Annotated in this window: 103 protein-coding genes, 4 pseudogenes and 1 riboswitch (1 of these 108 only partly in view); of the genes and pseudogenes, 54 read left to right on the top strand and 53 right to left on the bottom strand. The window is 41.0% G+C overall.

From position 1 onward, the window contains the following. Position 1: 1 nt before the first annotated feature. Positions 2-784 carry an SDR family NAD(P)-dependent oxidoreductase gene (locus P4S60_RS20720; RefSeq protein WP_337117417.1) on the bottom strand — a complete coding sequence of 261 codons (783 nt, stop codon included), beginning with the start codon at positions 782-784 and terminating at the stop codon, positions 2-4. Positions 785-960: 176 nt separating this feature from the next. Between P4S60_RS20720 and P4S60_RS20715 the strand changes: the two genes are divergently transcribed. The 3 genes from P4S60_RS20715 (at position 961) to arsJ (ending at position 4026) form a co-directional block, all read left to right on the top strand. Next, positions 961-1725 carry a metalloregulator ArsR/SmtB family transcription factor gene (locus tag P4S60_RS20715; RefSeq protein ID WP_442961507.1) on the top strand — a complete coding sequence of 255 codons (765 nt, stop codon included), beginning with the start codon at positions 961-963 and terminating at the stop codon, positions 1723-1725. A gap of 76 nt (positions 1726-1801) precedes the next feature. Beyond that, complete coding sequence (locus P4S60_RS20710) at positions 1802-2812, top strand: ArsJ-associated glyceraldehyde-3-phosphate dehydrogenase (RefSeq protein ID WP_337117415.1); 1011 nt, start codon at positions 1802-1804, stop codon at positions 2810-2812. 5 nt (positions 2813-2817) lie between these two features. Then, a complete protein-coding gene (arsJ, locus tag P4S60_RS20705) occupies positions 2818-4026 on the top strand; it encodes an organoarsenical effux MFS transporter ArsJ (RefSeq protein ID WP_337117414.1) in 1209 nt (402 codons plus the stop codon). A gap of 80 nt (positions 4027-4106) precedes the next feature. Here the strand turns inward: arsJ and P4S60_RS20700 are convergent, their stop codons facing one another. After that, a complete protein-coding gene (locus tag P4S60_RS20700; RefSeq protein ID WP_337117413.1) occupies positions 4107-4865 on the bottom strand; it encodes an AAA family ATPase in 759 nt (252 codons plus the stop codon). Between the two features lie 270 nt (positions 4866-5135). Between P4S60_RS20700 and P4S60_RS20695 the strand changes: the two genes are divergently transcribed. The 4 genes from P4S60_RS20695 to P4S60_RS20680 all read left to right on the top strand — a co-directional run bounded on the left by P4S60_RS20695 (position 5136) and on the right by P4S60_RS20680 (position 8680). Then, entirely contained in the window at positions 5136-6056 is a 921-nt protein-coding gene (locus P4S60_RS20695) for a hypothetical protein (RefSeq protein ID WP_337117412.1), read from the top strand. 37 nt (positions 6057-6093) lie between these two features. After that, a complete protein-coding gene (locus P4S60_RS20690) occupies positions 6094-6501 on the top strand; it encodes a hypothetical protein (protein ID WP_337117411.1) in 408 nt (135 codons plus the stop codon). Positions 6502-6837: 336 nt separating this feature from the next. Continuing rightward, complete coding sequence (locus tag P4S60_RS20685; RefSeq protein ID WP_337117410.1) at positions 6838-7809, top strand: calcium/sodium antiporter; 972 nt, start codon at positions 6838-6840, stop codon at positions 7807-7809. Positions 7810-7843: 34 nt separating this feature from the next. Beyond that, on the top strand, positions 7844-8680 hold the full coding sequence (locus P4S60_RS20680; protein ID WP_337117409.1) for a mechanosensitive ion channel family protein: 837 nt from the start codon (positions 7844-7846) through the stop codon (positions 8678-8680). Between the two features lie 71 nt (positions 8681-8751). On the opposite strand, the gene P4S60_RS20675 is transcribed toward P4S60_RS20680, so the two are convergent. The 3 genes from P4S60_RS20675 to P4S60_RS20665 form a co-directional block, all read right to left on the bottom strand. Continuing rightward, a complete protein-coding gene (locus tag P4S60_RS20675) occupies positions 8752-9501 on the bottom strand; it encodes a hypothetical protein (protein ID WP_337117408.1) in 750 nt (249 codons plus the stop codon). A gap of 16 nt (positions 9502-9517) precedes the next feature. Then, positions 9518-9613, bottom strand: a riboswitch (cyclic di-GMP riboswitch). A gap of 400 nt (positions 9614-10013) precedes the next feature. Then, the gene (locus P4S60_RS20670; RefSeq protein WP_119853184.1) at positions 10014-10349 is read right to left on the bottom strand and encodes a zinc ribbon domain-containing protein YjdM; all 336 of its coding nucleotides are present in this window, start codon (positions 10347-10349) and stop codon (positions 10014-10016) included. A gap of 75 nt (positions 10350-10424) precedes the next feature. Next, a complete protein-coding gene (locus P4S60_RS20665) occupies positions 10425-10991 on the bottom strand; it encodes a Tll0287-like domain-containing protein (RefSeq protein WP_337117407.1) in 567 nt (188 codons plus the stop codon). Positions 10992-11185: 194 nt separating this feature from the next. On the opposite strand from P4S60_RS20665, the gene P4S60_RS20660 reads away from it, so the two are divergent. Further along, positions 11186-12772: an EAL domain-containing protein gene (locus P4S60_RS20660; RefSeq protein WP_337117406.1), complete on the top strand. Its 1587-nt coding sequence runs from the start codon at positions 11186-11188 to the stop codon at positions 12770-12772. Positions 12773-12814: 42 nt separating this feature from the next. Beyond that, a complete protein-coding gene (locus P4S60_RS20655; RefSeq protein WP_337117405.1) occupies positions 12815-13279 on the top strand; it encodes a TlpA family protein disulfide reductase in 465 nt (154 codons plus the stop codon). On the opposite strand, the gene P4S60_RS20650 is transcribed toward P4S60_RS20655, so the two are convergent. After that, complete coding sequence (locus tag P4S60_RS20650; protein WP_337117404.1) at positions 13254-15683, bottom strand: EAL domain-containing protein; 2430 nt, start codon at positions 15681-15683, stop codon at positions 13254-13256. The genes P4S60_RS20655 and P4S60_RS20650 overlap by 26 nt on opposite strands. Before the next feature lie 255 nt (positions 15684-15938). Between P4S60_RS20650 and P4S60_RS20645 the strand changes: the two genes are divergently transcribed. From P4S60_RS20645 to P4S60_RS20630, 3 genes are all read left to right on the top strand, one after another. After that, positions 15939-16526: a DUF4202 domain-containing protein gene (locus tag P4S60_RS20645; protein WP_337117403.1), complete on the top strand. Its 588-nt coding sequence runs from the start codon at positions 15939-15941 to the stop codon at positions 16524-16526. Between the two features lie 20 nt (positions 16527-16546). Continuing rightward, entirely contained in the window at positions 16547-17062 is a 516-nt protein-coding gene (locus tag P4S60_RS20640) for a TFIIB-type zinc ribbon-containing protein (RefSeq protein ID WP_337117402.1), read from the top strand. Between the two features lie 125 nt (positions 17063-17187). Next, positions 17188-17613 carry a MarR family winged helix-turn-helix transcriptional regulator gene (locus P4S60_RS20630; protein WP_337117401.1) on the top strand — a complete coding sequence of 142 codons (426 nt, stop codon included), beginning with the start codon at positions 17188-17190 and terminating at the stop codon, positions 17611-17613. Here P4S60_RS20630 and P4S60_RS20625 read toward each other — a convergent pair. The 10 genes from P4S60_RS20625 to ndk form a co-directional block, all read right to left on the bottom strand. Next, positions 17610-17990 carry a VOC family protein gene (locus tag P4S60_RS20625; protein WP_337117400.1) on the bottom strand — a complete coding sequence of 127 codons (381 nt, stop codon included), beginning with the start codon at positions 17988-17990 and terminating at the stop codon, positions 17610-17612. The genes P4S60_RS20630 and P4S60_RS20625 overlap by 4 nt on opposite strands. Positions 17991-18103: 113 nt before the next feature. Then, positions 18104-19573 (bottom strand): ribosome biogenesis GTPase Der, encoded by a 1470-nt coding sequence (gene der, locus P4S60_RS20620; protein ID WP_063704187.1) that lies wholly within the window; start codon positions 19571-19573, stop codon positions 18104-18106. Positions 19574-19649: 76 nt separating this feature from the next. After that, positions 19650-20828 (bottom strand): outer membrane protein assembly factor BamB, encoded by a 1179-nt coding sequence (gene bamB / locus P4S60_RS20615; RefSeq protein WP_188730142.1) that lies wholly within the window; start codon positions 20826-20828, stop codon positions 19650-19652. Between the two features lie 9 nt (positions 20829-20837). Continuing rightward, a complete protein-coding gene (locus P4S60_RS20610) occupies positions 20838-21458 on the bottom strand; it encodes a YfgM family protein (RefSeq protein ID WP_337117393.1) in 621 nt (206 codons plus the stop codon). Positions 21459-21482: 24 nt separating this feature from the next. Beyond that, positions 21483-22757, bottom strand: coding sequence for a histidine--tRNA ligase (hisS, locus tag P4S60_RS20605; protein WP_337117391.1), 1275 nt, complete (start codon positions 22755-22757; stop codon positions 21483-21485). 132 nt (positions 22758-22889) lie between these two features. After that, positions 22890-24008, bottom strand: a complete 1119-nt coding sequence (gene ispG, locus P4S60_RS20600) for a flavodoxin-dependent (E)-4-hydroxy-3-methylbut-2-enyl-diphosphate synthase (protein ID WP_337117389.1) — start codon at positions 24006-24008, stop codon at positions 22890-22892. Between the two features lie 5 nt (positions 24009-24013). Continuing rightward, on the bottom strand, positions 24014-24883 hold the full coding sequence (locus tag P4S60_RS20595) for a RodZ domain-containing protein (RefSeq protein ID WP_337117387.1): 870 nt from the start codon (positions 24881-24883) through the stop codon (positions 24014-24016). Continuing rightward, positions 24880-26688 carry a type IV pilus biogenesis/stability protein PilW gene (pilW, locus tag P4S60_RS20590; RefSeq protein ID WP_337117385.1) on the bottom strand — a complete coding sequence of 603 codons (1809 nt, stop codon included), beginning with the start codon at positions 26686-26688 and terminating at the stop codon, positions 24880-24882. Before pilW ends, P4S60_RS20595 begins: the two co-directional genes overlap by 4 nt. A 114-nt stretch (positions 26689-26802) precedes the next feature. Next, positions 26803-27933: a bifunctional tRNA (adenosine(37)-C2)-methyltransferase TrmG/ribosomal RNA large subunit methyltransferase RlmN gene (locus P4S60_RS20585; protein ID WP_063704202.1), complete on the bottom strand. Its 1131-nt coding sequence runs from the start codon at positions 27931-27933 to the stop codon at positions 26803-26805. A gap of 170 nt (positions 27934-28103) precedes the next feature. Beyond that, the gene (gene ndk / locus P4S60_RS20580; RefSeq protein WP_036972405.1) at positions 28104-28535 is read right to left on the bottom strand and encodes a nucleoside-diphosphate kinase; all 432 of its coding nucleotides are present in this window, start codon (positions 28533-28535) and stop codon (positions 28104-28106) included. 241 nt (positions 28536-28776) lie between these two features. Here ndk and P4S60_RS20575 point away from each other — a divergent pair, with 241 nt between their 5' ends. From P4S60_RS20575 to P4S60_RS20565, 3 genes are all read left to right on the top strand, one after another. Beyond that, the gene (locus P4S60_RS20575) at positions 28777-29367 is read left to right on the top strand and encodes a hypothetical protein (RefSeq protein WP_337117375.1); all 591 of its coding nucleotides are present in this window, start codon (positions 28777-28779) and stop codon (positions 29365-29367) included. 320 nt (positions 29368-29687) lie between these two features. Further along, a complete protein-coding gene (gene trhP, locus P4S60_RS20570; protein WP_337117373.1) occupies positions 29688-31073 on the top strand; it encodes a prephenate-dependent tRNA uridine(34) hydroxylase TrhP in 1386 nt (461 codons plus the stop codon). A gap of 125 nt (positions 31074-31198) precedes the next feature. Next, positions 31199-34507: a bifunctional diguanylate cyclase/phosphodiesterase gene (locus P4S60_RS20565; RefSeq protein WP_337117371.1), complete on the top strand. Its 3309-nt coding sequence runs from the start codon at positions 31199-31201 to the stop codon at positions 34505-34507. A 2-nt stretch (positions 34508-34509) separates the two neighbouring features. On the opposite strand, the gene P4S60_RS20560 is transcribed toward P4S60_RS20565, so the two are convergent. The 5 genes from P4S60_RS20560 to P4S60_RS20540 form a co-directional block, all read right to left on the bottom strand. Beyond that, entirely contained in the window at positions 34510-34923 is a 414-nt protein-coding gene (locus tag P4S60_RS20560; protein WP_337117369.1) for an RrF2 family transcriptional regulator, read from the bottom strand. Position 34924: 1 nt separating this feature from the next. Continuing rightward, positions 34925-35845, bottom strand: a complete 921-nt coding sequence (locus P4S60_RS20555; RefSeq protein ID WP_337117367.1) for a DMT family transporter — start codon at positions 35843-35845, stop codon at positions 34925-34927. 98 nt (positions 35846-35943) lie between these two features. Further along, complete coding sequence (locus tag P4S60_RS20550) at positions 35944-36654, bottom strand: AraC family transcriptional regulator (RefSeq protein WP_337117365.1); 711 nt, start codon at positions 36652-36654, stop codon at positions 35944-35946. 59 nt (positions 36655-36713) lie between these two features. After that, the gene (locus tag P4S60_RS20545) at positions 36714-37316 is read right to left on the bottom strand and encodes a LysE family translocator (protein ID WP_337117363.1); all 603 of its coding nucleotides are present in this window, start codon (positions 37314-37316) and stop codon (positions 36714-36716) included. Between the two features lie 26 nt (positions 37317-37342). Then, the gene (locus tag P4S60_RS20540; protein WP_337117361.1) at positions 37343-38173 is read right to left on the bottom strand and encodes an AraC family transcriptional regulator; all 831 of its coding nucleotides are present in this window, start codon (positions 38171-38173) and stop codon (positions 37343-37345) included. Positions 38174-38436: 263 nt separating this feature from the next. Here P4S60_RS20540 and P4S60_RS20535 point away from each other — a divergent pair, with 263 nt between their 5' ends. Continuing rightward, entirely contained in the window at positions 38437-39291 is an 855-nt protein-coding gene (locus P4S60_RS20535; RefSeq protein ID WP_337117359.1) for a DUF417 family protein, read from the top strand. Positions 39292-39329: 38 nt separating this feature from the next. Here P4S60_RS20535 and P4S60_RS20530 read toward each other — a convergent pair whose 3' ends face one another. The 7 genes and pseudogenes from P4S60_RS20530 to P4S60_RS20500 form a co-directional block, all read right to left on the bottom strand. After that, positions 39330-40214: an alcohol dehydrogenase catalytic domain-containing protein gene (locus P4S60_RS20530; protein ID WP_337117536.1), complete on the bottom strand. Its 885-nt coding sequence runs from the start codon at positions 40212-40214 to the stop codon at positions 39330-39332. Positions 40215-40274: 60 nt separating this feature from the next. Then, positions 40275-41081: pseudogene (gene dkgB, locus P4S60_RS20525) on the bottom strand (2,5-didehydrogluconate reductase DkgB); the annotation flags it as partial. A gap of 9 nt (positions 41082-41090) precedes the next feature. Then, positions 41091-41993 (bottom strand): TIGR03571 family LLM class oxidoreductase, encoded by a 903-nt coding sequence (locus tag P4S60_RS20520; RefSeq protein WP_337117357.1) that lies wholly within the window; start codon positions 41991-41993, stop codon positions 41091-41093. A gap of 172 nt (positions 41994-42165) precedes the next feature. After that, the gene (locus P4S60_RS20515; protein ID WP_337117354.1) at positions 42166-43365 is read right to left on the bottom strand and encodes a low temperature requirement protein A; all 1200 of its coding nucleotides are present in this window, start codon (positions 43363-43365) and stop codon (positions 42166-42168) included. Positions 43366-43377: 12 nt separating this feature from the next. Continuing rightward, a complete protein-coding gene (locus tag P4S60_RS20510; RefSeq protein WP_337117352.1) occupies positions 43378-43743 on the bottom strand; it encodes a hypothetical protein in 366 nt (121 codons plus the stop codon). 9 nt (positions 43744-43752) lie between these two features. Beyond that, on the bottom strand, positions 43753-44301 hold the full coding sequence (locus P4S60_RS20505) for a redoxin domain-containing protein (RefSeq protein WP_337117350.1): 549 nt from the start codon (positions 44299-44301) through the stop codon (positions 43753-43755). A 9-nt stretch (positions 44302-44310) separates the two neighbouring features. Then, a pseudogene (locus P4S60_RS20500) lies at positions 44311-44891 on the bottom strand (NAD(P)H-dependent oxidoreductase). Positions 44892-45018: 127 nt separating this feature from the next. Between P4S60_RS20500 and P4S60_RS20495 the strand changes: the two are divergent. Together P4S60_RS20495 and P4S60_RS20490 are read left to right on the top strand one after the other, a co-directional pair. Beyond that, positions 45019-45374 (top strand): annotated as a pseudogene (locus tag P4S60_RS20495) (winged helix-turn-helix transcriptional regulator). Positions 45375-45395: 21 nt separating this feature from the next. After that, positions 45396-45848 (top strand): hypothetical protein, encoded by a 453-nt coding sequence (locus tag P4S60_RS20490; RefSeq protein ID WP_337117348.1) that lies wholly within the window; start codon positions 45396-45398, stop codon positions 45846-45848. Between the two features lie 44 nt (positions 45849-45892). On the opposite strand, the gene P4S60_RS20485 is transcribed toward P4S60_RS20490, so the two are convergent. The 6 genes from P4S60_RS20485 to P4S60_RS20460 all read right to left on the bottom strand — a co-directional run bounded on the left by P4S60_RS20485 (position 45893) and on the right by P4S60_RS20460 (position 50805). Further along, positions 45893-46954 (bottom strand): fatty acid desaturase family protein, encoded by a 1062-nt coding sequence (locus P4S60_RS20485; RefSeq protein ID WP_337117346.1) that lies wholly within the window; start codon positions 46952-46954, stop codon positions 45893-45895. Then, positions 46951-47994, bottom strand: coding sequence for a flavin reductase family protein (locus P4S60_RS20480; RefSeq protein WP_337117344.1), 1044 nt, complete (start codon positions 47992-47994; stop codon positions 46951-46953). The genes P4S60_RS20485 and P4S60_RS20480 overlap by 4 nt, the downstream gene beginning before the upstream one ends. 677 nt (positions 47995-48671) lie before the next feature. Next, a complete protein-coding gene (locus P4S60_RS20475) occupies positions 48672-48815 on the bottom strand; it encodes a hypothetical protein (RefSeq protein WP_171038298.1) in 144 nt (47 codons plus the stop codon). A gap of 152 nt (positions 48816-48967) precedes the next feature. Beyond that, entirely contained in the window at positions 48968-49180 is a 213-nt protein-coding gene (locus P4S60_RS20470) for a cold-shock protein (RefSeq protein WP_337117341.1), read from the bottom strand. 312 nt (positions 49181-49492) lie between these two features. After that, entirely contained in the window at positions 49493-49705 is a 213-nt protein-coding gene (locus tag P4S60_RS20465) for a DUF2061 domain-containing protein (protein ID WP_337117339.1), read from the bottom strand. Positions 49706-50067: 362 nt separating this feature from the next. Then, a complete protein-coding gene (locus P4S60_RS20460) occupies positions 50068-50805 on the bottom strand; it encodes a DUF4198 domain-containing protein (protein ID WP_337117337.1) in 738 nt (245 codons plus the stop codon). 208 nt (positions 50806-51013) lie between these two features. Here P4S60_RS20460 and P4S60_RS20455 point away from each other — a divergent pair, with 208 nt between their 5' ends. From P4S60_RS20455 to P4S60_RS20415, 9 genes are all read left to right on the top strand, one after another. Next, positions 51014-53113, top strand: coding sequence for a TonB-dependent siderophore receptor (locus tag P4S60_RS20455; protein ID WP_337117335.1), 2100 nt, complete (start codon positions 51014-51016; stop codon positions 53111-53113). Positions 53114-53544: 431 nt separating this feature from the next. Continuing rightward, complete coding sequence (locus P4S60_RS20450) at positions 53545-54096, top strand: cytochrome b (protein WP_337117333.1); 552 nt, start codon at positions 53545-53547, stop codon at positions 54094-54096. Between the two features lie 1220 nt (positions 54097-55316). Further along, the gene (locus P4S60_RS20445; protein ID WP_337117331.1) at positions 55317-55631 is read left to right on the top strand and encodes a DUF6572 domain-containing protein; all 315 of its coding nucleotides are present in this window, start codon (positions 55317-55319) and stop codon (positions 55629-55631) included. Positions 55632-55733: 102 nt separating this feature from the next. Beyond that, on the top strand, positions 55734-56063 hold the full coding sequence (locus P4S60_RS20440; protein ID WP_337117329.1) for a hypothetical protein: 330 nt from the start codon (positions 55734-55736) through the stop codon (positions 56061-56063). Between the two features lie 894 nt (positions 56064-56957). Continuing rightward, positions 56958-57437, top strand: coding sequence for a hypothetical protein (locus P4S60_RS20435; RefSeq protein WP_337117327.1), 480 nt, complete (start codon positions 56958-56960; stop codon positions 57435-57437). Between the two features lie 291 nt (positions 57438-57728). Further along, positions 57729-58076, top strand: a complete 348-nt coding sequence (locus tag P4S60_RS20430) for a hypothetical protein (protein WP_178926893.1) — start codon at positions 57729-57731, stop codon at positions 58074-58076. A 187-nt stretch (positions 58077-58263) separates the two neighbouring features. Beyond that, entirely contained in the window at positions 58264-59298 is a 1035-nt protein-coding gene (locus P4S60_RS20425; protein ID WP_337117325.1) for a hypothetical protein, read from the top strand. 383 nt (positions 59299-59681) lie between these two features. Beyond that, positions 59682-59936 (top strand): YfhL family 4Fe-4S dicluster ferredoxin, encoded by a 255-nt coding sequence (locus P4S60_RS20420; RefSeq protein ID WP_119853146.1) that lies wholly within the window; start codon positions 59682-59684, stop codon positions 59934-59936. Between the two features lie 108 nt (positions 59937-60044). Then, positions 60045-61364 carry a methyl-accepting chemotaxis protein gene (locus tag P4S60_RS20415; RefSeq protein WP_337117322.1) on the top strand — a complete coding sequence of 440 codons (1320 nt, stop codon included), beginning with the start codon at positions 60045-60047 and terminating at the stop codon, positions 61362-61364. A 31-nt stretch (positions 61365-61395) separates the two neighbouring features. Here P4S60_RS20415 and P4S60_RS20410 read toward each other — a convergent pair. Further along, a pseudogene (locus tag P4S60_RS20410) lies at positions 61396-61646 on the bottom strand (TIGR03643 family protein). A 45-nt stretch (positions 61647-61691) separates the two neighbouring features. Further along, positions 61692-62576 carry a LysR family transcriptional regulator gene (locus tag P4S60_RS20405; protein WP_337117320.1) on the bottom strand — a complete coding sequence of 295 codons (885 nt, stop codon included), beginning with the start codon at positions 62574-62576 and terminating at the stop codon, positions 61692-61694. A gap of 102 nt (positions 62577-62678) precedes the next feature. On the opposite strand from P4S60_RS20405, the gene P4S60_RS20400 reads away from it, so the two are divergent. From P4S60_RS20400 to P4S60_RS20390, 3 genes are all read left to right on the top strand, one after another. After that, on the top strand, positions 62679-63308 hold the full coding sequence (locus tag P4S60_RS20400; RefSeq protein ID WP_337117318.1) for an NAD(P)-dependent oxidoreductase: 630 nt from the start codon (positions 62679-62681) through the stop codon (positions 63306-63308). A 68-nt stretch (positions 63309-63376) separates the two neighbouring features. Next, a complete protein-coding gene (locus P4S60_RS20395; protein ID WP_337117316.1) occupies positions 63377-64399 on the top strand; it encodes a Kelch repeat-containing protein in 1023 nt (340 codons plus the stop codon). Continuing rightward, on the top strand, positions 64396-65115 hold the full coding sequence (locus P4S60_RS20390) for an SIR2 family NAD-dependent protein deacylase (protein ID WP_337117315.1): 720 nt from the start codon (positions 64396-64398) through the stop codon (positions 65113-65115). The genes P4S60_RS20395 and P4S60_RS20390 overlap by 4 nt, the downstream gene beginning before the upstream one ends. A 35-nt stretch (positions 65116-65150) precedes the next feature. On the opposite strand, the gene P4S60_RS20385 is transcribed toward P4S60_RS20390, so the two are convergent. After that, positions 65151-66743 (bottom strand): carboxylesterase/lipase family protein, encoded by a 1593-nt coding sequence (locus tag P4S60_RS20385; protein ID WP_337117313.1) that lies wholly within the window; start codon positions 66741-66743, stop codon positions 65151-65153. A gap of 193 nt (positions 66744-66936) precedes the next feature. Here P4S60_RS20385 and P4S60_RS20380 point away from each other — a divergent pair, with 193 nt between their 5' ends. Next, positions 66937-68253, top strand: coding sequence for a methyl-accepting chemotaxis protein (locus tag P4S60_RS20380; protein ID WP_337117311.1), 1317 nt, complete (start codon positions 66937-66939; stop codon positions 68251-68253). A 50-nt stretch (positions 68254-68303) separates the two neighbouring features. Here the strand turns inward: P4S60_RS20380 and P4S60_RS20375 are convergent, their stop codons facing one another. Then, positions 68304-69302 carry a DUF4382 domain-containing protein gene (locus P4S60_RS20375; RefSeq protein ID WP_337117535.1) on the bottom strand — a complete coding sequence of 333 codons (999 nt, stop codon included), beginning with the start codon at positions 69300-69302 and terminating at the stop codon, positions 68304-68306. 228 nt (positions 69303-69530) lie between these two features. Between P4S60_RS20375 and P4S60_RS20370 the strand changes: the two genes are divergently transcribed. Continuing rightward, entirely contained in the window at positions 69531-69971 is a 441-nt protein-coding gene (locus P4S60_RS20370) for a hypothetical protein (protein ID WP_337117309.1), read from the top strand. Between the two features lie 37 nt (positions 69972-70008). Here P4S60_RS20370 and P4S60_RS20365 read toward each other — a convergent pair whose 3' ends face one another. The 6 genes from P4S60_RS20365 to P4S60_RS20340 form a co-directional block, all read right to left on the bottom strand. Next, a complete protein-coding gene (locus P4S60_RS20365; protein WP_337117308.1) occupies positions 70009-71697 on the bottom strand; it encodes a methyl-accepting chemotaxis protein in 1689 nt (562 codons plus the stop codon). Positions 71698-71796: 99 nt separating this feature from the next. Then, a complete protein-coding gene (locus tag P4S60_RS20360) occupies positions 71797-72306 on the bottom strand; it encodes a GNAT family N-acetyltransferase (RefSeq protein WP_337117307.1) in 510 nt (169 codons plus the stop codon). Between the two features lie 3 nt (positions 72307-72309). After that, positions 72310-73653: an N-succinylarginine dihydrolase gene (gene astB, locus P4S60_RS20355; protein ID WP_337117306.1), complete on the bottom strand. Its 1344-nt coding sequence runs from the start codon at positions 73651-73653 to the stop codon at positions 72310-72312. Between the two features lie 48 nt (positions 73654-73701). Next, positions 73702-73932: a helix-turn-helix domain-containing protein gene (locus P4S60_RS20350; RefSeq protein ID WP_054562555.1), complete on the bottom strand. Its 231-nt coding sequence runs from the start codon at positions 73930-73932 to the stop codon at positions 73702-73704. A gap of 667 nt (positions 73933-74599) precedes the next feature. Next, positions 74600-75613, bottom strand: coding sequence for a zinc-binding alcohol dehydrogenase family protein (locus P4S60_RS20345; RefSeq protein ID WP_337117305.1), 1014 nt, complete (start codon positions 75611-75613; stop codon positions 74600-74602). Between the two features lie 255 nt (positions 75614-75868). Beyond that, the gene (locus P4S60_RS20340) at positions 75869-76300 is read right to left on the bottom strand and encodes a MarR family winged helix-turn-helix transcriptional regulator (RefSeq protein ID WP_337117304.1); all 432 of its coding nucleotides are present in this window, start codon (positions 76298-76300) and stop codon (positions 75869-75871) included. Between the two features lie 123 nt (positions 76301-76423). On the opposite strand from P4S60_RS20340, the gene P4S60_RS20335 reads away from it, so the two are divergent. After that, positions 76424-76852 carry an organic hydroperoxide resistance protein gene (locus tag P4S60_RS20335; protein ID WP_054562552.1) on the top strand — a complete coding sequence of 143 codons (429 nt, stop codon included), beginning with the start codon at positions 76424-76426 and terminating at the stop codon, positions 76850-76852. Between the two features lie 27 nt (positions 76853-76879). Here the strand turns inward: P4S60_RS20335 and P4S60_RS20330 are convergent, their stop codons facing one another. Both P4S60_RS20330 and P4S60_RS20325 read right to left on the bottom strand, forming a co-directional pair. After that, complete coding sequence (locus tag P4S60_RS20330; RefSeq protein WP_337117303.1) at positions 76880-78613, bottom strand: GMC family oxidoreductase; 1734 nt, start codon at positions 78611-78613, stop codon at positions 76880-76882. A 25-nt stretch (positions 78614-78638) separates the two neighbouring features. Continuing rightward, positions 78639-79985, bottom strand: a complete 1347-nt coding sequence (locus tag P4S60_RS20325) for a coniferyl aldehyde dehydrogenase (protein ID WP_337117534.1) — start codon at positions 79983-79985, stop codon at positions 78639-78641. 195 nt (positions 79986-80180) lie between these two features. On the opposite strand from P4S60_RS20325, the gene P4S60_RS20320 reads away from it, so the two are divergent. Together P4S60_RS20320 and P4S60_RS20315 are read left to right on the top strand one after the other, a co-directional pair. After that, positions 80181-81185, top strand: coding sequence for an AraC family transcriptional regulator (locus tag P4S60_RS20320; protein ID WP_337117302.1), 1005 nt, complete (start codon positions 80181-80183; stop codon positions 81183-81185). A gap of 116 nt (positions 81186-81301) precedes the next feature. Beyond that, complete coding sequence (locus P4S60_RS20315) at positions 81302-83425, top strand: methyl-accepting chemotaxis protein (RefSeq protein WP_337117300.1); 2124 nt, start codon at positions 81302-81304, stop codon at positions 83423-83425. Between the two features lie 120 nt (positions 83426-83545). Here the strand turns inward: P4S60_RS20315 and P4S60_RS20310 are convergent, their stop codons facing one another. Further along, positions 83546-85018: a sensor domain-containing diguanylate cyclase gene (locus P4S60_RS20310; protein WP_337117298.1), complete on the bottom strand. Its 1473-nt coding sequence runs from the start codon at positions 85016-85018 to the stop codon at positions 83546-83548. Positions 85019-85419: 401 nt separating this feature from the next. On the opposite strand from P4S60_RS20310, the gene P4S60_RS20305 reads away from it, so the two are divergent. Next, complete coding sequence (locus P4S60_RS20305) at positions 85420-86937, top strand: DUF3360 family protein (RefSeq protein ID WP_337117296.1); 1518 nt, start codon at positions 85420-85422, stop codon at positions 86935-86937. Positions 86938-86982: 45 nt separating this feature from the next. Here the strand turns inward: P4S60_RS20305 and P4S60_RS20300 are convergent, their stop codons facing one another. After that, a complete protein-coding gene (locus P4S60_RS20300) occupies positions 86983-87507 on the bottom strand; it encodes a hypothetical protein (protein ID WP_337117294.1) in 525 nt (174 codons plus the stop codon). Between the two features lie 52 nt (positions 87508-87559). Here P4S60_RS20300 and P4S60_RS20295 point away from each other — a divergent pair, with 52 nt between their 5' ends. Further along, a complete protein-coding gene (locus tag P4S60_RS20295) occupies positions 87560-87919 on the top strand; it encodes a DUF1294 domain-containing protein (RefSeq protein WP_337117293.1) in 360 nt (119 codons plus the stop codon). A 50-nt stretch (positions 87920-87969) separates the two neighbouring features. Here P4S60_RS20295 and P4S60_RS20290 read toward each other — a convergent pair whose 3' ends face one another. The 5 genes from P4S60_RS20290 to P4S60_RS20270 all read right to left on the bottom strand — a co-directional run bounded on the left by P4S60_RS20290 (position 87970) and on the right by P4S60_RS20270 (position 93836). Beyond that, complete coding sequence (locus P4S60_RS20290) at positions 87970-88314, bottom strand: PEGA domain-containing protein (RefSeq protein WP_055197357.1); 345 nt, start codon at positions 88312-88314, stop codon at positions 87970-87972. A gap of 245 nt (positions 88315-88559) precedes the next feature. Further along, a complete protein-coding gene (locus P4S60_RS20285) occupies positions 88560-88880 on the bottom strand; it encodes an immunity protein YezG family protein (protein WP_337117291.1) in 321 nt (106 codons plus the stop codon). A gap of 26 nt (positions 88881-88906) precedes the next feature. Next, a complete protein-coding gene (locus P4S60_RS20280) occupies positions 88907-89419 on the bottom strand; it encodes a hypothetical protein (protein WP_337117290.1) in 513 nt (170 codons plus the stop codon). A 128-nt stretch (positions 89420-89547) separates the two neighbouring features. After that, positions 89548-89907 carry a hypothetical protein gene (locus tag P4S60_RS20275; protein WP_337117289.1) on the bottom strand — a complete coding sequence of 120 codons (360 nt, stop codon included), beginning with the start codon at positions 89905-89907 and terminating at the stop codon, positions 89548-89550. A 131-nt stretch (positions 89908-90038) separates the two neighbouring features. Further along, the gene (locus P4S60_RS20270; RefSeq protein WP_337117288.1) at positions 90039-93836 is read right to left on the bottom strand and encodes a contractile injection system protein, VgrG/Pvc8 family; all 3798 of its coding nucleotides are present in this window, start codon (positions 93834-93836) and stop codon (positions 90039-90041) included. A 303-nt stretch (positions 93837-94139) separates the two neighbouring features. Here P4S60_RS20270 and P4S60_RS20265 point away from each other — a divergent pair, with 303 nt between their 5' ends. The 17 genes from P4S60_RS20265 to P4S60_RS20185 form a co-directional block, all read left to right on the top strand. Next, entirely contained in the window at positions 94140-94559 is a 420-nt protein-coding gene (locus tag P4S60_RS20265; protein ID WP_337117286.1) for a hypothetical protein, read from the top strand. A gap of 28 nt (positions 94560-94587) precedes the next feature. Continuing rightward, on the top strand, positions 94588-95055 hold the full coding sequence (tssJ, locus tag P4S60_RS20260) for a type VI secretion system lipoprotein TssJ (protein ID WP_082389302.1): 468 nt from the start codon (positions 94588-94590) through the stop codon (positions 95053-95055). Beyond that, positions 95055-96395 (top strand): type VI secretion system baseplate subunit TssK, encoded by a 1341-nt coding sequence (tssK, locus tag P4S60_RS20255; RefSeq protein ID WP_337117284.1) that lies wholly within the window; start codon positions 95055-95057, stop codon positions 96393-96395. Before tssJ ends, tssK begins: the two co-directional genes overlap by 1 nt. 11 nt (positions 96396-96406) lie before the next feature. Further along, positions 96407-97129: a type IVB secretion system protein IcmH/DotU gene (gene icmH / locus P4S60_RS20250; RefSeq protein ID WP_054554075.1), complete on the top strand. Its 723-nt coding sequence runs from the start codon at positions 96407-96409 to the stop codon at positions 97127-97129. Between the two features lie 8 nt (positions 97130-97137). After that, positions 97138-100854, top strand: coding sequence for a type VI secretion system membrane subunit TssM (tssM, locus tag P4S60_RS20245; protein WP_337117282.1), 3717 nt, complete (start codon positions 97138-97140; stop codon positions 100852-100854). An 8-nt stretch (positions 100855-100862) separates the two neighbouring features. Further along, positions 100863-101855: a type VI secretion system-associated protein TagF gene (gene tagF, locus P4S60_RS20240; RefSeq protein WP_337117281.1), complete on the top strand. Its 993-nt coding sequence runs from the start codon at positions 100863-100865 to the stop codon at positions 101853-101855. Further along, positions 101852-103417: a type VI secretion system domain-containing protein gene (locus P4S60_RS20235; RefSeq protein WP_337117280.1), complete on the top strand. Its 1566-nt coding sequence runs from the start codon at positions 101852-101854 to the stop codon at positions 103415-103417. Before tagF ends, P4S60_RS20235 begins: the two co-directional genes overlap by 4 nt. A gap of 52 nt (positions 103418-103469) precedes the next feature. Continuing rightward, positions 103470-103991 (top strand): type VI secretion system contractile sheath small subunit, encoded by a 522-nt coding sequence (tssB, locus tag P4S60_RS20230; protein ID WP_054554071.1) that lies wholly within the window; start codon positions 103470-103472, stop codon positions 103989-103991. Between the two features lie 10 nt (positions 103992-104001). Beyond that, positions 104002-105528, top strand: a complete 1527-nt coding sequence (gene tssC, locus P4S60_RS20225; RefSeq protein WP_337117278.1) for a type VI secretion system contractile sheath large subunit — start codon at positions 104002-104004, stop codon at positions 105526-105528. A gap of 223 nt (positions 105529-105751) precedes the next feature. Next, entirely contained in the window at positions 105752-106237 is a 486-nt protein-coding gene (locus tag P4S60_RS20220) for an Hcp family type VI secretion system effector (RefSeq protein WP_054554067.1), read from the top strand. Positions 106238-106291: 54 nt separating this feature from the next. Then, the gene (gene tssE / locus P4S60_RS20215) at positions 106292-106699 is read left to right on the top strand and encodes a type VI secretion system baseplate subunit TssE (RefSeq protein WP_054554066.1); all 408 of its coding nucleotides are present in this window, start codon (positions 106292-106294) and stop codon (positions 106697-106699) included. 22 nt (positions 106700-106721) lie between these two features. Beyond that, positions 106722-108440, top strand: coding sequence for a type VI secretion system baseplate subunit TssF (gene tssF / locus P4S60_RS20210; protein ID WP_055197340.1), 1719 nt, complete (start codon positions 106722-106724; stop codon positions 108438-108440). After that, complete coding sequence (gene tssG, locus P4S60_RS20205; RefSeq protein ID WP_337117277.1) at positions 108437-109417, top strand: type VI secretion system baseplate subunit TssG; 981 nt, start codon at positions 108437-108439, stop codon at positions 109415-109417. The genes tssF and tssG overlap by 4 nt, the downstream gene beginning before the upstream one ends. A 27-nt stretch (positions 109418-109444) precedes the next feature. Then, positions 109445-112183 carry a type VI secretion system ATPase TssH gene (tssH, locus tag P4S60_RS20200; RefSeq protein ID WP_337117276.1) on the top strand — a complete coding sequence of 913 codons (2739 nt, stop codon included), beginning with the start codon at positions 109445-109447 and terminating at the stop codon, positions 112181-112183. Between the two features lie 21 nt (positions 112184-112204). Then, positions 112205-114226, top strand: a complete 2022-nt coding sequence (locus P4S60_RS20195) for a type VI secretion system Vgr family protein (protein WP_337117275.1) — start codon at positions 112205-112207, stop codon at positions 114224-114226. Between the two features lie 15 nt (positions 114227-114241). Then, positions 114242-114658, top strand: a complete 417-nt coding sequence (locus tag P4S60_RS20190; RefSeq protein WP_055197332.1) for a hypothetical protein — start codon at positions 114242-114244, stop codon at positions 114656-114658. After that, positions 114585-115343, top strand: the 5' portion of a protein-coding gene (locus P4S60_RS20185; protein WP_337117274.1) for a hypothetical protein. 474 nt of this gene lie beyond the right edge of the window; 759 of the gene's 1233 nt are visible here — the first part of the coding sequence; its start codon is at positions 114585-114587; the stop codon falls past the right edge of the window. The genes P4S60_RS20190 and P4S60_RS20185 overlap by 74 nt, the downstream gene beginning before the upstream one ends.

Genomic DNA, 115343 nt, shown 5'->3' with positions numbered 1-115343 from the left:
ATTAGTTTCCGCTTTTTTCCATAAACTGACGAGAAATTTTTAACACAGTTTTGCGAGGCAATAAAGGGATCACCCAATTGAGCATAAATTTAAGTGGTGCTTCGTTAAAAGCAATTAACTGACCTTTTTGCATTGCCTTGTAACCACACAGTGCCACAGAATGCGCTGATTTAGCATTCTTCCAAGCATCTACCCCTTGTAGATCACCTGCTTCAACAAAGCCTGTTGCTACTGTTCCTGGGCATAACGCGGTGACCGTAATGTTTTTATCTTTTACTTCTTCTGCAATTGCTTGGCTGAATGAAGTAACAAACGCTTTCGTTGCATAATATACCGCTTGCAGTGGGCCGGGCATAAAGGAAGCTGTAGACGAAATATTTAAAATTTTGCCACGATTTCGCTCAACCATGCCTTGTAAGTAATAGTGGCTTAGGTTTGTTAATGTCACAATATTAAGTTGCATCATCGTTTGTTCTGCACTGAGATCACGCTCATGAAACTTGCCATGTCCGCCAATACCGGCATTATTCACCAAAATATCTATGTGCAAACCAAGTGCCTCAGTATGTGTAAAAACATACTCAGCTGAATCTGGCTTAGATAAATCAGCAGCAATAACGGTAACCTTTACATTGTGTTTCGATTCAAGCTGTTGTTTAAGATCATTCAGTTTGTCTTCTGAACGAGCTACCAGCACTAAATTATCGCCATGCTGTGCGTGAATATGCGCAAGTTCTAAACCAATCCCGTTTGATGCGCCAGTGATCAATGCTGTTGATGTCATATTTGTACTCCATTAATTTGAGCTGTTGTTTTGTTATATGCATGGTAGGCCATCTATTGGTGCCACATGACATCAGATCGCGCCATCGTTATTGCAAAACGCGCCATTTATAAAATTCAGCTTGTAAATCTTATATAACAAAAATATTATATAATTAAATTATTATGGAGCGAGTCGTGAAAGTTCTCTTTTTATGTACAGAAAATTCAGCCCGTTCAATTATGGCTGAGGCGTTGCTTAAACATCATGGTAAAGGTGAGTTTGAGGTGTTTAGTGCGGGTACTGAACCTTATGCGGTAGACCCTCGTACGCTTGCGGCGATTGAGCATTTTGGTTTAAAAACCGATGACTTACACTCAAAGCACTTAAACGATGTAACTAACCTGAATTTTGATTACGTCATTACCTTATGTGATGAGGCAGCCAAAGAATGCGCCAATCGCGTCGATGGCAGCCATTGCCTTGCATGGGATTTTATCGATCCTAAAACGCGTCCTGAACCTCACGCCTTTGAAAAAACCTTGCAAGAGCTCAATGAGCGAATTAAACAGTTTGTGCTATCCCATAACAAAGAAAAACCAGCATCAATTTCGCCAACCACATTTTATAAAGCCCTTGCAGATGATATTCGTTTAAAAAGCTTATTGCTTATCGCCGTTGAGCAAGAGGTTTGCGTATGCGAACTAATGACCGCACTTAATGAGCATAGTCAACCAAAGGTCTCAAGGCATTTAGCGCAACTTAAAAAACAGGGCATTTTGTCGGATAGAAAACACCAGCAGTGGGTGTTTTACTCTTTAAACCCGACCTTACCAATGTGGATGAAACAAACAATTACCTCGACCGTGGTAAACGAACCTAATTTCATAGAAAACGAGTTAGCAAGGCTAAATGCGATGGGCGATGATCGCCCAACTCGTGTGGCGCGCTGTTGCAATTAAACAAAACGGTTTGCTGTTAACTGTCGGCAAACCCGGTAAAACAAGTTAGACAATTTTAAAAAGTAGGAGCTTAACAATGGCAATTAAAGTAGGCATTAATGGTTTTGGCCGTATGGGTCGTTTATCGCTAAGAGCAGCGTTTGCTTGGGACGACGTTGAGTTTGTGCAAATTAATGACCCAGCGGGTGATGCAGCTACATTGGCTCACTTACTAAAGTATGATTCGGTACACGGTATTTGGTCTCATGAGGTTGAAAGTAACGACAACGCTGTGATCATCGATGGTCAGGTGATTAACGTCACACAAAATAAAGCGATTGCAGACACTGATTGGTCTGGTTGCGATATCGTTATTGAAGCCTCTGGCGTGATGAAAGAAAAGTCTCTACTTCAGGCATATCTTGACCAAGGTGTGAAGAAAGTCGTTGTCACTGCCCCTGTAAAAGAAGATGGTGTGCTGAATATAGTAATGGGTGTAAACGACGATTTATACGACGTAGATCAGCACGATATTGTTACAGCAGCATCATGCACTACCAACTGTTTAGCGCCTGTGGTTAAAGTTCTGCAAGAAAAAATTGGTATCAAACATGGTTCAATGACGACCATTCACGATATTACTAACACGCAAACTATCTTAGATGCGCCGCATAAAGATTTACGTCGTGCTCGCGCATGCGGCATGAGCTTAATTCCAACTACAACTGGCTCTGCAACAGCAATTACACATATTTTCCCTGAACTTAAAGGCAAATTAAACGGTCACGCGGTTCGTGTTCCTTTAGCAAATGCATCAATCACTGACTGTGTGTTTGAAGTAACAAAGCCAACTACCGCTGAGCAAATTAACCAGTGGATGCAAGAAGCCGCAGAGGGCCAGCTAAAAGGCATTTTGGGCTATGAAGAAAAGCCTCTTGTTTCTATCGATTACAAAACTGATCCACGCTCAAGCATTGTTGATGCGCTATCAACAATGGTTGTGAACGAGACACAAGTTAAGCTGTATGTTTGGTACGATAACGAATGGGGTTACGCAAACCGCACTGCTGAACTTGCCCGTAAAGTTGCGCGATCACTACAAGGTTAAAAGCAATGACGCGTTTGGCTAATCTTCCCGCTGATATAAAGCAGTACTTAATTGTTACCGGGAATTACTGGGCATTTACGCTTACAGATGGCGCATTGAGAATGTTGGTGGTACTGCATTTTCATGCGCTTGGCTACTCGCCTTTGAGTATTGCCATGCTGTTTTTGTTTTATGAGATTTTTGGTGTTGTCACTAACTTAGTGGGCGGCTATTTAGGCGCAAGGCTTGGTTTAAATAAAACTATGAACATTGGCCTTGCCATACAGGTTGTAGCCTTGTTCATGTTGGCAGTCCCCCCTGAATGGCTGAGTGTAGCCTATGTGATGTTGGCGCAGGCGCTGTCGGGCATTGCAAAAGATCTCAATAAAATGAGTGCTAAAAGCTCAATTAAAATGCTGGTTGCCAGTGGCCAAGAAGGTACCTTGTTTAAATGGGTGGCAATACTAACAGGCTCTAAAAATGCATTAAAAGGTGTGGGCTTCTTTTTAGGTGGCTTACTTCTTACAATAATGTCGTTTAAAGGCGCAATGCTTGCTATGGCTGCCACTTTGCTGGTGGTGTGGTGTTTCAGTATTTATGCACTTAAAAATGATTTAGGCAAAGCCAAAAACAAACCTAAGTTTAACGAGATATTTTCAAAAAGCAGTTCAATCAATATCTTGTCGGCAGCAAGGTTGTTCTTGTTTGGTGCGCGTGATGTTTGGTTTGTAGTTGCACTACCGGTGTTTTTATCGCAAGCCTTTGGCTGGGACCATTGGACCGTGGGGGCTTTTATAGCTGCATGGATCATTGGTTATGGGATAGTGCAATCTTTTGCACCTAAAATCATTAAGCTTAATAAGCAAACATCACCAAGTGCAGAAACAGTTAAGTGGGCATCCTTGCTTGCTGTAGTCACCTTAGCCATTGCCTTGGCTATTGGCTTTGACTGGGCTGTAAAACCAATGCTGATAGGCGGACTGATGTTGTTCGGCGTGGTCTTCGCGATTAACTCATCTTTGCACAGCTACTTGATTGTTAGCATGGCTGATGCCGATGGCGTATCACTTGATGTTGGGTTTTACTATATGGCTAATGCCATGGGGCGCTTAATTGGCACTGTGTTGTCGGGATTAGTGTTTCAGCTTTATGGCTTAGCAGCCTGTTTAGCTATCTCACTGTTATTTATTGTTATTACCGCTCTTATTTCGACTAAATTACCAAAACAAATTTAGTTAAATCAAAACACTCCCTACAAAGGTAAGCATGCTTTCTTGCTTACCTTTATTCATGCATAGCATCAGAAATAATAAAATCAGTCACCTTCTGGCTTGAAAAGCTCTTCGAGCATTGGCTGTGGGTTGTTTAAAAACGCCTTTGTAATTTGGTAATGCTCAGTATCCTCATAATTTATCTGTTCAATGCCTTGTGCTCCCACTTGGTAGATCCTCGCACCTGGGTATGCCATTAAAATCGGTGAGTGTGTGGCAATAATGAACTGAGAGTTTTGCTCAATTAGTTGAAACATGCGACTCAAAACAGCCAACTGCCTAGAAGGAGAAAGTGCGGCCTCAGGCTCATCTAAAATGTAAAGCCCATTACCGGAAAAGCGGTTTACCATAAGCGCTAAAAAAGATTCGCCATGTGATTGGTGATGAAGGGATGTACCACCATAGGCATCTATCAGTTTAGGCTCCCCAGAAAATCCCAAATCTAAGTCATCAATGTTTGATGCAACGTTATAGAAGCTTTCAGCGCGTAAAAAGAATCCATCTTTGTATCTCTTAAACGATTTTGAGAGTAGCAAGTATTTATGAAGCTCTGAATGCGATTGCTGAGTTTGAAAGTTAAAGTTTTTAGAGCCACCTTCGGCGTTAAAACCCAAGCCGATAGCAATAGCTTCTAAAAGAGTCGATTTCCCAGAACCATTTTCACCTACAAATATTGTGACATGTTTTGAAAAGTCTATTTCAAAGAGCTGATTAACCGCAGGAATAGAGAATGGATATGTATCAAAAGAGAAAACGTGATCTCGTTTGAGTGTCACCTTTTGTAGATACGGTAATGCTTCCATACAAAATATTCCTTTTAAAGGCTTAAAATAAACGGCAATAAATAGACAAAATACCCGCTTAACTCAAAACGAGCAAATGCTAGAACTGCAGGTTTCTTTGATTTAATTATAAGCATCAAGTGCAAATAGTTTATATACCTGAAAAGCGAAACCGCAGTTAAGTTTCGCTTTCATCGCTGTTTTCTTGTAACTTACTTAGCAACAAAAATGATAAGTAGGTTGTTATGTCTGGGCATGCTTTTGTTAGACAAGGAATAAAGCTATTTTTAATTGTGGTACTGTTGTTCGTTATTTATATTTTTTTCACGAGAAGCTGCAATCTTTGTAACCAATTCAGAATTATCAAATGATACAAAAGCTACGCAGCACATTGAGGCACAAGCAAGCATAGCTGCCACAAAGCCTGCTGCGAGTTTGTTAGCTGAGGAATCAGCTGAGCAAGGGAGTGAAGTTAATGACAGCCGTGAACTTATTATCAAAAATGCACCGAAATGGCGTTTTGATGGTGTGTTAATTGACCACTTAACTGAGCTAAAGCAACGCGCTGAGCAAGGTGATGCTGAGGCTAACTATCTTATCGCACAAAACCTTAAGTACTGTTTTAATGCTCCTTTAGATGCTGAGGTGCTTGAAGCAACATTAGCCGAAAGCTATGAGTTTAGCGATGCTGGTGATACGCAAAACCGTGCTTTAGAAAAATATGAGTATTGCCAAGGGGTAGATTTAGCAACGCGGCGGTCTTTTTACCGTTATTTGGCAATAGCAGCAGAAAAGGGCTCAGCCTTTGCGCAGCAAACGTTTGCTGGGCTAACTCCTGAATTTTACATGAAGTCGCAATTTCCTGAGAAGTTGTCACGTGCCGAGTTCATCAAAAATCGCGATAGTTTTAAAGAGCGTAAAACCGTATTTTTAGAGCAAGCAGCGAAGCAGGGCAGTGAACAAGCGCTGATGAGTTTAGCGAGCATGTATTACAGCGAACAAGTTGGTGAGCATAGTGCAGCAAAAGCCTACGCTATGAATCGACTCATTATGGAAATCACGCAAAATAACAATGTGTATAATCGTTACGCGTGGTTTGAACAAAGACAATACTCGACACTTTCAGATGAAGAGCTAAGTATCGCGAACAATTTATTTGAACAATGGCTTTTGCAAATAAAGCAAAATGGTACATTATATCCAAAGCACTGAGTACCCAAAGAATTAATAACCCAAAGCAAGGATGGCAATGATGTTTGAACCAAACTATGCAAGTTACACTCTTGAAGAGTTGTTAGATTGTAAAGCGAATATAGACGCACATGCATGGCCCGAACGTCTAAAAGACATCGAAAATGCGTTGAGTGTTTATGCTAGTCAATCTGCTGAGCACGAAAAGCAGTACAAACATGCGGTGTTTGATGCTTATTGCGAGACGCTCCGTCATGATCTGACAATGAGTATTGATGATAATATTCTCTGGTTGTTAAGGCCGTTTTCTAATCAAGCTAAAGATATTACCCCCAGTACATTTTCTGACGAAGTCTGCCCGCTTTGCGCAGCAAAGCTAAGCGCAACAACTTGGGCTGCTGGCTGGCAGTTGAGCTGTGAAAATTGCCAAGTTACAGGGATTGTTGTAGAGCATTTGAGCTTCTAAAAAATAAATAAAAAAGGAACAAATAGAGCTTTAATTGTATGACTTTTAGCTATATAGTCTGTACCTAACCTTAGGGGAGTAGTCTCTTAGATTAAGATGAACGTCAACAGTCTCTGAACCAATGTTCGTGGCGTTCATGTCCGCAAACCGGATTGACAAGACTTAAGGCATGTATCGGGTTCAATGGGCGACCACGATGTATGCCTTATTGTTCTTCGCCCTAAGGAATCGTCTCGTGCTTGTTACATTTCAAAACCATTTTTATGGTTATTTCTGTTCTCTTAAATCGCTTTATTTACCTCATTTTGCTTTGCCACCCTTTTGCGGGAGAGCACGATGATCTTGTTTATTCTTGCCATTATCGTTGGCTTTGCATTGTTGATTTGGAGTGCAGATCGTTTTGTTGATGGCGCCGCTGTAAGCGCAAAATATGCAGGTATGCCAAGTTTGCTTATTGGGATGATAGTGGTTGGCTTTGGTACGTCGGCTCCTGAGATGTTGGTATCGGCTATGGCAGCTGCTGATGGCAGTCCTGAGCTTGCTTTAGGCAATGCCGTGGGGTCAAACATTGTCAACATTGGGCTTATATTAGGGATAACCGCGTTAATAGCCCCGATTACTGTTCACTCTTTGATTGTCAAAAAAGAGCTCCCGCTTCTGCTTGCAGTAAGTGCGCTATTTGCATTACTGATTGTTGATGGCGACTTATCACGTTTCGATGCGGGTATCTTGTTATTTGGCTTTTGCAGTTTTATTGGTTGGAGTATCTATTCTGGCCTTAAAAGCAAAAATGACAGCTTAGCAAAAGATGTTGAGCACGAACTTAACGTGCAAACAATGTCACTTAAAGCGGCTATTACCTGGCTAATTGTTGGGCTTGTAGTCCTCATTGCAAGTTCAAGGTTCTTGGTATGGGGGGCGGTCAATATTGCTGAACTCATGGGCATTAGCGACCTCATTATAGGTCTCACAATCGTGGCACTTGGCACCTCGCTTCCTGAGCTTGCAGCTTCAATTGCCGCTGCCAGAAAAGGTGAACACGACATTGCGATTGGTAATGTGATTGGCTCAAACATGTTTAATATTTTAGCCGTCACAGGCATTGCAGGGATGATTGCGCCTGCTGTTAACCTTTCACCTGATCTATTATCGCGAGACTGGCTGGCGATGATCTCTCTTTCAATATTTTTATTAATTTTTGCCTATGGCCACCGTGGTGTTGGCAGGGTAAATCGCGCTGAAGGCGTTGGTTTATTGCTGATTTTTATTGCCTATAACGCATGGCTTTTCCTTTCAATTTATAAATAAATGCAATTTAGAATTCAAAAAATCAAGGACCTTTATGAAGCAAACTATCAATGAGTTTTGGCTCAATAACTCAGAAACAATTATAGCGCTAGGCTATAAAGTGATACTCGCAATTGCTATTTTAATTGCCAGTGTAGTACTTGCTAAGTCAGTGAAAAAGGCTATCAAAAACTCCAATGCTACCCTTAAAAAAGTTGATAATACCTTGCTGCCTATTTTGTCGTCTGTGGCAGGTTATGCCGTGTATATTATTGGCGGGGTGTTTATTTTAGATATCTTTGGCGTGAATACAGCAAGCCTTATTGCGCTAATGGGTGCTGCTGGCTTAGCGATAGGTTTAGCCCTTAAAGACACCTTAAGTAATATTGCTGCAGGCATGATGTTACTTATATTAAGGCCATTTAAAGTCGGAGATTTTGTTGAGATAGGCTCGATGCAAGGTACTGTCTCTGAGGTAAACCTATTCACCAGTGTTTTTCAAACGATTGATGGTCTTTATATCGCATCACCTAATGGCATAGTGTGGGGTAACAATATTAAAAACTTCACGCGAAATGGCAAACGCCGAATGGATATTGTTGTGGGTATCTCATATGCCGATTCAATCGATGACGGCTTTGCGGTGCTAAAAGATATTGCCGCGAACGAAAGCCGATTACTGAGTGAGCCAGCGGCGCAAGTGATGGTGACAGCCATGGCTGAGAGCTCGGTGAATATTCAGCTAAGAGCATGGGCTAAAAATGAAGACTATTGGCAAACCTATTGGGATTTAAATAAACGTGTCAAAGAGGCAATCGAGAGTGCAGGCCTGACAATTCCTTTCCCGCAACGTACTTTACATATACCTGAAGGCGTGGTGACAAAAAAGTAAAATAAAAAAGCCTAGCGCAGGCTAGGCTTTGAATGAAAAGGAAAGCTAGTTATTGTGTTTTTTCTAAATTATTATTTAAACACGACTTCACCATAGTAATGAGGGTCTTTACCATTTTGTTTAAGCATGTAAGTGCACTTGACGCCTTTTTTACCAAATTGACCAACAGGTGTATGATCTTTGAGTACATTTATTTTTTGACCATTGAAGTCACAAATAAAGTCACGGATTGAACCTTTAGTCGACGTAAAATCCCCAAGCTTCACTTTATGATTCTTTTTGAAAACAAAAGCTTTATGAGAGTTACCATTACGGTAATCGAACATATCCAAACTTAGGGTTGTTTTATAGCTTTTCGTTACAGCACCTTGGCCATTAGCATCGTTAATAATGCCTGTCCATGTTACAACTTTATTTTTTCCTCGATAGTGTTTTGGCGACTTACCTGTGTCTCCACCTGGCATCAAAGTAAAAGTTATAATTTCGGCATTACTACCGGGGCGAGATTTCCATGAGCATTCAATGCCGTTTTTGAATTGATGGTAATTCAATCCTTTTAGACCTGGCCCTTTAATAGCAGGGCAGGTTACTTTGCCGCCAATGCTATCCGAGTACATCATTTTGTATTCTTCAGGTTTTATATATGCTTTGTTATCACCATTACCATAACGAACTTCATCGTAAGGAATGGTCAAGAAAACTCCTTTCGTGCCGATTTCGCCTCGCAATGACTGTGCACCAAAATTCGGATCGTCTACTGCGTAAGCTGTTGATGTGAAAGCGACAGCAAGTAATGCTGTGCTAAAGATGTGATGTTTCATTGTTCTGGATTCCAAATTCCACAACCCGGCTATCTTCCCATTTCCTTACCTCTTTCAGAGAAGACCCGTGGCTTTCCGTCCCTACCTCACAGTAGGTTTGGCAGTATTAATACATTAGTTTTGTTAAAAACATATTTGTATGACTGCATGAACACCTATTTATAGTTCCTAAATAGAGTTCAAAATACCTGCTTTTTAAACGTGGTTTAAATCATATTCCGTATTCAAGAAATAATGATTGAAAAGAAGTGTAGGAGAATAATTATTTAATGCAAAATAATTAGTATAAATTTATTATTCCTGTACCTTAAAGTAAGTGTTCTGGATCTATTTTGGGATCAGTGTATTGTTTTTGGGTATGTTCTTATTATTTTGATTTTAAATGGAATATATTTTCAGTGAAGTTCTATATCTTTGAATTAAAATGCTATTCTATTTGAAATGTTTTTTTGTTTCTTTAAAGTATACTAATTGAGCAGTGTTTTTATATTGGGCACTGCTCAATATGTTTATTAAGCTTTTTTAACAAACTTAGCAGTTACCATCATTTCACCGACGCCATCAACTTTACAGTCTAATTCGTGGTCTTTTTTATCTAACACTCGGCGGATAACGGCTTTAGTGCCAATTTTAATTACTTGTGAGCTGCCTTTAATTTTTAGATCTTTAGCAACGGTCACTTTATCGCCATCGACCAATAAAGTGCCGTTAGCATCTCTTACATCGATCACATCATCGTTATTAACTGCATTTGGATCCCACTCATGAGCGCACTCTGGGCATACTAAATTGTTTTGATCTTCATACACGTATTCAGAGTTACATTGTGGGCAAGGAGGTAAAGACATAAATGGCACCCTGGTTGATTTTAAAAGGGTATTTTAATTGCTAAGAGCAAACTATGCGAGTACAAGGCATATATTTTATGGCTCAGACGTTTCGAGTGTTTTGGTAATAGAGAATATTCCTCTTAAATCACCAAGCCGATAGCCTGTTGCAAAATCATTTGGGTAATGCTCGCTAAGTGCTTGCTTTACTTCTGGCGCAATCGTTTGACCATGACAATTGAGGCACACTGGCGCGACCTTTATCGCTTTAGCAAAGCGAAATTGACCATCTTTGCTGGTTGAAAAAGTCACATTATCGATGCTTTCTGTGTTTCTGATCATATCGAGCAACTGAGCGATTTTTTCAGCTTCCCAGTCATCAGGTTTATTATTTGGATTACGGTTTTTAGTGCTTTTGCGCGCTACAGTCCAACCATCGGTTGATAAGCTTTCGGCAATGGCTGGGGCTTGCATTTTGCACACGTTAATTCCTTCAACTAAACCGCCTTGTTTGATTGCGGCTGCCAATGCTGATTTGAGCGTCGTGGCAAATTCAGTTGCTCGCTCAGCTGCTTGGGTTTCTAGTGTCGCTGAGTTTGTTGCGGCATACAGACTAGGAGAAAGTAATGCAGTACATAGCACAATATTTCTTAAGGAAAGCATAGTAAAACCTTATATTAGATATATCTAATATAGTAGTTCGTTTTTACCAATTTAGCGAATATAATTGTTGAGTTTTTCAGTTCTATGACAATGCTAAAAAAGAGCGTCATTTGTATTTTTAGGTACACCTTTTTTATGGTATTTAAGTTAGAATATGCAATGCTTATTATCAGATGACATGTTGAGTTTGCACTTTGCCTAAACGCAGATACAAAATTAAAGCCATGACGCTTGCGAGTATTGGAATGATGCTTGTTTTTGCTATCGATTACCCAATGGAAGTCGCGGCAAAAAAGCAGGTTGCGCGAGAGCAAATACGGGCAGACTACCAATGGCTTAAATCAGATCTCGATAAGCAAACTAAGCAATTAAAAGATTTTTTTATTCAGTCAGATACGCTTGATCCGAGCTGCTCAAGCAAGACGTTGCTAGCGCTTCGCCAAGCCCATTTTCATATCTCGAATGTTGCCGAATTTGGTGTTGTAAACCCAGATGGCTATTTAACCTGTACCAGTTGGGGAGCTCCTCCTGAGCCAATAAAAACCATAGGCCCTAAGCCTGTTAAAAGCCAACAATTGCGTTATTTTGGACCAATTCATACCAATTACATTGGTGAAGCTGCTTTGGTTATAGCTAAAACCCGCAGTGATGGCTTTGAGATTAATGCTTTACTGCCGCAGCCATTATTGAGCCGAAAAATAAATGAGCTTGATAGACCCTATGACTTTGTTGCTTTAGTCGATGCAAAATTAGGCGTACCTATCACAATTGTGGGTGGTTACACCTTGCCACTTGATTATGATTTGTTTCCTTTAACGAAAACGACTGAGCTTAACGATCATCGGTTTGACGATACACATCAGCACTATTTACTTGCTGAGCCTGTCAAAGATATCCCGAGTCTTGCTTTGGTCGTCGCTGTCAATGTTGATACTTTATACCAAGGTGTTTATACCCCGCCTTTGGCAAGTATTTCATTGTATGTGTTTGTATTTGTTTTATTGTTCTTCTTTTCTAAAGCGTACCATCAAAATTACCGTAGCCGTAAAAATGAGCTGATTAACCATTTGAACTCTGGTGATTTTATTAACTTTTATCAGCTTATTTGGAATGCAAACACAAAACAGTTTGCAGGGGTTGAAGTGTTAGTTAGGTTAAACCATCCACTAGAGGGAGTCTTAACGCCGAATCGCTTTTTGCCGGATATTGAAAGTAATAACCTTAACTTAGCACTGACCTATGCTGTGATTGAAAATATCACCGAAGATTTAGTAAAGCTCACTCGTTGGCATCCAACATTAAAAGTGAATATCAACATTACCGGTGAACACCTCAAAGATGACAAATTTAAACAGCTTGCTCTTGAGTTGAACACCCAGATCCCACATTTGGTACTCGAAATAACCGAAAACGAACTGATTGAATCTGACGATACTGAAGTGATAGAGACTATTACGCTGTTTAGAGAGCAGGGGGTCAGAGTGGCTATTGATGATTTTGGAACTGGTTATGCTGGCCTGCAATATTTAAAATCATTGCCTTTTGATATTTTAAAAATCGATCAAAGTTACACAGCAGCCATTGGCACTAATTCACAACTGGCTATTTTACTTGATGCGTTAATCGAGCTCGCTAAAAAACTTGAGATTGATATTGTTGCTGAAGGGGTGGAAACCCAAGCTCAGGCTGATTACTTGTTGGCAAAAGAAGTCTATTTCCATCAAGGTTGGCTGTATCATAAAGCGCAAGGCATCGAACAGCTAATAAGCAAAAAACTGTGACTTTATTTTTCACTTAGTTATAGTGGTGAAAAAGGAGACTCAATGAAAAAACTAATTTATATCGCCGCTTTGTTATTTTCTGCCCTAACATTTGCAGACACTGCTCCATACAGTGGAGAGATAAGTCGCGATGACTTACTTAAAGACTACGCTGCATTTAGTGAACAGTACAATGAATACACACCGAGTGAAGAAGAGTTAACTACGATAAAAGCACTGCAAGGTAAGCAAGTTTTGGTGTTTTTAGGCACTTGGTGTCATGACTCAAAACGAGAAGTACCTCGTTTTTTAAAACTTCTAGATACAGCGAAAGTACAGTTAGGCTCACTTAAATTAGTGGCTGTTGGCTATGATAAGCTTGACCCTGCAGGGTTAGCAAAACAGCACGACTTACTGTATACGCCAACCATTATTATCCTTGATGGCGAAAAAGAGCTTACCCGTATGATCGAAAAGCCAAAACAAAGCTTGGCAGTGGATCTTACGCAACCGGGTCAAACGCTATAAAGTCATCAATAGATAAGGGCATTGAGATTAAGTAACCTTGAATATAATCAATGCCTTTGTCACTCACCAATTGCCACTGCTCTGAGCTCTCGACCCCTTCTGCGGTAATCGTTAAATCAAGTTGATGGGCTAAATCACTCATTGTTTGTAAAAACAAACCATCCCGTGGGTTATCCACGCAGTTACAGATAAAAGCACGGTCAATCTTAACGTTATCTAGCGGAAATTGCTGAATCGACGACAGTGATGAATAACCCGTTCCAAAGTCATCGAGTGATAAGTTAAAACCCGCTAATTTAAGTTCATGCATTAGGTTTATAGCGTACTGGGTATTTTGAAATAGGGCAGATTCGGTGATCTCAAGATTGATTTTTTGATTAGCTGGGAATAGCTTGGCTTTTTCTTTACTCAGTCGTTTCACTAAATGCACATCAGAGAACTGCTTACGCGAGAGATTGATCGACATTTTAATATGAATATTGTTATCAACCATGCGATGGCAATCTTCAGCAACCTTAGCAACAATCCAACGAGACAATAAATTAATGAGCTCAGATTGCTCAGCGATGGCAATAAACTCCACAGGTGACACAAAGCCTCGAACAGGGTGTTGCCAGCGAACCAGTGCTTCACAGCCAATCAGTGTACCATCGAGGGTGTTAACAATTGGCTGATACACCATACTTAGCTGCTCGTTAGCCGAAAGCGCATGGCGTAAGTCACTTTCGAGGTTACTTTGTGCAATGAGCTTCTCTTTCAGTGATTGGCTATAAACCGTATAGGGTTTTTGCGTGCGGGGGCATTCATTCATCGCAATGAGAGCAGTATTGATTTGTTCAGCCGCATCGATGTTCTGTAAGTGCGGATAGCCCACGCCAATGTATAAATGGTAGAAATGAGCGCTGCCAGCGGTTTCAATTATGCCGCCGACTTGATGCTGAAATTTGTCTAATAGGGCGGCGAGCTTTTCATCAAAAATAGCTTCTTTTAGTAACATTAAAAAGCAGCCCGGTTTGATATGCGCGCAAAATGCTTGATGTAAATCAGAAAACTCAATTAGCCGGTTAGCAATGGTCGTTTGTAGTTCATTTAAGTAATCTTGACCGTAAATATCTTCTAATTGACGATAGCCTTTGATCTCGGCGCACAATAAAGTCAGGCCGCTACTGTATTGGTCTTCAGGGCATAAACTGGCGATATACTTTTCACTGTAATGGCGATTGGCAAGGCCGGTGACTGAGTCAAAGTGGGCTTGCTGATAAAGCTCATGTTGGCGCTGTTTTTCTGCACTGATGTCTTCAATCGTACCTACCAAGGTATTGGTTTTAGGGTTCCATTCTGCGTGCTCATGAAACCAGCGTTTTTCTCCATTGAGCTTAATTGTGTATTCAATTTCGATTGGGCTACTTGGCTTAGTATGTATAAAATTTAAAAACGTATTTTTATAAAAGCTATCGATTTTTTTACAGACATCAGTAATTGATTGCACTTTGCTTTGTTCTTTAAATAGTGCTTTTGCTTGAGCCGATAATTGCCTAATGCTTTTATCTGGCGACAAATGCCAACTACCCACGCCACTGAGTAACTGAGCTTGTTTTAATTCAAGTGCCTGCTCAGACAACTCTAAGGTTTGCTTTTGCACGAGCTTTTCGAGGTTTTGCTCATGTTCCCGCAACCGGCAAGTAATCGTAATCAAATAGCAGCTAACCGATGAAAATAGCAGGACAATCAGTAACAACACTAAAAATTCAACATGCGCCCGATAAGCAAACTCATCTTTAATACCCACAACCCAATGCTGATTTTCAACATCGAGGTTGTAGGTTGACCATTGCTTTTGCTCAAAACCGTGGTTATTTAAAAGCGGCGCGTAGTTATTCGCTGTTTTTTGCCAAACCTCATGGAGGTGAGGGTGTGAGGTAGTATCAGGGCGTAAATTTGCAATAAACTCAGGAAAACGTAGCACCGCGATTGCAAAACCCCAAAACTCATTTTGATTAAAAATCGGTAATCGAGCGACTAAGCCCTGACCTCCTTGAGCCAACTCTTTTGGTCCATCGATTTGCATTTTTTGCGTATCAATCGCTGTTTGTAATGACGCTTGAATGCTTTGCATCTTGAATAAGTCGACACCAATCACGCTCTCGTGACTGGTTAACGGGTAGCTATATTGAATTATCCCCTTTGGTGCGAGCTGAATAGTTTGACTGCCGTCACTGTGAGTTAATATTTCAGTGGCAAGGGTTTCGAATTCAGTTTGTGTGTATGCAAAGTCACGCATTGCGGCGCGAACAAGGTAAGGGCCAAGGAGTGCGCTATCAAGTGCTTTTTCAAGATTACTGCTGTAACTGTTAAGTGCTGCATTTTGCTCAATTTCATGCATTTCTTGTCTATCGTAAAACACTTTTAGCGCGATAGCCGAAAATAAACAGAAACTGAGAAAAAAAGAAGTAAATAACAACGAAAAATATGTAATATTACGCAAAGGCGTCCCTGAATTAAGTGGGTATTTAAGTACTAAACTTACTTTTAAAAATACTAGTTTAGGGCTACCTGATTGTCTAGCTAAGTGCTAGGATTTTAGTTGAATTTTTAGCATGTTAAAGAATTATTTGTACCTAAATACAATAGATTACAAACTTAAGTAAGATTAAACGCTATGTACCAAGCCGTTATAAAAGCCATAGATGCAGCGAATGCTGTCGATCCAAATCGTGTGCAACAAGATGATCAAGAGTTTGCAAAAGAGTCATTATACGCAATGCGTATGACCGATATGCTAAACCGTTTCAATCCACAAGCTGATGAGTTGATGCATATTGCTGCGCGAGGTCAACATATTGAGCGCTGGCGCTCTCCTCGCAGTGATTTCCCTATGGGTAAGCAAGGGTATTATCAATGGCGCACGGCTTTATATGATTTCCATGCAGAGCGTGTTACAGCTCTTATGAAAACGGCTGGTTACGCATCAGAAGAGTGTGAGCGTGTATACGCAGCAGTGGCAAAAAAGAATATAAAGCGAAACCCTGATAGCCAATTGATTGAAGACATCGCAAGCCTTGTGTTTATTGAGCATTACATGCTTGATTTTGCAAGTAGTAAGCCTGATTACGATGAGCAAAAATGGTTGGGTATTATTCGTAAAACCTGGCAAAAGATGTCAAACGAAGCACATGAATTTGTGCTAGCTGGTAACATCAGCTTATCAGAGCCACTTAAACCGTTAATAACAAAAGCGCTAAATTAATTTTAAAACAAGGATGTATTATGTTTTGCCCGCGTACTAAAACAGCCCTTGAAGCAGTAAGCATTGGCGACGTTAAGGTGTATTTATCAAAAAGTGGAGGCGTATTTTTTGATAACCGACAAATATTCCACTTTAGCGATCCGAGTTTAAAACCCGCGCAAGTGCTGCTGGCTCATTTACAAAGCCTGCCAACAGAATGTGTTGATTTAGCAACGCGAATTAATTGCCCGAAGTGCCCTGACGTAGTGATGTTGCGACGCTTTTTCACGCCACTAAAAGTGGTTGAAATAGACGAGTGTCCAAATTGTGCGGCTATTTGGCTCGATCATGATGAGCTTGAAAAAATTCATGAAAATCATTTAACGCCAAAAGAGCGTGAAATGCTGCGTATTGATATGGCCAATAATCATGGCTTTATTCAAGTTAAGATCCCGAAACGGCGTTACTCAGTTCATGCTGAAAAGCCTGAGCCTAAAGCAACGTCATCATTAGAAAAACTAGCCGAACTTGCGTATTTATCGATTTTGAATGACTGAAAATAAGAAGCCTGTACCAACTAAGATACAGGCTTTATTTGCATGCTAAGCGTTAAAGCTTCACTAGCATTTTTCCTTTATTTTTACCTTCGAACAGACCAAGATATGCATCAACGGCATTTTCGATGCCATGGTATACCGTTTCTTCAGATTTAATTTTACCTTCGCTGATCAGAGCGTTTCGACCAGTCCTCGAAGCTTATGACTTAACCTATCCGCAGTATATTGTGATGCATTCGCTTTGGTATAATAACCAAGTGAGTTTAAAAGCGCTTTCTCATGACTCGCACCTCGATTCAGGCACCTTAACACCGATAGTTAAACGCCTTGAAGCAAAAGGTTTGTTGACGCGTCAGGTATCAAGTGAAGATGAGCGTAAAAAAGTAATCTCGTTAACAGAGCAGGGCATGCAGCTTAAAATTGATGCTGAAGAATTAACAGCCAAGTTAATGGCGCGCTCAAACATGAGTATGGAGCGAATCGAGTTACTACGTGAATTAACCCTCGAACTACACACTGACCTAACAAAAACGGACCTTACAAAAAGCTAATCTTCTACTAAACACACTAAAGTGCCCTCAATAGCGCGAACATACGCATAATGCTGGGCGTCTTTTTTAGTTGGCGGGCACAATGGCTCAGCACCAGCAAGCACGGCTTTATCGTAACTTTCGACTAAATTGTGGCAGCTGAATCTTAGCTCAAAACCTAGTGCAGGCTGCTTTGGGTGGGCGCGAATATATCCTTGCTTGAAATATGATTGCGCATGCGGGTGGGTTGCAAAAGCAAGTTTAACGGATCCTGTAACAAGTTCACCGTATTCGGCATCGTCACTGATATGATTGGTATTAAATCCAAATGCTTGATAGTAAAAGTCGAGTACTTCTTCTACGTTATCGACGTAAATAACCTGACTTAAAAATGCCATTTATGCAGCTCTATTTATTATTCGTTTATTAAATAAAGCATAGTTTTAGCAATAAAAAAACCTTGTAAGTCATACTTACAAGGTTTTTTTAATACTTAAAGCTTACGTGGCAACTACGACTTGTTGCGGTTTTCTTTCGCAAACGCACGGATTTTACGTTTTTGCGATAAGGTCACCTTGTTTGAGCGGCCTGCGTATGGATTATCGCCTTCTCTAAATTCAATTTTGATCGGCGTACCCATGATATTTAATGCTTTACGATAATAGTTCATTAAGTAGCGTTTATAGCTATCAGGTAAGTCATGAACTTGGTTACCGTGGATCACGATACGTGGTGGGTTATAGCCACCTGCGTGAGCATATTTAAGTTTTACACGACGACCGCGAACAAGTGGCGGTTGGTGATCGGCTTGTGCCATATCCATGATACGACGTAGCATCGCTGTGCTAATACGTTTAGTTGCTGATTCGTACGCTTCGTCTACTGACTCAAATAAATGACCCACACCTGTGCCGTGTAAAGCAGAGATAAAGTGTAAACGTGCGAAATCGATGAAACCTAAACGACGGTCAAGCTCTGACTTAATACGTTCTTTAACGTAATCATCAAGGCCATCCCACTTGTTAACAGCAACAACCAATGAACGACCCGCATTTAAAGCAAAACCTAATAGGCTTAAGTCTTGATCAGAAATACCTTCGCGTGCATCAACCACTAAAAGTACCACGTTGGCATCTTCAATGGCTTGTAATGTTTTAATAACTGAGAACTTCTCAACAACATCGCTTACTTTCTTACGCTTACGAACACCCGCAGTATCAATAAGAATGTATTCTTTGTCGTTGCGTGTCATCGGGATATAGATAGAGTCACGAGTTGTACCCGGCATATCGTAAACGATTACACGTTCTTCACCTAAGATACGGTTTGTAAGTGTTGACTTACCAACGTTAGGGCGACCGATAATAGCAAGTTTTACAGGTTTATCTGCAAAGGCTTGTTCGCTGTCTTCACCTTCTTCATCTTCACTGTAAAGATCAACCAGTTCGTCATCACTTTCTTCAAGCTCTTCACTTTCACCGGCAAGTTCAGCAATAACTGGCTGTAAGGTTGTTTCAAGTAATTGTGTGATACCACGGCCATGCGCCGCAGCAATGTGATGCACGTCACCTAAGCTTAACTGGAAGAACTCTGCACAATATGAGTCTGCATCAATACCATCCACTTTGTTTGCTACAACAAAGCATTTCTTCTGTTGTTTACGAAGGTGGTTAGCAATTGCTTGGTCAGCAGCAGTCATACCTGCGCGGGCATCAACTAAAAATAATACGATATCGGCTTCTTCAATCGCGAGTAGCGATTGCTCAGCCATTTCGGTTTCGATACCTTGCTCAGAACCGTCAATACCACCCGTGTCTACCACGATAAATTCATAGCCTTCGTAATCTGCTTGGCCATATTTTCTATCTCGTGTTAAGCCAGGAAAGTCGGCTACGAGGGCGTCACGAGTACGTGTTAAACGGTTAAATAATGTGGATTTGCCCACATTGGGTCGCCCAACAAGAGCGATCACGGGAAGCATAAACTACCTCTTAAAAAAACAACAAAAAGGCTTCGCCAAGCGAAGCCTTAGAAAAATAACGTTTACTATTAGTAAGTTAGTTTGGAATTTTAACCGCGCTAACTTCACCATCTCTGGTGTATAAAATTAATTTGTCACCGGCAACAACAGGCTCAATAAAGAAACCTGAGCTGTCAAAGTCTTCGCGCGATACAAGCTCGCCCGTTTCTTTGTCTAACCAGTGTAGGTTACCTTCTTGGTCACCCAGTGCTAAATATTTACCAGCCACAGTTGGGCCTGTTAAGTACCAGCCGCGCAGTGCTGGTTGGCTCCAACGCTCAATGCCTGATGTTTTATCTAGACCGTAAATAACACCATCGCTATCAACAACATAGATAGACTGGCTATCCATCGATAAATCACGGTAGCTGCTGTATTCACGTTTCCAAACAACATTACCTGAACGAATATCAACGGCTGCTAAGTTACCATTATAGGCGATTGCATACGCATATGGACCACTAATTAACGCTTGTGTATCCACATCGACTAAACGTTCAAACTCAGAGGCACCTTTTGGAGAAGCAATCTCAGCACTCCACGCAGAGTAACCATTTTCTGAAATTAATACGCTTAGTTTGCCTGTTTCAAGGCCTAGCAATACACCACCGTTTGCTACGGTTGGTGAACTTTGACCACGTAACGTCAGTGGTGGCACTTCTTGTTCAAAGCTCCAACGCTCTTCACCTGTATCTGGGTGTAAAGCTAATAATTTACCTGAGCCTAGGTTTACAAAAATTAGGCCGTCGCCAGCAGCTGGTTTAGCAAGTACTTCGCCTGGCATTGTTTTACGCCAAACAATTTCACCTGTTTCACGGTCGAGCGCGGTTAAGTAACCATGCTCAGAACCAACGAAGATTTTGCCGTAAGCTTGTAAAATACCGCCCGATAACTTGGCACTTTCTGTGGTTTCCCAAGGCCAGAAAGCAGGGTTTTCACGCACATCGGTTTCCCATAGCGTATCGCCATTTTCAAGCGATAGGGCTTCAACTTCACCTTCGCGGTTTGCTACATACACAACATCGTTATGAATAGCCGGTGTTAAGCGCGAGAAATAATGCTGAACACCATCACCAATTGATTCTTGCCAAACCACTTCTGTCTCAAATTGATTAACAATTTCAGGCAGTACTAGTTCTTCTTCGTCATCACTTGACGAACACCCAGTTAGGGTTGCGATACACAGAGCAAGTGTTGCCGCTGTTAACTTCTTCATCTTAACCCCTTACGCCGCTGGGCTAGTTTGTGCTAAGTCATCAAGTTTAATTTGTAATAACGGATTGTTTTCAAGGCCGCCATTATCAGCAGCAGCTTGGTATTGGCTGCGAGCTTGATCTTTGTCGCCTTGTGCAGCATAAACATCGCCTTTTAATTCAGCGACTGCAGCAGCAAATGATGCTGGAAGCTGGGCGTTTAGCGTTGTTAGCGCTTGCTCATATTGCTTTTGTGCAAGGTGAACACGAGCAAGGCGCGTTGTTGCCGTTGCTTTAAGCTCAGGGTTTTGCTCGTTGGTGATGATCCAGTTCAGCTTTTCGCTTGCTGCATCAAGGTCATTCTTGTCAACGGCTTCTTTCGCCGCTACAAATGCTGTTAGCGTGCTGTAGCTTGACTCGCCATTGTCTTTAATAAACGTATCCGCTTTTTCTAGCACGGCACCGCTTTCAACAAGTTGTGTGAAAGAGTCAGATGCATTCTCAGCTGTGGTGATTTGGTTTTGGTTATAAGCTTTCCAACCATATAAACCACCTAAACCTGCAACAATACCAATTGCAAGTGCTAAACCATTTTCACGGAAAAAGCGTTTGATCGCTTCTTCTTGTTGTTCTTCTGTTGAATAAATTTCCATGCTTACCTCTGTTGCTAGCTGGGCTTAAATAAGCTCAGCTAGTAGCGTTTTCGCTTCTTCTAGTTTTAAGGTGACTTGTTCTTTACGCTCACGTAAGTACTTAATTGTCACAACGCCTTGTTCTAATTCATCTTCGCCGATAATTACCGCTACAAGAGCATCGCTTTTATCTGCGCGTTTTAATTGCTTTTTAAAGTTGCCACCGCCTGCGTGCACCATAACACGAAGACCTGCAACATCTTTACGTAATTGAGCGGCAATGATAGGCGCTTGAATGCTGGCTTTATCGCCCATGGCTGCCAAATATACATCAGCACTACGGCGGATGTCACCTACACATTCGAGTGCTTGAAGTAATAACACTAAACGCTCAAGACCCATTGCAAAACCAACCGCTGGTGTTGCTTTACCGCCTAGTTGTTCAACTAGACCATCGTAACGACCACCGGCGCAAACGGTTCCTTGTGCGCCTAGGCTATCAGTAACCCACTCAAAAACGGTGCGGTTGTAATAGTCAAGGCCACGTACAAGCTTTTCATTTACCGTGTATTCGACGCCAGCAGCGTCTAAACGTTCACATAAATTTTCAAAATGTTCTTTTGATTCAGCGTCTAAGTGCTCAGATAGTTTAGGCGCATCAGTTAAAATGGCTTGTACATCAGGGTTTTTGCTATCTAACACACGTAAAGGATTGGTGTGCATACGACGCTTAGAGTCTTCATCAAGTATATCGACGTGTTGCTCTAAGTAAGCAACAAGTGCATCACGATAGTCTGCACGCGCTTCATTTGAACCCAATGAATTAAGCTCCAGACGAACGTGCTCGCTGATACCAAACTCTTTCCATAATTGGGCTGTAAGCAAAATAACTTCTGCATCAATATCAGCAGTGGCAATGCCGAATGTTTCTAAACCAAATTGGTGGAATTGACGGTAACGGCCTTTTTGCGGACGCTCGTGACGGAACATCGGGCCCATGTACCATAAACGTTGTTCTTGGTTATACAGTAAACCGTTTTCATTACCTGCACGCACACAAACTGCCGTACCTTCAGGGCGTAGTGTTAAGTTATCGCCATTTCGGTCAGCAAAGGTGTACATCTCTTTTTCTACGATATCGGTTACTTCACCGATAGAACGTTTGAAAAGGTCGGTTGATTCAACAATTGGAAAACGAATTTCTTGATAACCAAACGATGAAACTGTTTCACGTAAAATGTCTTCTACTTTCTGCCAAACTTGCGTATCGCCTGGCAGACAATCGTTCATACCACGAACTGCCTGAATTTGTTTTGCCACTGATAAATCCTAAATACTGTACTTGCGCTGAAAAAATCGCGCCTCAAGAAAAACTAAAAATTGACCCGCTATTATAGCGTTTTGGCTATAAAGGTAAACGGCAAACCCAAGGGTTTGCCGAGTATATGCGAATTATTCAACGATTTTGATGTCGATTGGCGTTTCTTTTTCTTTCTTAGCGATAAAGTCACGCACATAGCCTTCAAGTTGGTTGACAATGTTATCGTTATCGATACGTGCTTTTTGGCGCTCACCATTGATGTATAAGCCAGAACGACGGTTTGCACCAGCAAGGCCAATATCACTAACCAGTGCTTCGCCAGGACCATTTACCACACAACCAATTACCGACACTGACATAGGTTCAACCACGTCTTCAAGGCGCTCTTCAAGTTGGTTCATGGTGCTTACCACATCAAACTCTTGGCGTGAGCAGCTCGGGCAGGCAATAAAGTTAATGCCGCGCGAGCGAATGCGTAATGATTTTAAAATATCAAAACCCACTTTGATCTCTTGTACCGGATCGGCTGCAAGTGATACGCGTAGTGTGTCACCAATGCCTTCGGCAAGTAGCATTCCTAAGCCAACAGCCGATTTAACCGAACCAGAGCGCATACCACCTGCTTCGGTAATACCTAAATGCAGTGGCTGGTCGATTTCTTTCGCAAGTAAACGATACGCACCGACCGCTAAAAATACATCTGACGCTTTAACAGAGACTTTAAATTGATCAAAGTCTAAACGTTGTAAGATCTCAACGTGGCGCATTGCTGATTCAAGGAGAGCTTCTGGTGTTGGCTCACCGTATTTTTCTTGTAAGTCGCGCTCTAATGAACCGCCATTAACACCAATACGAATAGGAATATTGTGTTCGCGTGCTGAGTCTACAACGGCACGAATACGCTCTTCGCTACCGATGTTACCAGGGTTAATACGCAAACAATCCGCACCATACTGAGCCACTTTTAATGCAATACGGTAATCAAAGTGAATATCCGTTACCAACGGGATAGTGACCTGTTCTTTAATGCTTTTAAATGCTTCAGCTGCCTCCATAGTAGGCACAGATACGCGCACAATATCAGCGCCAGCATCTTGAATAGCTTGAATTTGTGCAACCGTTGCATCGATATCTAGGGTGTTGGTGTTAGTCATCGACTGAACGGCAATCGGTGCACCATCACCAATTGGCACATTACCTACGTTAATACGGGTCGATTTTCTACGTTTAATAGGAGATTCTGAAAACATTGCGGTTACTCTGATAACGGTAAAGTAAATTTAGCTAAACGATTTTTGGCAAGATGTGAAGTATCGACGGCTTGGCCTTGAAAAGTAATATCAACCACTTGGTGTTTACCAAGTACTACACTAAAGGGCTGTGGGCCGGTTACTGTCATAACGTAACCTGCTTTTTTAACACCAAAAGCGATGCGATCGCCGTTGCCATCGTGAATTTCTACCCAGCTATCTTCATTGAAGTGCATCACCACTTCGCTGTGCTCGGGATCAGCCTTTTCAGTTTCTGGCTGAGCAGCAACTTGGTTTTGTGCTTCGTTGTTGCTTGTTGGCACATCAGCTTTTGGCTGAATGATTTCTTGCTCGTCTTCAGGGAGTGGTTGAATGGTTTCTTCAGCAGGCGCTTCTAAAGCTAAATCAGGTGAAATCTCACTGCTTTCAAGCTGATTTGGCATCGCAGTCGTTACGGGCTGTTCGATATTCTGGTTGCTATTTTGCCACCACCAAAATACTGACGAGCCAATGATCACCGCTAAAATGAAGTAGCTAAACAGCATTAAGCGGCTGTCATGTGCTTCTTTTTCTGTACGGCGAGAAAAGCTCTGCATTTTAGATTTTTTTGCAGGCTCAACGTGCTCTGGCAATAATGCAAGCATGGCTTGGCTATCGATTTTCAGCTCACGGCAATAGCTTCTGATATAACCTTTTACAAAGGTCGCAGGGCCAAGTAATTCGTGCTCGTCGTTTTCTAATCGTTGTAACTGTAAAACGGATAATTTTAATGCACCAGCAAGTTGCTCAAGGCTCTTTCCAGCGTCTTCGCGGCGCTTTTTTAGCGCTTGGCCGAGCGTTTCTTGCGGTTGTTCTAAATTGTTTTCTTCATTCATAATGCGTATGAGTCAGGGTCTACCAATAAGAGTCTATGCCCAGGTTCAAGGGCTACATCTGGGCTCAATTTGTTCCAGCGCATTAACTGATCGATTAATACGCTATGCTGTGTGGCTATACTATAAAGTGTATCGCCATCATCGATGTCGTGATAAATGTTCGGATCATTTAAAAAGATGCGCGTACCGTTTTGTACACGATCCGATTCTTTTAAGCCATTCCACAGCAAAATCTTCTGTAGTTTAACATTGTATCGCACCGAAATGCTAAACAGGTTTTCACCATTTTCAATAATATGATACGGGATATTCAGCGCCGGTACATTTGCGTTTAGCATAGGTAAATTAAGCGGCTCATTTGTCACGCTAAAGTCAGTGCTAGTCGTAGCTGACGTCGTTGTTTGACTGCCACTAAATACGTTTTCGTCTTTTTCTGCTTCGTAAAACACCACTGTGCTGGCATCTTTTTTGTTATTTTGCGTGCTGGCTGGCGTTTGTTGTTGAACGTTTGGCGTTTGCGGCGCACCAAATGACACTATGGTCACTTCATCATTGCTTTGCGCTGGTGTTTGCGCGTCTGTTTGCTGCTTTGCAATAACAGCAGTCTGTTCAACTTTACGAGAGCTAACCGTTTGGAAACCTTCGTCAGTTGTTTGCTCAGTGAGCGTGTTAGGCGTTGTTTCGCGTGGTTGCACAGAGGCGAGTGACTCTGTTGCTGGTTTCTCTTCGCTGTCTGAGTTTACCTCAGCTGTCACCTGCTCATTGCTTTGCGCTACGATTTCTGGCTCTTGCTGTGCTTGAGTGCGTGTTGGCTCTACTTGTGAAGGTTGAACCTGTGTTGTTTGCGCAAGGCTCTGCTGTGCCGTAGCCACGGATGCCTCAGCAACAACGGTTTGTTTAGCAGGTGCCTTTCTTTTCACGATACGAATTTTTGGCTGATCTTTGCTAACCGTGCTGTTATCACTTGATATTTTCAACTCTTCAAGCTGCGCTTGACGATATTTTTCACGCAGAACTTCAAATTCTGAGCGTTTAGTTTGCCCTGATGAAATAGCCCTTGCTTCTACTGAACCTGGGTAGGTTTGTAAAATAATACCTGCGGTTGTTTCGGCTTTTTCGATATGGCCCATACGTTGCTGAATTAGGTAGCTAAGCATAAGTGCGCGAGGGGTCACGCGACCGGTAGATTCGTATTTTTCAATCACGTATTCAGCTTTATGAAGGTCGCTTTTCGCGTAATACAAACCGGCAAGGCTAATCATTGAAGAAGGGCGCCGCGAGCTGTGGTTTAGCGCTGATTTTAGGTATTTTTCTGCGTTTTCAAAGTCATCAAATTCAATCGCGCATAAGGCTAAGTTTTCGTAACTTTCAGCTACACGGATATAGCTAGGAACGGCAATCGCCTTAAGAAGCTCTTCTGCTGCACGGTCGTATTTGCCAATGCCACATAAAAAGACACCATAATTGTTTAAGGTGTTTGGATCATTCGGGGCGATTTTTAAAGCGCGTTGATAGGCTTTATCGGCAAGTTCTGGTTCATCAACCTGTTGATAGTAGTAAGCTAAAGAGTAATGAACTTCAGGAAGGTCAGGTGCAAAATCTGCGGCGCGTTCTAAATTATATTTTGCTTGCGAGTTGTTGCCTGTTTTTAAGTACTGTAACGCAAGGGCGATACGGGTACGGGCAGCACCGGTATTGTTAACTTGTTTTTCAACAACGGGTCTGTCGCTACCTTCGTAGCTGTTTTCTGTAACACACCCTGTTAATGCGAATGCACTAACAGTAATGGCAAGTATAGAACGCATTACCTAATCTCTTCTTTGATTCCGTATGCCTATCTTACCGAAAAGCCTTTGTGTTGCATCTATTATTTTAAAAATAACGAGTTTGTCACAAAGGCTTATCTTTAAAAGTTACGCTTATGCTTGGTGAACATTTACCGCAATCGCGTTATCTTCGCGCATTTTCTTTTTCGCTAAACGTTTAGTACGGTCTACAACATCACCCACTAATTGACCACAAGCTGCGTCAATATCATCACCACGTGTACGGCGAACAATACAGGTGATACCCGCTGCTTGTAATACTTTAGAGAAGCGGTCGATGCGGCTGTTGCTCGAACGGCCATATTCATTACCTGGGAATGGGTTAAACGGGATCAGGTTCACTTTTGAAGGTGTACCTTTTAACGTTTTAACCAATTCGTGCGCTTGATCAGTACTGTCGTTTACACCTTGTAGCATGACGTATTCGATAGTCACATCTTTGTTTGCTTTAGAGCCATCAATATAACGACGACATGCCGCTAAAAACTCTTCGATAGGGTACTTTTTATTAATTGGTACCAGTACATCACGTAGTTCATTGTTTGGCGCGTGAAGTGAAATAGCCAGTGCTACGTCAATTTTCTCTTTTAATAAATCAAGAGCAGGCACCACACCTGAGGTACTTAATGTAACGCGACGTTTTGATAAACCAAAACCCCAGTCGTCCATCATAAGTTCCATTGCGGGTACGACGTTTTTAAGGTTGAGTAGTGGCTCACCCATACCCATCATTACCACGTTAGTCACAGGGCGCTTTGTACTGTCGCCGTCTAAACCAATGTCTTTTGCTACACGCCAAACTTGACCAATAATCTCAGACACCGCTAAGTTACGGTTAAAGCCTTGTTGTGCTGTAGAGCAGAACGTACATTCAAGGGCACAACCTACTTGTGAAGATACACATAAAGTTGCACGGTCTTTTTCTGGGATCCAAACAGCTTCTACTTCTTGGCCACCTTTTAGTAAAAGTGCGTATTTGATGGTGCCATCACTTGCTACTTGCTTAACTGAGATCTCAGGAGCAACAATTTCACATTCAGCTTTTAGTTTTTCTTTTAGCTTTTTGTTGACGTTTGTCATGTCGTCAAAATTGTCGACGCCAAAATGATAAATCCATTTCATCACCTGATCACCACGGAATGGCTTTTCACCGAATGATACAAAAAGCTCACGCATTGCATCTCGGTTTAAATCTAATAAATTAATCTTTTTTTCAGTGGTCATGAAACAACCTCAATCAGTGACGGTGGTAAGTAGTTTGGGTGCGCGATTGTATATTATTTAATCGACTTAGTCATTAGCTAAACAGATTTACAATAGGCTTAGCTAATGACTAAAAAAGGGCCCGAAAGCCCTTTTTCTTCTGCATCACAGACTTAGCTGTGAACTCGAAATTAACGAGTACGTGGGCAGATTTCTTCGTCAGCGAAGAAGTATGCGATTTCACGTGCAGCTGATTCAACAGCGTCAGAACCGTGAACAGCATTTTCGTCGATGCTGTCTGCGTAGTCAGCACGTAAAGTACCAGCTAGAGCTTCAGCAGGGTTAGTAGCACCCATGATTTCACGGTTTTTAAGTACTGCGTTCTCACCTTCAAGAACAGTAACCATTACTGGACCAGATGTCATGAACTCAACTAAAGCACCGAAGAAAGGACGCTCGCTGTGCTCAGCGTAGAAACCTTCAGCTTTTTCTTTTGAAAGGTGAACCATTTTAGCTGCAACGATTTTAAGACCAGCAGTTTCGAAACGGTTGTAGATAGCACCGATGTGGTTTTTAGCAACTGCATCAGGTTTTACGATTGAAAAAGTACGCTCTAAAGCCATCTTTATGCTCCAATAATTTTAAATTTAAAAGGTTAAATATTAACGGGCGCGAATTATACGCGCTTTACGTGAAAATTCCTAATTTAATTAAATAGTCATTTGATGGCATTTTCATGAACCCTCACTACGTAAAGCGAATTGAGTATAAAAAATGAGCGTGCTTGCACTGCTAAGTACTTGTTATGAGCAGTTTAATAAGTAATTATTATCTCAGGAAATGACAAAACTAATAAGGACAATTATGAAAAAGCTTTTACTGGTCAGTCTACTCGCAAGTTGTTTAGCGGGTTGTAATTCAGACTCAAATGATGAGCTAACGTGCCACCCTTTTCCCCTGGCAATCGATATTGATAATTATGTTGTCACCCCAGGGCAAAACGAGGCTAACACAGCTCTCGCTTATGATGCCTATACCATAAAATTAGGCGGTTCTGGCGAAGGCGTTTATAGTGAAGGAGATGAGCCTGACCCTAATATAGAGTACGCAGAGTGTGCTATCCCAGCAGTTGTACTAGGGAGCGCGAATACCATTACAGCTATTAATATTTATTCAAGCGCTGATTACAACAATGAATTCACCGCGGGGATGAGTTTAAATAGCCTGTTTGATATCACAGAAATGTTTGTTAATGATTTTGATTATTACAGTGATGGCAACTATGCCAGTGTTGAAGACTTCACAAGCGTATTCCCCACTATTGCACCTATATTTATTGAACTAAAACCTAACCAAGCTCCTGAAGTTGAAAGTAGTCATATTTTTTATATCGATATAAGTTTTGCAAATGGCAAAACCTTTGCGCTTGAAACTGAAGAAGTGCAGCTGTTTTAGTCTTTGTAATTAAAAAATCACATTTAGCATATAATATAACTATTTAATTATTAAAAGAATATATGTTGCAGCTTTTTGGGCTGTTAACATTAGCAAATCCAAACCAATTATCCTGGATAGTTAATTGAGTTTGATCTAAAAAGGTGGCCATAGGATTGGTCACCTTTTTTATTTTTATGGGCTCACAGCTTGTTTGCTGAGTTTTCACCAATCATGATCTAGATCAATAAAATTACTGGGTAGGTTATTATACTGCCGCGCTTCATTATCGTATTAATTCATGCAACCGACTTGTACTCGGTTCGATGTGTGGAGCTTTCATGTCGTCACCTATTTTAACCCCTCGCCCTTTTACGCCTGAGTTGTTATCACCTGCGGGTAGTTTAAAGAATATGCGTTATGCCTTTGCCTATGGTGCAGATGCCGTTTACGCTGGCCAGCCTCGTTATAGCCTTCGTGTTCGTAACAATGAGTTTGACCTCGATAACCTGCAAATCGGTATCAACGAAGCCCATGCGCAAAATAAAAAATTATATGTGGTGTCAAACATCGCTCCTCACAATGCCAAGGTAAAATCGTATTTACGCGATATTGAGCCAGTCATTGAGATGCAACCAGATGCGCTGATCATGTCTGATCCAGGCCTAATTATGTTAGTGCGTGAAAAATGGCCAGACATGCCGATTCACTTATCTGTGCAGGCCAATGCGGTGAACTATGCCACAGTGAACTTTTGGGCACAGCAGGGTATTGAACGAGTCATTTTATCGCGCGAATTATCGCTTGAAGAAATCGCTGAAATTCGTGAACTATGCCCAAATACAGAGCTTGAAGTGTTTGTTCACGGTGCACTTTGCATGGCGTACTCTGGCCGTTGTTTGTTATCGGGTTATATTAATAAACGCGATCCAAATCAAGGAACGTGTACTAATGCATGTCGTTGGAACTACGATGTGAAACCAGGCACCGAAAATGAAACGGGCGAAATGGTGCATAAAATCGACCCTAAAGCGGTGATCCCAACTCTAGGCGATGGTGCACCAAGTAATGAAGTGTTTATGCTTGAAGAGCAGGGTCGTCCTGGTGAGTACATGCCTGCATTTGAAGACGAGCATGGTACTTACATTATGAACTCAAAAGACCTACGTGCAGTTCAATATGTTGATCAACTGACGAAAATGGGCGTGCATAGTTTAAAAATTGAAGGCCGTACTAAGTCTTTCTACTATGTTGCTCGTACTGCACAAGTGTATCGTAAAGCTATTGATGATGCCGTTGCTGGCCGTCCATTTGACGCAAACTTATTTAAAACTCTCGAAAACTTAGCGCACCGCGGCTATACCGAAGGGTTTTTAAAACGCCACGCACATCAAGACTATCAAAACTATGAGTATGGTCATTCGGTGTCAGATAAACAGCAGTTTGTGGGTGAAGTCTTAGGTCGCAACGAAAATGGCTTAGTTGAAATTGATGTGAAAAATAAGTTCTGTACTGGTCATTCACTTGAGCTTATGACACCAAAAGGCAACATCAACTTTAAGTTGGATTTTATGGAAAACAAAAAAGGCGAAGCCATTAGCGATGCAAAAGGTTCAGGTCATATTGTTAAAATTCCTCTGCCAGAAGATATCGATTTAGAGCACGCAATTTTGATGCGTAATCTCGACGCCGACCAAGACACCCGCAACCCATTCAATAAAGCTTAATAGAAGATGCGCTAAGTCATACTTAGCGCATTTACCTCATCTTTTTTGGTATTTCACTGTCGTTATTGGTTATTTTTACTATCCTTTTTTCTAAGGGTTTTAATTAGATATAGTCAAAAACTATAGTGAAATACGTTATTCATCCATCACATCAAAAAGAGCTTTTACACACTGTACCCTATATTGCGGTAGGGGTATTGCTGCTGGCTGTTGTTTTGCTACTTGAGCGATTAGGCCTTATTGCTGCTATTCCTTTTTATGTAGCGATGCATACGAGCGTCGAATTATTTTCAGTTGTGATTTCGTTTTTAATATTTGCGATTGGTTGGAATACTTGGCATTTCACCAATAACTACAAACTGTTACTACTCTCTTGCACCATGTTGTGTGTTGCTATTTTTGATTCATTACATTTTTTAGCCTTTGATAGCATGCATGACGGCCATGCTGATATGAATCTGGTATTGAGTTTTTGGCTTATTGCTCGGTTGTTTAATGGGGCTGCATTTTTAATTATTGCGGCAGGAATTTGGGTTAATTATAAACCGTTAAACGCGCGTGCCTTGCTTACCTCTTTGTTGCTTTGTTGTTTGATCATCGCAAGCACATTCTTTTACTTTCCTGATTTACTGCCAGAAATATATATTGAAGGAGTAGGCGGGAGTCATATTAAGTTTCTACTTGAGATACTTGTTTTGGCACTTTACGGTGCAGCCGTCGTCATGTTCGCGACACAGCTTCGTAAACCTCGAGCGAACTTAAACATTGCAGGTAAAACATTAGTATGCCTGTTAGCTATTTTAAGTGAGGCTTGTTTTGTGGTGTTTAATGATGCGTCGCACACCACCAACACCTTTAATTTTTTTGGTCATGTTTATAAAGGGCTCACCTACTTTTTGCTGTATAAAATCCTCTTTGTTGAAACCGTGACTAAACCGTATGCAGCACTAGATAACTCCTCTAATCAGTTAAAAGCAACGCTCACCGCACTGCCAGACTCTGTGTTTGAGCTAGAAAAAGACGGTACTTTTCGCGAAGTCTTCAGTGATAACTCCGATAGCCATGTGTTTACTAAAGCGATGGTTGGGCAAAATATTAGTAGTATGTTTGAAAAGTCTGATGCACAAGATTTTATGCGCACGCTAATGGAGGCAAAAAAATCAGCTGTTTGTTTAGTCAATACCTTACCCATTAGCGTAAATGGCTGGGTTATTCATTTTGAATTTTCTGTTACCTTGTTCGAGCACGATAATGATGGCCCAACGTATTTGGTGAATGCTCGCGATGTGTCGGATAAAGTAGGCCGTATGGCGGCACTTGCTCAGCAAAGTAAATTTAATCGGGGTTTATTACAGCTAACCGAAATTTCGTTTCAAGACGATCAAGATGTGTTGTTGAATTATGCTGTTAATCAAGCACTCGAAATTACCAATTGCGATGGCGCAGCTTTGTTTATTTGTAACGAACAAAAGCAACATGATTATCGCGCCGAGAAAGGTACTGTTTTTGATGTGTGCACTGAAAAGTTGCAAGGCAAAATAGCGGGTGGGCAAGCTGTAATAGTTAACCGAAAACATGCGAAAGAATACGGGTTACCTAGTGACTCTAACTCATTGTTAGTGGTGCCCGTGATACGCCATAGTCAGTGCCATATGGCCATTATTTTGCAGCATAAAACCAAGGTGTTTAGTGTGCAAGATAAAAACATGCTAACGGTTTGGGCTGAGTCAGTGTGGCAATGGTTTCATAAAATTAACCTAAACAAACGCATGCATATATTGTCTCAAGCGGTTGAGCAAAATCCACACCCCATTATGTTTACCAATACTGATGCAAAAATTGAGTATATGAATCGCGCATATCTTGATATGTGTCAGTACGAGTATGATGAACTAATAGGTCAGAGCCCGCATAAAATCAGTGCTGGTCAAACTGAGCCAGCTGTTTATCAAACAATGTGGGAGCACTTAAAAAATCGAAAAGCATGGGTGGGTGCTTTGGTTAACATGACCAAGCACGGTAAAGTGATTGTTGAGCAAACTACCATTTACCCATTAAAGGATCAGCAAGGGAAGGTGAGTAACTACATTTCGTTTCAGCATGATGTGACCAAAGAAGTCGAAAGTGAAACCCTCATACATCAACTTTCTTATTTTGATCAGCTAACGGGGCTTGCAAACCAAGACAAGTTGCAGATGGAGTTTGAGCAAACCATTAAGCTTCAAGCAGATACAAAAGCAGCCTTTATTTTAATTGGCTTAGACAACTTTAAAATTCTCAATAAAGCATTGGGTATGGCAAGTTGCAACCTTGTATTACAAAGCTTGAGTGCGCGAATTTGTAACTTTATGGGTGACCAGATTATGGTTGCACGACTACAAGGCGACCGCTTTGCATTTATCACGCCTTATACTTCCACTGGCGCTATAAATAAAAGTACTCACGATTTATTAAAAGTGATCAGTGAGCCGCTGACGATTAATGATGAACTCATTGTTGTTACAGCATCCGTTGGGGTTGCTCTGTATCCGATGGATGGCAAAGAATTTGAGCCGCTACTGCAAAAAGCAGAATCAGCGATGTTTGAGGTTAAACGGCAGGGTAGAAACAATGCGTTATTTTACGCCGAAGAAATGAATAAATCTGGGCTTAGGCAATTACAAATCATCAACGCCCTTAATTATGCCCTTGAAAATAATGAGTTTTATTTAGTTTTTCAACCACAAATAGATATTGCATCAGGCGCTGTGGTGGCTGTTGAAGTATTATTACGCTGGCACAGCGGAACACTAGGTAACGTATCACCTGCTGAGTTTATACCTATTGCTGAAAGCAGTGGTCGCATTAGCGAAATTGATGACTGGGTATTTGAAAATACCGTTAAAACAATTCGCCAGTGGCAAGACGACAACATGCCAGCAATGACCTTTGCAATAAATCTATCGGCAACTAAGTTTGTTAAAAAGCACCTGCTTGGTGATTTAATTTCGGTGTTGCAAACTTATTCTATTGAGCCTGAGTGTATTGAACTTGAATTAACGGAAACCATTGCCATTGGTAATCCTAAATTTGCATTAAACACGATTACAAAACTTCGTGAAGCAGGGTTTAAAATGTCGATTGATGATTTTGGCACAGGCTATTCGTCAATGAATTACTTAAAAGACTTTGCTCTCGATAAGCTCAAAATCGACAAATCATTTATAGATGATTTAGAAAACCCCAGCGAGGCTGACAAAGCAATTGTTAAAGCTATGATTGATTTAGCCAGCGCGTTAAATATGGAGTCAATTGCTGAAGGCGTTGAAAGCGAGCAGCAGCTGCACATACTGAAAGAACTCAAGTGTTCTCAAGTACAAGGTTATTACTTCAGTAAACCCCTGCCAATTACAGTATTGTATGAGTTTGTGAAGTCACCAAGTTTTTCAAGGTAAGCCTACTTTTTAAATTGACTGGCAAGCTCTGCAAGCGACACTTCAGCAAAACGTTTTAATAACAGTGCTTCTGCATCATCCATTGCGTTTTGCAGGGCGCTGTTAACTGCTTGTTCGATAGGGCAGTTGCTGTGCTCATCGGTTAGACCAATTACAAACAGGTTCTTTTCGCCAAGCGCTTGGTGTATATCAAATAAAGTGATGTCTGTTAAGGGAGTGGCCAGTAGCCAGCCGCCATTGTGACCTTTGATTGCCGACACATAACCCGCTTGACGCAGTAACGCCATAGTACGGCGCACAACCACAGGGTTAGTCATTAACATGTTTGCTAATGTCTCTGATGTAACAGGGTGGCTGTAACTGTTTAAATGGATCAGCACATGTAAAACCCGTGATAGTCGGCTGTCTTTTCTCATCTTAAATCGTCAATATGCGTTTTTTGCAGTGTATCACGAACTGCTTAATATTAACTGTTTGAATTACCAAACTAACGCTCACTAAACCAATGCCAAGCCAGCCAATTTGCTGAAATTGCTCATGTAAAATCACAATAGCCAGTATGGTGGCGATGATAGGCTCAAGTAAAGTAATGAGCACAGCTTGGCTAGCCGCGATGGTTTTTAAGCCAATACTAAATAACCAATAACCTAAAAACATCGGCACAATGGCCATGTAAAGCGCCACGCTGGTATTAGTAACTGTGGCAAAAAGCGCATCGCCAGTAATTAATAACGAAGGCAAGAGTACACACGTAGCGCCGCCAAATAGGCTTGCCATGGTTGCTCTTGAGTGAACGCCATTGCTAATTAAACGTTTGGCAACCCATGAGTAACCCGCATAGGTAAGCCCTGCAATTAAGCCAAGTAAAATGCCGATGTTTTGGCTAAACAGCCCCTTAGCAGCAGGGTTATGCTCTTTACCTAATGCGATTAAGCCAATGCCTATTGCACCAAAGCAAAAGCTGACTAGCCAGCGAGTTGAAATGGGCTTTTTCTCAATTAAGTATTCTAATAAGACGGTAAATAAAGGGGCGCTGGCAATCGAAACAACGGTGCCTATTGCCACACCAGCGCTATTCATCGAGGTATAAAATGCCAGCGGATAAATAGCTACACAAGTTGAGCCAAGTAGGGTTAGGTGGTAGTGCTTACGCAGTGTAGTGGCATTGTTTTTTAGCTGATTTAGTGAGGTTAAGCAAAGTAATACGCCGCCAAACCCCATCGCAAACGCACCTATTGCAAAAGGGCTAATGTCTGGTGCAAAGCTTGCGGCTGTGCCTGTTGTGCCCCAAAACACACTGGCAACTAAAACGGCAATGGTCGCGATGGTATGGTTCATTGATGATTCGCTTTAAATTTAAGATATCAAAAGCATAATCAAAATTGATGCAAGATTTTTGACAAAAAAGACGGTTTTGTTGGCGGTAAAAACTAAAGTTACTTTTTGAATTTACTCGGTGATAAGCCAAAGTACTTTGAAAAACTACGGCTAAAAGAGGAAAGCTCATTGTAACCCACTAACTCACTAATACGCTGCAACGGGTAGTCGGTATGACTGAGTAAAGCTTGGGCTTTTTCCATTCGCTGTTTAGTTACATAGTTCATGACAGTCAATCCGGTTTGTTGCTTAAACAGCAGTTTTAATTGCGTTGGGCTTAAACAGGCAATGCTGGCAAGGTGTTTGATGTGAAGAGGAGTGCTTAAGTGACTGTCAATATAAAGCAGTGCCTCGCTAATACGGCTGTCGACCTTAGGCTGCATAATTTGCTCAGCTAACAGCAAATTGAAGGTGTTAAACATGGCAAGTTCTAATTCACGATTAACCGCTTGCTCAAGTTGCTTTGCCACAAACTGCAAAAATGCCCAAAGTGATTGATTAATAGCAAACACGCGGCGCTCAGCAGTGGCCAGGTTATTTGGTAGCTTTGGCATATCGGCCACCACAAATCGCGCCTCTGGCATTGCGGTAAACAGGTGTGATTGCGAGGCTTTGACGACCACGCATTCACCGGGGGCGACTTTACCTTGAAAATCACCCACACTAATAGCAATCACACCTTTTAAGGGCAGTACAAGTTGATGATAGTCATGGCTATGACTAACAGGCTTAGTACTGTAAGAGCGGATAGATAGATTGCCTTGCATCATTTTGTGATAACCGTTTGCTGAATAAGGCTATTATGCCTGTTTGCGAGGGATGATCAATTTTAGGCCATTAACGGGGTTAGCACATGCTCGTAGGCAATCATTAGCGCGACATAAACCAACAAAACAGCCATCAGTTTATTAAACACATTAAATACACCCGGCCGTGATACTTGTTTGCCAAGCACTAAGCCCGCTAACGAGTAACTTGTAGGCGCACCAAAAGCAAGTATGGCTAAAATAAGAGACCAAAATACGATTGCAGCGCCGGTAATATCTGCGCTTGGGAACTGAATCGTAGCAATTGGCAAAGTAGCTACCAGCGCTTTTGGATTTAAAAGCTGCATAAACAGGCCATCGAAAAAGCTAAGTGAGGCATCCGCTGAGGTATCACTCACCTGTACTTTTGCTTTTGCGACCTTCCAAGCAATATACAAAATATAGCCGCAACCAATTAAGCTCACATAAGGCAAAAACTGCGGATTTATCATTTGTAATCCAAGGTAGCCAAGCAGTACAAATAAGATAAACATCGCGCTACCCACGCCGATAAAAAACCCAAGGTGTGACCGTGTTTGTTTATTTAAGCCACTGCTTAAACCGAGTAAATTGATTGGCCCAGGGGTGTACATAATGCCAATAGCATATGCAAAAATATCTGCCATAACAGCTCCAAATCAGTAATTTAGCTCTATCTACGAGCCCATTGCAGTTGAAATTGTTTTGGTGTCATACCGAATACTCGTTTGAAGTTACGATTGAGGTGACTGGCATCTGCAAAGCCAGATTCAACCGCTACGCTGGTGGCATCGCGGCCAACTTGTAACGCTCTACGGGCATAATTAATACGACAGTTCAAAACATATTGATGTGGAGTAATACCGAAGTGCTCGCGAAAGCGGCGGATAAAATGAAACTTCGACATAGTGGCTGCATGGGCAATGTCATCAATATAAATGTCATTGTCGATATTTGCCAAAATATAGTCTTTTGCGCGCAGTAGTAAGCTATCAACTCGGGTGCTTAAAGTTGGTAAATCAAGGCTGCCGTTGAGCCTGACTAAAGACTGTGCCATTAGCAATACTGCAGCTTCTCGCTCTATTTTGCTGGTGCTATTGGTTTGTAAAAGCCTTGATAAGTTAATCACTTGATTCCGCAGTAATGGATCAGCATACAAGGTGTTTGCCATACGTAATGTGCAATCTTGCTTATACCCTAGCGCTTTGAACAAAGGCTGAAATTCATCGGGATGAATGTACAGCATTAGATACTCTAGGTTTTGTTCAGTGCCAGAGTGGCCATCGTGAATATCTTCAGGGTTAAACAAAATAATATTGCCAGGTACGCTTTTATAAAACGCATTTCGACAAAAGAAATCTTGCCGCCCCTGTAGAGTAATGCCAATTGAATACTCTTCGTGAGCATGTTTTGCATAGGTAAAATCACTCATAGTCGCAGTCAACATCGAGATGCTCTGATGCTGTTTGTTGTTGATGTACTTAAAGTGATTGTCTTTGCTCACAGATGCTCCTGAAGATTGTGCGCTTCGTTATTATTCCTACGCCAATATAGCGAAGCAGGCAACCTAAAAACTTGAACAAAATTGCTGATATAGAGTTATACCGATTTCTTTTTTCCTAAGTAACAGCAAATAGTGTCGATTTTTTCTCAGTTTTTCAATTGCCTAGACAAACTAATGCTCAGACTTTTCTTATTTTTTAATTCAGCGTGAATGTTTTTATCCCTAACTGAGGTCTTTTAAACAAGCAGTAGAGAGGGGTTTAAATGAATTTAAGTACATCAAATAATTTAGTGGTTGCACTTATCACCATCAGTTTTTCGTTATTGGGTTTGTCTTTTATCTTGGGAGCAAACCCCAATGCCATTGGCAGTATTTTTTCGTTCTATAAATTAGACGCTCAGGTGCCAGCTCATATCATGAGTATGATCACAGGCTTTGCATTTTGCTTTGTTGGTATTACCAGCCTTCATTCACATTTGGGGTTTATAAATAGGGCGCTTCCGACCATCACTGCATTTGCTATATCTCTGCTCTGTTTGATTACGCTGTTTGGCGCTAATCGTTGGCTTGCAAGTGAAGGGGGCTTCCCTGTGATTGGTTCAGGGCAGGGGATCATTAAGTATTTTGCTGTTATTCCGCTATTTTTATTTGTGTTTTACAAAGATACTTTGAGTGATAAAGCGCATATTGCTTTGAATTATGCATCGGTGGCATTAGTGCTGGTTTGGATTGGTGCCATGAAGTTTTTTGCTTTTGAAGCGAAGGGGATTGTAACACTTGTTGAAACATCGCCGTTTATGTCATGGTTATATCAGGTTTTTAGTGTGCAGGGTGCATCGAATGTAATTGGTGTATTTGATATTGTCAGTGTGCTGTTGCTTTGTGTTGGCTTGTTGATTAAAAACAATAAGTTAATAGTATTGGCAGGGCTTGCCTGTTGCGCTGTTTTTATCATGACGCAAACATTTTTAATTACCGCACCGAATGCGCTTAGCAGCTCGACGGTTTTAGCAGGACTTGGTCAATTTGTGATTAAAGATCTGTGGTTTATTGCAAACTTAGTGATTATTTATCACCTAGCTGTAATCAATGATACAGCCAACGAAACAGTAGCATAAAATAAAAAAGGCCTCAGTAGAGGCCTTTAAAATGAGAACTAAACAACTACAACGGCTTTTTGCTTTTGAACTTTAGAAAACTCAAGCGCATCGTTGAGATTGTTAAATTCAAAGTCAGTGGGTTCTTCAACATTTAAAGTACCCGACGCAATGTCATTAAGGAGCTTTTCTCCATCACTTACAAGGCGTTGCCATTGCTGTGTATCGCCATAATCATGTAATGCACCAAGGGCAATCTCGTGATAAGAAATAGTGCGCGTAAATGGCTCATCTACAGGTGTTTCAATACGTCCTAATATACTGATCACATGGCCATTTGCTTTTAGGAGTGGCACTAACTTTTTAGCTTCTTCAGGGCCGTTAGCATCAAAGAGTGCAAAGTAGCCACCCTCAGAAGGCGCGTCGCGTAATATTAACTTAACGCCAAGCTTTTCTGCTTGCTCTGCCGTTAAGCTTTTTGATAATGCATGAACTTCAAAGCCACTGTGGTTCAGCATTTGCGTCAGCAGTTTATTAACAGCTCCCATGCCGGTAACTAATACTTTTTCGCCTTTGCGTAATGGTATTTTGCTAAAGGCTTGCCACGCAGTAAGCAGTGGGCAAGGCAATGCAGCAGCAACATTAGCAGCTAACTCTTTTGGTAATTGCATAACACGTTCAGCATAAAGAACCGAGTGCTTAGCAAAGCTGCCGTTTTCACTTAAGCTATGATGATAAGCGACTGTTTTACCAATTAGTTTGGTATCTACGCCATCGCCTACCTGCTCAACAACCCCAGCACCGTCTACGCCAGGTGTGTGTGTATCTGGCCAATTAATAGGATCAGCTTGAATAAACTTCCAATCAACTGGATTGATACCAATCGCAAGGTTACGAACTAAAATTTGACCTGCTTTAAGTGCTGGTACAGCTTTTAATCCCAAAGTGAGCGCTTTATCAGCACCTTGAAATTGCCAAGCATGAGTTGTTTTTACTTCATCATGATCCCAATCAGGAGCAAAATCCGGGTTTGCTTGCCTGTCGCCGCAGCTAAGGGCATCAATTTGATTAATCTCGTCTTGGCTTAAGCTAAGCGAAAGGGCTTTTAAGTTGGTAGTCATATTTTCGCGTTTGGTCGATGACGGTATCGTCACCATGTCATGCGCTAATTCCCAAGCAATGACCACTTCAGCAGTGCTTACTTGGTGTTTGTTTGCAATCGCTTTAATGGTTGGATCTTTAAGTACTTTACCTACCGCAAATGGCATATAGCCGGTAACGAGAATGTCGTTTTGCGTACAAAAGTCACGTACCTTTTGGTTGGTTAGGTATGGATGAACTTCAACTTGATTGGTAAATAACGCGCCTTTTGGCAAAATACTTAAGGCTTCTTCCATTTGTGCAATGGTAAAGTTTGAAACACCAATTTCTTTAGTCAAACCAAGCTCTTTTGCTGATTGTAACTCGGTTAAATACTCATCCATGCTTTCGCCATTGGCAGGGCTTGGCCAATGAATAAGCAGTAAATCGACGTAATCTAGTTGTAGTTTAGTCAGGCTCTCTTTTACGCTGTTAATAAAGTCCGTTTTATTTAACTTATCATTCCATACTTTGGTGGTAATAAATAACTCACCACGTGCAACACCACTGTCTTTAATCGCTCGGCCAACAGCTTCTTCATTACCGTATATTTGCGCGGTGTCGATGTGTCTAAAGCCCTCTTCAATAGCTGTTAGCACACTTTGATATGCAACTTCGTCTTGTAATCTAAATGTACCAAAACCCAGTTTTGGCATAATTGATTGTGACATCATAACTCCTTAATTATGGAACTTGGGCAAAACATGTTCGCCGATGTGCTTTAATGCCCATTCGATGGGTAATTCGTTACGTCTAAAGTGCAGGCCAATGTGATTCACACCGGCATTTTTCATTGCCTTAAGTTCTGAGATGAGTCCGTTGACGCCTGTTTCAACCCCAAAAAGGTGACGTTTTATAGGCGCATCAGGATCATCTAATAAATTTAAATGAATAAAACTAACGTACGGCTTATTTCCTGCGACCTCTCGCCACAATGCGACACGCTTTTGATGATCATCTGGTGTGCCTGGGTAAGCAAGCCAGCCGTCCATGTTTTCGCCAACCCATTGAGGGCTTTGCTGAGCAAGACCTGCTACATAAAGTGGGAAATCTTTCACTTCTGGTAGTAGCTTTTGACCCGCTTCTAAAGGTCGCTTAGGTGCGCCTTTTAGTAGCGAAACAGATTCACGTAGTTGCTCACCACGGCTTGCAAAATCAATATCGAATAAAGGGTATTCAATGGGCCTATCACCGCTGGCAACACCTAAAATTAGCCTATCATTACTAAGCGCTTGCACAGTATTTGCTGCTTTTTTAACAAGCCAGGGTTGGCGCAATGGCAATACAACCGCGACGGTGCCAAGTAATATATTCTTGGTTTTAGCTGCTAAGTAACCAAGGTAGCTGAAGGTTTCATAAACTTGGGCGGCATCACCAAATTGCGGGTCATAAATCGGTACATCGCGAACCCATGCTGCTACATAGCCAAGCTCATCGGCAAGTTGAATACGTGATTCATGGTTAGCTAAATTAGGGATCCCAAATGATTGATTTGATTGTTGTTTGAAATGTGCCCAGTCATTATCAAGTGGAAGTTCAACCCCAATTGAGAATGGTTTTTGCGCTAATTTATCAAAACTCATTATGACTCCAAACTTTAAGGGACATGGCTAAGCAAAACTTAATAATTTAATGCGGCCCTGAAAGTGATTTATGATTAAGTAATGAGGGTATTGTGGCGTTAAATTTCTTTGCTAAAAACAGCAAGGATAACAAAACACCTTTGTCGTTTTTGCAAAGGTGTTTTAATCGTTATTAATTAGCTTCTTCTTTTGAAAGGGTAAAGTATGCGCGAGTAACTGGGTAGGCAATTTGTGAAATCAGTGCAGTGCCCCAAAGTAAGTTGCCAATGAGCGAAGGCACATGGGGTAAAATGGGGATGGTAACTAAAGCGAGTAAAACGCCAAACATTCTTACTTTGGCTGTTGCAAAACGATGGGCCACACGGTGTTCGATCATTAACTGGATCCACAATAAACTCAATAAGTAGCCTGCTAACCCTACACAACCAATGACGCCATATTTTAGGGGATACGGCTGCCAAAACCCGGCTTTCACTTCGCCGGCGAGTGCAACGCCAACCATAACGGCACATAACATTAAAAACAGGTGAGCTAACCACCAACTTACGAGTGTCCATTTGTGCTGATTTTTGGGCTTACCATTGCCAACAAAGTCAAAGTAAATCCAGCATTGCACAAATACTGCAATACCACCAAACATAAAGTTTGCTAGTACAGAGGGGTCAACTTTATAAATTCCTTTTTCTGCTAAAGTAATCACCAATTTAAAGAAACCTTCGCCTACGACAATAAGCAGTAATAGGGCGAAGCGCTCAGACATATGCCCAAGGCGTGGTAAAAAGCGTTTATTTTCAAGTACACCAATTTTTGGAGCCATATATAAAACCTGGATAGCGGCAATCGCAGTGCCAAACACCCAATAACGATAGGGTGCAGGCATAAAGGCTGTGGTAGCAAAGATAATGGCAAGAGCAAAGTAGTTACGGCTCACACTGCGTGCTAACTTTGTTGATTCGACCCCCAGTTGATTGGTGCGATGAAATAAATAAGCCGTGATCAGGCGGTTCGCGGCATAGGCCAATGCAAAATATGTCCATCCTTTATCAAGTACATGGGGAATAGAGGCAGCCAAAATCATGGCGGTGACAATTTGGCAGGCCATGATCAGTCGATGTTTTACATCGGTACTGATATAGAGTGAGTTAAAAACGCTGGAGTCTGCCCACGCAAACCATACGGTGATGAACAAACCGGCAAAAGTAAGAAAACCACTTAAATGTAAGTGGTCGCTTAAAAAATTACCTAGCAGAAAAATGATTACCACATGGATAAGGTCGTAAAATAATTCAACCCAATGAACATGGTCATGTGAACTTTTTAAATCTAGGTGATGCTTAGGTAAGCGCCACATTGGGTGGTTTTCTAATGCCATAATTGCTTCTACCTATTTACTCTCGACAATAATTGCAGTGATGGTGGTTTCACCCTCATTTTTGACTTGATGAGTCCAGGCGTCATGCCACATCACATAGCCATTGGGGATCTCGAGTGTTGTTTGTGACCCTTTAGTACTGATGGTCGCCTTACCACCTGTCTCAAAATAGACAGTTTCGGCATTATGCGTGTGCCAATTATCTTGCTCACCTGGTGCTAAAGTCATACGCAAAACAAGTACTTCACTGTTATCTAGCAATACTTCATAGTGATTAGGTGAAGCAATATGTGCATGGGGAAGCTGTGCTGAAAAAGCATGTGGTGAGCACATTATTATGCTCACCAAGCCAATCAGCAAAGTTGTAATTTTGCTCATGGCTACTCTCTACTTATGCATACCGCGAATTGGGTAGTTATTTTTTGGGTCGCGTATCCAATTAATCCCACTTACTAAGGTTGCTAAATCAGGTCTTACAAATGGGTTATTAGAATAATCAACTACATGTACATTACCTTGCTCGTTAACCACAAACAGTGCAGGCTCTGCGAAAGGGTGATCCGTTTCTTGCGGTGAACGGGGATCAGATATGTAAGTACCTAATGCTTGCATTTGCTCTGTAGTCAAACCGTAAGCAAGTGGAAATGACACAGATAACTGCTCTAAATGCGCTTCTAACTGCTCTTTGCTATCGCCTGAAACAGCAATCACATCAACACCCGTTTCTAATAGCGCTGCTTTGTACTGCTCGAGGCTGTTTAAATAGCGAGTACATAAAGGGCAATGCTTACCACGATAAACAACCACAAGCTGCCAGCTTGCACCGTGTTGAGGTTGACCAAGAACAGCCTCTTCACCATTCAAAAGTGCAGCACTAATACTAGGAAATGCACTGCCCGGGTGGAGTTTATTGCTATAAACAGATTCGTTACTCATGAGTGTTCCTTAAAAGTTCTCGTTTAAGTGTTTTTCAAAGCGCGCAAAGTCGCTGTCGATGTCTGCATTTTTCATCACGTCATAACAGGCGAAAGTAGGTAACGCTTGCATACCGAAAAACTTAAAGTTCATATGCATTGGGAAAACAAGGTCATCCACACTTTTACCTTCAAAAAAGTCAGCGGCATCTGCAAATGATTCTGCAGGTGCATTTAAAGTCAGCGACATCATGTATTGAGTGTTAGTCAAGGTGCCGCCTTTACCGTAATTGGCTTTTGGATTGTCTTGATGACGACCATCACCATGGCAAAGCGCTCCACCCATGCCGGCTGTATACACTTCATCCATGTATTTTTTGAATGACCACGTCATGCCCATCCAATTAATAGGTGATTGCAAAAAGACGATATCTGCCCATTGATGGTTTTCAAGTTCAGTTTCTACATCAAATTCGTCTTGTGTATTAACCACACGAGTTTGATAGCCCTTTGCTTGAAAAAAGCGTCGGCTTTTTCTACTAAAGCAGCATTTAACTTACCCTCAGAAAAAGGGTAATAGTGATGTGCGTTAAGAATTAATATGTTTTTCATAGTTGAGTATCCGTTTGCTAGTTACATTATCGTGTTCAAAATATATTCTGTGGTATATAATAGTAACCTAGATTATATAATCAACCAGTCACCTTTTTGTAACTAGGCTGAAAAATGCGAGGATGTTTTGGAAAGTTCAGTAGAAACAGATAGTAAGGGTAGAAAAAAGTTTTAAATGCTTGCATGGAGCCGTGTGCTATTGAAAAAGGCATGCGTTTGATTGGCGGTAAATGGACGGGCTCTATTATCTATCATTTAAAAGATGGCCCTGTGCGCTTTAATGATTTAACGCGCATGCTGGGTGGTGCAAGTAAAAAGATGATCGACCAACGTCTAAAAGAGCTTGAAAGTAGAGCGATGATCACCCGTCATGTTATTAGTACGCGCCCGATAGCGGTGACCTATGAGCTTACTGACTTTGGCCGCTCAGCACTGCATATTCTCGATGAGTTACGGGTTTGGTCTGAATCGAATGAGATTTAATTAGCTTAGAAAGGGCAGGGAATGCATAAGGCACAATTTGGAGAGGTTGAATCAATTAAAAAGCCACCTCATTATGAGGCGATTCATCAACTTGCGCTTGATATTGTTAATGCTCCAAATAAACAACAAGAGTGGGCGGCGTACAATCAAATAAAAGAAATATGCGGCAAGTTTGCAGGCACACCGCTTGATCATCCGTTTCAATGGGAAACGCTCGCTGACTTTACCTATCAAAAGCCAGAGGTTGCACTTAGCTATTATTTCAAAGCGCTAGAGCTAGCAATGTTACTCGAACTAGAGGATTATTTAGCGTCGATTAATTTTGCGATTGCAGAGAATTACCTAGAGAAAGCTGATAAGGCCCAAGCTCTAAACTTTGCCAATACAGCTTTAACTTTCGCGGAACAAGCAGTAGATGATGAATTGCAGTTAGAAATTAACGAACTGATTCTCGAAGCTAACTCCTTGCCATAAAATTATTTATAAAAAAGCCAGCGCTATGCACTGGCGTTCATCAATTACGGAAAAGAGTAGCGCACAATTCGTTTTACGACAGAAAAGTACTGTCGAAAGAAGCCGCCGGTATTGTAGTGGATACCGTGCTCTTTAAAGATAGCTTGCACCTTAGGGGCAATTTCGCGGTAGCGTTTTGCAGGTAAATCTGGGAATAAGTGATGCTCTATTTGATAACTCAAGTGCCCCGTCATTACATGAAACAGGTTACTCCCTTTGATATTTGAAGACCCCAACGCTTGGCGGTAATACCACTGGCCTTGTGATTCATTTTCGCAGTCTTGCTGGTTAAATGTTTCAACTTCACCGGTAAAATGCCCGCAAAAGATAATGGTTGAGGTCCATAGGTTACGTAATAAATTAGCGGCAAGGTTACCCGTTAAAACCCACAAGAATAAAGGCCCAGCAAGCAATGGAAAGAGCAGGTAGTCTTTCACTAACTGGCGTGCTCCTTTACTGAAAAAGCGTTTTTTGAGTTCGCTATGCGATACCGTGTAATCGCGGTCATCTTTTTTCTTACCAAAAAATACCCGCTCGGCTGCCATTTCATGGTACGACACACCCCATTGGAACAGCACACTGAGTAATAGGTAAGTGACAAATTGCCACAGGTTTTTTACCCGCCAGCGAAAGTCATTCGATAAGCGCAGTAATCCATAGCCGAAGTCGCGATCTTTACCAATAATATTGGTATAAGTGTGGTGTTCGTAGTTGTGAACGCGGTTCCAGCTAGCTCCATCGCACGCTATATCCCATTCGTAAGATTTTGAATTAATGTGTTTATCATTCATCCAGTCATATTGGCCATGCATCACATTGTGGCCAATTTCCATGTTATCGAGGATTTTTGCAGTAGCTAAACTAAGCACACCCACCAACCATAAAACAGGCTGAATAAAGCCTAGCATTAATAGTATTCGGCCACTCCATTCAAACACTCGCTGGCAAACAATAACGCGGCGAATATATTTCGCATCTTGCTCACCCAGTTTTGATTTTACATCTGCTTTAATGCTATCGAGTTGGGTTGCTAGTTTTTCAAAATTGACTGTTTTTGTCGTGTTCATGCCGATAACTCCACGTCACTGACTGGTTGCGCTATACAAAGTTGAATTAACTGCTCTGAGCTATCAGAGAGCTCACCGGTGCGAATATCACGTACGATGCCTTGCTTTTTAACGCATTGGCATTGATGGCAAATTCCCATACCACAGCCAACTGTCACCGGTTGCTTATTTGCTTGTAAGTGGGTCAGTAAGGTTTGTTGGTTATCAATAGTGAATGTTTTGCCCTGATGAGTGAGTGTTAGTTCGTGCTTATCAGAGGTTGCTAAAACAGCAGGGACTGCACTGAAATGCTCACTGTCGATAGGCGTATTTAATTGCTTAGCTAAAGTTGCTGCTTGCTTATACAATGCAGCTGGGCCGCACACTAACCAGTGTTTATGCGCATTTGTTGTCAGCCATGTCGTCGCATCGCCGTCTTTGCTGCGCTCAAGTAAGTGATAATCAAAATTGCTCAGTGATTGTTTTAGTTGTTCAAGCTCATCTTTAAGCCAGTGGCTGTTCGACTTTGCGTAATAAAGCAGGGTAATGGTTTGTTTGCTATCAGCAGGTATTGATTTAAGCATGGCTATAAATGGCGTAATGCCAGAGCCACCGGCAAGCATGATTAAAGAGCGCGCGGTATTTACCATTACAAACTGGCCTTTAGGCTCAGAAATATTAAGCCATTGCCCTGGCCTCAAGTTTGTTAGCTTTGACGTAAATGCGCCGCTCTCTTGGCTGCGGATCAATAAACGAATTTGTCGCTGCTGCCTTGCCAATTGTGGTTCGTTTGCGATGGTAAATACACGCGTTAGCATTCGACCATTCGTTTGGATTGTTAACGCAATGTGCTGGCCTGCTTGATGAACTGGCCATGATTTTTCTGGCTCAATAATCAACTCAACGCATTGTTCAGCAAACACCTGTACATGTTTTACTTGTGCACGAAAATAGCCTTCGCGCCAACCTGGTTTAAAGCACTGAAGCACAGGCTCCCAGTATCCTGCCCATGACTGATGATGCAATAAATGTTTTGATAATGAATTTAATAACGCTCTCATTTTTCGCCTTTAGCTTACAAGTGTACGCTCACTTTGCGCACAAGTGTAAGCTGAAAGCTGATAATTGCAAGCCTAATTTGAGTATTAGCTCTAATGAAAGGTGGCCATCATCTAGTGTTTGACTAACTAAACTTAGCCTAGACAGAACTCAGTATAGGTAAGCCTATGAGTGTTTTTATTGGGAATATGGATATGCTCGCTTTTTACATACTGCTTGGTTACATTTGTAGTAACCAAGAAATAAATGCGTGTTTTTCTAATGAGTTTTTGAAATTAACGCGTTTTAGGTTGCTTCTATCTCTAAATACTACACAGAGTTTGTTTGTTGAAATTGATTGAATAGGGGGATGGCTTCAATAACAGAGCCATATTTTTTTTGATGCATTAATGAACTTTATGAATATTTTAAATTGTTGTTGATTTAATAGGGTTTTAATTTTGGTAGGAGGTTTTACTAACTATAGGGATTAACTTTGTTTATTAATAAATCTCTCTGCTTTTGTGTATAGAGAGTCGCACTTTATCTTTTGCTGATTAAACTCAATGCTGCCTTCTACTAAATTATCTAAATACTCTTTTTCTTTTCGATATTCGTTGACAAGTTGTTCTAGTTTTTCTTCGAAATTACTTTTTTTATTTTTTTGTACTTTTCTGTGGTTTTCTTGATTTTTTCATTTTTATAATTCCAGTAATTTTAAACGTTCACGTTCAATTAGGATGTCTTCAATTTTTCGCCTAACAGAGTGAATGTCTTTATACTTAATGCCATCATGGTTGATAATGTCACCAACGCGTTTGGGCTTTTTTATTTTCTTTTTCATTATACTCCCGGTACTCTTCGTGTTTTTTCTATCTTAATTAACTATTGATTTAAAATAGAGATTTTTGATTTTGTCAATTAAGAAAAGAAACTAAATGAATAGTCGTGATTAAGAAAAGAGGTACATTTTAGTTATACCTCTTTAGTTGCTGCTTAGCCTAGTGTGACGTTGTTTGCTTGTGGACCTTTAGTCCCTTTCGCTATATTGAAAGCTACTTTTTGGCCTTCGCGCAAAGTTTTGAACCCATCAACTTCAATTGATTTGAAATGAACAAAGACATCTTGACTGCCATTGTCTGGAGAGATAAAGCCAAAGCCTTTAGTTTCGTTAAAGAACTTTACTGAACCAGTTGTCTTGTCAGACATATATACCTCGATATATTTATAAATTTTAATTTCTAGCTACTAAATCGGAAATGAAGGAAAAAGAGTCGCAGGGCATATATGACGAATAGATTCGAAAAGAAACTGAGATGAACTTGTACTAAATATTTTCATTAATAGCTCGCTATTTGAGCTGCAGAAACTATACACTATATTTTAATAATAGATATGAATATATTTTATTTTTTATTTTTTAATGAAAACAGTGAATAAGGTTGTTTTACAACCATAGCTATGAATTCCAATGAATAAGTACGTAATTCGTTGAATGCTAGGTTTATCTTTTGTTAGTCGTTAGGCAAACATTATTCCATCTGGGTTTTGTTTTAATCTATCCTTACCCTCTAGACTACGCCATACTTTTTCGTGGAAGTAAAACGCAACAGTGTTCACAGCTGGCTCAACAATAGCAACTAAGCCACCAATTAAAAAACTACCTGTTAAAAAGTAGGTTACTGTGAAAGCGATTGCGAAGTGCATCATTGCAAAAGTAACTGTCTTAATCATTTTGAATACCCTAACTCTCATAATTTGATGCGTTTAGTATTGCTCATTATTGCTCATCTTTAAAATGGAATAAAAAGATTGTGGTGATTGATAAAATGGAATGGTTGTGTTCAGTGTTGTTCGTTAATTCCCAACTCAATATGCACACCTGACGAAGATGTTTAGAGCAGGTCGTAAACATGCTTTCTACTGTAATAATTAAACGTGTTGTTTTTAACTATACTTGGCGAGGCTTGAGTGCAGTGGAGGAGTAGCGTGCTACTCATTAATTTAAAGGGTTGTTAAAAGTGCATGAGGGCCTAGACTTATTGTAAGTCTAGGCCCACAAAAGTTTGCTTGAATATAAGTAACTAGTTCAAAAATTACTCTGCAGCATGGGGTAAAACAAATGAAAGTGTTGCTAAGTGCTCTGTCTTATCAAATACAGCGAGATTGGTACTTTTTTCATCATATAGTGCGGCAACGACGTTTAAACCTTGATTGCGTAGTGGCAATGTCACTACGCCTTCATGATTGCTTATCAGAGGCTTTTGATCAGGGTCGTTCACAATATCATTTATCACTTTAGCGCCTTGAACTGCCTTACCATTAAATATTATGCGATAACTGACCAATGCACCTTTTTGATCTGAAAAGCTCTCACCTATTGGGATAATTTGTAACTGTTGTTCTTTAAGTTGAGGAATTTCAGTAAGCGGGCCACGTAAGTGTACAGCATGTTTTTTTGTATGCTCGCTTAAAACTGCATCAGGGATTTGATCACGGCCACTAGCAAACCATTTACCATCTTTAGTTTTGCTCCATAAACCGTTATCGAGCATTCCTGTAACAGCATAAACCGTGTTATCGCTCAGTATCATCATATGCCCTGACTCAACAAGTTTTACACTTTGTTCTTGCCAATTTTTGTTATACCCAGTAACTGTTTTAACTTTGTCTTGGCGCTTAACGGTGTCTAAATCTTGTGCGCCTTCACCATATATCAGTGCTAGTTGTGATGAGCGCTCAGCAAACCATATTGCATGTGCTTGTGTTTTTGCGGTGTAAATGCTGGAAATTGATATAGCTAATGTAATGCAGGCTAAAGTAACTTTGTTCATTATTTTCTCTAAATGTTTATAAATTGAGCGTTTATTTAAGTTTTTTAATTTCTGTTGTTTGCGAGGCTAGTTCTCGGTTGTTTAATTGTATATCATACTATAAATGATAAGTATTATTAATTGCATATACAGATAATTGATAATGTAAGCCCTTACCTAATAACTACAAGCTTTATTGAATAACTACAATTCATACCTGAGAGATAGAATGAACAGATACCAAAAATCAGCCCTTTCAATCATGATTAGCGCAATTTTTACATCTTCCGCATATGCCACTACAGAGCCATCAGACATAGAAAAAATATCTGTGTCGGGTGTAAGGCAAGCGTTTCGTGGGGATATTCCTTTGAATGAGCAACCACAATCTGTCGAGTTTATTTCATCAGACACACTCAATGAGGCTGGTGTAACCACCTTAAGTGACATTTTCGATTTAACCCCAAGTATTTCAGAACAAAATGATTTTGGTGGTTTATGGGAAAGCTTCGCTATACGTGGTTTAGTGGGCGATGAGAATATTCCATCAGGCTTTTTAATTAACGGTTTCTCGTCTGGACGTAGCTTTAGCGGTGTTCGTGATACGAGCAATATCGATTATGTCGAAATCATGAAAGGAACTGGCTCTGCACTTTATGGACGCTCTGAGCCTGGCGGTACGATTAATATCATTACAAAAAAACCGCAGTTTGAACAACAAGGCTATGTAAAAGTGACAGCTGGTAGCTGGCAAAGTTATCGCGCAGAAGGCGACTATACTAATGCAATTACGGACCAAGTGGCCTTTAGAGTTAATGGTGCAGTTGAAGATAGTGAAGGTTTTAGAGATTATCATGAATCGGAAAAAACGGTATTAACACCTTCAATTTTATGGCTAATTTCAGATAAAACCAAGTTGAATTACGAGCTAGAGTACGTTGATCAAAGTTTAACTTTCGATCGAGGTATTGTTGCTGTAGATGGTAAAATTGATGCGCTACCTATTGAAACTTTTTTAGGTGAGCCAAGTGATAAACCTACAGAAGTTAAGGCTATTTCTCATCAGCTTACCCTTGAGCATCAATTAGGAGAGTGGTCGCTTCTAACAGGTATTAGTTATAGCGATTCAGAGTTTTTGAGCGAATCAAGTGATGCTGAGCTTGCTCCCAGCCGGCAAGTTTATTTTATCGATGGCGTGACACTGAGCAGACAACATAATCAACGTGACTTTCAAACTAACTATATGTCTGTACGTTCAGAGCTCAGCGGCAGTATAGAAGCTGGTGGTTTCACTCATCATCTTTTAATTGGTGCTGATGCCAGTAAGTTTGACTTTGATAAGATTTGGTACAGATATCGCCCGACTCTTGATGACACGAGTTACGCTATAAATATGTATCAGCCTGAATACGGTAAAACGGCGCCTGAAGGTTCACTGTTATTCGACACCACAGAAGTACAGAATAGCTATGGTATTTATATTCAAGATCAAGTCGACATCACTGAAAAATGGAAAATGCAAATTGGGGGTCGTTACGATTGGTTTGATCAAAGAATTGATAACCATAAAAACGTAACCCGTTCAGATGCTGACAAAAGCACATTCAGCCCGCGAGCAGGTTTAGTGTATGCTCATTCTGATGATCTACAATTTTATAGCAGTTACTCTGAAGGGTTTAGACCTAATAGCGGTTTCGATGCTGATGGAGAAGCATTTGAGCCTGAAGAAACAACCTCTATTGAAGTTGGAGTTAAGTTTAATACCGACATTGTTAGTGGTAGCTTTACAGTATTTAATGCGCAAAAGAGCAACATGCTAAGCACCGACTTACAAGCAGGTGTATCTAGGGCTCTAGGCGAGGTTACGAGTGAAGGTGTTGAACTAGACTTACACGGTAATATTACAAGCCAAACATCGTTTGATCTTGCATACACTTATACTGATGCCAAAACAGCAAAAGATACGGTTAATACCGATTGGTGGGTTAGTTTGCCAAAAGGTAGCCCTTTACTGAATATTCCAAAGCACAGTGCCAATGCACAAATTAAACGAGATCTTAGCGATTTAATCGATTCGAATTCAACGGTTGGTGTGTCTGTTCAATATGTTGGTGAACGTTTAGGTGAAGCGATTGATCCTACCTATTATTTACCTTCATATACCTTGGTAAATATATTTGCAAATTACCATGTTAATGATGATTTGAGCTTACAGTTTGTTGTAAATAACGTATTGGATAAAACTTATTACGCTAATTCATACTCTGCAATTTGGACTCAACCAGGTGAACCATTAAATTATAAGGTTGGCTTAAAATATAATTTTTAAATTAGACCTAATACTACAGGCTAGAGCACTTAGTTCTTACTCATTTTCTTGAGTAAGCGCGCCGCTGACACTTTTAGTAAGGTGGTGGTTTTTCACTCAAGAGACAGAGTTCACACTGAAAATACAAGAGAGGGAGTTGTACGCAAATATACTTTTCTGATGTGGTAATGCGAAAGCGTATTGCCAACGATAATGTAGGGCGAGGCTTGAGAGCTATAAAGAGTAGAAAGGCTATTTAATTAAATTGCTTAAGTTTATTTTAAGGTTAAATTAATACAGTAACCCCCATGAACAGGTAAATAATTATTTATGGATAACTGTTCTTTGTCTTAGATCATTACAACAAGAACGATCACAAGATAGGTTAATTCTAACTATCTGTTATCCATAAATTTAGCAGTTATCTGAACGCGTTTTACGAAAGGGGCATTATGAAGATTAAAAATACAACGACTCATTACAGTTCGTTCTCGATTGTATTGCACTGGCTTATGTTTATTTTAATCGTGACTGTGTTTGGCAGTATTGAATTGCGCGAGTTATTTGATAAAGGCACTGAAACCCGCGACGCTTTTAAAATGTGGCATTTTATGTTGGGTTTATCTGTTTTAGCTCTAGTAATTATAAGGTTAGTGGTGCGTGTACTGGCAGGCTCAACGCCAGCTAAAAAACCTGAGCCTGCAAAGTGGCAAAATACATTGGCTAAACTAGTGCACCTCGCGCTCTATGTCTTCATGATTGCAATGCCAATAGCAGGTTGGCTGATATTGAGTATGGCTGGTAAACCAGTGCCATTTTTTGGCTTAGAACTTCCTCCATTAGCAAGTGAAAATAAAGATCTTGCTAAAACGATAAAAGAAATACACGAGACTGTGGGTGAAGTAGGTTATTACTTAATAGGCTTGCATGCCGCAGCTGCATTATTCCATCATTACATTTTGGCTGATAATACCTTAAAACGTATGTTGCCTTTAAAAAAGTAAAGTTTAGTTAGCTCATCTTAAATAAGCCTTGAAATCCCATACTAGGATTTATCAGGGTTTGCTCATGACGCAACGAGGCTACTCATTTCTTTCTCAATTTTCACTTTAAGTATTTCGTAACACAGAGATGAAATTTACCAGTGTTACTTATCATTCGTTACCATCACGTAAGCCTAGTTAGTGTTATGTCAAACACTAACTAGGAAACGCATGAGTACATCAAAATATAAGTTCATCAGAAAGTATCAACGCGCGAGTAAATCACCCTAGGGCAATAGGTAACGGAACGATATTGGTGTGAAAGTATTGTTTAAAAAAAGTTTGGAGTTCTGAGTTAACGTCCTGGTTTTTAACCTCTCTTTGTACCCATTCATCTTAATGGACTATTAATAACCAATTCCATTCCATCATATGCAAACAAATAACTTTAAGCATGACGCTCTGATTAGTAATCAATTATGAGAGTAATAATACACCTTTATTTGATTGGCAGATATGACTTCAAAACAACCAATGCTGACATCGAGCGGTTATGTTATCTGCTCGTTGTTCACTCATAACCGCCCTTAGACTATTTACGGTAGCAATCTTGAGCAGAAAGTGCTAGTCAAGATCCGACTGACTCGAAGCAGGGCTGCAATGAGCCAGAGCCGAAGAGCAGCTAGATAGTCATTGCTTAAAGACGATGCTTGTATTTTGTTAGGTTTTCTTTTTGATAGCAATACCTTAGAAACTTTGTTAGAACTATGTAAGATAGATAAATGAGTGTGGTATTGGCAAAAATATGTGCGATGAGCACACTAAAAAATTAAATGAGCATGATGGTTTAGGGTGTCTATGAAAATGTATAAAAGGATTTTGAAAGGACTCTTGTTTGGCATATTAGGCTACACAAGTACTATGTTCGGAATGTCATATAGAAGCAGTGAGCAGTTCATTTTAGCTCAAAAACGCTGCTTAAATGGCATCTTAGAGTCTTGTTTATCAGATAGTGATAAAGCCACACTACTTGCTAGTTGGTCACCTTATAATTTGTACTATTTAATTGTTTTAATCATTAGCTTTGCAATACTAATATTGTTAGATGACATATTGAAATTTGTGTCACTTGCATATAACAAGGCAAATCACAAGCGCTGACAAAACCAGTTGCTTTGCTCTTGGCTGACAAGCCGCATGTCACAAAGACTTAAATATTACGAAACTTAAGGAATTTGAACATGGATGACCCTATTCAGGACTTAGATAAAATCGATATCGTTGGAGAAAGAAAAGATGGTGGTGTCGATTTGGTTATTGTAGTGTCAAGTGCTCTAAAGGATTGTGAGTATCACGAACAACTTCTGAAAACTAAGATTCAAAGCTATACGGATACCATCTTCTCCGAAGAATGGATATCCAAGTATGGTCAGGGTAATAGCGATATTTATATCAAAGCCCAAGTAATGCCTGAACAAGAAATTATTAATCTAATAGGTGCAATTAAAAAACACCTAAAGGAATTCAATATTGATTTGTGGTTGGAAGTTGCATAACAAATTAAAGCTGCGTATTGCTATAGCCTTGTCGTATTCCGAATAAGCAGAAAAATATGTAACTCGCACTATTAAATTCTTATGCATCTATGGACAGACCAAATGGACGCAGACATTGAACTAAATATCAGCTTCAGATTCTTGGCTCTTTCAGGAGAGTCAGTAAGCGAAGCTAAATTAAGCCTTAAAGTCTCATCTTGTAGACCAAACAAAAAGCTAGGTGGTTATGTTGTATGTATTCCTCTGACTCAATCTTCACTGGTATCGATAACAAGTTTTGTGACATCACATAATATAAAAATTGAAAATACAGATATCTTCATTTCGTTTGCTACTGAATACGACTCTAGGATCTTAAAGTTACCAAGCCTTATTGCAATAGCTTCTGTTTATATTGGTTCACCAGTTACTCTTTCTTATACGGTAGTTTAGGTGAAGTTCAAATCTCACTCACTTCGTTCGGTGGAACAAACAGGCAGCTTCGTTCCGTATTATAACCCACGTGTCATTGCCCTTTCTTAGGTGTCAAACATCGGAATAGACGAGAGTTTATAGCTTTATTAGTTGATGAAAATCGAGATGTAAATGACAGGCTGAATTTTAGGTTTAATATAGAGCCTAAAACAAAACATGATCTAATGCATGTTTTTAGTTTAATGAAAGGTTTTGGAAAAGATGATGTATGGAGGCTAAGTTCTTCATCTTTAGAAAATAAAGATGGCGAGATTACCCTACGCTCTGTAAGTGAAATAGAAGAGTATTCTTTTAAAGAAAATACATAACAAGCCGCTAAATACTTATTTTCACTACCTGGCTAAAATTTATAAATTTTAGCCACTTCGCGCCTACAACAGGCTTGCGGAGCGTTACGATTAAATCCTCTATCGCACTTTTGTCCAGAGGCGAGTTATTTATATAACTCTTATTTGCCCCAAAACGAGCTAACACAAATGCTCTAGGGGTGACTTTGAACGAAGTGTAAAGCTAGTCGGTAAGATAGCATTTCAAATCAAATATTTAATAAAATTAATTTCTCCGGCTAGTGGTTTCTGTGTTCGTAAAAATATAATTGCTTATTGAGGTAAATTTAGGTGTAATGAATAAATAATAAGCGCTGAGTTATGCAGGGAAAGCTTACATAACACTAACTAAGCTGATTAAATTTGCTAGGAAAGTGAGAACCTCCAAAAAGCCTATTTTTTATAAATAAAGCAATAGCATAAACAACACCAACTCTGACACACCGAGCAGGTAGCGGCTCAGTCCAACAAGCGATTATGCAACACAAACTGCGTGTCGCATAAATACTAAAATGTTAGGCATACGATGAAATCACTACTTCTGATCAGCGTGTTTCTATTGATTTCGGGCTGCTCCGTAAATTTAATCGGAAAGAAAGCTCCGCCTTATCCAGAAGGCTTAGAAACTTCATATGGCGCATGCGTTTCTTGGGCTCTCGGGAGAGATCAATTTTGTGAGGTTTCAGTAAGTGATTTGCGCAGGGTTGGAGAAAATCCTTTCGCGGTAATTGTTCAAAAAGAAATAGGTAGGTCTGGAAATAAGGCGATATGGAAAATAACAGATCAAACAGAGTGGCCTGAAGTTCACTCTGGTGAGTATCTGTCATTTGGCGTTTGTAGGCTTAATGGTGCTGTGGATCACTCTATAATTGCCGTCGTTTCAGACAATGAAGAGCAATGGCATGTTGCTATTAATTGGGTTATGAGAATAGATTTAAATTCTGGTAAATTTATTCCTATTTCACCCGAAAACGTGCTTTGTGAAAACGAAGGATGGGGCGTATAAAAATGCCTAACAAAAAGCTGCACACGGACACATACTGCTACGCTCGTTTTTGTATCTGTCGCCGCGCTCCATTTTTACACAAAAACGCTCTCCGCAGTATGTGCCGGTGAGCTTGGCGTTAGCTTAATATTGGAAATCATAGGAGTTTTTAATTTGCTACAGTCATTATCTGTTTCAGATTTTACGGGAGTTGCAACATTGGTTGTGGCATGTGGGGCTTTGATTGTCGCGTATCGGCAATATTCTAACTCGAAAGTTCAGGCTCACGAGATACATGCCCAGAGTCAATATATGGAGTACTTAAAGTTGGCTTTCGATAACCCTAAGTACTCGTTGGCTAGCTACCCAGAGGCATCACCTCGATACTACGAGTTTTGTGACAATCGAGATGAATACATTCAGTATGAGTTTTATGTATCAAATCTCATCTTTGCTGTCGAACAGATACTGGAGTTAGCTGATTGGAATCAAGCTTGGGAAGATACAATAGTTGATCAACTTAAGTATCATGCGATTTATCTAGATTCTTACGACTTTCCAGAAAGGCATACAGACAAGCGTTTGCTAAGAATGCGTGAGAAAGCCATTGATTTGTACTTAGAAGACGGCGGTAAGCTTAATAGAGAGTGGGAAAATTAAGCTAACAAAGCATTTAAGAGTTATTCGCAACGCTTGGCAGTTTCGCTTCGCTCAAGTATATCCAAGCGTCGCTCACACCTTAATGCGGCGTTATAAGCCCATCGTAGTTTTGATGAATTCCATCAATACAAATAAATACCGAGATCGTAAAAATGATCAGCCGAACTTAGTTTATGGAAACAGATTAATGAAATATGAGAAAACGCTGAAAAGTCTCTGTCGGCAACCAAAATTAAGCGTAATTCAAATTGAAGCTATGTTCAGAAAACGAAATTCAGTGGAGGTAACTGTTACTCCGAAGAATATTGGACGCGATGGCTTTGAAATTGAAACTGACGAGGGAGTGTGTTTTGTAACAGAAAGACCTATTCAGTTTCTCAACAATAAATGGGGTCGAGTTACAGGGCTTCAAGAAAGAATGCTAGACCTTGCTATCCCTGTTCCACTATATATGGGAGAGGGAACTGTCGTTGGAGATATATACCGAATAAACAATTCAGACAATCCAACTTCAGAAGCAAACTTGTGGTTACACGAATCTTTTACGGCAGAGATTGCTGTTGCGTATTTTAATAAATATCTTTCAGTAAGTGAGTCTTTCAAAGAGTACAAATCCATTATATTTGAAGCTATAGAGGCTTACTATTTTGGTCTTGACCATATAGCAATAATGTCATTGTTCCCTGTTTTTGAAGCGGGTTTAAGAAATATACAAGCCAAACTCCTTAATAGTGATGTCGGTAATGTAAGCACAGAGCAATTCGATAAGGGACTTAAGGAGTTACTCCTTGATTGGGGGAGTACGAGGTTCCCTGAATATACTTGGTATCCAGGGAAAGGGTATAACACTCAAGTAGAAATTGACTTTCTTACTCACGTGAACCCTCAATGTGATGTTATTAATGCTTTTAGGCTGTTTTTTAAGCATGTATTGTATAAGCCTAGCAATGCCAATACTTCTTTGAATGGGTTTAATCGTCACTTAGTTGTTCACTTATTAAAAAATGATTTCAATGAACCTTCCAATTTTGCAAGGTTATTTTTAGCGTTAACGCAAATCACATTTATTGAAAGCCTACATAATCAAGATATACCGTTCTTCTGGCCAGGAGTTGACGTAAATGATAAAAAGATTGGCAACTATATGCGTACATTAACAGAGCAATTTTTTGCACCAAGAAGAAAAGTCCTAAAAGAACAGGGAATATGCGAGTATCCTTAATTACAGGCTTATAACAAGGCACTTAAACGGAACTAAAACAGTGGGTTACGTTTCGCTTAGTGCGGCGTTACTGAATAAATACTCTAACTTGCTTTTGTCCATAAACGAGCTATGCCCTTAAGACTCTGCCCATACCGAAAACTCATCTAGTCACCATAAAACCTCTCACTTATTTCATCACATAGCTTGGTTCGATAGATAATCTCACTGCATTACTACTGAAATATCGCTCTCGAAGGATCTTAACTACTTTTAAACTTGATCTAGATCAAAGAAACTTCATTCGCAGCAATCTATATTACGCGGCTGCAATTTTAACTGCTTTTGAAATCCAAGGTTAGATTTTAATGGCAATACTCCATCAGCGTGCTTAAAGGTTTGTCATGGCATTACTCATCAATAACAAGTGTATTAACTGTGATATGTGTGATCCTGAGTGCCCGAATGAGGCTATTTATATGGGCGCGAAGATATATCAAATAGACCCTAACAAATGCACCGAGTGTGTTGGGCATTACGATAACCCTACTTGTGTGAGTGTGTGTCCTATTGATTGCATTAAGCCAGATCCAAATCATCGCGAATCTTTAGATGAACTGGCAGAGAAATACGTTAAATTGACCTCTCAAGCTTCTTAGTTAAATCAATTTTCTTAATTCTTTTTGCTTATTTTAAAGTAGCGCCCTGCGTTAATTGTTCTACAATTTTATGAACAACAACACGTTAATAAAAAATCAGGGCGTTTTATGTGGTTTAATAAATCCTTACAGGCTGAAATTGATGCGTTAAAAGCTGAGCTTTATCCGCTAAAAGATCTCACTTCAGGTATTGATGAAGAGATGTTGGTGCTTAGGCTGCGTGCTGATGGCACAATGGCCTATATTAACCAGAACTTTTTAGATGAATTAGGCTACTCTCACAATCAGCTAATTGACTCGCCCTTCCAAGATATTATTACTGAACAATCTCGAAATACTGACCAGTTTGTAGAGCTAAAAAACGCCATTGAAAATCAACAGCATGGAGTAGGGCACTTACAAATAACTCGCTATGATGGCAAGCTTGAGTGGCTTCGTTTGATTGCTCATCCGGTACACACAGAACAAGGTGAGCTTAATTACTTTGCTATTTATGGCACTGTACTAACCGATACAATTTCTACTTCTCGTGAACAACGCGACACTATTAATGCTATCTATCGCTCGATGGCGGTTATTGAGTTTGACCTAGAGGGCAAGGTTATTAACGCAAATGAACCGTTTTTAGAGAGTATGGGTTATAAAAAAGATGAGATAGTAGGTAAGCACCACAGTATGTTTTGTGAGCCTGAACTTGCTGAGTCAGCAGAGTATGAGAAGTTTTGGCAGCGCTTAAGACGCGGTGAGTTTGTTGTTGATCGCTTTAAACGTGTTGACCGTCATGGTAATGAAGTGTGGCTTGAAGCGTCATACAACCCCATTTCAAATGATTTTGGTGAGCTTTACAAAGTGATGAAGTTCGCCACTGTGATCACTGAGCAAGTTAATCGTGAGCATGCAATTTCACAAGCGGCCGAAATTGCGTATGGCACATCAACAGAGACTGATAGACTCGCTCAACAAGGGGCTGAGGTTTTACAAAATACCATGACAGTGATGAATGAATTAGCCCAGCAGATGGAGCAAGCAGCTCAAGAGATTTCAGCCCTTGATAAACAGTCACAACAAATTGCAGCCATTGTGCAAAGTATTAGTAGTATTGCGGAGCAAACGAACTTACTGGCGCTAAACGCAGCAATTGAAGCTGCTCGTGCCGGTGAGCAAGGCCGAGGCTTTGCGGTGGTGGCTGATGAAGTCAGGCAGCTTGCATCAAGAACCTCAAAAGCCACCGAAGAAATTGTTGAAGTAGTAAATAACAATCAGTCACTTACACAAAATACGGTAAAGGTTATTGAACAAGGCAAGGTGAAAGCCGAGCAAGGTGTGTCTTTATCAAATGAGTCTGGCAAGGTGATGGAAGACATACAACACGGTGCGCAGCAAGTGGTTGATGCAGTTGGACAATTTGCAAATCAACTGAATCATTAATCTTTGTCATACTAGGTTTCAGCCCTATAAACTATCTATGTTTATATTGGGTCTTACAGTAACCACGGGATATATCAGGATGGCGTAGTTTTAAGTGTTTGGTTTGCCTACCCGCGCGCGTTTTCGCCAAAGTTTAAAACTCGAGCTTGTTAATTGCTCACGCATCAGCGAGATAACGCTTTTTTCATTTAAACCAAACTGTTGGTTTATTGCTTCAAACAGGGTTCTATCTTCCCACGCCATCTCTATGATGCGTGATATTTCATGATCTAAGTGCTGCATTACGGCTCCTTTTTGTAGCTTATACGTATTTGCAGCAGGTTTAGATTATAAAATATCGTGTTGCCAGTGCTCTGCTAAAAAGTCGATGAACGCTCTGGCCACATTTTGTTGGAAGTTACGTGATAAATACACTGCCCATAAGTGAGAGCCTATAGTTGTATGCTCTGGCAGTACTTTAACAAGCTCACCTGATGCCAAATAGTCATTGGCGAGATCGCAAGGTAGGTGAGCAATGCCCATACCTTGTTTTGCAGCTTTTAGAAGTACGCCCATATCGTTGGCAACAATGTTGCCCTTCACGGTCACTTTTTGTGTGTTGTCGTCTTTTTGAAATTGCCAAATAGTGTGTTTGTTATGAACTAGGCAATTGTGAATAGTTAAGTCACTCGGCTCAAAAATCTGTGGGTTCGCAGCTAAATAATCGTTAGAGGCACATACTGCGGTTGCGATATACATTAGCTTACGGGCAATAAGACCTTCGTCAGGCTGGTGGATGTAACGCAAAGCGATATCAACGCGGTCATCAACCAGCTGCGATAAACTATCAGAAAGTAACAGTTCAAAGCGCGTCTGAGGATGGCGTTTGGTAAACTCTTCAATGGCATCAAACAGTTTATGTTGGCCAAGCCCAATCGGAGAGGCAACTCGAATGGTACCAACCAATTCATTGTTATGGCTGTGTGCTCTGCTTTGTAAATCAGACACTTGATTTAATATTTGCTGGCAATAGCTAAGGGCTTCTTCGCCTTGAATTGTTAAACTCACTTTGCGTGTTGTGCGATGAAACAATCTTAAATTTAGCCACTTTTCAATATCTTGAATATGCCTAGAAACTTGTAATCGGCTTAAACCTAAATGCTCAGCGGCTTGAGTAAAGCTGCCTGTACGGGCAACTTCGACAAAGCTAGTAATTGAAGTGAGTTTATCCATTGGTATCTTAAAATGAAACAATGTGTATCTATATAGTGTATTTATCAGTAATTAGTGAACAAGTAAACTGCAATCATTGAAACAAACAACGGAGAATTCCTCATGAAATTAGCAGTTATTGGCGCAACAGGTTGGATTGGCAGCCACATTACTTCAGAAGCAATCGAACGTGGTCATCAAGTAAATGCATTAGTTAGAGACGCAAGTAAAGTAACCCAAGATAACGTTACTGTGACTGAATTTGATTTAACTAAAGACGATATCGCAACTGCAGCTGCAGGTAGTGATGTTGTTATTGCTGCAATTGGTGGTCGTGCTTTAGGTAACCATGAAATTGTTGCAAATACAGCAAAACAATTATTAAACGCGCTTGCAGGTACAGGCACACGCATTTTATGGGTGGGTGGTGCAGGTAGCTTAGAAGTGGCACCTGGTGTAACACTGGTATCAAGCCCAGACTTTCCTGCTGAATACAAAGCAGAAGCCATTGCTCAAGGTGAAGCACTTGATGTATTTAGAGCATCAACAGTAGCTACAGCTTGGACTTTTGTATCACCAGCTGCAGTCATTTACCCTGGTGAGTCAGAAGGCCCGTACCGTGTTGGTGGTGACAGCTTCTTTACTGATGCAAACGGCGAAAGCAAAATTTCAGTTACTGATTATGCTAAAGCAATGCTTGATGAAGCACAGTCGGCAGCCCATTTAAATCAACGTATTAGTATTGCTTACTAATAGCGAGCCTTTCTTCAGGCTCATAAAATGGTATTCTTAAGCTATGTGTTAAGTTACCTATTTAATTTATGAGCCTGCTATTTTCTATTGCACTTGCAACTATTCCTGCCTTACCAGAAGCCGTCGCGAACAACGCTGTCGCCAAAGTTGTTATTGATGAACAAGCTTACTTTTTAAGCTTTATGGGCTTGAGCTCAGGCAAAGCACATACCGATGTTCACAATAAAGTGTGGGTCCTTAAAGTGGGCGATAACGCGTGGCAAGCAGCTAAAGCCGTGCCAAGTACATTGCCCCTTACTGGCCGTTTGGCGAGTACTGCGGTGGGTGTTGGTCAACATGCCTATCTATTTGGTGGTTATACGGTAAGTGCGGATCATCAAGAAATCTCTACCCCTGATGTATATCGCTATGATGTGCTCTCTAATTCATATACGCAACTGGCCAATATGCCAGTGCCGGTGGATGACAGTGTGGCTCTTTCGTATCAGCAGCGTTATATCTATTTAGTCAGTGGTTGGCATAACGATGGCAATGTTAACCTTGTACAAGTTTATGATACGCATACAGATACTTGGCAACAGGCTTCGCCATTTTTAGGTCAACCGGTGTTTGGCCAAGCGGCGGCAATTAGTGGAAACACTATATTAGTGTGTGATGGCGTTAAAACACAGGCGAATGCTGATAAACGTCGTTCTTTCGGCGCGGTTGCACAGTGTTTAAAAGGCACAATTGATGCTAATAACCCATTAAAGATAGATTGGCGTACGGTGCCGCATCCTACAGGTGTTGCCCATTACCGTATGGCAGCAACCAGTTTTAATGGCGATATTTATATGATGGGCGGCTCTGATAACCCATATAACTACAATGGTATGGGGTACGATGGCAAACCAGCGCCAGCGAGTGATCATGTTTGGCGCTTTGATGTTGATAAAAACACGTGGCAAGTAATGCCAAAAGCCGGCACCGCGAGCATGGATCATCGAGGTTTATTAGAGCACCAAGGAAGTTTGTATCGTCTTGGTGGTATGGATAATAATCAACAAGTGACAGCCGATGCACTTGCTTACAAGGTAAAGTTATCTCTATGAATACTCTCTATATTACTGGGGCGGGTGTGAGTGCCGCTAGCGGTATACCGACCTTTCGTGGCGAAGATGGTTATTGGACCATTGGCAGCAAAAATTATACGCCGATGGAAATGGCAACGCGTGCTATGTACGAAAACAACCCTCGCGAATTTTTAGCTTGGTATTATCATCGTTTTGCAACCTATCGCCATCACGGTCCCAATGAAGTGCATCATTGGTTGAGTGATAAAAATCTCATTACGCAAAATATTGATGGCCTTGATGGTAAAGCAGGTAACATTGACTTTATTGCTATTCATGGTCGCTTAGATCAAATGACACTGTTTCATCATCAAGGTGACGATGTGATGGCTTTTAACGCGCCGTGGGATAATATCAACGAAGACAACCTGCACCACTCATTGCTTGAGGTGTTCAATATCAATAACGAAAGCCCCAAGCTCAACGAATCCTTTAAGCCTTATGTGTTGTTATTTGATGAATACTACACTGAACTTTATCGAATCTCTGAGGCGCAACAGCGCATGCTTGATGCCGATAAAATCGTCTTTATCGGCACCTCGTTTAGCGTCAATATTACCCAAATGGCACTCGATATTGCACGCAGTCAAGGCACGCCAATTGAAGTGGTTGACCCAGATCCTACTCACGTATTTCATCCTAATGTGACATACCACAAGATGACTGCACTTGAGTATGTTCAGCAGCAAGGATAAAAATAAGGCGCTTAATTAAGCGCCTTATTTAATTATTACTTTTCAGCTTTTGTAGCTGTGATGTTTAACCGCGCTTGTAAGGGGTCCGGTAAAAACTCTGCAGTCCCTGATTTATTCATTTGCAGTATAAAAGATTCATCATTTTTATATGCTTGCCACGTCGGCAAACCTGGGCCATTTGGTGTGCCTAATTTAATAAAGTTTGTCACATAACGGTGCATTATTTTAGCGGCTTGCTTATCTTGCTCAGTGGTGACATGGCCATATTTTGCTGCCACAGTATTAAAAAAGTATGGAATTTCGCTGGCATGCTCTGCACCAGGTTTATCTAAGGTTTGCGCCACATAACCAAATCGATACAAAAAGGCATCGTTACCCATATCAGTCACACGTTTTGCAACGAACCTTGCTGGCTCTTGCATTAAAGCATCTTGACCAACTTGGTAATTAAGTATAGGTAATGGCATTTGGTCATTTGCATCGTAAGTCATTTTTGCTTGTGTACTGTGAGGAGCAAAACTTGCGAATAGCGCTTCTTTAGAAGCAAAATTAGCAAAGCCTAAATCCATATCTGTTGTGCCAACCATGGTCGCAACACGGCTAAATGTGCCTTTACTCAAGCGCGCTTCTGTCGCCGAATTGATGATAGTGCCATCAATAATTGGCCCGCCAACGTACGTAGATTCATCATCATTTTGTCGGTTTAATGTGCTTAGGTTTAGGTTATCAACCACGTCTTCTGCAGATAGCTCACGTAGTGCAGCAAGGGCATTTTCATCACTGCCTAAAATGGTGTGTTGCTTAGCAAAGTTTTCGCCAATTTTTTCGGCGCTTAATACGGTGTCATCATCACTAGTTAGAGGCAACTGCTTAAAAAGCTCTCGTCCGCCCGCAGACATAATAATCGCTTGCTGGAATAAGCCATTAGCAGCAGGGGTTTGCATCATCGCGTGTACTGATGCGCCTCCTGCAGATTCACCCATGAGTGTCACTTTTGCAGCATCACCACCAAATTGAGCGATATTTTGTTTCACCCACTCTAGAGCCGCGATTTGATCCATTAAAGCGTAATTGCCCAGTGCATCGTTCTCAAAACGACTAAGAGCAGGGTGCGCAAAAAAGCCAAATCGGCCTAGGCGATAATTAAAGCTAACAAAAATAACCCCTTGTTTAGCAAAGCTTTCACCCGAGTAAACAGCGGGTGATGCGCCACCATTTACAAAGCCACCCCCGTGTATCCATACCACAACGGGGTAAGGAGCATCGCTCTGTTTAGTGGGTTTAAACACATTTAAATAAAGGCAATCTTCCGAAGGGGTTGTTGTAAGCGGTGCAGCATCTGCTGCAAACGGCTTTTGCATACAGTCAGGCGCGTAATCGTTAAGTACTTTTATATCTTGCCACTTAGGCACAGGTTGCGGTGCTCGCCAGCGTAACTCTCCTACCGGAGCTGCTGCATACGGAATGCCTTTATAGGCAATAAAACGCCCTTCTTTTTGCCCTTGGATGAGTCCGCCAGTGACGGCAATATGATCAGATTGAGGTTGTTCTTGGCAGCCTTGCAAAAAAACAGCAGAGCCTAATAGAAAAGATGAGTAAAAAATCGATTTGAGAATACGCGATGTCATAACAAAGCCTAGGCTGTTTGGGTAAGGCTTATAATATTATATATTTGGCCATTCTTTAAGAGGAAAGCGCTTTAGTGTAAAGCTATCTATAGGTTAAGCTGTTAATCATTAAGAAAAAAGAATTGTTTTGTAATTTTATTCCTCGCTCTGCTGGGCTAAACTTTAGCTAAGTACCTTAATAACTGGTGTTTCAATGTGGTTTAGTAAAAATAAAGATCAACTCATTGATGCGTTGCAGCATGATGTTGATAGAAGTCAGCAATATTTAGCTGGGATCAGAGAAAACATTGCTTATATCGAATTTACACCAGATGGAACTGTTCTAGAAGCTAATGATTTGTTTTGCAAAACAATGAAAGTGCAAGCTGGCGATATGATTGGTCAGCATCATCGTAAGTTTTGTGCGCCTGAATATAGCAGCTCAAAAGAGTATCAAACTTTTTGGCAAGATATCGCTAAAGGCCAAGCAAAATATGGGGTTTTCTCGCGAGTTAATGGGGCAGGCGAAGCCATTTGGCTGCGTGCAACCTATTTTCCGGTACGCGGTGATGATGGCAAGGTACGCTGTGCAATTAAGTTCGCATCAGAGATTACTAACGAAGTCGAAAAACTTGATGAAATGTCGGCAATCTATGATGCCGTTAATAAAAGCACCGCGATGATCCGCTTTACGCCGGATGGTCACATTATTTCAGCGAATGATAATTTCTTAAATGTTGTAGGCTATAGTCTCGCTGAAATCCAAGGTCAGCATCATAAACTGTTTTGTTATGACGACTTTTATCAAAAGAACCCTAACTTTTGGCAAGAGCTGGCGAACGGGCGCATTTTTTCTGGGCAATTTTCTCGTAAAAAACGTGATGGCAGCCCGCTTTATTTAGAGGCAACCTATAACCCTATTTTTAATAAACAGGGTAAAGTGACACAGATCATTAAGTTTGCATCTGATGTCACCGCTAGAGTTAACAGCACCGAAGAAGTGAAACATGCAGCAGAAAATGCCGGACACACGTCGGAAGAAACCTCGCAAGTTGTGACGAATGGACAGCAACGAATTTTAAGCAGTGTTGAATCATCAAAAAAAGTGAGTGAGCAAGTTCATCAAACCCGTGAACTGTCGGATGTGTTAGCGCAGCAGTCATCACAAATAGGTGAAATTGTAACAACCATTAATAGCATCGCAGAACAAACAAACCTACTCGCTTTAAATGCAGCGATTGAAGCTGCCAGAGCCGGGGAGCATGGTCGCGGTTTTGCAGTGGTTGCCGATGAGGTTAGAAATTTATCGCAACGTACTTCTGTGTCGACCAGTGAAATATCAGGCTTAATTGGAAAAACGCAAGAAATCGCAGCAAAAATGACGGCTCTTATCGAAGAAATTGAAACACTGTCTGGTGAGTCTCAGCAAAATGTTGAAGAAGTCAGCATGATCATGGAAGACATTAAAACCGGTGCGGATAAAGTGGTAGATCAGATATCCGAAGTGATAATTCGTTACGATACACTATAAACAACAAAAAGCCCGCACACAGTGCGGGCATTTAATGGGGTATTCCAATATTATTCAGAAACAGTGAAAGACACGTCTAAGTCTTCACCCGATGTTACTGTAATTGGTTTTACTTGATAAAGCGTAAATGCTTCGTCTTGCGTTTCTACGTCATCGATGTGCGCGGCGCAGGTATAAGCAAGTTGGTAGTCACCTGGTTGAATGAACGCAAGTTCAAATTCGTATTGGTTATCTTCGCTATCGAAAACAACATCCGCCGTTGCAAGAGGTGCATCTAATGGTGTTTCATCTTCGTTAACTTCATAGTTGTCCATTGGCATTTCAACATCGCTGCTATATAAGTAAACAGCATGACCGAATGAACCATCTTCCAGTGCGATATCGATATTATCTGTTTCACAGTTCGCGATGAGTACGTCGCTCACAGTGCCTTCGATATCTTCAGATTCAGCAAGGTTTTCTAAGCGAACACCGCGTGGTTTTAAGAAGATCTCATCACTATTTTGTGGATCAACTAATGACTTTTTAAGGTCAAACTCAATAACAAACTCGTTACCAGCTTGGTTAAGGGTAAAACCATCAAGTTGGATTTCACCGATACCATCGTTGCCTTTACGTTTAACAACCAGTGGTGCAATGCTGTCATCTTCGTATACAACATGCGAAGTCATGGTTAAATCGTTTGTGTCACCATTGATCACATCTGCACGGATCCATTGATATTCGCCAGCAGGTACTTCTTCATCTTCTAATAAAGAAAATACATCATCGCCTGTGTAGTCTAATAAGTTAACCATTTCAGGCATGGTTTCATCATCATCTTCACGGGTCTCAAAAGTGAACTCTTCACCACCTTGGGTTTTCAATGTGATTGAATCAAACACAACATTAACAGCTTTTAAACCTGTCACTGGTGCATCAGACACACCTAACGTGAACTGTGCAGTTTGCGGCTGAGGGTCAACCGAGTCGTTCTTGTCGTTATCTGAGCCACAGCCAACAAGTGCAAGTAAAACGGCGCTGCTAAGTAATGTAGTTTTAAAGTTCATCATTTCTTCCCTTTGTGTTCTAAAAATTTACTAATAGTGTAATAACTAAAACTTAATGTATCTTGAATTGCTAATAATAAGTTTCGATTAACACCTTTGTACCTTTTATGTAACAACCTGAAAGCCACAAAAAATATAAATGCAAATTTAGCGTGCTTTTTAAGCAAATCCATTTTTCTTCCACATTTTGCTGACATCATCGCAAAAAATAAAAATCTAGGAACAAAAATGAAGGTCATTGATTTAGAAAAGCGCTTTGAGTTTAGGGGATGGGCACTGTTAGGTGCATTTAATTTAATCTTATTTGTGGGATTTATTAATAGCTCATCAGAAGTAAGCAGCTTACTTTTTAGTTTTTTTCTGTGTACTGTTTCATTGCTACTAGCGCTGTTAGTGTTTAATTCAAAGCGCAATGTAACGGTGTGTCGCCATGGTGTGCATTACCGTAATATATTTGGGCAATGCCGCCATATGCATGCAAGACAAGTGCAGTTTATTCACCATTACTCATTTTTTGGTGTGCGCTTAGTACTTATTATGGGTGACAAATATGTCTGCTTTGCGCCATTTTATAGTCTCAGCGATAAGCAGCAACAACGCCTAAAGCGTTACGATAATGACTTATTCGATTGGTTAAAAAACTTACAAAAGACCAATGGTTTTTGTTAAGCAGGCGTATCTGCCTGCCTAACAATAGCACTAAATATTACGTTTTATAGCGACTTACATTTTGTTCTAACTGCGTTGCCGTGTCTGTTAGTTCATGCATGTACGATGTGGCTACATCGGTATCATTGGCGGTTTTGTTAGCAATATCGACAATGGTCGTCATGTTTTGATTAATCGCTTCAGACACTGATGTTTGCTCTTCAGCGGCTGTGGCAATTTGTGCATTTTGTGATGTGATGGTGTTAACCGAAAGCAGTACTTCATTAAGCGCTTTTTCGACTTCGCCGGCCTCATTAACACTGGTTGCACTGCCTGATTTAATTGATTGCATAATGCTGTTTACAGTTGTTGTTCCTTGCTGTACTTGCTCAATCATTGCCTCTATTTCATGAGTACTATCTTGCGTGCGTTTTGCAAGCGTTCGCACTTCATCAGCCACGACCGCAAAACCACGACCCGCTTCACCAGCTCGGGCAGATTCAATAGCCGCGTTCAGTGCCAGTAGATTTGTTTGCTCGGCAATGTTTCTGATCACATCAAGCACACTACCAATTTGACTCGATTGTTGATTAAGCTGATCGACCGCATTAGCCCCTTCATCAACTTGTTTGGCAAGGCCATTAATCACTTTTATGGCAATGAGCAATTGATTGTTAGCTTGCTTAACTAAATGATCGGCATGTTCAGCAGCGGTTGAGGCCTCTTGAGCACTGCGGGCAACTTCCATTGACGCCGCCGACATTTCGTTTATTGCGGTTGCAACTTGTTCACTTTCTTCATGTTGACGATTAATACCTGCGTGCATATTGGCAAGTAGCTCGTTGAGTTTGTGCGATGCTTGATTCATCGATTGCGATGATTGGCGAATATCAATAACCATCTTACCAACGTCATCGGCAAAGCGGTTAAACGAGCTGCCAAGCTTGCCCAGTTCATCGTCTCGTTTCACCATTAAACGTTGGGTTAAATCGCCATCACCTTGTGATATATCGTTCATTGCTAGTACGGTTGTGTGCAGAGGGCTAGTAATACTGCGCGATACTACCACTGCAATCGGCGCGGTAATTGCAACAGCAAATACTGAAGCGATAACGGTGTTTATAAAGGCATTATCGATGCCTTCATTAACCCGTTGTTCTGTTACTGCAACTTGTTGCTCAAGGCCACTGATCCAAAAGCCGGTTCCTAGCACCCAGTTCCATTTTGGTAGTAAAGCGGCATAACCGAGTTTAGGGTTCACACTGCCATTGGTATTTTTCCAAGAATACTGCACATAGCCACCGCCCTTTTTTGCGGCATCAATCAGCTCTCGTATCAGATAAACCCCATTAGGGTCTTTAAAATCATATAGGTTTTTACCCTCAAGTGAGGCGTTAACGCCATGGGCAATATTGACACCTTTTAGATCATAAACAAATACATAGCCTGTATCGCCAGCATCATCAAAACGCAAATTACGCAAAATGCTTTTTGCTTGGTTTTGCAGCTGTTCAGTATTAGAGCCATCATCTTGTGCGATGAGATGAGCAATCGAACTCATGGCAATTTTTTGATAGTTACTGACTTCTGCTTTTCGGTCGTTTTCCATTTGTGTAGCAAAACTTTCAACGGTTTGCGCACCACTGTGTTTTGACTGCACATAATTGTAGAGTGTCAGCATAATTGCAATGAGTAGAGGGGGAAGTAGGGCTAGAAAGAGTACCCGTTGCTGTATTGATAGCGCCATTTATCGCTCCTAATAAAAATCCGCAGTACTAGTTTAGTACGTTTAAAGATTTTTATTAGTCGACTTTATGATTATATCAATTGGCTATGAAAAGCAGATCTAGGCGACCTGCTTATAAAAATACACCGTTGCGTCAAATTCACCGGATGAGCTTTTCGCAAAACCAGGAATAGTGCCAGCTTCAATATAATCGAGTTTGCGATACAAATATGAAGCAGTGTCGCCTTGGCGAGTATCAAGTATTAGTAATTGAATACCTAAGATACGGGCGTCGGTTTCTAGGCTATTCATCAATTGTTTTGCTATTCCTTTGCCTTGATATTCGCTGTGCACCATGAGCTTTTCTACTTCACCGCGGTGAGCGCCATTGGCTTTGGCGCACAAAGAAAGCTGCACTGAGCCAATCACCGTATCACCATCAAGGGCAAGATAAAGCCTACGGTAAGGCGTTGCTAAATCCCCATCGACCCCTTGCCAGTAGTCATGTGCTGACTGTAATGATAGCGGGGCAATAAAGCCGATTGATGCGCCACTATTAACGCTATCAATCAGTAAACTATTGAGTGATTTAGACACCCCTCTAATAGAGTGTACTGCTTTAATTTTCATTATTTATTCTTGTTGAAATGGATACACAGAGCCTAAGTTAAGTAAGCTGGTTAACTCATCAAGTGCCTGGTAGCTTTCGGTTAAAAGCATTGGATCGGCAAAGTCATCACTACTTAACGAGTCACGGTAATGCTTATTCGCCCAACTCACTAATTGGTTATATTTTTCTTCGCTGAATCGTACACCCGGATTGACCGCGGCTAGTTCGTCAGTATTGAGCGCAACACGCAAGCGTAAACAAGCAGGCCCACCGCCATTTTGCATGCTTTGGCGCAAGTCAAAAAAGCGCACTTGCTGAACTGGGTTATCTGCCAAAATCATTTCTTGAATGTAATCGTGAACAGCTTGATTACGCTGACACTCTTTAGGTGCAACCAGCATCATGCTGTCATCACTTAAGGTAATTAATTGGCTATTAAATAAATAGCTGCCTACAGCATCAGTAATGCTCACTTTATTGGTTGGCACTTCAATAATATGTAGCGGCTTGTTGCCAAGGTAAGCTTGTTTAATCTGTTTTAGCGTATCAGCTTGATGCAAAAACGCTTGTTCGTGACATAAAAGTACATTGCCATTGGCCACAGCGATTACATCGTTATGGAAGACACCTTGGTCTATTACATCAGGGTTTTGTTGAATAAATAACTGATTTTCTGGTTTTAGTTGATGTAAACGGGCAATTGCTTGCGAAGCTTCAAGAGATTGTCTTGCAGGAAATTTAACAGGTTTTGGTAAGGCGCTATTAAAACTACTTGCCCCATAAACAAAGATCTCAAGCCCTGCATCTGCGTGACTGTCGCATAGTCGATTATGGTTTGCGGCGCCTTCATCACCAAAAAAGCCTTGATCAGGTAAGTGCGGATGATGGCTAAAGTAACGCTCATCGTTAAACATGGCTTTTAATAATGCCGTAGTTGTAACGGGCTCTAGCGAACGGTGAAATTTGTTATTTAAGTTAGCAGCCGTAAAGTGCACTTTGCCATCAAGCGTATCGACAGAAGGCGAAATAGTGCCAGCATTGGCTGTCCACATGGCCGATGCACTGTAACAAGCTCGCAGTAAAACAGGGTCGGCTTTAAATGCTTTTTCTATAATTTGGCTATCGCTGCCTGTAAAGCCTAAACGCTTTAGCACGTTAATGTCGGGGCGAGCATGAGGTGCAAAAATACCTTGTTCTAGCCCTAATTCGTTCATTGCCTTCATTTTTTCAAGGCCTTGTATCACGGCCTCTTTGGGGTTTGAATGCGAAGAGGCGTGACTTAGTGAAGCGACATTGCCATACGATAATCCCGCGTAATTGTGAGTAGGCCCCACTAAGCCATCAAAGTTTACTTCTACTGCGTGCATACTTAATCCATCATTATTGTGCGTGTATTTTAACCATACAGAAGTTATTTAGCTGAAGCTAGCTAACTCCATTTCTACATTACGTAGACTTTGTTGAAGGCGCTTCTGAGTGGCAATTAAATACGCTTTTTGTTTGTTCTGTTTAACTTGTTGCTGTCGTGCGGCTTTGTATAACACACGCTTAGGAATGTCGTACTGCTCAGACGCTTCGGTGATTGTTAGTTGGTGAACCGAAATTTTTTTAAGCGCTTCAATAAATGCGGGGTCATTATTTAACATAGCGACGCTCCAAATCAGCCACATTATGCGGATCGTTTGCTTCATGCATATGCCATGTGCTGATGTCTAATCGCCAAAGTAGATAAAGAGTGTGAAAGAAGTTAGTCACGTTAGTCTCCTTGTTAGTGCCAGTTCATACTCACTATTGGAAGATCTGTGCCAAACCTTTATTAAAATTAAATACATTAAAAATCAATTGGTTAACATTGAGCGGTAAGGGCGTCCCCAAATGCAGGCACTAAAATAGTGAAAGGCAAGCGTAGTAATGCACTTTAATGATGCGTGTTTGCATTATTGAGCGAGGAAAAACGCGATGTGAAATCGCTGCTACATGCTGGCAGCTTGTATCTCGTAACTTGAATCTTAACTTTTTGTTTCGCGCGCCAAGCAAGCGTGACGCCGACAGGTAGCAGCGGCTTTATGCCGCGTCATTGGTGAGGTAGGGGCGATACGAGAATAAAACGCGATGTAAAATCGTTGCTAAATGCTCGCACCTCGCTTCTCGAAACTTTACTCTCGAAACTTTACTCTCGAAACTTTACTCTCGAAACTTTACTCTCGAAACTTTACTCTCGAAACTTTACTCTCGAAACTTTACTCTCGAAACTTTACTCTCGAAACTTTACTCTCGAAACTTTACTCTCGCTAACTTTCCCCTCGCAACTCGTTACTCAAACCCTTCCAACACAAGCTTTCCGCGAGCTTGATGAGATTCTAAAATTCCATGGGCTTTAATAAGGTTTGCTACGTTTATCTTACCTAAATGCTCACCCAATGTTGTTTTGATTGTACCGTTATCCACTAAGGTCGCGAGCTCTGAAAGAAGCTGATGCTGGGCAATCATATCATCGGTTTGGAACATTGAGCGGGTATACATAAACTCCCAATGCAACGAAATACTTTTACGCTTTAACTTTAAAATATCAAAGCTTGCAGGGTCGTCGATCAGTGCCAATTTACCTTGTGGCTTGATCACTTCCATAATGCTATCAAGGTGTTGGTCGGTGTGCGTTAAGCTCACTACGTAATCAAATTCATTCAGATCGGCCGCAAGACGTTGCTCGTTAAGGTTTTTGCTATGATCAAGCACATGATCAACACCTAAGTCTTTAAGCCAGTTGGCGCTTTCTTCTCGTGCGGCGGTACCAACAACGGTTAAATTGGTAAGCTGTTTGGCAAGCTGCACTAAAATTGAGCCTACACCACCTGCGGCACCTATCACTAATACAGAGGCTGGCTTATTGCTTTTAGATTTTTCAATCTGTAAGCGGTCAAACAATAACTCCCATGCCGTAATACTGGTTAATGGCAGGGCGGCTGCTTCACTATTACTGAGGCTTGTTGGTGCAAGACCGACAATGCGTTCATCAACAAGTTGCAGCTCAGCATTACTGCCTTGGCGCGTTAAGTCGCCAGCATAAAACACACGATCACCGACATTAAATAACGAAACTTTGTCGCCAACAGCTTTAACCGTCCCCACGGCGTCCCAGCCAATAACTTTGTAGCCATTGTCTGGTGACACATTGGCGCGAATTTTAGTATCAACAGGGTTTACTGAAATTGCTTCTACGGCGACAAGAATGTCGTGACCTGTAGCAACGGGATCAGGTAACTCAATCGCTTGTAGTGATGAGTCCGATAACGTTGGGGTTGCTGTAGTGTATCCAAATGCTTTCATGATGGTGTCCGTATTGATGAGTTTTGAACACTATAGCGCATCTAGTTTTATTAAAAAGGGTTTAGATACCAGCTCGCAATAATACGTAATCATTTTGAGGGAGCAAACCTGTCGCAACCAGCGTTAAAAATTTCTCATTTAGAACAACTAAATAACGAAATTTTTGCCTTGTTATCAACGAGGTTTTCTTGCCTCAAAAAGCCCACTTTATTAAGCAAGCTGGTATTATCCAAATTCACTTTCAAATAATTTTTGTTAATTGAGGTCACTATTTACTAAATCGAGTAACTCAATCAGTTGCAGTGCTTGTTGTTCGTTAATGCTTGGGAAGCGACAACGAATTTGCGACGGTATATCGGCAGCTTGATCTTGCATCGCCTTGCCTTTGGCTTCGAGCTGCACGAATCGTTTGCGTTTATCTTGGCTATCTTTGGTGATCGACAACAATGCTTTATCGCTCATTTTTTTCAAAATTTGCGTCATTGCACCGCCATCAATGGCTGTTTTTTCAAGTAATTCAGCAATGCTGATCTGATCTTTTTCCCACAGCGCCATCATTACGACGTATTGCGGGTAGGTTAAGTCTAATTGATTGAGAGAATCTCGATACGCACGGGCAATCCCATTCGATGCCATATATAAGCGATGGCATAGCTGGTTATCTAATTTTAGTTGTGGGTATTTCATAATCGATCCTCAAAATTCAATACGAGCATTTTAATTTGCATACAAAGTATTTGCAATCCCGAAAAAGCTGATCTAATATATTTTGCATGCAAAATATATTTTCACTCAATTAGGAGAGTAATCATGAAAGAACTACAAAGCGTCGCATACACAGCAAAAGCAACAGCAACAGGTGGCCGTGAAGGTACAGCAAAATCAGATGATGGTCGTTTAGATGTGGCACTATCAACTCCTAAGGGGTTAGGTGGTGATGATGGTCAAGGTACAAACCCTGAGCAATTATTTGCTGCAGGTTACGCGGCTTGTTTTATCGGTGCATTAAAGTTAGTGGCTGGCCAAGCAAAAGTTAAATTACCAGCTGATACTCATATTAACTCTGAAGTATCTATTGGTCCTATTGAAGGTGGTTTTGGTATTGCTGTTAAGCTTGCGGTATCGGTGGGTGATCTTGATAAAGACACCGCTCTTGCACTTGTTAATAAAGCGCACGAAGTATGCCCATACTCAAACGCAACGCGCGGTAACATTGCTGTTGAATTATCAGTGATCTAATCGCTATTTATCAAAATAGGCCGTGCTTTATGCACGGCTTTTTTGTTTTTCAGCAATCGATTTTGCTAAATCACCTGAACCCGTAAGCGCAGATACTAGGCCTTCGCGTGGCTCACTAAATTGTATTGGTTTAATTTGGCTTGCTCGGGCTGCATCGAATACCGGTATTTGGCTCATCGCGTATTCAGACAATGCGGTAATGGTTAATGATGGGTTTACCCCTAAATTACCCGGTATGATTGAGCCATCAATAACTCGTAGGTTTTGATAGCCGAACACTTCACCTGAGCTATCGACTACGCCGTTAGAGGCATCAGTCCCCATGGCGACGCCACTCATTATATGCGCCGTCATCGGGGCCCCAAAGAGCACTTCAGATAAGGCAGAGCCTGGCACGCCACCGAGTTTTTCGGCGTAGAGTTTGGTTGCTTCTTCTGCTTTTGGAAAGCTGACGCTAAGCGGCGTGTCATTGTCTTTTTGCACCGCAGTAATGCCGTTTTTAAATAATCGATACCATTTACGTCGCCATTCTAGGTGAATAAACGCCTCGGATTTTTGCATTACCAAAAATAGAATTGAGCTGCGGGCTTTTCCTTTTGGCCGCAATACTTTGGCTGTTTTTATTGGATGGCGCAGTGTATTCACTAAAAACTTAGCAATACGCTTGAAGCCTTTTCCAGTCACCATAGGAACGTAAGGTAAATATAGCCATGTGCCATCGGCGCCTTCTCTAAACCGGCAAATTTCAATATTGGTGTCTTTGTCGACCGAAATAAATGAGCTGATCGCAACACCATCATCAACTTTTTTAGTGGTGTTATTCGCGGTGGTGAGGGTTTCTGAATTAGTGCGAATTTGCTGACCTAGCCAAGCTGAAATATTGGGGAGTGTTTTGTCTTTATCGCGCATTTTTAAAAGCAAAGGCACGGTGCCCATGACCCCTGCGCTAAGCACAACGCCTCGTGTTGTTAGGGTATAAATATGGCTATTGCGATGACTGGTATCTTTAATCTTAATTTTGTATCCGGCGCTGCCATCTGCATTGAGCGGGGTGATTTTGATTACTTCAGAGCTGGGTCTTATCTCTACGCCATTGCGCTCGGCAAAGTACAGATAGTTTTTCATCAAGGTGTTTTTGGCATTATGGCGACAACCTATCATGCAGCTACCACAGTAATGGCAGGTATTTCGCCTTGGACCATCGCCATTAAAGTATGGATCGGGTAGCTCTTTGTTATAGGCTTCGCCGGGTTTTGCAAAAAGTACTCCAGTGTTCACGGTTTTGAATGAGTCACCTTGACCCATCTGCTCGGCAATCTCTTTTAGTGTGTGATCGGCAACATTGGTATAAGTATTTTTGGCACTGCCTAACATGCGCTGTGCAAGGCCATAGTAGGGCATTAGACTTTCTTTCCAGTCTGATTTTATTCGTGTCCACGCTGGAGATTGAAATACTTCATCATCAGGAATAAGGTGCACATTGGCATAAATTTGTGAGCCACCACCCACACCCACACCATGCAGCACAGTAACTTTGCTGGTAAACGAAAACTGAATGCAGCCTTTTAGGCCAATTTCTGGCTGCCACATATAATTTTTGATATCTAGGTTGGTCTTTGGAAACTCCTTATCGTCGCGGCGTAGGCCTTTTTCGAGTACTAAAACCCGGTTGCCTTTTTCGCTTAGGCGAAGCGCACTAACCGAGCCACCAAATCCAGAGCCTATAATAATTTGGTCAAAATCAAATGTGTGTTGCTGCATTATTATCACCTGTTGGTGTTTATTATTATGAATTTAATTTACTTAAAAAGGCTAAAAGCTTATCGGCAAATCTACCGTAAGGCGGCATTAAAAATTTCACGCTCGAAAACTTGGCTTGATAAAACACCGGACGTAATTTTGAAAAGGTTAAAAAGCCTTCATAACCATGGTAATGTCCCATACCACTGGCACCTACGCCACCAAAAGGTAAGTCGTGCTGACCGACATGAAACAGGGCATCGTTAACGCTTACACCACCCGACATCACCTGCTCAATATAAAAGTTAATAAGCTTTTTGTCGTAGCTAAAAGGGTAAAACGCTAAAGGTCTATCTCGCTCTGCAATATAATCAACGACCTGCTGCGAGTCTTGATAGGTTTTTACCATTAAAATAGGTCCAAATGTCTCGCGGGTATCAATGCCCATACTGTCATTGCTGTTTAAAATTAATGTCAGTGGCAGTTTTCGTGTGTTGGCATCTGCCACTTGGTCGCTAAGCGTAATAACGTCAGCGCCGAGTTGTTTAGCTTCTTCAATACAGGTTGTAAGGCGTTTAAATGCGCGGTCATCAATAATAGCGGTGTAATCTTGGCTATGGATATCTGGCACATGTTTCTTCGCCCAGCGAGTTGCTGTATCGATAAATAGCGCAAGTTGAGACTGATGCACAAATACATAATCAACATTGGTACAAATTTGCCCCGCGTTCATTTGCTTTACATACATGATGCGCTCAACAGCTTTTTGCATCGGGTAATCAGTCGCAATCACAGCAGGAGATTTACCACCTAACTCAAGGGTTACAGGCGTTAGGTTTTGCGCTGCTGCAGCCATCACTTTTTTACCGGTTTCACCTGATCCTGTGAACATTAGATGATCAAAGGGGAGCTTTGAAAAGGCGATGCCTACTTCGCCTGTCTCACAGTAAAATTGCAGCTTTTCGGGCTTGAAATAGTGGCTCACTAGCTCACCTAAAAGCACACTTAAATGCCGTGAGTTTTCAGACATTTTAACCATCGCCTTATTACCTGCTGCAAATGCAGCAGCTAATTGACTAAAGGCTAAATTTATCGGGAAATTCCACGGCACAATTAACCCTACAACACCAAGCGGCTGGGGAATAACTCGGTTCTTTGCCCCTAAATACATACGGTGATCAACATGTCGCTTTTGCACTTTCATCCACTTTTTTAGGTGTTTTAAAGTGCTATTGATATCTGCGCAGGCATTAATGATTTCGGCAAGTAAAGTTTCATGGCGAGAGCGATTACCATAGTCTTGATTAATAGCACTGATAATACGTGCTTGGTTTTCAGTGATCATGGCTTTTAACGCAAGTAAGTGCTCACGTCTTTGCTGGTAGCTTTCAATACCCTCAGCTTTAGCGTGGCTGCAGCTGCGCGACTAAGTCGGCCATTAAAATGTTGTCGATGTTTATCGGTTTTGCTGCAATGTTCATCTGTATGTTCTGTTTGTCAGAGTTTGTACTAGCATAAATAAATCACTTGAAGTTGATTTGACTTTTTAGGACACTGAAATGACTCTTTAGGACAAAAGGCACACTGCGTGGAAAGTTTAATTCGCTCTTCTAGTTTAGCTGGGTTTGAGAATTTAGTGAGGCAATATGGTGTAAACCCAATTACTTTGTTGGAGAAAGCGGGTATTTTACCTGCACAATTACGCGATCCAGACAGCTTTGTTGTTTACGCTCACTACCTTGAATTACTTGAACTTGCAGCCCAAGCGTGTGATGAGCCGTGCTTTGGCTTAAAGCTTGGTGCATCACAAAGTATGAGTACGGTAGGTTTGATTGGTGCTTACATGTCGCGCCAACCTACGATTCTTGATGCCCTTAATGTTGCTCAAAAATACATATACCTGCATGCCGAAGGCATTGTGCTAAACCTTGCCTTGTTTGGGCAAACGAGTTGTGAGGTCCGTTTTGTCCGACTGTCTGACGAAAAACACGAGTTTGAGCAAAAGTCTCAGTTGGCAGTGTGTTTGGTCAATAAAATATTAAAAGAATTAGTTGGCCCGAAATGGCGCGCTGATAAAGTGTGTTTACGGCAATCTGTCGCGGTGAAACAGCGGCCATTATTTAATAAAGTGCTTAATTGCGAGGTTGAGTTTAACAGTGATGTTGATGCGATTTACTTTTCAAGCGCATTTTTATCCTATAAACCCCAGCTCAATGATGCCATTTTAGACACCCTAATAGCCGATCAACTTGAGCTGCAACGCCTTAATAAACTCCCCGATGAAATGCTGCAAATAGAAAGTGCGATGAAAATGTTGCTAGCAACCGGTGAGTGCAATAAAGAAAATACCGCCAAAAGTGTAGGGTTACACCCCAAAAAGCTGCAGCGCATATTAACTGAGCATAACACCAGTTATCGGCAATTGTTGGACGAAGTACGAAAGTCAGAGGCAATGCGACTATTACAACAAAAGCATATCAATATGACCGACTTAGCACTGCGTTTAGGCTATGCGGAGCTGTCGATTTTTAGTCGTCGCTTTAAGCTATGGTTTGGTGTGTCACCCACCGAATGGCAGCAAAATTTGCGCTAACTTTACAAAAAGCTTCAATCACACTAAAACTTCATACTTTTTTTCTAATTGTCCCTGTGAAGTCATGCAAATGGTCTAAACTATTAGCAAACCTACAATAAAAACAGGAAATGTCGATGCGGCAGTTAGCATTAGCGAAAAAGTTATTATGGCTTACGGTAGGCAGTATATTTATTACTGTGTTTGTTTTATCGAGTGTTTTATGGTGGCAACTGTCAAACAGTAACCAGCAATTAGCTGCGCAATCAGAAAAGTTGATTGTTGCTGAAGTTGAAGACAAACTCGCCTCAAATGCCGCCGCATATGGTGAACAAGTAGCTGGGTTTATTAACGAAGCGTACCGAGTACCTTACTCATTTGCCGCTATCTTAGGCGATCATGATGCTGCAACGACCCTAACACGTGATGCTGTGGTTGAGTTGAATCGCTCTCTGTTACAAAAAAATACTATTCTTTCATCTATTTATTCGCAATTTGAAGCAAATGCGTTTGATGGCCGCGATGCAAATTTCATCAGTGGTTATGACCACTCTGTAGCAGGTGTTGGCACACTCGAAATTTATTTCACGCGCAATCGAGATGGCGCCATTGAACAACAGGTGGTTGACGATGCGGCTGAGAAATATGTCGATACGCTCAATGAATTTGGCCAGCGGGAAGCTGAGTGGTACTTGTGTGTGAAAGATACCAAAGTGCCTTGTATAATGGAGCCCTACTTATACGAAATCACCCCAGGGTATTCAGAAATGATGACCTCTTTAACTGTGCCCATTCTTCGTGATAACGAATTTATTGGTGTTGCTGGGGTTGATTTAACCCTGCCAGTGTTTCAAAGCATGACCGAAAAACTCTCAAAAGAGTTGTATAACGGTAAAGCACGCGTCACCTTATTAAGTTCACTCGATTTAGTGGTTGGTAGTAGCCATTACAAAGATAAGTTAGGCAGACCGTTAAAAGAGGCGGTGGCCAAAAGCACTTTAGACAATTACGTAAAAGCGAAAAAACAAAGTGGTGTATTTAAAGTCGGTGATGAGTATTTAGTTAACTACCCAATTACCATTAAGCTTGCGAAAACACAGTGGAACTTATTGATTGAAGTACCCGCAGAGCTTGCCCTTGAAGGGCCGCATGCACTGGCTAATAGCATGAGTGAAAATGCCAATACACTAGGCGGTTTAATCTTGGTAACGGGTATTATTATTGCTGGTGCCGCCTTTGTGATCATGACCTTAGTGATCCGCACAATTGTGGCTCCATTACAGCAAATTCAACAGCGCGTTGATAACCTTGCCAGTGCTGAAGGTGATTTAACTCAAACCCTGCATGTTGATACTCACGCTGAGCTAATCGCATTGGCAACAGGCTTTAATGCATTTCTTGCTAAATTGCGCGATTTAATTGGTGAGCTTAAAAATGTATCAACGCAAACCAAAGAGCAGGCTCACTTAGCGACTAGTGTTGCTGTTGATACAAAACACAACGTTCAAGCTCAGTTCCAAGAAATTGAGAGCGTAGTAACCGCCATGAATGAAATGAGCGCGACAGCACTCGAAGTAGCAAGAGCCTCAGAGCAGTCAGCACAACAAGCCGATGAAATAAACAGCCTTGTTGTGAGCAGTGAATCGAGCTTGTCGTCTGCGGTTACCCAAGTTAAAACCATGTCGGACGAAATCAAAGAGGCCAATCAAGCGGTTGAAAAAGTTGCGGCACGTAGTAACGACATTACACAAATTTTAGATGTGATCAGAACAATTGCAGAGCAAACAAACTTACTTGCACTGAATGCAGCAATTGAAGCGGCAAGGGCCGGTGAACAAGGCCGTGGCTTTGCGGTAGTAGCAGATGAAGTAAGGGCTCTCGCTTCAAAAACACGTTCATCAACCGATGACATCAGCGGCCTAATCGACAGCTTACAGCTAGAAGTAGGTAATGCGTCTAAGGTTATTGAACAAGGTGTTGTGCGTGCACAAACCGCGGTAGATGAAACCTCCGTTGCATTTGATGCATTACACGAAGTTGTCGTCAAAGTGGATGAAATTACACAGCAAATTACTCACATTGCAACGGCCGCAGAAGAGCAAAGCTCAGTTACAGAAGAGATAAACCGCAACCTGACGTTAATTTCAGATGCCGCATCGCAACTAGCTGAGCTATCTACCCAAGCCGGAGACGGTAGCCAAACCCTCAATGCACTTGTTGCACAACAAGATGATGAGTTGAATAAGTTGAAGACGAAATAACTTTAAGTTGCTAGGAGCTAGGCGCTAGGTGCGAGGTTCGAGAAAAACGCGATGTAAAATCGCTGCTACAGACTCGTGCCTCGTAACTTTACTCTTGTAACTAGCAACTCGTAACTCATTCTAACTACACTGCGCTTGATTACGGCCTTGGTTTTTGGCTTGGTACAATGCTTTATCGGCGCGTTTTAACATCGATTCTATATGCTGATCGTTTGGTTGTAAGGTGCTAACACCAATACTCACGGTGAATTTAACGTGTTTGTTGTCGGCGATAATGTCTTGCTGTTCGATATCGGCTCTGATCTTTTCTGCAATAACAAATGCCGTGTGGTTATTTGCCATAGGTAAAAATAAGACAAATTCTTCTCCACCAATGCGCCCTGCAATATCTGATGCTCTGCTATGTTGGATGAGTTTATGCGCTGTGGTTCGTATTACTTCATCGCCAGTAGCGTGGCCAAATTTGTCGTTTATAGCTTTAAATTGGTCTAAATCTAGAAGTAACAGAGAGCAGGTATATTGCGCGTCATGATATTTTGCAAACTGCTGATTAACCTTTTCGAAGAAGCCGCGGCGATTATAAAGTTGTGTTAAATGATCTGTTACAGATAAGGCTAATGCCTCATGCTTAGCACGTTCTAGCTCATAGGTTCGCTCTTCTACTTTTTGTTCGAGCATGGTGGTTAGTTTTTGTTGTTCTTTCTTGCGCTGAATAAACACGGCTTGAATAAGTAATACCGCTGAAAGAGTAAATAAAAAGAAAAACTGCATGGTCACTTCTGCTGTTTTAGGGTGATGATAATAAAAATACCCCCAGCCTTGATTACTTCCGACCCAAGCTGCAAAAAATACTAACATATTCATGCAGCTGGTGGCAGTTGGTGATAACCGCGTAGCGGCATAAAGCAGTGGAAACAGCAGTAATGCAGGCTGTAAAAATGGCAATGTCATGGTTGTGTATGCGGGGCCAAAAATAAAATAACACAACAAAACCACGGTAAAAGTAAGCAACAGAAGTTTAGAAAATTCACTAGGGGTGACCGTATGCGGCCAATTTCGCCATAAAAAGTAAAGGGCAGGGGTAAACACAATTGCCGCTAAGGCATTGCTAATACTCCAATTTAATATGCCTACATACAAGCCATTAAACCACTCGATACCAACTAGTGAGTATATGCCCACTCCGAAAAGTGCAGAAATCACACCAATCGCTATGCAAGCAACAATAAACACTCTGGCTAAACTGGTGACGCTCGTCAGCAGCGTGTGTTGTTTAAGTTTTCGGTTAATTAGCCAAAATGCTGTTAAAGCAGCGAGAGTATTACCTGTGGTTGTCGCGGCATTTATTGCTATGTGTTTAAACGTGAATGGATTCAAGCCGCTGAGATAAAAATAACAAAACACAACTAAACAGGTGCCTGATGCAACGCCCAACCAGGCTTTACGACCAAATAACATCAAGCCTGCCAATGCGACTCCTGCTGGTGGCCATACCGCTAGTGTTTTTAACACTTGCATAGTAAACAAGCCAAACAGCAGATAAACAGAGCAAACAATGATATTAAATTGCCAAGGCTTGAGCTGTGTGTTCATACATCCCTTTATGTGCTTATGTAAGAAAGCCACCGACTTGCGAGTTAGCATTAATCAAACTACTAATAAATTAGTATATTAGTAGTTAGGAATTAGGCAAATTCAGTTAATTTAAAAGTAGTTTTTATAACACTGTTTGCTATTCATACAATTTATTAGACTAATAGTTAATGTGCTTAAAAAACAATCTTTAGCTTACTCTTTAAAAGCGTTTAATATAAGTAAAGTTATAAATATCAATGTATTAAGTTTGTTTTCTGATACTCTCAACTTATTAAAAACACCTATTTTATAAATTCATACCCGACCTTTTGCCTAATCGTGTTTTGTATCTGGCTGCTTTACCCTAACTGGAAAATAAAAACTCACACAATTTTTCAAGATAGGCAGTAGGAGAACTCATGAATACGAGGCAGCAATCAGCGTCAAAAACGCCTGCTGAACAAGGATCGGATACTCATACCGACCAGCAAAGCTATCAAGCTCTTCATAAACCCAGCAGTGAATTTTCGAGTCGTGACGAATACCTTGAACACGAATTACAAATTATGCAGCCTAAGCGCTGGCGTCCTAACTTACCATTTCGTGATTATCGGTTTGAATTAGAAGACTCTATCCCTGCCATGGCAGGGACCATAGGCAAGGTGGTTATGGTGGGTGCAATTGCTGCAACGTTTGCAGCGCCACTGGGCTTAGGTGAAGGCTTTATTCTAGAAAATGTGCGCTATGAGCTGTTAATTGTATCGATCTTCATTTTATTATTTTCAGGCTTCTTTTTACCAACAGCAAACTTAGCGGGTACGCATGGGCCGCTTATTCCTTTGATCCCTATTGTGGTTGCTGCGGGTGGTCACCCAATGGCCTTCGGTTTACTGATAGGGGCGTTTGGCCTATTACTGGCGCTTAGTAAAGGCGGGAGTTTATTGGCGGGGTTAACCAGCCGAGGCGTGTGTGGCGGTTTACTGCTTTACCTTGGTTTTATTGGCACGATTTCGCAGGTTCAAAAGCTATTTGTATGGGCTGAAGGCATTGATATGACCCATATCGCTTTCATTGTGATCTTGTCGACTATCGTGTTATATGCCTTACTTGAGCACTTCAAAAAACGTTGGTTAGCTGTGCCTTTAAGTTGCTTACTTGGTGGTTTAATCGCATTTTTACTGGGTGCACCGTTTGAGTTTAAAACAGCGCCGGGTTTACCAAATATGAACCCAATGTATTGGTGGGGTGAAAATACCGGTTGGATGCTGGGTTTACCAACCCTAGAGAGCTTTGTGGTGGTATTGCCATTTGCGGTGCTTGCGGTTGCCATGTGGTCACCTGACTTTTTAGGTCATCAAGTATTTCAAAAAATTAGTTACCCAGAACGCACTGAAAAAGTACAAATGAACATTGACGATACCATGTTCAGTGCTTCAATCCGCCAAACGTTTGGCTCCTTGTTAGGCGGCTCTAACTTTACCTCGTCATGGGGAACCTACATCGTGCCAGCAGCCATCGCTAAACGCCCAATTCCTGCCGGAGCGGTGTTAACGGCATTATTTTGTATTATTGCCAGTATTTGGGGCTACCCAATGGATTTAGCTATTTGGCAACCCGTGTTATGCGTCGCGCTAATAGTTGGTGTGTTTATCCCGCTTCTAGAAGCCGGTATGGAAATGACTCGCGAAGGTAAAACTACGCAATCGGCTGCTATTGTGGTGTTTTCATCGACTTTAGTGAATCCTGCATTTGGCTGGTCATTAACTATGTTGCTCGACAATCTGGGCTTAATTGGTTGTAAAGAACGAAGCTCTGAACTAACCCCAATGAGCCGCTGGATCATTCCATTAGTAATGTTTGTTATTTTAACAAGCGTGATGGCAATGGTGGGTATGTTGCCAGGGATCCCAGCATTAATGGCAGACTTTAGACATTAATATATAAGGGTAAGGTGATAAACGCCTTACCCTTTTTTAAAGCTTTTATTTAAACTTAACTGTTTTTTCGTCGCGGGTGTAAGTTCGGGTATCGGGTTTTGTCCATTGACCTTTTTTAAGGTAAGAGGTCGACACCACAAAGCTGTTGTCTTTAAACTCGCTTGTCGATTTCACCTTAGTGATCCCTTCTTTATTACCCGTTACATTTTCATAAGCAACAAATTGAGTAGGGCTAAGTACATTCATTGTGCCTTGGGTATAAAAACCTGCCGTAGTGAAGTAATAAAACACCAAAGACTGCTTTTTATTGTCCCAAAAAATCATCGACTCACCACCATATTCACCTTCATTGATAGAGTGAATGGTTTTAATCGCCGTGCCATTGAGCGCGCGTTGCCAGCTACTCACATCTTGCACCGCAGGCTTACCTGCTGCGACATTAAAGTCTGACTGCCACGTGCCTAAGTAAGGCTCAAACACTTTTAGCTTGTCATCAAGTTGTTGATCTGCAGCCATAACAGAAAGCGAATATAAGCAGATTGATAGTAAAAGTGATTTTAGGTATGCCATAATAGCGTCTCGATAAAATTAATTTGTTTTGCAGAGTATAGGTGATAATTCGTTGATTAAGAAAACATTAATTACATTTTCATTGTTGTTTCTAGCGCTGCTATGGCTGCTATCGTGGCAACTTAATATTACCTACTTTATTGCAGGCACTTACAGCGTAGCGAGCTTAATAAGCTTTTTGGTATATGGCTGGGATAAACGTTTAGCGATGCAACATGGCGAGCATGTGATAAGAGTACCTGAGCGTACACTGCATATTTTAGGATTAATCGGCGGCTGGCCAGGTTCATTAATTGCGCAGCAATGGTTAAGACACAAATCCAAAAAACGCAGTTTTATTGCCGTACTTTGGTTAACAATTATTGTTAATGGCAGTGCACTGTCGTCACTGTATTATTTGCAGTTAATTTAAAAGAAGATTAAAAAAGGAAAGCAACAGCTTTCCTTTTTTGTGAAAACCACTTATTGAGCAGCTTGAATTGATTCAATACTATCAAGCTCAATCGTTAGAATTGTTTTCTTATCAACAACAACCCATTTGCGGTAAGTTAAGTAACCTGGCTTTGTTACTTCAATGTCGTACTTACCTTCATCAAGTTCGATACCATCTTCATAAACAGGTTTAATATTCATAATACGAACACGCGCATCATCAGGTGTTGTGACCACCGTTAATGAAATTACCGATTCATCTACAACCACTTCAGGTGTTACTTCTGCAATAGGCTCAGGTTGCGGCTCAACATCATGGCTTGATGAACAACCTGCTAAAACCAATAAGGCAAATAATGCGCTTAACTTTTTCATAAATACTCCATTTAATAGTTCACAATAAACGAAACCGCTTATAGTTTGAAAACTCATGAAGAATCAAGGAATAACAATAGAGGGGGTAGCTATTATTCGTCTTCCGTGACTTTCATATTTATCATCAATAATAAATTTTGAGCTATTTTAGTATGTATCCTAATGAGGTTCAAATTATAGTTTCATTAATGTTATTAATTAATGATTTTTACTTATTATTTTTATTGTGGATTTTAAAGTAATGTTTATTGGTTCTCATCATTATTTTCTTTGTCAAAAGCTATGCTAAATTTTCCCTGCCGAGTGAGATTAAAAATCGCACGTTGCCAATTTTCTGGTTGATTTTGTATTGCAGAATCAAACAGTGTTTTAAATAAATCAATAATGCGGTCAGAAACGGCAATAGGGTGTTGTGTTTCATCGGCCTCTTTTTCATAAAAAGCTTGGCATGTAATGACCTCATCGTGCTGGCAATCTAAAACTAACATCGCTTTTGACCAGTCATCGTTAATTTGTTGATAGAGATATTGACCTAGTTGCTGTGGGATTTGTGAGTTGGGTGTCATGTGCTGTCCTTAGCGTTGTTGTTTTGTTATAAAGTGCCGTTTTCGTATTTATTGGCTAAAAGCTTTAACTCTTTTAATAAGCCATCTTTTAGCATATATAGAGGAATATCCCATTGCTGTGGGGTCATATTAGCTATATAGTCTTTACGGTTGCCATTCCATATATTCAAACCTGGTACATTTTCAGCACAGCAATGCACCATTGCATTGATGCCAATTGTTTCACCATTAAACTCAGCGGTGGTACTACGCTCGTAGTTTGAAAAGCCGCCTTCTTCCTTTTTCTTTAAAAAGCCATTTTCTATAGAATCAACTATCCATGATAATGCTATGAGGGGGAATTCCTCTTGAACAAAAATTCGTTTTTTATCCATTTTTGAATAATAATCAGTAGATATGACTAAATAAGCTTCTTTTTTAAAGATAATCATTGTTTCATCAGGAAAAATTTCATAATCAATAGTTAAAAGCAGCTCTTCATTGCTCTTTAAATTATGATGTTCTATCAGTCCTAATGGAGGTGCTATATATTTACTCATTGGCTAACCTTTTATTGGTAATAGTGGGATACTAATAACGTTCTTCATCTCAGATATTGAGGGAGGGTCATTTTCAAGAGTTAGTGTTTCGCTACACCATAATTATTGCCAACATCCATGTTGCCGACTCAAATTTTTATTAATTTAAGCTTATCAAGTAAACCGCCATCGATAAGTAAAGCATCGGTAATAAAAAACTCCTGGAAGTTATCATCAAATTTCCGGCTCGGTCTAGAAAAATTAGCTAATCGAAATCCTTTTTGATTTTTTGCTCCTACATTCATTTCTCGGTAAAGAGCTAATGTTTCGTTTACAACAACTTCTTTTAGTTTATATTGCCCTGAAGGTAAGCCGCCTTCTTTTGCGCTCTTCCAAAATTTATTCTCAATACTATCAATAATCCAGGAAATGGCTTTTAAAGGGATTTCGAGTTGATAAACATAATAATTAGGGATATCAGGGTGACCAAAATTTGGAGGTGCAATCACAAGAAATATTATTTGATTAGAATCTTTTAATAAAAAAATTCTTCGTTTTCAAATCCTATGTTTTGAGATATGAAAACTTGTTCATATTTTTTTGATAAATTGAAAGGGTTTAGTAATTCCATATAAATCTCTTAATGAATTGGCTTTAAGGGGATAATAGTGACTGAATCATTGAGATCATTTATGGTGAGAGGATCTCTTTCGAAAGTAAAAGTTTCGACTACTCCGTATTTACTGTTTATTTTTTCACCCCATGGTGAGTTAATATCTACTTTGGTCAAACCATTTCCACTATATAAAGTATTTGCGCCAAATTGATTCATAACTCTAAATCGAGCTTGTACTTTCTTATGTTCGGAATGGAGGGCTATTTTTGTAAAATTATTGAAAGCTTTTTCATTGAAGATATCTCCACCTTGGCTTATGTACTGTTCTATTGTCTTTTTATATTGAAGACTGAACTCTTTTGTCATAATTTTTTCCATGATTAAAGGTTCATCGATCCCTCGCTCCAAGAAATCTTCTTTAAGCTCTCGCTTACCAAAATCAATCATATTTTTATAAGTAGGGATAAAGGTCTCTCTTTCAACAGCTGAAGGCATATTTTCCATATCTATGATTGCAAGAGAAAACTTTTGATTATGTGCGTAGTCATTTATGCCGAACAGAGCAGCTAATAAATGGGGATCTGTATCGGCAGCTTCCATCTGATCAAAAGTCGTAGCCCAATATGGAGCGCGACCACTATCAGGTCTAGGGAACCCTAGTTTACCCAATCCTGCATTTTTATCATCTGCGAAAATTAACCTAACGTAGAAACGCTCATTATTTAAGCCTTTCTGTGCGATTTCCTCTAATTCACTTTGACTATATTTAGCCACATAGCCATGTTTTAGAAGGTTTTGTCTTGCGACTTCGAGTCTCAGCTGTGCTTCTTTTAATGACTTAGGCTCTGGACGGCTACGCTTTTTGCCGATGGTGAGTTCATCATCAAGTTTCTCTATTCGGTCGACTTGGTGTTGCTCAGTATTACCTTTACGAGAGTAGTTTAATCGTTTTAATTTGATAGCTTCAGCTAATTTTTGAATTGCTTGTGCTGCTTTTACAAAATACCTTGATTTTGAAATAGCAGAAACAGCAACACCTGCTCCAAAGGTTAATAATGCAAAAATGATTTCAAAAGCAAGTTGACCTGCCATTCTGGTTTTCTCAACGCTAGAATGGGCATCAAAATAATCGTAAGGGAAATTTGCAATTAATGTACGCGCTTGTTCATCTTGCGCAATCATAATCAGTGTTTTAAAGCCATCAGCAACGGCTTCAAACCCCTCGGTCGTATTTTCTAATATTAACTCTATTTCTTGTCGTAAAGCTTCTATATCACCTCGAACTAAATGTTCGAGTAACCGCCAACATGCGGCCCCTATGTCGAAGATACTTTCACCTACCCATTCAACTAAATCCGCTGTACCAGTAACAATACTTGCACCTTGTTCATATAGACCAGTTATGAATGCGCCTGTGTAGATTAATCCCTGCATAGCTATATTTTCTTGAGCAATTAAATCTTCTTGGATTTTGGCTTGACTGCGAATTTCTTTCACCATCGCAGTTAAATTGGTCTTTAGCTCTTTTCTAAGGGTGTTCACATCATCTTCAGTCGCACCAATAAATTCAATAATGACGTTACCTGGGGCTACATTATCTATGGTCGCTAAGCCGTTACTCAATGTTCCTTCGTATAAAGTGTTGTTTGAGTGCTGAATTTGAAAAGCAATATCTTCAACCGGAAGGCCATCACTGTAAAAGTAAGCAAGTTCAATGACTTTATCTTGGCGTGTTGCAACTCCTGAATCAGAAATATCGAAATTAGTAACGGCTGGCACATTTGCTGAGGATATAGTCCTAGGTGCACGCGCTGTACTTGGGCTTTCAATATCGTAATCAACGGGGCCATCAAAATTTATAAATGTGCCATCGAGGGTGAGTACATCGGTGGCAATAATCTCAACATTTCCTTGACTATCGAGTTTAATTTCGCCGCCTTCGTTATGGAGAATTAAATCACCACGGCCTGAGCCTGTAATCGCGATTGACTGGTTAGTTTGCAAAAATGTTGAGCCATTGGGGGCCGAAATAGTTAAGTCACTTGAGTTGGTTTTAAGCTGAATATCGCTTTGCGCAAAGGTTTTAACTGCGCGACCACTGACCATCGACAGTGCTTGACGAGATTCAATAAGAGTGTTTTTTCCTTGCCATGCTTGGCTACCTGCACTTTGCATGTTGATATCGCGGTTTTGAGTGCAGAGCGAAACATTGTTTTTAACATCAATAAACTGATTATTTTTAATCACAAACTGAATGTTGCCGTTCTCGGTTGTTAGGCAGAGGTCTTTACCTGCATGTAAGTTAATGGTGCCGAGCTGGCTTATCCATTCTATAAATTGGCGGCCTGATTTTTTGGCATTGAGCTCAAGATAGTGCTCACTGGCTAAGGTTTGTAAAATGATTTTAGGTGCTTGCTTGTCATCATCAAACTGCAGCTCGTTTTGCGCCGCACTGACCAGCCTGTTTTGCGTATTATTTGCAGCGGTGACAACACTTGGCTGCGATTCATTCATCGCAAAACCCATTAAAAACGTGTTGTTAGGGTCGTTATTTATACAGCCAATAAGTACCTCAGAACCACCAACAAGGGGGAAGTGCCAGCCAGTGGCCTGAGGTTGGTTTTGACATGCGTATAAAGCAAGTTGCTGAATTGCTTGGCTTGATTGCGCAATTGGCCTTGCTGTTGTGTCAAAATCAGTTCGCACACGGTAGCAACCTAAATCATCAATGAAACTAGAAGTCGTTAAAGACTCTACCTTAGCCGGAAATACCATAGGTTTGGCTTGATGTGGCAAAGGTTTGGGTTTAAAAGGCGTACCACGTTCGATAAATTGGGCTTTACAACTATAGCGTGTTAAACCTTGGTGACTATTTTCGTCATTAGGTTGTTCACTGCTGTGATACACGCTAACACACAGTAAATCAGCACTACTGCCCATGCCGGTTTGATCGTCAATTGCAACTGAGCTACCCGCAAATAAATCACATACATTACCCACTAGCTGCGTTGTTTTATTAAGAGAGGCTAACGCGTTACTGAAATCTTGCGCTTGTAATGAGGCGGCACTGGGTGTTGCTGCGCATGGTTCAAAGTAAGATTGACTGTTACTTGCGACCTTTAAATATTGTCCATGGGCCACGCAGTCAGTGCGATCATTGTAAATAGAGTGATGTACTTGGCTGTTAAAAAAGCCAACATAAGCGGTATTTTCATCGTTATTCATACCGGCTGAGTTTTTGACTGATACAACACCGCGCAGCAAATATGGGCTGTTTAAGTTACTATCACTGATCACTAACAGTTCGACGTTATTTTTTGTTTCAAACCAAATAAACAAGCCAAATTGGGTTAGTAAGCGTTGCAGAAAATGCCAATTGGTTTCCATTGCTTGCACACACTGTGGAAGCGCTGGCAGTGACGAGCCGACACGAAAATCAATTTGCCCTGGTGAATAGCCAGCTTGGCCTGCTAAATAAAAAATAACATCTTTTAAATTAACGCCAATAAAAACCTTACTATTTGTAATGTTTTTTAATGTGCTCAATCTATCTTTAATAATTATTTTATATCGATATTTTCCTTTGAATGTACCTAAATTGTCGCACTCAAAAATGATCCCTGCTAGGTGGCGAAAAAAATTATCTTTATTAACGAATGTAATTAATGCGCTTTGTAAAAGCAGATGCTCTAAAAGAATTTGCTGGCTGGATTCACCAATGAGAACAAACTCAAACCCTTGATTTAATTGCTCAATTCCATCTACTTGAGTGACATTTAGGGTTATGTTATTTACATCAATTAATAGTCGAGAATTAGACACATCCTTGTCCTTTTTTAACTAAGTCTTGTAGCAAGAAAGGGGAAAATACACACTTATTAATCAATATTCAATAGAATAATTGTAATCGTAATAATTGCGTCATAATTTTGTTCATAATGCCATTAAATGCTAATTAATACGTTTTTATTAGTTTTTATATTAATTAAAAATTAGTTTTATTTTTGAGCTGTATTGAGTTGACTTTTTTGAAAGGATGTTTGTATTATGCCCCCGTTTTAAGGACTAACGTACCAAAAGTATGACATGGCTTTGTACTTTTTTTGGTTAATTAAGGATGATTTTATGGATAAAAAATTATTTATAAATCAAGTCGATAACTTTTATTTTTTGGCTTGGTCTCTTACTAAAAGTATCTCTTCCTTACTTGATCAGACCGGTATTCCAGCACATCGAGTGTTTTCAGCGTCGGTGATCGATCAGTTTTTCTTTTTCCTGAATAGTCCACCTAAAAATGAAGGTAAAATCATTTTAATTAAAGAAGATATTAGTACTTATATTGATGAGTTGATTGTACTAAATACAAAAATAATATCTTCTGTAGATGATGTGGTTATTAAGTCTCTGGCTGTTGATAATCAAGAAAATAAACGCTCAGGCATTTTTCCTAAAATATTCAATAGTCATAAATGGTCCGATTGCGCATCAATGCGATTTAATCGAGTAATTTGTCCTGTTTACGAAGAAGTTCTTTGTAAAAATTAATTAATCTAATAAATCAATGGGGTTTTGAATGCGTTTTGCAATTAAAAAGGCAGTGCTAATTACTTTGTTTATGTCTTTAACAGCATGTATGAGTACAAATGTAGAGCTAGATATCACTGCGACAGATAATCTTAATTTGAACCAATTTGATGAAGCTTTGCCTGTGGTACTCAGAGTGTATCAACTTTCAGATATACAGAGCTTTAAAACAGCTACGTTTGAAGATTTGTGGAAATCAGATAAGTCAGTTCTGTCAAATACGTTGATCACCGTAGAAGAAAAAACAATTAACCCCGCTGAGAAAACAAAAATAGAATTTGAACAAGCAGAAAATGCGCGTTTTGTTGCCATTGTCGCCCTTTTTAGAGATCGCCAAGGTGATAAATGGAAAACGTTCTACCCGCTCGGTGACGGGCCCGTTAAATTATCTACATCGTTAGATGTATTGATTACAAACAACGAAGTTCAATTACCAGATGAAGACGAGGCTGAGTAATGAACATTAAAGGGCCAATGAAACCTGTATGGGCTGAAGGCGTGTTGCTAGCACAGCAGCATTTTCAGTTATTTGATGACTACCATGAGCAAAATCAGATTGTTAGACAAGGCTTGATTTCGCCATTGGCCTTTGGTTTGCACCACCTCACTATTGATGAATCAGCACTCGCTCGCGGTATTTTAAAGGTGATCAGCTTTAAAGCGATTCTTGAAAATGGGCGTTTACTTGAGTTTGATCGTCAACATAACGAAGAACTAAAGCTTGAATTAGCTGCCGATACAGATGAAGTCACTGTGTATTTAGCGATTGCTGCAAATAAAGTTGTCAGCGACATTGAAGGTTATGCAACTAGTGGCCAACTCAGTGCCTATCAAGCAGATTACATTGAGTTTAGTGATCACCACGATGCAGCAAGAAACCGTGAAGTGTTAATTGCACAACCTAATTATATTTTGCTGACAGATAACGATGTAAAAACGTATTTTGATACGCTTGCTTGTATCAAAATTATGCGCGCTGAAGACGGCTCGTTTAAAGTCAGCAAAGAGTTTGTGCCGCCATTATTAACGATACAGGCCTCGTTTTATTTAACCGAGTTGCTTAATAGAACGGCGAACTTGGTAAATGCAAAAGTGAACGTGTTGCTTGGTCGCAGAAAGAACTTTGGTTCAGTTACTGATTTTGGACCTAACGAAATGAATAGCTTTTTGCTGTTAAATGCAATGGCACCATCAGCAAAACGCTTAGACCATTTAAAAAGTTTGCAACTTGTTCATCCAGAGCGATTATATTGCGAGCTTGTTGATTTAATTAGCTCTGTGTCGATGTTCGAGCACAGTGATTTAGTAAGTCAAATCCCGCCTTATCAGCATAAGCAATTGACTCATGTCTTCGGCACCTTAGATATTTTATTGAGTAAATTACTTGAGGGTGTTGTTCCTAAGAAAATGGCAGGTCTTAAACTTGAGAAAGTATCGAACGCCATTTATCAGGTTGCCACCATTGATTCAGCCATTTTTGATAATAACGACTTCTACTTGGCCGTTTACTTTGAATCTGAAGATACCAAGTGGATTGATACGTTTAGTGATCAGGTCAAAGTTGGCGCCACAGAAAAGCTCGAAATTATGATTGCATCGGCTCTTGCGGGCGTGCAGTTAACACATTGTCAGCGACCACCTAATAAACTAGCTATCAAAAGTGGCTATGAATACTTCCGTTTAGAGGCTCATGGTTTTATTTGGCAGCAAATTATTGAAGAGCAATCGCTTAGTTTATTTATTCCATTTGGCTTACAAGCGGCGCAAGTCGAAATCGTTACAGTGGCAAGAAATTAGGACGCAAGACAATGCAAGAAGCAAAAAACGAACTTGATTTAATCGCCTGTATTGCGCCAGTGATAAACGCACTTGCGCCTTTAAAGTTAAAGCAATCGACAGATCTTGAACTAAACGATTTTCGAGAGCAGTTACTTACGAGTTTTGATGAGTTTGAACGTAATTGTTATACCCAGCAAGTAACAACCAGTGTTATGCAGGAAGTTAAGTTTGCCCTGACTGCAATGTGTGATGAATTTGTAATGAGCTCTGGCGCGCATTTTCGAATGGATTGGATGTCGAGACCCTTACAGCTTGAGTTTTTTGGTAATAATCGAGCGGGTGAAGAGTTTTTTGAGCGATTAGCAAAACTTCGTACCGGAGGTGAGCCAAAGTTTGCAGCATTAGAAGTGTATTACATTTGTTTGCAACTTGGCTTTGAGGGTATCTACAAAGTGAAAGGAATTGAGCAACTTAAAGCCTTAATTGTTGATGTACGTGCGCAAATAGAAGATGTACGCGGTACTCCACGAGGGCAACTATCTGATAATGGCGCGCCACTTGAAGGGTTTGCAATGAAGGTCGGCCGAAACATTCCTTATTGGGTGATTTTATCAATTTGCTTGGCATCGATTGTTTCGCTTTTTGCTGGTTTTCATTTTGTTATTAACAAGCAAGCAACTCAGAGCAGCCAACGTATAGATAATCAAGTAGAAGTACTTACGCAATTAAGTAAAACCAACGAGACTCGATAGGAAAAGTAATGCAAGGAAGAGTGAACAAAAGCGGCCTAGTGCACTTTTTACTGGGCTTAGTGTCATCAAGAGCAACAGGGCAGTTAATTGGCTTAATTGCTGTGCTCAGTATTATTTGGTTTGCTGGCCGAATCGTTGGTTTAGACACGACAGATAAAAAGCTTATCGCGATGGCTGCGGTAACAGCTGTTTTTATCGTTTTTATTTTTATCCGTTGGTTATGGACAAAGCGTTCGGGCGATAAGCTAGCCTCTGAACTTGCGAGCCATAATGCGGGTTCAAGTGCTGAACTTGATGAAATAAAAGAAAAGATGCAAGAAGCATTAAGCTCGCTAAAAGCTTCCCATCTTGGCGCAGGATACCGTGGTAACACAGCTTTGTATGCACTACCTTGGTATATGATCATTGGTCCTTCAGCCACCGGAAAGAGTACATTATTTGCTAACTCTGGCCTGCATTTTCCATACTCAAATTCAAATGAACTGCACATCCAAGGTTTTGGTGGCACGCGTAACTGTGACTGGTGGTTTTCAGATCAAGCAATTCTGATCGATACCGCGGGTCGTTACACAACAGAGCAATCTGAAAACAAAGAGTGGTTATCTTTTTTAAGCTTGCTCAAAAAATATCGTCCTAAACTTCCTATTAATGGTGTGATGGTCGCGATTAGTGTTGCAGATGTTTTAACCTCAGATAGTGAAGAAATTCGTCAACACGTAAAACTAGTTCGTGAGCGTATTGAAGAGCTTATTACGCAACTTGGGGTGATCTTCCCGGTTTATATAACCTTTACCAAAACAGACTTGATCAGCGGCTTTGAGCCATTTTTTAATGACTTAACAGAAAAAGAACGTGAGCAAGTGTTTGGTGCTTATTTGCTAGATATTAGTGAAGATCAACAAAATGATCCGGCTGAAATGTTTGAAGTGCGCATGGAGGAGTTATACCAACGCCTTTGTGAGCAACGTTTGAGCAAGGTTGCCCGCGAACGTAATGAACACCGTAAGCAGTTAATTTTAGATTTCCCTAATCAATTTAAATCAGCATCAACAAAGTTGACTGAGTTTGTAAACTTGTTATTTAAAGCCAACCCGTATCAAGAGGTTCCTTGGTTTGCTGGTGTATATTTTACCTCTGGCACGCAAGAGGGCACACCAATTGAACGTATTACGAATGGGGTAAGGGATCAATTTGGTGCTGTCGTTGTTGAGCAAAAACAAGAAAGCATTACGCAAAGCTACTTTATCAATCGTGTTTTTAATGATGTGATTTTCAAGTTGCAAGACCTAACACGTGGTAACCGCAAAAAGCGCTTGGTTGGCCGCTGGTTAAAAGGTTTAACAGTGACTTCAGGTTTGGCAAGTATTGCCGCCGTGACAGCATTACTCATTACTTCATATACCAGTAACCAGTTGTTGTTGAATCAAGGTGAAGCCCGTGTAAAAGCGATTGTAGAAGCGAATGTAAATAAAGCAAAAGATGAGCAAAAACTTGCAGCTACGCTTGATTTATTTGAACATTATCAATCGCTTAATAATTATGAAAAGCAGTTGCCATGGTATTTCATTTTTGGCATTTACGAGGGTGACGAAACTCTAACTAGTGTTTCGCAGGTTTTGTTTAATCAATTAAATCAGTTGATCACCCTTCCTGCAGAAAAACAAACGCTTGCGCAGCTGAAAGAGTTTGAAGCTATTTGGTCAGCAGATGATGCCGATGCTCGCGCAGCAAGTCGTCAGGCATATTATGATGCTTTGAAATTACATCTGATGTTAAGTGCTCACCCTGAACACAAAGACGATGAGTTTGCCAAGCAGCAGCTACTTAGTTTTATTAGCCAGCACTTTAACATTGAGATTGATGCTCAAGCTGACTCACCGATCACCTCACAATTAAACGATTTAGTTGATTTATATTTAGCGAACATAAGCACAGATCTAGAAAACCCAGGTGAAATTTTATTTTGGCAAAATAATGAAACGGCTGTACTGAATGCAAGAAATAGCCTGAACACACAACCAGAAGCCGAACCTCTATATCAACAAATTATTAGTAGCTTTGCTGAGCGTAAAAAAGCGATTCAGCTTAAACAGTTTATGGCTGCGAAAAATCGCGATGTACTGAAAAGCAACTTTAGCATTCCTTATGTGTATACCAATGCAGGTTGGCAAGAATATGTTTATCCAGAAATTAAACGTATTTCTCGACTGGTATTCTCTGGTGATTGGGTAATGGGCACAAGTAATGAAAGCGGTCAAAATGCCGTTGATGAAGCCCAAGCTGATGCACTGGCAAAAGCAATGCGTAGTTATTACTTTAAAGACTATGGCAATACATGGTTTGCGTTTTTGAACAGTATAAAAGTGCCTACTTTTAGAGATTTAAATGATGCCAGTATTAATTTTGCTCGCCTTTCGTCTACTGATGGACCACTCATTGATCTGATGACGTTGGTGAATGACAACATCGTTGTTGCAGATAAACCATCTGCGGTTAGTGCAAACAACGACAAAATAGCGACCATTCTTTCTGGTGCAACAGATACGGCGGCTAAAAAAGTGGCCAAAGGAAAGTTAGCAAAACAAGTTGCAGAGCGCCCTGATTTTTCTCAAGTTAGTACTGTTAGAGCCCCTGAACTTGAAACGCGTTTTGCTGACTTGCGTCGCTTCTCGCAGCATGATGAAGATAAGCAGATGTCTGATTATATGAGTCAGTACATTAGTTCTTTGAGCAGCATTCACTCAGATATAAAAGCGATGGCTGCTAGCAATGAAGATGATGCTCAAGCAATGGTGTTTGTACAAGACTTATTGTCTGGAAATAGCCAAGATAATGCATTGCAATCGTCTTGGATCATTATAGAAAGCCAAACTCGAGCGCTAGACCCAGAAACAAAAGACACGCTTGACGTGCTATTTAAAGCCCCATTGCAGTCAGGTATTGCAAGTATCATGGCAAAAGCACGTAGCCAGTTAAATGAAGAGTGGGAAAACCAAGTTTATACCATGTATAGCAACAGCATTGCTGGCAAGTACCCATTCAATTTGACTGGCCCTGATGCTGCTATTGCCGATGTTTCTGAGTTCTTAAATAGTGAAACTGGGGTGCTTTGGAACTTTATTAATAGCCAACTTAAACCATTTATGAAAGTACGCCGAGGTGTATGGGAAGAAAAGCAATGGAACGGTGTGGGGATTGGTTTTAATCAAGAGCTATTAGACGGTTTAACAAAAGCAAATAAAGTAACACGCTCTTTATTCTTGAACGGCTCAGACGCGGCTGGTTTTAACTTCCAAATGATGCCTGTACCACAAAAAGGCATTCGCGAAACGTATTTAGGTTTCTCTGAGCAAGGTTATCGCTATAGAAATGAACCGGAAGAGTGGCGTAATTTCTCATGGCCAGGAAGAGGCGCAGCAGAAAAAGCTATTTTGTATGGTTTAGATAACGCCGGACGAAGAGTCACTATTGAGCAAGATGGTCCATGGGCTTTATTAAAAGTACTTAACGAAGCAAATGTGAAATGGATTAAGGGTACAGAGTTTCTTGCTACTTGGGAATTAGTTGATAAATCAGAGCAAAGTTTAACAGTCCAGTTCTCATTAAAGTCTGGTCGCAATAGCGGTATTTTTTCAAAGTACATGTTGACCTCTTTTGCATTGCCTAATTCGTTGTTTGCACCTAAGCCACAACTTGCGCAAGCAAGTAGAGCCTCGGTTCAATAGGGGCAAGTATGTTTAATTTGTTCACCAAGAAAAAGTCGCCAACGCTGGTTAAGCAGTTTACCTACGGGTACATGGGTAAAACACCTGTTAGGCCTGACTTTGTAAAGTTAAATATATCTTCTAGGGAATCAGTAGCACTAGACCATTGGTTGCAAGAAGGTTTCGCGCATATAAACCGAGGTGTTATTGGCGGTAAAACAACTGCATTAAATGGTGTTTCTTCGTTATTTTTTGTATCTGGTAACAGTGACGACAGTAGTTTGTTAGGTGTTTTACAGCCTAGCACTGATAGCAGTGGTCGTTTTTACCCGTTTAGTTCGTTTATTCATAGCGGACTTGAGACTTACAAACGTCACCCTGCTTTTCTATTTTTATATGCAAGTCATGTCATTGAGCACCTAATAGGGGTTAATCAGCGCATCGTTGAAGCACATTCAATTGATGCGATGGCTGAGCAAGCTAAATCGTATAGTAAAGTGGCCGATGCATTAAAGCAGCAGCCAAATCTGAATCAAGAGCTTGATAAATTGCGCAGTATTCCGATGAGTGTGGTTTGGCAGCATTTAGGGATCAACGACATTCATCACAGAGCGGTTTTAATTGAAGAGCTTTCAGCGGTATTAAAGTCGATTGCGAATAGAGGTTGCCTACGTACACAATTTGGTATTCGACTACCTATGCCACACTTTAGTCACGAAAGTGCCCTGGTTGCAGGTTTTTGGCTACATTTAATTGCTTCGATCGTTGCCGATCATAATTGGCAACCTTGGTTCTTTTACCAGCTAGGAAATGAAAGTTCGCAACCGAGCCTAACGGTGTTTTGTCGCCCTGTACCGGCATCTTATTTTGGTTCAGTGTGGCTTGCTGAGGATAAGTCAAAAGACATTATTGATTTAGTAAATCTGTCACTAGACAAAGTGCCGAGCGAATACAGCATTAATTTTGCTGATATGGACAATGTGAGTGTTTACGATGCGCTCAGAAGGTGGTGCAAAGCATGAGTATAGTTAACCCTCATACCCATAACAGCTGGGAGCTGTGGCTAGAAGAGCTTAGTAAGCCACTTTCAGGGCTTGCGTGTGGTGAAGATCTAAAATACGAAGAAACCTTTAAAGCACTAAAAGCTTCATCGTCAGGTGTGGGCGAAGTTGATTTTAAAGTCATGTTTATTCAAGCCACTGACCTTTTGCAAAACCAAAGTAAAGATTTACGTTTAGTGAGCTACTTGTGCCTCGCGGCGACCAGTGAGTTTGGCGTGGTGGGTTTAACTCATTCTTTAAAACTGTTTAATCAACTATTAAGCCAGTTTAGTGAACAGGTTCATCCTTTAAAAGCACGTATGCGTTGTGCGGTTAACACGTGGTTTTTACAACAACAAGAACGCTTAAAAGGAATCGCCCAAGCTCAATCATCGAGCCCTGAGCAATGGGCTGAATTAGAGACTGTGTTAGCTGAATATAATCAGGTTTCAGTGCCTGTACTTGATGCTGAATCAGGGCCTTTATCAACTCTAAATGAGTGGGTAAAAGAGCAAGTAATTCGTAATCCTGTCGCTAAGCCAGAACCAGAAGTTAAAGCAGAGCCTGAAACACACCAGACAACAGTGGTCAGCGAGCCAACGACTGAGCCCGTAGCGCAACAAGTTGTTCAGGCAAAACCAGTGACCACTGCACCTAAAGTGGCTGACATTGCCAGCGATAGTGCTTACTTAGCAGCAATTCGTGAGCTGCTTAATTTTGATAAAGAACAAAACAACATTGAACGGGTGTTAAAGCTCTCGCGTGCAGCACGTTGGTCTGGATTAGCGTTACCTGCCAATGAAAATGGCAAAACAAGACTGCCAGCACCGCGTGCGGCTGCCTTCGCCCCCATTGAAAACGCACTGGCAACTGAACAAGCAGAGCAAGCATTGTTACTTGCTGAGGGTTTGTTTATGGAAGGTGCAATGCAGTTTAATTTGAATCTGCAAATGCTTACTTTGTCAGCGCTGAAACAGCTAAATAAAGCAAAATTAGTACAGTGGTTAGAGCAACAGCTAGTCTCTTTAGTCAGTCAATTTCCGTTATTAACCAATTTAAAATATGACGATGGTTCGGGGTTATGCAGCCCACAGAACAAAGAAGCGTTATTAGACATTGCCAATTCACATGCTTCGCAAAATGAAACAACTCAAGTGCAAGCAAATCCATTTGACGAGCATTACAAAGCCTTAAGCGAGCAAGTTGCAAAAGGGCAGTTAAGTGCAGCCCTTAGCTTGGTTGCACAATTAAGTACGCCAACTGGATTCGACCAAGCTCAAAGTCAATTGCTGAAAGCTAAGTTGTTACTTAAAGCAGAGCATTATGAGCACGCATTGGCAATTTTAACCGAATTACTCGAGCAAATTGAAACTTATCAATTAGCGAAGTGGCAACAACAGTTTTGCATGGAAGTATGGCGTTTCGCCAAGCAATGTTATGCCAATTTGTCTCAGACAGAGAGTGATGACATGAGTTTAGCTGCTAAGCAAATTAGTCAGCGAATGATGGTTACAAACCCGGCTCAAGCAATAGCGTGGGTGTAACACGCCTAATTGGAATTTAGTCGTTAGACAAACAAACTGCAAAGGAAGAAACATGACAGATACATTTCAAAAAGAGATCCCACGAGCTCGGATCAACATATCGTTAGAGCTTGATACTGATGGGGCATCACAAAAAAGCGAATTGCCTTTAAAAATGCTGGTTATTGGTGACTATTCTAATGGTCAGAATAGCCAAGAACTTGCTGAGCGCGAACGCGTGACGATCAATAAAAATAACATTGAGCAAGTACTGAAAGATATCGCGCCAAAAGCGAACTTTCAGGTGGCAAATAAGATTAAAGGCGACGGTGATATCAATGTTAATTTGCAGTTTGATTCATTTAAATCGTTCGATCCAGAGCAGGTTGCTGCACAGGTGCCTGAATTAAACAAAATGATGGCAATGCGTAATTTGTTACGTGACTTGAAGTCAAACCTTCTTGATAACTCATCACTTAGAAAAGAGTTGGAACGTGTTTTACAAAACCAACCAGAACTTGATGAGCTAAAAGCGAAGCTAGATGAAATAGCGCCGCTTGCTTCTGAAGACGAAAAACAACCTGTGACGGAATAAGGACGCCGCTATGTCAATGCAAGAACAATTAAATGTAGCTGCTCACTCGGTAGAGCAAGCGCCATTATCAACTTATGAAAACTTATGTAACATGGTTGATATTGCCCCTGTAGGCGATGAAATCAAGTTAGATACATTTAGAGATGCAGGTAATCTAGCAGAAACACGTGCGAATGAGCGCCTTACTGCCGCTATTAATGTTTTTTTAGATATGGCGGGTACCAGTGGCGAAGCGGTAACTCGCATCGATAAGCTGTTGCTTGATGATTATATTGCAAAAGTAGACACCATTATTTCGCAGCAGTTGGATCAAATTTTACATCACCCTGATTTTCAGAAAGTAGAATCAGCGTGGCGTTCACTGCGTTATTTAATTAACCGCACGCCAAATAACGCGAATATCAAAATTGAAATGCTCGATGTTGATAAAGAAACATTGCGTGATGATTTTGAAGAAGCGCCAGATACAACACAATCAGCGTTATATAAGCATGTTTACACATCAGATTATGATACCCCTGGTGGCGAACCTGTATCGACTATGGTGTCTAACTTTGAGTTTGATTGCTCAGCGCCAGACGTTTCACTACTACAAGAAATCTCACGCGTTTCGGCAGCGGCGCATTGCCCATTTATGGGCAGCGTAGGTCCTAAGTTCTTCTTAAAAGAGTCATTAGACGAAGTATCTAAAATTCAAGATATTGGCTCTTATATGGAGCGTGCTGAATTCTTACGTTGGAAAAACTTCCGCGAGTCAGAAGACTCTCGTTATATTGGTCTTGCTTTCCCGCGTTTCTTACTACGTTTACCGTATGGTGAAACAAACCCAATTCGTAACTTTAACTACCAAGAAGATGTGAACAGTCAGCACCACGAGCGCTATTTATGGGGTAATGCAACATTTGCATTTGCTGCCAACATTATTCGTAGTTTCCATGATAATGGCTGGTCGGTGAATATTCGCGGCCCGCAATCAGGTGGTAAAGTTGAAAATCTACCTTTGCATTCATTTGAAGCTGGTAAGGGCTCTGAAACTAAAATCCCTACAGAAGTGCTTATCTCAGAGACCAAAGAGCTTGAGTTTGCTAACCAAGGCTTTATTCCTCTTAGCTATTACAAAAACTCTGACTTTGCGTGTTTCTTCTCGGCAAATAGTGCCCAGAAACCGCAAGTACTTGAAACAGCCGAAGCAACTGCAAACGCCCGTATTAACTCGCGTTTACCTTATATCTTCTTAGTATCGCGTATTGCTCACTACTTAAAAGTATTGCAGCGTGAAAATATTGGTTCGAGCAAACCTCGTCATGAGCTAGAGCAGCAGCTAAACGATTGGCTAGGTGCGTTGGTAACGAAGATGAATAACCCAGATGAGTCGTTAATTGCAACACACCCGCTCAAAGACGCAAAAGTAACGGTATCTGAGATCCCAGGTAACCCAGGTTATTACCGCGTGAGCACTTACATTGTGCCGCACTTCCAAGTTGAAGGTATTGATGTTCGCCTTGCGCTTGTTGGGCAAATGCCTGGCGAAAAATGAACTGCCAAGCCGCCGATGAAACGGATTTAAGCAGGCTGTGTAAAGACGTCAATTTGGTGAGTAGCTGGTTGGTGTAAAAGAATGGCCCCAAGTTGGTTGCAGCCAACTTGGGACATGTTCCCCAGTGGCATGAAGCATCGGGCTTTTTGGGGGGCATAAACAAGGTTGTTTATGCCTATGCCATTAAACAGGAAACAATTCATTCTAAAAGGAGAATAATGAAATGGCAATTCCAGCGTATATGTGGTTAAAGGATGACCAAGGTAATGACATCAAAGGTTCTGTAACTGTTGCAGAGCGTGAAGGTTCAATTGAGATCCTACACTTTGATCATGAACTTCGCATTCCTACAGATAACGACACAGGCGAATTAACAGGTACTCGTAAGCACGAACCTTTTGTTATTACAAAAGCGGTTGATGCAGCAACACCATACCTGTACAAAGCGTGCTCAAACGGTCAAACACTTAAGCAACTTGAGCTTAAATGGTACCGTATTGATGACACAGGGACCGAGCGTGAATATTTCTGCCACAAGTTGGAAGATGTAAAAATCACCTCAATTCTACCAACAATGCATAACGTAAAAGACTTAGACAAGGAGCGTTACCCGCACCTTGAAACAGTTAGCCTACGTTATAAGCGCATTACGTGGACTTACCTTGATGGCAACATCGAGTTCTCTGACTCTTGGACTGAAGGTCGATAAGTCAGCAAAATTAAAGGATATGCGAAAGCATATCCTTTTCTTAGAGGTAAGTTTATGGCGTTATTCGATTTTTTAACTCAACCAGTCACACGAAATGGTCATCAAGGTTTTCAAACTGATGAGCAAAACAGTGTTTGCAAACATCTAAATGAATTACTTAATGCGCGTCGTGGCGTGTTAAAACATTTGGCCGATTATGGGTTGCCTGATGTCGAAGATATCTACGAGGGCCTTCCGTATTCACAGCACACCTTGGCGTTTGAAGTTAAAAAATTGATAGAAAAATACGAGCCACGAGTTCGCTATGCCAATGTCATTCCAATGGAAATTCGTGAAGAAAATTGCGTGATTAGGCTTGATATACAAGCATTTTTAACCTCAGGACAATGTATCAAACTTAACACCCGATTTGAGTCGGGTGGTAAAGCCGATGTGGCAGAGCATGCCAAGCAGTTTGATTAATTCAGCGTAAAAGGATAGTTCAATGCAACAGTATTTTGATGCACAAATGCGCTTATTAACCCAAGCCGGCAAACAGTTTGCTCAGCATTACCCTGAGCACGCAGGCATGTTAAATATCGATGCGCTAAAAGATCGTGACCCCCATATTGAACGACTACTAGAAGGTGTTGCCTATTTAACTGCGCACACGCAAAAGCGTTTAGATGAGTCTGTTCCTGAGGTCTCAGAGCAAGTGCTGCGTCAGCTATGCCCTATATTATTGAGCTATTACCCATCAAGCACGGTTGTAAAGTTTAGCCCTAAGCTGGCAATGCAAAAATCACATCTTATTGAAAAAGGGCTGACGCTAAGCGCTGATAAGTCAGTGGTTGATAAAAAACATATCACCTTTACAACAACGCACGACCTACAAGTTAGTCCTCTTGATGTTGAGCATGTGCGTTATCAAGAGTCACATTTAGGATCTGAGCTACGTATTGGCCTACGCTTTGTTTGCCAAGGTGAGCGCAAAAACTATGACCTTGCAAATTTACAGTTTTACTTACGTGGTGATACGCCTTTATGTAGTTCATTGTTTAAGCTTTTAAAAACAGCAGAGCAGTTTACAGAGCTTGATTTTGGCCCCTCGCATTTTGAACATAATAAAAAGTTAAAAGTAAAAGGTTGTAGTGCTACTTATTTAGATATAGATGGCGCTTTATTACCGCATGCAGAACAAAGCCATCCGGGCTATGCGCTGCTGTTAGACTACTTTAACGCGAAAGACCGTTTTTACTTTATGCGCTTTGATGGTTTAAAAGATCTGACCTTACCTGAGCATATCGATCGATTTGAGCTAGTGTTTAGAGGCAGTAGTAAATTACCACCGGGTCATCAATTAAGCCGCGATAATATTTTACTCAATTGCGTGCCAGCTATTAATTTGTTTGCACAACCTGCAGAGCCAATACGTATAGAGTCAAACCGCACTGATTACATGATCACCGCTGATCAAAACAGAACAGATCATATCTTCAGTTACACCGTTAATGAGGTTAAAGGACGCAACTCGTTAAGTGGCAAATCGTATGATTACACCCCCAGATATCAAAGCGTATTTGAAGACGAAAAGAAACTGTTTACCGTTTTAACGAAAGATGTGGGCGGGGCTGCGCCGTGCCATTATTTACAGCTGCCATTTAACCTTGAAGAAGAAAAAGAAACCTTATCGGTTGATTTAACCGTTTTTAATGCTGGTTGGCCAAGGCAGTTACTCCAAGAGGGCGATTTAAACATTGGCGGCCCAGATATGCCAAGCATTGCCAATGTAGAAAATGTAATTCGCCCGACTAACTATTTGCCATGCCCTGAACAACCAAAGCATTGGCAGTTGATAAGCCTATTAAATGTGAAGTTTTCACAGATTACACAAGTCACCGAATTAAAACGCTTACTGGTATTATTTGATTGGTCACAAAAAGCTGAAAACCGATTACGTATTGATAGCATTCAAAAAATTACCGCAACACCGATTAGTCAAATTAAGCGTGGCATTTTTATTAAAGGTGTTGATGTACTGATTGATATTGATGAAAGCAAATTTGTTTGTGATGCCGACTTATATCACTTTTGCAATATGCTGCATCAGTTCTTTCTAATGTATGCGCCAATTAACGAGAGCGTGCAAACCCGAGTCAATGCGATTCCAAGTTATAAAACCCACTGCTGGGAAATTGAACCGGGCAAGAGTTATCAGTTATGAATATGCACGAGTCAATAAATCACCCTGTTTGGGCAAAGTTACCTGAACCAATAGAAAAGCTGATTGCAGCTCCTTGGCAGTTTAATTTGTTTAAGGCGATGAGCCTAATTGAAAAACATTGGGCAACACCTTTAGAACTTGAAAAAGGGATTAGCGAGCGAGTTATCTTTAAGCCTTATAAAGAACTTGGCTTTCCTGCCACGGATGTACGTAGCTGCGAATTAGATAACCTTGGTCGTGGCCGATTAAGCTTATCGACATCATTTTTAGGCTTGTATGGTGTAGATGCACCTATGCCACATTATTTACTCGAGCAGGCGGCAAGTGATCAAGACAGTGGGGGCCGAGTAAGGCAGTTTTTAGACATGTTTAATCATGTGCTTTATTGCCAATTGTTTCAAGCATGGAAAAAGTCGCACATCAATGTTGAAGGCCGTGGTGCAGAGCAATTCGATCATTTAATCGAAGCCATCTTATCAACCAAAACTGAGCAAAAAGTTCAGTGCGGTATCGCCAGTTTAAAACAAACCAGCGTCGCGGGTTTAGCGCAATTACTTCGCCACTCACTAGAGGTTGAGCAACTGACTGTGGATGACACCCGTGCAAATTGGCAACAAATAGACTCGCCAAGTTCATTTGGTCAAGATCAACAGATGGTGTTAGGCGAGTCAGCGGTTCTTGGCGAGCGCGTATTAGTCAGTGGTAGCGTACTGACCATAGTGATTGGTCCTGTGGATTCTGATACCGCGATAGCGCTTAATCCTCAGCACTCACAAGGCAAGAAAATGGCTGCCATGTTAAGCACTCATTTACCTAGTAATGTGCAATGGATTTGTCAAATTAAGGTGGCTAATCAAGCAGTAACAGAGCAAGCCTTAGGGCAAAACGATATGCTACTCGGTCACAACTCTTATTTAGGCTGCGCTGAAGCAAATATCAGCGTGCACAGTTACACACATCAACAATATCAACATTAAAAGTAATCAGGATTTAAGGAAAACAACATGGATGCAAAAGGCATAAAGCAGCTTATCGACAAACTAAATGGCCATACTGCAACAGCACTTGAGTCAGCGGCAGGGTTTGCAAGCAGTCGTAGTCATTATGAAGTGTTACCTGAACATTTATTAATTAAGTTGATGGAAGAAGGTAGTAACGGCGATTTAGAGCATATTTTTCACTTTTTTAATATTAATCAAGACGCAGTGTGGCATGAGCTGCTCGACTTTTTAAACCGCCAACCTGCGGGTAACCAGAGTAAGCCTGTTTTTTCTCGTCGACTTTATGAGTGGCTTGAGCGAGCTTGGTTAAGTGCAAATGTACAGCACAAAAGTGACTGGATCACCGGCGTCGCGTTGATTGATGCCTTAACTGAGTTATTGCCATACAGCCCTGTGCTGCAATTGCCTGCGTTACTTGAAAAAATTGACGCCCGTTTTATGGCTGAAAACCTCGATAAGCTTTGCCAAAACTCAAGTGAGCGATTAAATCCACAGGCAAAACAAAGTGCTCAGCATACTGCTACTGAGCAGCAAAGTGGTCAAGGTGGTGCCCTTGATGAGTATTGTGAAGACCTTACCGAGAAAGCGAAACAAGGCAAAATTGACCCAGTGCTTGGTCGCAATGACGAAATTCGCATGATGGTTGATGTGCTTTGTCGTCGTCGTAAGAACAACCCAATTTTAGTGGGTGAGCCAGGGGTCGGTAAAACAGCGGTAGTTGAAGGATTTGCTCAGCGTATTGTTGATGGTCAGGTTCCTGATGATCTTAAAGGTGTACGATTACTGGTGTTAGATATGGGCCTATTGCAAGCCGGTGCAGGGGTTAAAGGTGAATTTGAACGCCGTTTAAAAACAGTGATCGATGAAGTAAAAAACTCAACCACCCCTATCATCATGTTTATTGATGAAGCCCACACATTAATTGGTGCTGGTGGCGATGCTGGTATGAGTGATGCGGCTAACTTGCTAAAGCCTGCGCTTGCCCGAGGTGAGTTACGCACAGTCGCTGCAACCACGTGGAGTGAATACAAAAAATACTTTGAGCGAGATGCTGCACTTGAGCGCCGTTTTCAACTTATTAAAGTAGATGAGCCAACGGAGCAAGCAGCTCAGCTAATGTTAGCGGGTTTGAAAGATAAGTATCAACAACATCACAACATTCAAATAACTGATGATGCTATAGAAGCTGCAGTGGTCTTGTCGTCACGTTATATCACGGGTCGTCAACTACCAGATAAAGCCATTGATGTGCTAGATACCGTCGCGGCAAGAGTTCGAATGTCGTTTGCGACCGATCCTGCAGCCATTGAAGCTGAGCGTGAGCACATTAATTACCTTGAAACACGTATCCAAAGCATTGCAGCAGAAAGCGAGCAAGGTTTGGCGGTTGATATGGACAAATTGCTGCACTTACAACAAGAACTAAATGCAGCGCAGAGCAACTTAGCAACATTGACGAGCGCGCGTGAGTCACAAATTTCGACATTAGGTCAAATCAATGAGTTTAAGCAAGCTAATTCGCAAAATGAATTAGATAGCTCTGTGTTACTTAACTTACGACAAACGCTAAAAGAGCAGAACACCCAAGATAATGGCCTTTACAGTGAAGTCGATGCTGATGCCGTTGCGCAAATTATTTCGCAATGGACAGGCGTACCTGTTGGCGCGATGGTGAAAGACCAAATAACCAATTTGATTACCCTTGAAAAAGCCATAAGCCAAGAAGTGATCGGTCAGCAGTCAGGCATTGCGAAAATTGCCCAAACGTTGCGCGTAAGTAAGGCAGGTATAAGCAATGAGTATGGGCCGCTTGGCGTGTTTTTATTAGCTGGCCCTTCTGGGGTGGGTAAAACCGAAACAGCACGATGTTTAGCTAAGCAATTATTTGGTGGTGAAAAGTTTTTAACCACCATAAACATGAGCGAGTATCAAGAAGCGCATACAGTATCGCAGCTTAAGGGTTCGCCACCGGGATACGTTGGCTACGGCGAAGGCGGGGTATTAACAGAGGCTGTTAGGCAGCGTCCGTACTCGGTGATTTTACTCGATGAAGTAGAAAAAGCGCATAAAGATGTACTAAACATGTTCTATCAAGTTTTTGAGCGCGGCAGTATGCGCGATGGCGAAGGTCGCGAAATCGATTTTAAAAATACCGTGATCATCATGACCTCAAACTTAGGATCTGCAGAGCTTATTGATGCTTGCACGCCACCTAATGTCATTGATTTAACTGAACCGACTGACGATGAACATGCCGACATTGAAAATCAAGACCAAATCAATGCAGCATTGAATAATGAACAAGCCCCTTTAAATGAAGACGGCAGCCCATGGCAAGTTCCTTCAATTACAGCACTAACAGAGCTAATTAAGCCGCAGTTACTGCAATTTTTTGCCCCGGCACTTTTAGCGCGTATGCAAGTTATTCCTTATTTAGCGCTCGATAAAGAGGCACTGCAATCTATTGTCAGTTTGAAACTAGACGGTATTGCCAAGCGTTTAGCGAATAATCACAAAATGCAGCTACGTGTTGATGAAACCGTACTTAACAAACTGACCGAACAGTGCCAGTTATCAGACAGTGGTGCGCGCATGGTAAATGCAGTGATAGAGCAGCAAATATTGCCAGGCATTGCGAAATCAATTTTAGAGTTTATGGCAGAGGATGACATGCCAGATATTCTCACTCTAGCTGTTGATGAGAATGATGAAATTACCGCAACCTTTGCGGACCAAGCATAAAGGATTTGAACAATGGGATTCATGGATAGCCTAAATGAACTAAAAGCCAACACCAGTCATTTTAGTGTCAGCGTGCAAGGGTTACCGGATGGCATGGTTTCGGTGACCGATTTTGAATCAAGCAATGACAGCCTATGTGAAGACTTTGCTTTTTCTATTCAAGTGTTAAGTCAAGAGCACCTCAGTGCCGAGATGCTGTTAGGTAAAGATGCCAAGCTCAATTTAGTGTGGTCAATGAGCGACCGCACGATTTCTGGGATCATCAGTGCTTTTACTGCACATGGGCAAAACCATCAGGGTTATCACTATACGCTGACCATGAGTTCTTATTTAACCTTGTTGAAGCACCAACACTCTAACCGTGTTTTCACCATGATGGATCCAGCTGCCATAGTAAAAAGCGTATTTACTAAAGCTGGTTTTCCAATGCAAAAGTTTAGTATTCAAGCGTCGGGTCCAACCCTTGAAATGACGGTTCAATACAACGAAACAGACTATGAGTTTGTTACACGTTTGATGCGTAAGTATGGCTTTGTGTATGGTTTTGTAGAACAAACAGGGGGTGATTGCACCTTCAAAGTATGTAATAGCAGTAAAGACTTTTCGTCTTTATGTGATGATGTAAGCCTGAGCTATGTGCCGCCATCAGGGCAAGTTCGAAATAGCGAAACCATTTTTGCAATAAGCCGTAAAGCACAGCTGCATCCACAAAGTGTGTCGCTCAATGATTACAACTACAAAGCCCAAGGTAACTTAAATGTGTCGACCGCAAATAATACCAGTTACCCAGGGTTTGGTGATGATAGTCATTATGCAGATAACTTTCCTAATGCCAATATAGGTAATTCGCTGGCTAAAGTACGTCAACAAGCCTTTGATTGTCAGCGTGAACAATTAATTATTGATACTGATTGCCGTGCCTTAAGACCCGGTATGTTGTTGACAGTGTATGATCACCCTGATCATAAAGGGCTGTATTTAATTACGCGTGTTGATCACAAAGGCAGTCAATCTGCAGCAGTAGAGTATGGCTCGCAAGTTAAAGGGTTAACCTATAAAAACCAAGCTTATTTATTGCCTGCATCCGTTGAGTTTAGAGCAGAGCTGTCTCCTGCTCGTCGTGTCTTTGCAACATTTAATGCCACCATTGAGCAAGAGGTTGACGACGATGGCAACTACTTAGTGCGCTTACCGTTTAACCAAGACGGTGAAGGCCAAGAAAGCCGCCCAACGCGCTTACTACAGCAGTATGGTGGCAGTGGTCATGGTATGCATTTTCCGTTAACGACGGGCACCGAAGTGTTAGTAACCGGTGAAAATGGCGACTTAGATAGGCCGATTATTTTAGGAGCGCTTTATAATCAGAGCTGCCCGAACCCGGTTACCAGCCAAAATCCGACAGAGAATAAGCTTGTCACCCGTGCTGGGCATAGCTTGATCATGGATGACAAAAGCGGTGAAGAAAAAATTAGCCTTGCAAATAAAGAAAATAAAAACCAATTGTTGTTAGATGCCACCGAGAATGCCCATCAAGCAACACTCAAATCAGTGGAAGGTGACGTCAAAATTTCAGCCAAAGAGAACCTACAATTTGTTGCTGAGAATGACGCCATTTTTACCGCTGCCAACGATTTTACTAATCGTGTTGAAAACACCCTACAAGTTCAAACACGCGAGGGTGATATTAAGGTAACGGCTGCGGCTGACTTAACATTAAAGTCTGATGCCGATACCCGTATCGAAGCGACTGATGGCAGTAGCGAACTTAAAGCAGCGCAAGAGCTTAACTTGCAAAGTGAGCAAGATTTTAGTGTCTACTCGGTCGATGGCAACCTTGAATTTCAAGCGCCAAATGGTGATTTGAACCTCTCAAGCGGGGCAAATATTACCATTAAAGGCGAAGGTCGAGGTTCGATCCAGCTCAGCCAAGGTGGTGCAAGTGTAGAGATTGATGCCGCGGGTAATTTAACTATCGATGCCACCAATATCACTCTATCGGCTAGAAACATTGCTATTAAAGGCAATGCAATAAGTAATAACTAATTTCAAGGACTGAAAATGACAGCCACAGTAACTCAGTTATTTGATCAGCAACAAAGCCTCGCAGAGGTCAGTGAAGTGTCACCTCAGGGTAAAGCTTTGAGCGTGGTTATTAATCACATTCGTTACGATGTTGCTTTACAAGCTGCCCACGTATCGTGTTGCAAAATAGGTAGCCAAGTTGTGGTGCTACACAGTGAGCAAGGTGTGATTGTAACGGCACTTTTAGCCGCACCTGAACAATCTCCGGCGGCTCACATTAGCAACGAAGCAGGGCATATTATTATTGCCGCAGAGCAAAGCGTTAGCTTGCAAACCGCAAAGGGCAGCATCGAAGTATTTGCCGATGGCACTATCGTGCTTGAAGGCGAAGATATTACTGCAAATAGCCAACAAGACCTTACCTTGGCAGGTTGGCCGATTAGGCTTAATTAATATGTTTGCAGCGGTTTCTAAGTTAAAACAGCATCAACAGCGTGTTACTACCTTAATGGCGCACCGTGAAAAGCTACTTGCGTCAGGGGCGTATAGTCTTGCAAGGCAAAAAGTGTTAGAGCATCAAGTGCTTAATCATCTTTATGTGCTGGCATCGCTTAAGCAGCAGTCACCGTGCGACTACTTCAATGGGAACAGCTTTAATGACCTTGCTGAACTTAGCTGTGATGGTTTTTGTGAGATCGCGTTAGCGAGCGACCAGCACGCCATTTTTGCGCTTTGTGCAACGCGTTTAATGGCTGCACCAGAGCAAGACAACAGAGACTATTTTTTAGCGCTTAAAAAGCAGCAAGCTCTGCCTGTTTATACTTTGTTATCGCAGCAACTTAAGTATTGGACTATCCCAGAACAAAAAGCACTCAGAGCCACAGTGCTAGAGGGTAAAGAGTCATTACCGCAGCAGCTTAAAACTATTTTGTTTTCGCAGCCTTTAAATGATGCTGAGTTACAACAAGCACTCGCTCATACTGATTTTACTTTGGTATATGCCGCTTTAGTCAATTGCTATTGCCAAGGCGATAACAGCCTTAGTGATAAGTTGTTTAAAGTGTTCTCTAGTACCAGTGAGCCAGCACATAAAGCGCAGTTATTACAGTTAGCGGGGCTGGTTAACGATAGTCGCTGG

Source organism: Pseudoalteromonas sp. Hal040, assembly GCF_037162425.1.
Classification (GTDB): Bacteria; Pseudomonadota; Gammaproteobacteria; order Enterobacterales; family Alteromonadaceae; genus Pseudoalteromonas; species Pseudoalteromonas gelatinilytica.
This window is presented reverse-complemented; position numbering and strand designations above follow the sequence as displayed.

Bases quoted from the DNA above. Each gene is read 5' to 3' on its own strand.
- P4S60_RS20720 (WP_337117417.1), bottom strand. From the start codon at position 784: ATGACATCAACAGCATTGATCACTGGCGCATCAAACGGGATTGGTTTA.
- P4S60_RS20710 (WP_337117415.1), top strand. From the start codon at position 1,802: ATGGCAATTAAAGTAGGCATTAATGGTTTTGGCCGTATGGGTCGTTTA.
- arsJ (WP_337117414.1), top strand. From the start codon at position 2,818: ATGACGCGTTTGGCTAATCTTCCCGCTGATATAAAGCAGTACTTAATT.
- P4S60_RS20700 (WP_337117413.1), bottom strand. From the start codon at position 4,865: ATGGAAGCATTACCGTATCTACAAAAGGTGACACTCAAACGAGATCAC.
- P4S60_RS20690 (WP_337117411.1), top strand. From the start codon at position 6,094: ATGATGTTTGAACCAAACTATGCAAGTTACACTCTTGAAGAGTTGTTA.
- P4S60_RS20685 (WP_337117410.1), top strand. From the start codon at position 6,838: ATGATCTTGTTTATTCTTGCCATTATCGTTGGCTTTGCATTGTTGATT.
- P4S60_RS20680 (WP_337117409.1), top strand. From the start codon at position 7,844: ATGAAGCAAACTATCAATGAGTTTTGGCTCAATAACTCAGAAACAATT.
- P4S60_RS20675 (WP_337117408.1), bottom strand. From the start codon at position 9,501: ATGAAACATCACATCTTTAGCACAGCATTACTTGCTGTCGCTTTCACA.
- P4S60_RS20670 (WP_119853184.1), bottom strand. From the start codon at position 10,349: ATGTCTTTACCTCCTTGCCCACAATGTAACTCTGAATACGTGTATGAA.
- P4S60_RS20665 (WP_337117407.1), bottom strand. From the start codon at position 10,991: ATGCTTTCCTTAAGAAATATTGTGCTATGTACTGCATTACTTTCTCCT.
- P4S60_RS20655 (WP_337117405.1), top strand. From the start codon at position 12,815: ATGAAAAAACTAATTTATATCGCCGCTTTGTTATTTTCTGCCCTAACA.
- P4S60_RS20645 (WP_337117403.1), top strand. From the start codon at position 15,939: ATGTACCAAGCCGTTATAAAAGCCATAGATGCAGCGAATGCTGTCGAT.
- P4S60_RS20640 (WP_337117402.1), top strand. From the start codon at position 16,547: ATGTTTTGCCCGCGTACTAAAACAGCCCTTGAAGCAGTAAGCATTGGC.
- P4S60_RS20630 (WP_337117401.1), top strand. From the start codon at position 17,188: ATGCCATGGTATACCGTTTCTTCAGATTTAATTTTACCTTCGCTGATC.
- P4S60_RS20625 (WP_337117400.1), bottom strand. From the start codon at position 17,990: ATGGCATTTTTAAGTCAGGTTATTTACGTCGATAACGTAGAAGAAGTA.
- der (WP_063704187.1), bottom strand. From the start codon at position 19,573: ATGCTTCCCGTGATCGCTCTTGTTGGGCGACCCAATGTGGGCAAATCC.
- bamB (WP_188730142.1), bottom strand. From the start codon at position 20,828: ATGAAGAAGTTAACAGCGGCAACACTTGCTCTGTGTATCGCAACCCTA.
- P4S60_RS20610 (WP_337117393.1), bottom strand. From the start codon at position 21,458: ATGGAAATTTATTCAACAGAAGAACAACAAGAAGAAGCGATCAAACGC.
- ispG (WP_337117389.1), bottom strand. From the start codon at position 24,008: ATGTTTTCAGAATCTCCTATTAAACGTAGAAAATCGACCCGTATTAAC.
- P4S60_RS20595 (WP_337117387.1), bottom strand. From the start codon at position 24,883: ATGAATGAAGAAAACAATTTAGAACAACCGCAAGAAACGCTCGGCCAA.
- pilW (WP_337117385.1), bottom strand. From the start codon at position 26,688: ATGCGTTCTATACTTGCCATTACTGTTAGTGCATTCGCATTAACAGGG.
- P4S60_RS20585 (WP_063704202.1), bottom strand. From the start codon at position 27,933: ATGACCACTGAAAAAAAGATTAATTTATTAGATTTAAACCGAGATGCA.
- ndk (WP_036972405.1), bottom strand. From the start codon at position 28,535: ATGGCTTTAGAGCGTACTTTTTCAATCGTAAAACCTGATGCAGTTGCT.
- P4S60_RS20575 (WP_337117375.1), top strand. From the start codon at position 28,777: ATGAAAAAGCTTTTACTGGTCAGTCTACTCGCAAGTTGTTTAGCGGGT.
- trhP (WP_337117373.1), top strand. From the start codon at position 29,688: ATGTCGTCACCTATTTTAACCCCTCGCCCTTTTACGCCTGAGTTGTTA.
- P4S60_RS20560 (WP_337117369.1), bottom strand. From the start codon at position 34,923: ATGAGAAAAGACAGCCGACTATCACGGGTTTTACATGTGCTGATCCAT.
- P4S60_RS20555 (WP_337117367.1), bottom strand. From the start codon at position 35,845: ATGAACCATACCATCGCGACCATTGCCGTTTTAGTTGCCAGTGTGTTT.
- P4S60_RS20550 (WP_337117365.1), bottom strand. From the start codon at position 36,654: ATGATGCAAGGCAATCTATCTATCCGCTCTTACAGTACTAAGCCTGTT.
- P4S60_RS20545 (WP_337117363.1), bottom strand. From the start codon at position 37,316: ATGGCAGATATTTTTGCATATGCTATTGGCATTATGTACACCCCTGGG.
- P4S60_RS20535 (WP_337117359.1), top strand. From the start codon at position 38,437: ATGAATTTAAGTACATCAAATAATTTAGTGGTTGCACTTATCACCATC.
- P4S60_RS20520 (WP_337117357.1), bottom strand. From the start codon at position 41,993: ATGAGTTTTGATAAATTAGCGCAAAAACCATTCTCAATTGGGGTTGAA.
- P4S60_RS20515 (WP_337117354.1), bottom strand. From the start codon at position 43,365: ATGGCATTAGAAAACCACCCAATGTGGCGCTTACCTAAGCATCACCTA.
- P4S60_RS20510 (WP_337117352.1), bottom strand. From the start codon at position 43,743: ATGAGCAAAATTACAACTTTGCTGATTGGCTTGGTGAGCATAATAATG.
- P4S60_RS20505 (WP_337117350.1), bottom strand. From the start codon at position 44,301: ATGAGTAACGAATCTGTTTATAGCAATAAACTCCACCCGGGCAGTGCA.
- P4S60_RS20490 (WP_337117348.1), top strand. From the start codon at position 45,396: ATGCATAAGGCACAATTTGGAGAGGTTGAATCAATTAAAAAGCCACCT.
- P4S60_RS20485 (WP_337117346.1), bottom strand. From the start codon at position 46,954: ATGAACACGACAAAAACAGTCAATTTTGAAAAACTAGCAACCCAACTC.
- P4S60_RS20480 (WP_337117344.1), bottom strand. From the start codon at position 47,994: ATGAGAGCGTTATTAAATTCATTATCAAAACATTTATTGCATCATCAG.
- P4S60_RS20475 (WP_171038298.1), bottom strand. From the start codon at position 48,815: ATGAAAAAGAAAATAAAAAAGCCCAAACGCGTTGGTGACATTATCAAC.
- P4S60_RS20470 (WP_337117341.1), bottom strand. From the start codon at position 49,180: ATGTCTGACAAGACAACTGGTTCAGTAAAGTTCTTTAACGAAACTAAA.
- P4S60_RS20465 (WP_337117339.1), bottom strand. From the start codon at position 49,705: ATGATTAAGACAGTTACTTTTGCAATGATGCACTTCGCAATCGCTTTC.
- P4S60_RS20460 (WP_337117337.1), bottom strand. From the start codon at position 50,805: ATGAACAAAGTTACTTTAGCCTGCATTACATTAGCTATATCAATTTCC.
- P4S60_RS20455 (WP_337117335.1), top strand. From the start codon at position 51,014: ATGAACAGATACCAAAAATCAGCCCTTTCAATCATGATTAGCGCAATT.
- P4S60_RS20450 (WP_337117333.1), top strand. From the start codon at position 53,545: ATGAAGATTAAAAATACAACGACTCATTACAGTTCGTTCTCGATTGTA.
- P4S60_RS20445 (WP_337117331.1), top strand. From the start codon at position 55,317: ATGGATGACCCTATTCAGGACTTAGATAAAATCGATATCGTTGGAGAA.
- P4S60_RS20440 (WP_337117329.1), top strand. From the start codon at position 55,734: ATGGACGCAGACATTGAACTAAATATCAGCTTCAGATTCTTGGCTCTT.
- P4S60_RS20435 (WP_337117327.1), top strand. From the start codon at position 56,958: ATGAAATCACTACTTCTGATCAGCGTGTTTCTATTGATTTCGGGCTGC.
- P4S60_RS20430 (WP_178926893.1), top strand. From the start codon at position 57,729: ATGGAGTACTTAAAGTTGGCTTTCGATAACCCTAAGTACTCGTTGGCT.
- P4S60_RS20425 (WP_337117325.1), top strand. From the start codon at position 58,264: ATGAAATATGAGAAAACGCTGAAAAGTCTCTGTCGGCAACCAAAATTA.
- P4S60_RS20420 (WP_119853146.1), top strand. From the start codon at position 59,682: ATGGCATTACTCATCAATAACAAGTGTATTAACTGTGATATGTGTGAT.
- P4S60_RS20415 (WP_337117322.1), top strand. From the start codon at position 60,045: ATGTGGTTTAATAAATCCTTACAGGCTGAAATTGATGCGTTAAAAGCT.
- P4S60_RS20405 (WP_337117320.1), bottom strand. From the start codon at position 62,576: ATGGATAAACTCACTTCAATTACTAGCTTTGTCGAAGTTGCCCGTACA.
- P4S60_RS20400 (WP_337117318.1), top strand. From the start codon at position 62,679: ATGAAATTAGCAGTTATTGGCGCAACAGGTTGGATTGGCAGCCACATT.
- P4S60_RS20395 (WP_337117316.1), top strand. From the start codon at position 63,377: ATGAGCCTGCTATTTTCTATTGCACTTGCAACTATTCCTGCCTTACCA.
- P4S60_RS20390 (WP_337117315.1), top strand. From the start codon at position 64,396: ATGAATACTCTCTATATTACTGGGGCGGGTGTGAGTGCCGCTAGCGGT.
- P4S60_RS20385 (WP_337117313.1), bottom strand. From the start codon at position 66,743: ATGACATCGCGTATTCTCAAATCGATTTTTTACTCATCTTTTCTATTA.
- P4S60_RS20380 (WP_337117311.1), top strand. From the start codon at position 66,937: ATGTGGTTTAGTAAAAATAAAGATCAACTCATTGATGCGTTGCAGCAT.
- P4S60_RS20375 (WP_337117535.1), bottom strand. From the start codon at position 69,302: ATGAACTTTAAAACTACATTACTTAGCAGCGCCGTTTTACTTGCACTT.
- P4S60_RS20370 (WP_337117309.1), top strand. From the start codon at position 69,531: ATGAAGGTCATTGATTTAGAAAAGCGCTTTGAGTTTAGGGGATGGGCA.
- P4S60_RS20365 (WP_337117308.1), bottom strand. From the start codon at position 71,697: ATGGCGCTATCAATACAGCAACGGGTACTCTTTCTAGCCCTACTTCCC.
- P4S60_RS20360 (WP_337117307.1), bottom strand. From the start codon at position 72,306: ATGAAAATTAAAGCAGTACACTCTATTAGAGGGGTGTCTAAATCACTC.
- astB (WP_337117306.1), bottom strand. From the start codon at position 73,653: ATGCACGCAGTAGAAGTAAACTTTGATGGCTTAGTGGGGCCTACTCAC.
- P4S60_RS20350 (WP_054562555.1), bottom strand. From the start codon at position 73,932: ATGTTAAATAATGACCCCGCATTTATTGAAGCGCTTAAAAAAATTTCG.
- P4S60_RS20345 (WP_337117305.1), bottom strand. From the start codon at position 75,613: ATGAAAGCATTTGGATACACTACAGCAACCCCAACGTTATCGGACTCA.
- P4S60_RS20340 (WP_337117304.1), bottom strand. From the start codon at position 76,300: ATGAAATACCCACAACTAAAATTAGATAACCAGCTATGCCATCGCTTA.
- P4S60_RS20335 (WP_054562552.1), top strand. From the start codon at position 76,424: ATGAAAGAACTACAAAGCGTCGCATACACAGCAAAAGCAACAGCAACA.
- P4S60_RS20330 (WP_337117303.1), bottom strand. From the start codon at position 78,613: ATGCAGCAACACACATTTGATTTTGACCAAATTATTATAGGCTCTGGA.
- P4S60_RS20315 (WP_337117300.1), top strand. From the start codon at position 81,302: ATGCGGCAGTTAGCATTAGCGAAAAAGTTATTATGGCTTACGGTAGGC.
- P4S60_RS20310 (WP_337117298.1), bottom strand. From the start codon at position 85,018: ATGAACACACAGCTCAAGCCTTGGCAATTTAATATCATTGTTTGCTCT.
- P4S60_RS20305 (WP_337117296.1), top strand. From the start codon at position 85,420: ATGAATACGAGGCAGCAATCAGCGTCAAAAACGCCTGCTGAACAAGGA.
- P4S60_RS20300 (WP_337117294.1), bottom strand. From the start codon at position 87,507: ATGGCATACCTAAAATCACTTTTACTATCAATCTGCTTATATTCGCTT.
- P4S60_RS20290 (WP_055197357.1), bottom strand. From the start codon at position 88,314: ATGAAAAAGTTAAGCGCATTATTTGCCTTATTGGTTTTAGCAGGTTGT.
- P4S60_RS20285 (WP_337117291.1), bottom strand. From the start codon at position 88,880: ATGACACCCAACTCACAAATCCCACAGCAACTAGGTCAATATCTCTAT.
- P4S60_RS20280 (WP_337117290.1), bottom strand. From the start codon at position 89,419: ATGAGTAAATATATAGCACCTCCATTAGGACTGATAGAACATCATAAT.
- P4S60_RS20265 (WP_337117286.1), top strand. From the start codon at position 94,140: ATGGATAAAAAATTATTTATAAATCAAGTCGATAACTTTTATTTTTTG.
- tssJ (WP_082389302.1), top strand. From the start codon at position 94,588: ATGCGTTTTGCAATTAAAAAGGCAGTGCTAATTACTTTGTTTATGTCT.
- tssK (WP_337117284.1), top strand. From the start codon at position 95,055: ATGAACATTAAAGGGCCAATGAAACCTGTATGGGCTGAAGGCGTGTTG.
- icmH (WP_054554075.1), top strand. From the start codon at position 96,407: ATGCAAGAAGCAAAAAACGAACTTGATTTAATCGCCTGTATTGCGCCA.
- tssM (WP_337117282.1), top strand. From the start codon at position 97,138: ATGCAAGGAAGAGTGAACAAAAGCGGCCTAGTGCACTTTTTACTGGGC.
- tagF (WP_337117281.1), top strand. From the start codon at position 100,863: ATGTTTAATTTGTTCACCAAGAAAAAGTCGCCAACGCTGGTTAAGCAG.
- P4S60_RS20235 (WP_337117280.1), top strand. From the start codon at position 101,852: ATGAGTATAGTTAACCCTCATACCCATAACAGCTGGGAGCTGTGGCTA.
- tssB (WP_054554071.1), top strand. From the start codon at position 103,470: ATGACAGATACATTTCAAAAAGAGATCCCACGAGCTCGGATCAACATA.
- tssC (WP_337117278.1), top strand. From the start codon at position 104,002: ATGTCAATGCAAGAACAATTAAATGTAGCTGCTCACTCGGTAGAGCAA.
- P4S60_RS20220 (WP_054554067.1), top strand. From the start codon at position 105,752: ATGGCAATTCCAGCGTATATGTGGTTAAAGGATGACCAAGGTAATGAC.
- tssE (WP_054554066.1), top strand. From the start codon at position 106,292: ATGGCGTTATTCGATTTTTTAACTCAACCAGTCACACGAAATGGTCAT.
- tssF (WP_055197340.1), top strand. From the start codon at position 106,722: ATGCAACAGTATTTTGATGCACAAATGCGCTTATTAACCCAAGCCGGC.
- tssG (WP_337117277.1), top strand. From the start codon at position 108,437: ATGAATATGCACGAGTCAATAAATCACCCTGTTTGGGCAAAGTTACCT.
- tssH (WP_337117276.1), top strand. From the start codon at position 109,445: ATGGATGCAAAAGGCATAAAGCAGCTTATCGACAAACTAAATGGCCAT.
- P4S60_RS20195 (WP_337117275.1), top strand. From the start codon at position 112,205: ATGGATAGCCTAAATGAACTAAAAGCCAACACCAGTCATTTTAGTGTC.
- P4S60_RS20190 (WP_055197332.1), top strand. From the start codon at position 114,242: ATGACAGCCACAGTAACTCAGTTATTTGATCAGCAACAAAGCCTCGCA.